The organism is Cocleimonas sp. KMM 6892 (genome assembly GCF_035798195.1).
In the GTDB taxonomy this organism is placed as follows: Bacteria; Pseudomonadota; Gammaproteobacteria; order Thiotrichales; family Thiotrichaceae; genus Cocleimonas; species Cocleimonas flava.
On sequence record NZ_JAPFBV010000004.1, the window covers coordinates 287,648 to 402,990 of the forward strand.

The window sequence follows — 115,343 nt, forward strand, 5'->3', positions numbered from 1 at the left end:
AAAAACATTGATACCAATGGGAAAACACAATTAAGTGTTTATGAAATATCCAAAGCCCCCCCCTCTACTTTGAGCCAGTTTTTTTAACTAATACAACTCTATACAAATGACTATGAGCATCCTGGGACACATTTCCAAAGAAGAATTCCTACGCGACTACTGGCAGCAAAAACCACTAGTCATTCGGGGTGCATTTGCAGATTTTGAAATGCCTTTTGACGCGGCAGAACTTGCTGGGCTTGCCTGCGACACAGAAGCCCCATCGCGTATTATTGTAGAAAAAGGTCTTGCACCTGATTTTAAGGCATGGACCTCCAAACACTCGCCATTCACTGACGAGGATTTCATAAATACCCCTGATTCTCACTGGACATTTCTGGTAAACGATCTGGAAAGATATGTTCCTGAATTGGGCAATCTGATTGAACCCTTTCGTTTTATACCCGATTGGAGAATAGATGATTTAATGGTGAGCTACGCCGCCGACCAAGGCTCCGTAGGACCGCATGTTGACGAATACGATGTGTTTCTTATACAAGGAGAAGGAAAACGACGCTGGAAGATAAATACGGCCACTGATTACCCAAAAAATCTTATTCCTGATACCTCTCTAGCAATTTTAGAAGAATTTGCAGCAGATGAAGAATGGTTACTGGAAAAAGGAGATATGCTCTATTTACCTCCAAATATGCCACATCATGGGGTAGCTGAAGGTGAATGCTTTACTTTTTCTGTAGGATTTCGTGCTCCTAGCATTCTAGAAATGTCTCAAAGCTGGATAGAGTCTTTTGATGACGCCGAGATGAATCGACGCTTCAAAGATGACGGCAGAAGCCCTCAAGAGAACCCAGGTGAAATTAATGCTAAAGACCTTCAGGCATTAACGGATCAGATTGTTTCAGCTGTCGACAGACAAAAACAGAACTTACCTATTTTTATCGGCAAATACTTAACAGAAAATAGAGGTGAGCAAGAACAACTGGAAGACACCGAAGAAGAGATAGCAGACAATCAGGATTATGAGCGACAAAGCGGATTACGTATTGCTTACACCGAAGATTCCCATGCCATCCATTTATTCGCCTCTGGAAACCATTTGGAATTACCCTTGAACTTGAAAACAGACGTTCAAGAATTATGTGAAAATTTTTACTACACTAGCGATTCGTTAAAAACACTACTAGATAACAATAACTTCAGAGCTTTATTTCAACAATTGCTTTCACAAGGCAGCGTTTTTCCTTCTGAATAAAATGATGCTAAAGCGTATAAAGTGGCGACGTGGATGCCGTGCAATTTAAAAGCTGCTCTGCCTGCAATAAATCCTTGGTGTGCTCTTTATTCTCAAATTTATCATACACCAGTTGTAACTGTTTTTTAGCGAACTCTATTTCAACCGCTTGATCGGCGAGCCGAAGCAAACTCATAGCTGCTCTTAATTCTTGTGACAAAGAGCCTTGATTCAATGAAATATTAAGCGCTTTCTCAAAAGATTTTTTTGCTTTCTGAGGCTTTGGCTTTTCTGCATTCAAGAGTAATTCCCCAATGGTTCGATGCGTTTCTGCATCCACCCAGTGCTCTCCACCAATCTCAGATGTTTTTAATGATTGCTCCAGAGTATCCAGCCCCTTTTGGATATACCCCATTCGCATACAGGCTTGTGCATAAATAATCATGATATATGGACGGAATAAACCGAGATTCATGGAATTATAGGCAGACAAGCCCTGCTCCAGAATATCCATTCCCTGTTTTGATTCATCTACATTTCTTCCCAGACGTACCATTGCCCAGCCTTTGAACATTAAACCACCAATTTTCCACAATGGTGTTTCCAGACGCATAGCATCTTCAATGGTTTTATTGCAGGCTTCTATAACGGCTTCCGTTTCATCTAAAAGCGCAAGCGGTAACACTTTTCCCACAAAGTTTGAAATGCCTATGGTATTCGCACTTCCAATATTTTCTGCTAATTCTCTCGCCTCATCACTGCAGCTGAGCATTTCTGTAAACTTGCCCTGATGCCATTGATTTAGTATCAGGTAAACCAATGAAGTGACTTTGATATCTTGCCCATATAAGACATCTAAGCCTTTATGATGCTCATAGGAATAGGCCTTTAATGAATTTTTAAAATAGGTCTCAGCTTTTTTAGATTCGCCTAGCAGCAATAATGACGAACCACGCATGCGGTTTCCTACCATTTCTAAATATTGATTAGAATGTGTATGACTTTTGGCCAGCAACACAAACTCATCCACTAAACTTTCTGCTTTGTGTATCAAGCCGCACACTTGATAAAACGCATATCGACCATGCAATACCGGAAATATTTCAGGTGAAGATTCTAATTTCTTAGAAAGCTTTAAGGCTCGTGTAAAGGCCTTCTCAACCAGAGGTGAAACGTAGCTCTGCGCTGCAATCAAAGGCCCAATAAGCCTTACTTGTAACTGAAACTCCTGAGACATGACTTTTTTGATTTGAGGAAGGCTGCTCAATAATTCCACACCTTTACTCAAATGTGAGATCGCTTCATGATGCGAAGACGTCAATGTAGCCTGGTTCCCCGCCAGCAATAAATAATCTACCGCCAAAGATACTTTGTTAGCTTCAATATAATGCGTAGCCAACACCTCTGGCTCAGACGTCAAGACATTAGGAAAATGCTCAACAATGGCATCGGCAATCAAGCCGTGGTATCTACGGCGGGTACTTTTTAGCAAGGACTTATAAGCAGTTTCTTGTAGTAGCGCATGCCTAAATTCATATTGCCTGCCATCACCTGTGCTTTTTTGTTCAATAATATTCAAACTGATAAGCTTTTCTAACGCTTCATCAAGCTTATCGACATCTCCAACTGGCAAACATCTTAATAACTCAAACGAAAATTGCCGACCAATAGTTGCCGCCAATTGAGTTATCTTTTTCACACTGGATAACTGATCTAAACGAGCCATCAGAGAATCTTTAAGGGTAGTGGGGATTTCTACTGACGACAAAGGAATGGCTAACTCATAGCGCTTATTTTTTTGAGTTAACAAGCCAGAATCAATGACGGTTTTTGTCAGCTCCTCAATAAACAAAGGAATGCCATCCGTTTTAACCACTAATTCCCTAATTAACTCATCAGGTAAGGAAAGGTCACCAGCCAATTGTGAAATCATGGAATAACTACTTTCCTGATCAAGCCTATTTAAAACCAGTTCCTTTAATACCACGTCTTCATCAACTTTGACCTTGTAACCTGGTCGAGAAGTGATAAAAAATAAAATGCGTTTTGATGCTAATTTGGTACCGAGGACGTCCAGCATTTCCTGAGTAGATGGATCAATCCAATGCGTATCTTCGAAAATCAACAACAATGGATGCTCATCTGCCATTTTTTGCATAAGCCCAACCCAGGCCTGGAAGATGATTTGCTTGGTTTTATCAGGGTTTAGCGTCACAGGTTCCTCACCAACAACCTTAACCCCTAACAAAGGTGCAAATAAGGGCGCATATTTACCTAAGGGTAATGCAAACTCATCAAAAAAGGCTTCTAAGCGCTTATATTTGACCTCATCGGTATCCTCATTTTTTAGGTTAAGCAGATACTTGAGATAAGTTACGATCGGGTGAAAAGCGGTATTAGTGTGAACAGAAGAGCATTGGTACAACCGTAAATGTTGCGGATCTTTATCAACCCTGCGCATAAACTCAGAAACAATTCTGGATTTACCGACCCCTGCTTCACCAGTTAAATGTACGATCTGACCTCTGCCAGATTTGGCCTGCTCCCAGCACTCTGCAATGATATCCAGCTCGCGATTACGGCCAATGATAGGCAATAAACGCTTTTTGCGACGCACGTCAAACTCATTAAGGAAATCACTTTCAGCGATGACCTTAAAAATCGTTAGATTTTGAGATACACCTTTGAGCGATTGCTGACCAAGGTTTTGCGTAATAAACAACCCTTTGACCAAATCATTAGTATCCTCACTAATCGCAATTGTGTTTGGCTCAGCAATATGCTCAATGCGGGCGGCAATATTAGGGGTCTCACCGACGATAGCATTTTCTTCACGATTATCGTCGCTACCCATTTGCCCAATAACTACGAGTCCGGTATGAATACCAATACGAACCTTGAGTTTTACATTGTATTCAATGATTAAGGTTTCATTGAGCTTCTCGATACGTTCAATAACACCTAAACCTGTAAGGATCGACCTTTTGGCATCATCTTCATGCGCATGCGGATGACCAAAATAGATCAGTAAACCATCACCAATATATTTGGCTATATGACCACCATAACGAAGCGTTACTTCAGCGATACATTGTTGATAAGAACGCAAAAGATCACGTAAATCTTCTGGGTCAAATTGTTCAGCCAATTCAGAAGACCCGACCAAATCACATTGCATCACGGTTAATTGGCGTCGCTCCGCCTCGGGATGAGATTTTACTGATTCGATAGATTGATCTAATTTTACGCCACAGCCACCACAAAAATTAGCATCTAACTGATTTTTAAAACCACACGAAGTACAACGTCTTGCCAATGGTACACCGCACCCTTTACAGAACTTCTGTTGAGGGTTATTAGATACACCGCAATCATTGCAGCTGATTTTCATAAATTAATTCTCGCTCACAACCAATATCATAAAAGGTTGTATTAGTTAACGAACACATCTTGTATTTAATAATTATTCCATGTCCGTTCGCTTCAGAATGTAAGTATTTCACATAATCTTAGCTTGGAGGATTTAAGGTTAAAACCAGCCGATAGGCTTGCAACTGATTATGATAAAAATTATGCGCAACGCCCCAAAGGTACAATAAAAACTTCGCATATAGCTCTCGACCCCATCGGTCGATGATTAAATTCCGATTAGCTTCCATCTTTTCTGCCCAGGCTTTACACGTTAAGTAGTAGCTATGCCGGTCAGTGTGAACCGTTAACAATTCCATATCACTTTTTTGCACTTCAGCTAAGAAATCATGAATACTTAATGTACAGTGATTGCCAGGGTAGATATATCGGTTTAAAAAAGCATTAAACTCGAATTTTTTGGTACTCGCGCTGCCGTCAAAATAAGCATATCCACCGGGCTTGAGGAGGTTCTCCAGTTTTTTTACAACCTTATCGTAATACGGCATGTGCTCAATAACACCGAGTACTACAATGGCATCAAATTTTTCCTCTGGTTCAAATTCAAGGAAATTCTTTTTGATCACATGGCAAGGCAGATTATTTTCTTTGATCAATCGACTTAGATATTCTTCCGAATGATCCGCTATGGTTAATGACGTAACCTCAATACCTTTTTTCCCGGCATATTCATTGAATGCACCCCAACCACCACCTACATCTAGTACTTTTGACCCCTTTGTTAGTTTGCAGGATTCGATCACATAATCGAGTTTTCGAATCATCGCGGTCTCTAGACTTTCATCATCAGATTCGTAAACCCCTTGAGAATAGGTGCGCGTCTCATCAAGTATGACCATGTAAAAGTCATCGTCAAATTCGTAATGTTCCTGAATAGCATTTCTATCGTCTTTTACCTGTCCAAACACTTTAGGTTTAATGCGACGAACGAAATCAAGTAATGGGTGGTTATCAGAGATTGCATGGCGTAAATCCAGGACCTTCATAAAATTACCCAGGATTTCGATGTCGCCTTTTATATAAGCTTCTGCTAATGCCAGCTCATCCAAAGAAACTAATGCGGTGACTGCTTTATTATTGTTTAGATGTATTTCAAATTCTGAATCAGAAGACTTGTCGCCTATTTTAATTTCATGCTTGTCTGGCATATAAACAGATGCCGCACAATTTGTTGCATTATCCAGAGCCTTCAAAACCCACGCTAGTTTTTTCCCTGGAACATATTTTTGGACTACTGCATCATTTCTATTTAATTCATCATGATTGGAAGCATCGTCGATATCCGCCACCCTCATAGTAACTACCTCGCTTTCGTTGCTTTTTTATTATCCTTATTTTATATACTTATATAGCCCATCTTGTTGATAAATCCAGTCAAAAAATCTCACCTATGTGTTTATTAGCCTATTTAACTCACGTTTTTTACTTAAAAAGTAATGGCTAACAACGATCAGAAGCGACTCTATTCATCACCCCTAACCACACTTTTCTATTTGAAGACTTTTGTTATTATAAAATTTGAAAAAACAAAGAACATTATTTTTTCTTTATCAATAAACCTGAGATGAACTCATATTTAGATCGCGTAAGCTCACTCTGCGGCTCGATGCCAGAGTCATTGAAATACCAATTAACAGCAGCGATTAAAACAGGTCGCTGACGTGTACTAATTTCACAAGTGTTGCCAGAGTTAATCTTTGCAATGATTGCTATCAAAGCTTCACGAGATGCGGCCGCACAATCAGAGCCCCCTGTGGGATACGCTGCCTCAATATAATGATGTAATGCCTTAGTTAGAACTTCCCCTGCCCCATCAGAAGCATCAAAGATAAAGGTACGTTTTTTCATTTGCCTTTGCTTACAGCGGTATCAGCCGTATTTAGAAGAGAAACCTTCAATTCACCTCTAACAAAAGATTCTTTGTCACTCTTTTTCAATTTCTTGAGTTGATATTCACGCTGGCAAGCCGCGGATCGTGATTCTGCCGTCTCTTCATAGACTAGAGAAACCGGGCGTTTTGCCCGTGTATATTTTGCGCCTGCCTTGTCTTCGTTATGTTCCTTTAAGCGACGCTTAACATCCGTTGTAACGCCGGTATATAAGCTGTTGTCAGCACAGCGAAGCATATATACAAACCACTCAGATATTTGCCCCATTTCTTCCCTTTAACCATTTTTATAATTTTATTACCATGCAGCAAAGGATAAAACCCTGCCAAGTAACAGCACATTAAAAACAGTTTTTATATTTAAATTGAATTGTTGGATAAGATACCACATCATTCGCTAGGATCGAATCCGCTAAATTTGTATAGATAATAAACTCATGAAACCTGCACTAAAAATAACAAATCTGAAGAAAACCTACGGCGAGAATATGCATGCGCTCAAAGGCATCGATTTACAGGTCGAGCAAGGCGATTTCTTTGCGCTACTTGGGGCAAATGGCGCTGGCAAATCGACAACGATTGGTATTATTTGTTCTCTCGTGAATAAAACAACAGGTAGTGTAGAAGTGTTTGGTTACGATCTGGACACCCAACGCGAACAAGTACAGGAACATATTGGTTTAGTCCCACAGGAGTTTAACTTTAATGTGTGGGAGCCGGTGATGGACATACTCATCAATCAGGCCGGCTACTACGGTATCGACCGAATTACCGCAACTGAACGTGCAGAAGAACTGCTCAGACACCTTGATCTATGGGATAAACGCCATGAACAAGCGAATAAGCTTTCAGGTGGTATGAAGCGTCGTCTGATGATTGCCAGAGCTTTGCTGCACAAGCCTAAACTATTAATTTTAGATGAACCAACAGCGGGTGTGGACATTGAAATTCGCCGCTCAATGTGGAAATTTCTGACCCAACTCAATCAGGCAGGAACAACCATCATTCTAACCACACATTATCTGGAAGAAGCGGAAAGCATGTGCGATAACATCGCCATTATTAATCGTGGCGAAGTGGTTAGTAACACCAGCATGAAGGAATTGCTTTCGCATTTAAATGTAGAAACATTTGTGCTCGATGTGAAAGAACCCATCACTGATCTCCCTCACATTGAAGATATTACCTTGCGCCAACGCGACGCGAACACCCTCGAAGCTGATTTAGACAAATCCAGATCGCTGAATTTTCTTTTTGAAAAACTCAGTGAACACAATATTCGTGTTTCAAGTATGCGAAATAAAACCAGTCGTTTAGAAGAGCTATTTATCAACCTGGTTGAAAAAGATAAAGTCCAAGACAACGAATTAAATGACGCGGAGGCAGCCTCATGAACAACAAAAAAAACCTGACTGCCTTTAGAACCATTATCACTAAAGAAGTGTTACGCTTCTTGAGAATCTGGGTGCAAACCCTAATACCACCCGCAATCACCATGACCTTGTACTTCGTGATTTTCGGTAACTTAATTGGTAGTGCAATCGGCGAAATGGGTGGTTTTAAATATATCGAATACATCACACCCGGTTTGATCATGATGTCGGTAATTACCAACTCATACTCCAATGTCGTTGCCGCATTTTTCAATGCGAAAATGTACGGCCACGTTCAGGAAATGCTGATTTCACCTGTGCCTAACCATGTCATTTTACTCGGCTATATCGGTGGTGGAATGGCGAGAGGATTAACCGTAGGCTTAATCGTGACACTGGTCTCTTTATTCTTTTCAGAATTGCACATCGAACATCCGATAATGACGATCTTCATCGTATTGATGACGTCCATGCTGTTCTCAATTGCAGGTTTCATTAACGCTGTATATGCGAGAAACTTTGATGACATCAGCATTATCCCAACCTTCGTATTAACGCCCCTAACCTATCTGGGTGGCGTTTTCTATTCGATTAGTCTGCTCTCTGAATTCTGGCAAACCGTATCGTTAGCAAATCCGGTACTCTATATGGTGAACGGTTTCCGCTACGGTATTCTTGGTGTTTCAGATATTAACCCCTGGGTGAGTTTCTCGTTAATTATCGCATTCATAGCCGTATTGTATTTCATCGCTTATCGATTATTAAAAAATGGCGTTGGAATCCGATCTTAAGGCCACCCCCCTACTTTGAAGGCTTTTTTTAAAGCATTGATGTAAAGTGCTTTAATTCATATAGCTGCGTTTTGAAGATTCACTTTTGCTTTCGATCACATTCAACATGAGATTGGCTTGCCTTAACTGTTTCTCCAAATCTGATTTTAGCTTTTGAATGTATTCGGGATTATCTTGGTCCACTAATGATTGCTCTATGCGCGCTAAACTTTTTGTATCGTTTCTACCGTAACTCTCCGTTTTAGCGGTTAAGTCGTTTGCCACACCCTCAGCATAAATTACCACAAGCCCGATGTAGGATAATGACAAGGTTAGTGTTGTAGCCATCACTATTGATTTGCTACTTATTTTTTTTATTGATTTAAAATTCATTGTTAATTCCATTTTATTGTTTTTTTTAATGTCGTTTTAATGAGCTTTGAAGCCCGCTTACAAAACGCTCGTATGAAACGAAACGTTCGTATGTAATAGAAGCCTTTGCATAATACTTTGACGGATAAATAACGAACTAGTTCCATGCAAAGGCTTCTATTTAAAGTTATGTATTAGCCCTTAATACATAAACTCCTTATTACGCAATATAGATGCTAAATGTGCACAAAAAATGGAGAAAATGTGACGAATAGTAAAGAAACTACAAAAAGTCGCTGATAAATGTTTATTTATCGATTTATCTTATGTCATCCTCCGATATCACCCTCATCTGGTTTGCATTTGGCACCCCCCTACTTTGGGGCACTTTTTTAAAAGCGATAAGCAATGACGATAACAAAAGACATTCCAGCATGGTTCAACATTCCACACTATGACTGGCAAAAGAAACACGCAATTCTGATTGGCGCAGGGATCGCTGGCTGCCAAATGAGCTGGCATTTAGCACAGGCAGGCTGGAACATTACGCTTATAGAACGCAATAAAACCATTGCAAACGAAGCCTCAGGGAATCCGGCGGGAGTCATCTCCCCTAAAATGACGTCCAAACCGAGTATTGGGGAAGATTTTTACACACAGAGTTTTCAGTACACCTTAGATCAATTAAGCCTGCTAAAAAAACAGGGGCTAGAATGGCATGGTTGTGGCTTGTTACAACTCACTCACAATCAACGGGAAGAAAAACGCTGGCAACAACTTAAAGAGCGAGATTTCAAAGAAGATTTTTTACAGCTTTTAGATGAAATCGAAACCAGCAATATCGCTAATATCCCATTACCCTATAAAGCAAGCTACTTTCCCCAAGCGGGATGGATTGACCCTGCTCACTTTTGCGAAAGCTTAAGTTCACATCGTAACTGTAGCTTACTTAAAGAGACCAATGCATTACGCATTGAAAGGCAGGAAGACCTTTGGCACGTTTTCGACACCCGGGGACAGTCAATAGCGCACGCAGAAATCGTCATCATTGCAAATGGCAAAGACCTAACCCAGTTTACACAAACTAGCGATCTACCCAGCATGCCTGTTGCAGGTCAAACTACGTTGGGAACAGCCAGTATCGAATCGACAAAATTGAAGGCTGTTATTGGTCATGAAGGTTATTTAACACCCGCCGATATCCACTCAAAAAAGCATACATTTGGCGCAACTTTTGATAGAAACAATGATCAATCAACAATCACTCCACAAGCTGATACCGACAACCTAGAGCAATTAACACAATACTTACCTGATTTTGCCGAATCTTTGACGGCCACAGAAAGTGCGCACGCTGCGGTGCGCCTTACCACTCCAGATCGTTTTCCCTATGCAGGCGCAATCCCTGACTGGGATTTTTATCGAAAACACTATGATGATTTACATCATGGTAAAAAATGGAAGGAATACCCTAAGGCCGAATACCAAAGAGGTCTATTTGTACTGGCCGGTTTTGGCTCTCGCGGATTAACCACTAGCGGTTATTGTGCAAAATTGCTGACTCAACTCATTGAGAATAAACCCATTTCAAATCAGGAAGGTACGATTTTAGAAAACCTTCATCCCGCACGCTATCTGATTAAGCAATTGAAAAAAGGCTTGTAGAGTCGCTCTTTCATAATCACCCTGTTTCTACTCATTCCAACATTTAAGCTTAAAAAAGAAAAGGCACCCATGATGGGTGCCCTTACTACGGTCGAACAACTTACTTACTAACAACATCTTAAAACATCATAAGGAGAGATTATGAATTCAAATGGACCGCTACAAATAAGGCTTGATCACCTCGCATCAATAAAACCGCTAATGGCTTATCACCATTGGCTTTCTGGATCACTTGCTTAAGCTGCGAAGGCGATGCAATACTTTGTCCACCGACACTTAAGATAATATCTCCAGAACGTAAACCCGCATTTTCTGCCGCCGAATCAGGCATCACTTTTGCAACTTTCACACCTTGATTTTTGGTAACCAGCTTTTCTTTCTCAGCGTCCGTTAAATCTGTAACGGCCACACCCAGCGAACCTTTTTCTAATGCGGCAACTTCTTCGGGCTCATCATCTTTGGACTTAAGCTTGTCGATGGTCACATCAATCGTTTGTATCTTGCCTGCTCTAACAATTTCCACAGGAACTTTTTTTCCGATTGGCGTACTTCCTACCAACAGCGGCAAGTCATTGACTTCTTCTACGGTTTTATTATCAAATTTCAGGATTAAATCACCAGCCTGCAGACCCGCCTTATCAGCAGGACTAGAAGGAGAAACGCTGCTAATCAAAGAACCAATGGTGTCGTCTCTACCCAATGATTCTGCCAGCGCTTCGTTGATGCCTTGAATACCCACACCTAACCAGCCACGGCTAACTTTTCCAGAAGTCTTGAGCTGATCCGTTACGTTTTTAACAATATTGATCGGAATAGCGAAAGATACGCCCATATAACCACCACTGCGGCTATATATTTGAGAATTCACACCGACTACCTGACCATTAAGGTCGAATAATGGACCACCAGAATTGCCCGGGTTAACCGCTGCATCGGTTTGAATAAATGGCACATAAGTATCCGCTGGTAAACTTCTGGATAATGCACTCACAATCCCCTGTGTTGCCGTGTAATCAAGCCCAAATGGTGCGCCTATTGCCACTACCCATTGCCCTACATCCAACTTATCCGAATCACCGAAAGATGCGACAGGAAGGTCTTTAGCCTCTATTTTTAATAGTGCGATATCACTGAGTTTATCCACACCAATCTTTTTCGCTTCAAGCTCGCGCTTATCATCGAGTTTAACCGTGATTGTGTCAGCATCATCAATAACGTGTGCATTGGTAACGACGTAACCATCTTCAGAAATAATGAAACCAGAACCATAAGCCTGGCCTCTACGACTTCCATAATCATGTGGTTGTTTTGGCAGATTTTTGAGTAAATCCTGATATTGTTTTGGCAGTCTTTCCAGTTGTTTTTCACTGAGTTGACTTAAACGATTACCCGCACTACTTTTGCCTGTTTTAACCGTAATGCTAACAACAGCACTACGACTCTTCTTAATCATTGTCGCAAGTTCTGGCAAACCGCCACCAACCGCAACCTTAGGCGCTACAGCGTTAGTAGAAGTTGTGTCAGCAAAAAGAGGCGCTGTGGTAAGTCCGTATGCACTTAAAGCACCGATAATAAAACCCATCATAAGGCTGAGTTTATGTTTTTTAATTCGTTTGCTCTTTTCTGTAATATTAATATTACTGGTATTGCTAGGGACTAAAGCTGTCCCTGTCGTTTCAACTTGAGTTGAATCCTTTATATTCTTATCATTCATGTTGTTTCGTCCTTGCCCTTTAAATATGTTATTAATCACTGTAAGGAAGCTAATTCTGGATTTATCAGTCATTAACCATGAACCAAATGTACAATAAACAACATTACCAATTGCTAGCGGCTAGATTAATTATTGTTAATAATACTTTTTTTGAGTTGTTGTGCGTTTAACACGAGACTAATATCCTTCTCATGCAAATATTGATTATCGAAGACGACACCCAAACGGCCAAGTTCATCCAGAATGGACTACAAGAGAGTGGCTTCGTGGTAGACCATGAAGCAGACGGTGAAAAAGGTCTGGCGCAAGCCATGACCAACCAATACGATGCTCTCGTAATAGATCGTATGTTACCCAGTTTAGATGGCTTAGCCATTATCGAACAATTAAGAGGTAGAGGGTTTAACGTGCCTATCCTAATTCTAAGCGCTCTTGGCGATGTCGACCAACGTGTAGAAGGCTTGAAAGCAGGTGGTGATGATTATCTGGTAAAACCCTATGCATTCAGCGAATTACTGGCTCGTCTACAATCATTAGTGCGACGCACGCAACCCAGTCAGGAAGTCAATCAGTTACAAGTTCATGATTTAAAAATGGACTTACTCAAGCGCAAGGTCACCCGCGGTAATGATGTGATTGATTTGCAACCGAAAGAGTTTATTTTACTCGAAACGTTAATGCGCAATGCGGGCGAAGTCATTACACGCACCATGCTTCTGGAGAAAGTCTGGGATTATAATTTTGATCCACAGACCAATGTGATTGATGTGCATATCAGCCGTATCCGCGCAAAAATTGACAAAGACTACGACGTTGCATTATTGAAGACCATTCGTGGAGCAGGTTATATTCTGGCGGCTCCTGAATATGATGCAAACAGCCAACAAAAGTGAGTGTTTTTCGCCGAATACTGAATACTTCGGTATTTCGGTTATCTCTGGTCTATGCTGTCTTATTCAGTTTGATTGCGGCAGCGGCATTACTGTCTGTCTATAAAGTTGCAGAAACGCAAATAGAAGAACAAATTGATCGTCGCCTCACCTTAGAGACCAATATCCTTTTAGAGAATTATAAAAAGCATGCGGTTAAAGGCCTGCTCGAAGACATCAATATTTACAACAAAAAGGAAGGTCGACCCTTTTATATTTATGCCTTAATCCATGTCAGTAAACTGGATCTTAAAAAATTCATTCCGGTCAATCAGTATACGGTCACCAAACGCAACAAGACCTTTTCTAGCATTCCTTTAAGCGACATTATCGATTACGTCAATGATCGCCAAGGCGATGAAACCATCCGTGTCTTATTAACACTACTCCCCGGTGGCTACCAATTATTAGTCGGTGCCGAGCTAGAAGAAACTCAACACTTATTAGACCAATTATTCAAAGCGACCTTGATCGCGATCTCTATTATTTTCGGTCTATCAATTATTATCGGTGCATTGATGGCACGAAAAGTAGTGAGAGGAATTAATGCCGTCACCGATACCGCTGATAATATTATTGAAGGCGATCTGTCACATCGCATTCCCGTAACTACCCAAAATAACGAATTCGATCGCTTGAGCCTATCTCTGAATAGCATGTTAGATCGAAACGAAGATTTGATGCAAAGTATGCAGCAGGTTACGAATAACCTCGCTCATGATTTGCGCAACCCACTCAATCGCATTCGTCATCGTCTAGAGTCTGCACGCAATAAAAGCATGACTGATAGCGAATTCACAGAATTTAATGAAGACACCATTGGCGATATCGACAACGTCATCTCAACCTTTAATTCATTATTAAGTATTGCTCAGATTGAATCCGGTAATTCACGTAAAAACCGGGAACAGTTTGAATTGAAAACCCTGCTGGATGATCTATCCGAACTGTATGAAGTTGTGGCTAGCGAAAAAGGCTTGAAATGGGAATATGAAGCCGAAGACTCACTGACAGTAATGGGGAGTAAACAGCTACTTGCGCAACTCTTTACTAACTTGCTGGATAATGCCATCAAGTTTTCACCTGAAAATGGTTTGGTTAGCTTTAAAGCCGTTGCGATAAAAAGTAAGCAGGAAAATAAAATTGAAGTAACCGTTTCTGATAACGGCCCAGGGATTCCAGCTGAAGAACACGAAAAAGTACTGAAACGTTTCTATCGATTAGACAGCGCAAGAAGTACCGAAGGCAACGGACTTGGGCTGAGTCTGGTAAAAGCCGTGACTGATTTACACGGTGCAGAAATACACTTTAAAGACAACCGTCCAGGTCTTCGTGTTTCTGTAATTTTTGATAGCAAGCAATGAGTTAAAAAAATAAGATTAGTCACCCCCCTACTTTGAGCGGTTTTTTTACTTTAAAATAATAAAACCATACCTTTTAGTTAGTTGTCGCTAAACGCTAAAATTGGCTCGCCTACGCCTCGGATCAAACACTTTTGAAGGAATAATAAAAATTATGACTATTAGAAAATTTGAAGCTCACCTACCCAATGTACATTCAACAGCCTACGTTGACGAAACAGCACTCGTGAGTGGCGAAGTCGAAATCGGTGAAGATAGTTCTGTATGGCCAATGGCAGTAATTCGTGGCGATGTTAACTATATTAAAATTGGTAAACGCACAAACATTCAAGACGCATCTGTATTGCATGTTACACACGCTCCCAATGAGCATAGCGAAAAGATTGGCGCTGCCCAAACCGGTTATGCGTTGATCATTGGAGATGATGTAACCATCGGCCACAAAGCACTTTTGCACGCCTGCGAAATCAAAGACCGTGTATTAGTAGGAATGGGCGCTATCGTTATGGATGGCACCGTGGTTGAAGAAGACACCATGATTGCAGCGGGTAGCGTGGTACCACCAAGAAAAACACTAGAAAGTGGTTATCTTTGGGTCGGAAACCCTGCCAGAAAAGTGCGCGAACTCACAGATAAAGAGAAAAAGTATTTACCGTATTCTGCAGAGCATTATGTGCGTTTGAAAACACGTACTGAAAATGGCTGATATCACTTCATAAATTGTTTATGCAAGAAATATAAAATATCTTTAATTTTGCTTTCTCTCACTAAGCCCTGTGAGCACAGGAATAATTAACATGGTAATTGAAAGTAAAATCATCACATTCCAGCCGCCCTGCTTGTAAGCAAAGCCTGCCGCGGTAATTCCTAGACCACCACCGATATAATAGAACAAGACATAGAGCGCATTAGCTCTGCCATGACCGCTGGTTAATTTTTTATTCAATGCGCCAACAGCAGCTGCGTGTACCATAAAAAATCCCATGCATACGCCGATTAAACCTATGACTATCGCAACCACCGATTGCATTAAAATAACCAAAAGGGAAACTGCTAGAATCCCTGATCCTAACAACAGCGTGTTGCCGCTACCAAAACGATTACTCAGCCTGCCCGCGGTAGGCCCCATGAATATCCCTGTGATATAAACCAAAAACACCAGCGTGATGGATTCGGTCGAGAAGTTAAAAGGCGCTCCCTCAAGTCTAAATGGCAAATAATTAAAGACCGATGAGAACACTGAAAAACTACCGAGCGCACACAAGAAGATCAGAAACAATTCTTTTCTTTTTAATAAAGACACAAAGCTCACCGGTGTTTTGTTAACACTCAGGTCTTTCGCAGGTTTTGGCAACCATTTCACCGCCATAAATGTCGCAATCAAAATAAACACAGATGCGGTAATAAAGGCATAACGCCAATGCAGTGGCGGGTGTATCCAACCACCTAATAAACGCCCTCCAAGGCCGCCCAGGACGGTTGCAGAGACGTAAGACCCCATCACCACACTGAGACTGGCGAGTGGTATGGTTTTGGCAAGATAAGCAGCCAGACAGGTGGTGAGCGCGGGTATGAATAAGCCTTGTACGAAACGGGCGGCAATCAACACCCAGAAATTATCGGTTAATGCACAAACCAACCCTGCGGCTGCCACCATGGTGCCGCCAACCAGTACAATCGGCTGAATATCATAACGATCAATCAGCATGCCAAACGGCAAATTAGATAAGGCAATGCCGAGTATTACGCCGGAGATAGAAAAAGAAACCATAACCAGATCTACCGCAAACTCGTCCTGTAAAACAGGTAATACAGGTTGCGTAATGTATACATTGGTAAAAGAGGCAGATACCAGAGCAAACACAATGAGTTTTATTCGAAAATATGCCGTGTCAGTCATGATGGATTCTTTAAACAGATAAGAAAAAATATGAAATAAAAAGCGAAACAAAAAAGTAGAGGATGAAAATTATAGGAGAATATCGATGGTAAAGTGAATGAAAAAAAATCACATCAACCCCAAATAAAGTTCACCTAGAAGTAACAAGTAATAAAAACTTGAATACCAATGACTTAAGGCTCTTCTTCAGCAGGTTTGGTCAGCGCCAATTCAATTGCCTCTATCAACTTTGTCGTTATTGCCTCAGCATGTAGCTCACAATGAAATTCACCATTGTTATACAAATACATACTGGGTAAATGGAATACACCAAATTCATTCACTAAAGCCGCGGCTTTATCTGCTTTTATCTCAAATGCAGCAAAGTCGTGAAAATGATCTACAAATTTTTTAAATTCTGTATTTAACAACGACTTTAAATGATGGCACGACGCACAATGTGGGCCTGAGAAAAAAACCAATGCGATTCCATCCAGATCGGATAAAACTTCGTGGATAGTAAACTCATCTAATTCAGCAACTTTATTCATTATTGGATTAAAACACGCATTGTAAAAATCTTATATATCACCCCCCTACTTTCAGGCGTTTTTTTAATTCAAATTATTACAAAGTAATCCGTAACCACCTTTTTTGTTATCGATTCTATGTCGTTGTGTTTCACGCTTGTTAATTCATGTACATATCGAAATAGAAAAAGGTTCATAAATTATTGATAAATATATCAATTGTAAAGTTTCGTAAAGATGCTTTAATTTGGACATTCAACTGTTATTGTCGATGAGTAAGCTTTTTACACTACTGGAATCTGTTCGCAGGTATTGACCGTAAGTAGTATTCATACAGGTTAATTTAATCCACAAAGGATTTGATTTACACAAGGAAACATTATGAAAAAACAAACCATACTTCTATCATGCTTTACCGCAGGCGCTCTTTTATTATCGGGTTGCTCTACTAATGCGCAGACAGGTGCGCTAGTTGGCTCTCTAGTAGGTGCAGGAATTGGCAAATCAACTTCCAACCATCGCGATAAACGTGCGGTCATAGGTGGTGTTCTGGGGGGAATTGTTGGATCAGCCATTGGCGCAGAGAAAGATAGAGCTAACTATAACCGTGCTGTGAGCAATCAGCAAAGTTACTCATCAGACTATAGCTACAATCCGAACGGTACGGCGAGCAAGACAGTGACACAACACCCTTCTGTGACACACAAGCATGGCAACACAACACATACTCATCCTGGTGGCGCAGGTAATCATCAACATAACTACAATCAGCAAACGACTCAAACGCAACAACAAGTTGTAGTCGCAGAACCCGAGGTAGTCTATGTCGAAAGAGCACCTGCATATTATTACCCACCGGTAACCACATCTATCGTGTTAGGTGCAGGTTACTATGGTGGTTACCGTCATCGTTACAATAAACGCAACTACAGAAACAATCGTCACAGACATCACAACCGTGTTCGTCATCCAAGACGTCACTAAAACGTGATAATTTAAACAATAAAAAAGGGGGCGCATTATGTGCTCCTTTTTTATTTTCATCCACAACCCCCCCTAAGAAAAAACCTTCTAAGACACTGAAATAATAGCCAATTGTAATATTAGGTAAAGATATTAGCGCTTTCTTTTTCTGGTGCTATATTGAGAGTGTAATAAGAGCTAAAAGTTACTGATTGAACTCGCTTGATGCAGTTCCTAATAGATAATTTATTGGAAAGTTTGTGGGTTTTTATCGCTCTAAACTTCAAATGTAAACGTAGTTATATACTAACCATACAAGTGCTTCATACACTTAAGGATTTATGATGAAAAAACAAACTCTATATTTATCACTCGTTTTAGCAGGAACTGTATTTTTAAGTGCTTGTTCTACGAATGCCCAAACTGGCGCTTTAGTTGGTTCTTTAGTCGGTGCTGGCATTGGCAAATCAACCTCTAACCATCATGACAAACGTGCTGTAATTGGTGGTGTATTAGGTGGTATCGTTGGTTCCGCAGTGGGTGCTGAACAAGATCGTGTCAACGCTTATAATAATTCAACGCAAAATGGTGCTGTTTATTCGGCTCCCGCTCAACAACCACGTCAGGTGATTGTTAACCGTCAACCTGAATACGTGTATGTGGACCCTTACTATCCAATCAGCCCAACCATTATTATTAGTGGCAGGTATTACCATAGACCGATGCATGACAGACGCCATCATCGAGTGCGTTATACGCGTCGCTACTAATAGACTCAGTACATGATTTGAAGATATTGCTGATAAAGAACCAACTTCGAACTCATTAGCTGGATGTACAAGCCAGGCTTAATGCAAAGTGCTAATAGCACGCGTATTAGGTTTGGCTTTTTTGTTTTAAAATAGTATTTGAGGCATTTTTAACCCTTAATAATGATTAAGTCACCCCCCTACTTTAAGTGACTTTTCATTTTGCTGCATGAAATGACTATAGGAACTTATGCTTTGCGGAATGATATTACGTTTTTGTTTTTTAAAAACGTAAATATAATTTATGCAGAGCTAAGGGCTTTTTTTAAGATCGAAATTGCAATACTTTCTGCACCAGCAAACCTGCAATCAATCCCCAAAACGCTGCACCAACCCCAAAGAAAACAACACCAGATACAGTTACCAGAAAAGTAACGAGAGCAGCTTCTCTGTGTGTAGGCTTATCCAAAGCAACCGCAAGACTATTACCTAAGGTTCCGATTAAGGCTAAACCCGCCAAAGGTAAAATCAATGCTTTAGGACTCATCGAAAATAGCGCCACAACGGTTGCGCCAAACAAAGCTGCGATAAAATAAAACACACCCGCGCTCACCGCTGCCAAATAACGTGTTTCACGATTAGGGTCTGCGTCTTTTTCCATACAAATCGCTGCGGTTATAGCTGCCAGATTAAAGGCAAACCCACCAAATGGTGCGAGCAGCATAGTGGTAATGCCCGTAGTGGTAATAATCGGAGACAGAGGTGGTCTATATCCCGCCGTATGCATGGTCGCGATACCCGGCATATTCTGTGAAGACATGGTGACAATAAACAACGGGATACCAATACTAATCAATGATGTCATTGAAAATGTAGGCATGGTGAAAACAAAGGATGCTATCTCAAAATCCAACTGTCTGGTTTCAAACAAACCCATGCTCCAGGCCGCAATCGCACCAACAACTAACACTAATGGAATTGCATAGAGAGGAAATAGTCGCTTACCCAATAGATAAGTTGCACACATCAGCGCGACTAAAGCGAATTCCTGTTGTAGGTATGTAAAGATTTCCAGGCAGAAAGGCATCAGCACACCTGCCAACATGGCAGCAGCAATAGGCGGAGGTATGAGCTTACTCAAACGATCTAAACTGCCTGTGATTCCACTTAAGGTTATCAATAATCCACTGAAAATAAAGGCAGCTACCGCCTCATTCATAGGAACATCTACCAGCGCAGTAGCAAGCATGGCAGCGCCAGGGGTCGACCATGCAGTCAAAATAGGCGTCTTATAATAAAATGATAAGCCGATACACGTTGCCGCCATCCCCAAACCAAGCGCCAATAACCATGAGTTAATTAATGCCTGATCAGCCCCCGCTGCATTCGCCGCTTGAAAAACAATCGCCACCGAACTAGTGTAGCCCACTAACACGGCAATGAAACCAGAACTAATATGACTGATTTTTAAGGGAAACCTCATTTTTCACAGACTCCTATGATAACATGTGCGTTATAGCGCACACTTATCATAGGCTCGACCGTTATAGCGCACAAGCATTTTATTTACGAATACATTACTATGATCAAATATGAGATCGGCCTTCAATTAAAACAAATTCGCAATGATGCTGGCTGGAGTCTATCCAGAGCAGCGGATGAAACGGGCGTGAGCAAGGCGATGCTCGGCCAGATAGAACGAAATGAATCTAGTCCCACTATCTCAACGTTATGGAAAATTGCAACGGGCTTTCATAAGCCGCTGTCGGTCTTTGTTAATGATGCCTTGATCACCGAAGATGATGAAAGTGTACGCAGTACCCATATCAGTTTTACCCACCACAAGCACGACCTGAAAGCCAGAATTCTGTTCCCTTTTGACCCTAGATTTGGCTTTGAGCTATTTTCAATAAAACTAGATCCTGATCAGACGCATATCTCTGAACCTCATGACAAGGGAGTTATTGAACATATCACTGTCATCAAGGGAAATATGGAAGTGAAACTCAATGGTGAGTGGAAAAAACTAACAGAAGGAGATGTGCTTCGTTTTAAAGCAGATCAACCACATGAATATCGAAATACGGATAAAGACACCACAACCGAATTTCATAACCTGATTTTCTATACATAAGCACTGATGAATTTATTGCTCAGATAGCTATATCTAGCAGTTATTTAGCCCATTTAACCATGTTGTAGCCAGATTCATGCATATTCAAAACTATGCTGAAAACTGTTTAAACTTACGTCCCAAATATATCCCACAAGCAGCCCATATCATTGCAATAGCAGCGCCCACGCCAGCCACCGCTGCGAGACTTAAACCCAAGCCTTGAGTCAATGCGGTAAAGGCCCAGGCATTGAGCATATCGCCACCACGGTAGATAATGATATCAATCACAGGTTTGGTTTTAAATCGAACTTGTCTGCTCACTACTGTAAACAACATTTCTCGCGCTGGACGCGTCACTGCGTAATTGCCTGCTCTTCTAATAACCTGCACCGCAATCACAACACCGACAATAGGCGCGAAAGCCAGTATCAACATACCCGCAGCAATCAATACCGGCACAGAAGCCAAGGTGAATGAAAGCCCAAATCTTTTAGCCATGCGACCTGTTGCAAAAACAGCGACAAATACCGTCAAAGTATTAACCACTAAATCCATACTCGACCAGATTTGTGTACGTGTCTCACGATCGTAATCAGCGAGCAAATTCTTCAATTCAAAATACACGAATGAACTGATCGATGTATATAACAGGATAAATACGGCAATCATGATTAAGTATGGACTTTTCAGGAAGTCGTTAATACCCGAAAACAGTTTACCTCCGATAACATCTACATCATTACTCGAACTATCATGGCTATCAATTTCAAGGTCACTTAGTTTGAGCTTTTGTAACCAGATACTCAGTGGAATAGTCAATATCAGTAACGCGCTAGCAATCAATAGTAGATTATCTGTACCAATATTGGTCGCCAGAAAAGCTGGAATACTTGGGCCGACAATGGCCCCTACACTTGCCCCTGCGCCGATAAAGCCAAATAAACGCGTTGCCTGAGGTCTTGTAAAAATATCTGACATCAAGCTCCAAAACACAGAGATATGAAACAAGCTGAAAACACTAATCCACACATAGAAAGATTTATCCAGCAACACAGTTTCAGTGGCTAATTGAGTGCCCAGATAAAACAGCAGAAAACTGAAGGAAAAGAATGCATACACATAGGGAACGAGTTGTTTGTAGCGTACTCGACTAATCAAGCTACTGTATAAAGAGACCGTGATAATGCTAAAGAAAAAAGTCAGCGTCCATAAAAAGCTAACCTCTACATCAGTCCAGTCACTCGCCATCGCATCGCGCACCGGACGCAGAATGTAATACCCCGCCATCAGGATAAAAACCAGCAAAAACGAAGCTAATGTTATTCTGATTTCATGCGGTTTAATGTCGCTCGCGAAATTTAAAAGCCGCTGAATGGGATGTGACTCTTTTGCACCATCACTCATAGCAGTTATAAGCTGTTAAAGTAATTAAGCATTTCTTTGCGTTGGGCTTGGTCAGGCAGGCGCCCAAAATTAGCCTGCATATTATCTACCATGTGCTTGGCTTTTGATGTCGCAGGAATTGCACAGGTAATATCCGGATGCCCCAGTATAAATTTGAGATAAAACTGTCCCCAGCTGGTGCAATCAATGTCTTTTGCCATTTCTGGCAGTGCTTTACCCTTGCTTTGACGAAACAAAGAACCGCGTTGATAGGGTCGATTGATCATCGTCGCAATTCCTTTATCTCTTGCTACTGGAAGGATTTCTCGTTCTGCATCCAGGTTGGCGATGTTATAACTAAACTGAACAAAATCGATCGGCTCACTTTTCATTACCTGAATAAACTCATCATGGTCGCGCCCGTGCGAAGTAGTAATCCCGATATACCTGACTTTGCCTTCTTTTTTCCAGTTTTTAAGGGTATCAAGCTGGGTCTTCCAATCCACCAGATTATGTACGCTGATAAGATCGAAGTTCTTCACATTCATGCGTTGCGCTGATTCCAGCATATCTGAAATTCCCTGTTCACGCCCTCTGGTCCAGACTTTGGTCGCAGCAAACACTTTGGGATGGTTTTTCATACTGCGCAATACATCACCTACGCGTGCCTCTGCACTGCCATACATGGGAGATGAATCAATAACCATACCTTTCGCTGCAAAGAATGCCTGAATCACAGCAGTCAGTTTAGCCATACTCTCGGGATCATCATCTTTATTAAAGGTACGCGACGTACCCATGCCTATAACGGGTAATAATTCACCTGAACTGGGTATTTTCTTCTGAATTAGTGGGAGCTTCGATGTTGCACTCTCTGCGAATAACTCACTGGCTGGTAAGGCTAGCATCGCTGCTGCTAACTGTAGAATCTGACGTCGTGTAACCATGAAATACCCCTTTCAGAAATAATAGATGTGTTTAAATTCTAGACCAGAAATTTGAATAATTGTTCAGCTAATTCAATAGTTAATTAATAAATGCGTTTAATTTAAGAGAGTGGCTTCCACCATTTAGCATTGATTTCTTTTAGTCCTGCTTGTTTAAAAACAAGGCGTGCTTCAGCTTTATCAGAATGATTAAGAAAGGAGCCTAATTCAAAACGTGACTTCGAATCAGATAAACTTAGCTCGATGGGTTCGGTAGGCTTTTCTGACTCAGTAACCAGAATAAAGGTTTCAGGCCTATCCAGCTTGAAGGTTCGCTCGACACAATGCTTTCCCGTTTCAATAAGCACATGATGATCACCAATCGTAATCACCTGCTTTTCATACGTTTGATTACAAACCTTGTACATGAAATATGCAAATAGACCGACATCCAGTCCAGCAAAAGGCAAAACAAGATAACCGCCGACAAAACTCCACCCTACTCCAATCATCAACACAAATAGACTTACCGCAATGATCACGACTTGCGTCTGACGCATCGATGCAGATCGATTAGGCGACAGAGTGATTACAATATCATTGTGATTAGACTGGGTAACTATCATTGCTCGGCGAATAAGTGGTTAACCTAGTCGAACATTCTATGTGCCAAAGTTCAAAATGTACAATGAGCACACTAAGAGCACATACGCAGGGAGTTTGTTTATCAGAGGGAATTAACAGTTTAAGATTTGAGTACGCAAAATATGTTGCACAAAAGTCTACTTAACGATGAATACCCTCAAGTAGATCAGGTTTCAATGGGCTGATGGAGCCCATTTTTGAGATTATTCTTTTTCTTCAATCCAGTTCATTTGAATTGATTCGAGAATTTTTTCATTCGATTTTTCAGGGTCATCGTCGAAGTTCTCTAACGAACAAACCCAGGCATGCAAATCAGTAAAACGAATATATTGAGGATCAACATCAGGATGAGCTTCATCAAGATCAATAGCGATATCGAGTGTGTCTGTCCATTTTAACTGCATTTTAAATACCTCTATTTGTTACTTAATCGATTTCTAAATTATTAAAAAAAGTGCCCATAAGTAGGGGGGTGTATTTTTGCTTTGAATATTCCATCAAATCAACATTCTAAAACTTTATCTATTTACAGTACATAATTGATAAAGCAGGATTTTTGTTCAAGATCAAGGCGGGTATTTGAATACAAGGCCGAAGCGTACATTAAGTACGTGAGGGTTTGTATTCAAATGCCCAACGTAGAGATTGGACAAAAAGACAATTTATCAGTGGTTTTCTGAGACCATGTTTATGGTGTACTTTGGTATTTCTATTACCAAATCCTCATCCGCCACTTTCGCCTGACAACTCAAACGCGAATCCGGGTCTACACCCCAGGCTTTGTCCAGATAATCTTCTTCTAGATCTGTTGCTTCTTCTAAAGAATCAAAACCTTCACGCACGTATACGTGGCAGGTTGTACATGCACAGGATTTCTCACAAGCATGTTCGATTTCGATATGATTTTGTAAGCCTACATCACACAGTGTTGTACCTGGTTCTGCTTCTACTACGGCACCATCAGGACAAAGTTCTTCGTGTGGTAGGAATATAATTTGTGGCATATTTGTATTAACTCTCTAATTCTATTTGTTGAACTCGTCAACATTGTGACCAGCCATGGCCTTTTTCACATTGTCGTCCATACGACGAGCAACGTAAAATTCAGCTACTTTTTCCATGTTTTTAATCGCGGCTTTTACACTTTCAGCATCTTTACTAGTGTGCTTTGCTTCCATCAATTCTGAACGTGCTGCTAACAGTGTTTTCTTTTCTTCGTCATTCAGCATTCTATCTGCATCTGATGCCATCGCTGAATCTAGTGCTTCTAAAGTGCGGTCTGCTTCGACTAATTGTTCGCGCAATTTACGCGCTTCCATATCTGCTTGGGCGTTATCCATTGAGTCACGAATCATGCCTTCGATTTCTGAATCTGTTAAACCATAAGATGGCTTCACCTCAACGCCAGCTTTTGCACCTGTTGTTTCTTCTTCCGCGTGCACGTTCAACAAACCATCTGCATCAACCTGAAAAGTCACTTTAATGCGTGCTGCACCCGCGACCATTGGAGGAATTCCTTTTAGCGCAAATTTCGCCAATGAGCGATTTTCTTCAACCGTTTCGCGTTCACCTTGCAAAATATGCACGGTCATTGCGGTTTGATTATCTTTAAAGGTGGTGAATTCCTGAGCACGGGTGATCGGTATCGTAGTGTTTCTAGCGATTACTTTTTCTACCAAACCACCGTAAGTTTCCAGACCTAGTGATAAAGGAATAACATCGAGTAATAGCATTTCAGCATCTGGCTTATTGCCGGCTAAAACATCAGCCTGTAATGCCGCACCAATTGCTACAACTTTATCAGGATCAATATCAACCAGTGGTGGTTGTCCGAAGAACTCACCTACTTTTTCACGCACGACTGGCATGCGTGTTGAACCACCAACCATCACTACATCGTGTACCTGGTCTTTATCTAAACTCGAATCGCGTAACGCTCTTCTGCAAGCCATCAAGGTCTTTTTAACCAATGGAGCAACCATCTCATCAAACTGACTGCGGCTCAAAGAACCCTGCCAATCTTCCAGCTTAACGCTTACTTCATTATTATCTGTGAGTGCTTCTTTGACTCTACGTGCTTCGATCATCGCTTTGCGATGAATCTTGGTATTATGGGTATCTTCCAGCAATGCTTCTTCAAGAATCCATTCTGCTATAGCGTGATCGAAATCATCACCACCCAGTGCAGAATCACCACCCGTAGCCATCACTTCAAAGACGCCTTTATTGAGCTTTAAGATGGAAATATCAAAGGTTCCACCACCCAAATCGTAAACAGCGATGATTCGTTCTGATAGTTCTTCTTTTTGATCCAAGCCATACGCGACAGCCGCCGCTGTTGGCTCATTCAATAAACGGAATACTTTTAAGTCTGCAAGACGTGCAGCATCTTTGGTCGCTTGGCGTTGCGCATCATCGAAATACGCAGGTACTGTAATTACCGCACCCTTCAATTCTCCACCCAAAGATTCTTCTGCTCGTTGTTTCAGTGTTTTTAAAATTTCAGCAGAAACTTCAATAGCAGTTTTATTACCCGCAACCGTTTTTATTTGTGGAACATTTGATTCAGTACCGTGCGAACTACTAGAAGCAATAGCGAACTCATAAGGCAAACTACCGCCAAGTGTTTTGAGATCTTTAATTCCACGACCTAAAAGACGCTTCGCCGATGAAATGGTATTGGGTAAATCTTCTAATTGATTATCTTGAGCTTTCTTTCCGACTTCGGTTGCACCGTTTTCCAGATAGCGAACTACCGAAGGTAAAAGTGCATTCCCTTCCGGATCGCATAGGATTTCAGCAACGCCGCTGCGGACGCTTGCAACAAGCGAATTGGTTGTGCCTAAATCAATACCCACTGCGAGACGATGCTCGTGTGGTGCAGTAGACATTCCTGGTTCTGATATTTGTAATAGTGCCATAGCGCGGGGATTCTAATCTATTTTTGGGTTCTAGTTGAAATCATTAGAACATTTCATCTTCAAGCTTTTCTGTCAAAGTCTTCACTTCTTGACATAAACGCTCAAAAAACTTCATTTTTAGTACATCTTCTTTGGCTTCAGCATATTTCTCTGCAGCAAAATGCTCGACAAAACTTTCTTTCAAAACATCCATTTGGGCTTCAACATCATGCGCAATATCATCAACTCTAGCGATTGGGTCTTTAGCATTGGGTACATCTTCTAATGCTTCGCGCATTTCCATTTGATGCATCAAAAACATGCCATCACTGGTGGTATCGATTTCATCATCAAAATCAACACCCTTTTGTTGCAACATATAACGCGCACGCAAACGAGAGGATTTTAGCGTTTCATTCGCTTCATTGATGAAGCCGGTAGTTTGCACCGCAACACGTCGTTCTTGCTCGTCACTATTTACAAAACGGTCAGGATGATATTTGGCCTGCAGTTCGCGAAAGCTTAGGGCAAGCGCAGATGTATCAATATTGTAATCTTCTGGCAAGCCGAATAGGTCAAAATAGCTTTGTTTAAAATCGAGCATAGTTCTTCGTGGGGCCTAACGTGTATTGTTTACTTTTGGAAATAGCCAGCATTTTGTATCGGATGAAGCAAAGGTGATACAAAAAAACTGGCTATAAGTAGGGGGGTGGCTAAATGCGTATTCTGATTAGGTTCTAAACAGTGAAGCTTTCACCACAACCACAGGCACCGCTTTCATTCGGATTAGTGAATTTAAAACCTTCATTCAGGCCTTCTTTGGTGAAGTCCATTTCAGTTCCATCGAGGTAAACCAGACTTTTAGGATCAACAATAATCTTGATTCCGTGATCTTCAAAAACTTCATCAGTTTCTTCGATCTCATCTGCAAATTCCATCACGTAAGCCATACCAGAACATCCATGGGTTTTAATACCCAGACGCAAGCCAACACCTTTGCCCCTATTGGCTAAAAAGGTGTTCACTCGATCTGCTGCAACGTCGGTCAATGTAATGGCCATATTCTAATCCTTACTATCTTTTATAGTGCTTAAGCTTTAGCGAAAACGTAGTTAAAAACTATTGCTTAGACTGATAGTCTGCTATCGCTGCTTTGATAGCATCTTCAGCTAATACAGAACAGTGTACTTTAACAGGTGGTAATTCGAGTTCTTCTGCGATATCAGTATTTTTGATCGCCTGAACTTCATCCAGTGATTTTCCTTTTACCCATTCAGTCAAAAGACTAGATGAAGCAATTGCAGAACCACAACCGTAAGTTTTGAACTTCGCATCTTCAATAATGCCGTCAGCACCTACTTTAATCTGTAGCTTCATTACGTCGCCACAAGCTGGAGCACCAACCATGCCCGTTCCTACTTCTTGAGCATCTTTATCCATTGCACCAACGTTACGTGGATTTTCGTAATGATCTATAACTTTTTCACTGTACGCCATGATTTTTTACCTTCTAACTTTCTATATTTATTGCAATGTAGCTAACTATTATTAACTACTCTTTTGTTTCTGTTGTCGTTGTTATTAATGTGCGGCCCATTCAACAGTATTCAAGTCAATACCGTCTTTATACATATCCCAAAGTGGCGATAAGGCGCGTAATTTTTCTACTGCTGCACGCGTTTGCTCGATCGCGTAATCCACTTCTTCAACTGTAGTGAATCGACCGATACTAAAGCGTAATGAACTGTGTGCAAGCTCGTCGTTACGTCCTAGTGCACGTAATACATAACTTGGCTCTAGTGAAGCACTGGTACAGGCAGAACCTGAAGATACCGCGATATCTTTTAGTGACATCATTAAGCTTTCGCCTTCAACAAAGTTGAAACTGATGTTTAAGTTACCTGCTACACGTTGCTCAAGATCACCGTTTACATAAACTTCTTCCATATCTTTGAAGCCGTCGTATAAACGATTACGTAGCATCAGCATACGGTCATTTTCAGTCGCCATTTCTTCTTTAGCGATGCGGAATGCTTCACCCATACCAACGATCTGATGGGTAGCTAATGTACCTGAACGCATACCACGCTCATGTCCACCACCGTGCATTTGTGCTTCGATACGAACACGTGGCTTACGACGGACATATAATGCGCCAATACCTTTTGGACCGTAAATTTTGTGTGCTGAGAAACTCATTAAATCAACTTTAAGTGTTTCCAGATCTAATGGAACTTTACCTGCGCTTTGTGCCGCATCAACGTGGAAAATGATTTTATTTTCACGACAGATCTCGCCTATTGCTGCGATATCCTGAATCACGCCGATTTCATTGTTCACATGCATGATTGAAACAACCGTTGTGTCATCACGAAGTGCTGCTTTAAAAGCATCCATATCTAACAAACCATTATCTTTTGGATCAAGGTAAGTTACTTCGAAGCCTTCACGCTCTAACTGGCGGCAGGTATCAAGTACTGCTTTGTGCTCAGTTTTCATCGTGATGATGTGCTTACCTTTGCGTGTATTAAAGTGCGCTGCACCTTTAATTGCCAGATTGTTTGATTCAGTAGCGCCACTGGTCCAGACGATTTCTCTTGGGTCAGCATTGATTAAGTCAGCAACATCTTTACGTGCAGCTTTAACTGCCTCATCCGCTTCCCAGCCAAATGAATGACTACTAGACGCAGGATTACCAAAAGCTGTATCAACAGTTAAATATTGAGCCATTTTTTCCGCAACACGCTTGTCAGTCGGCGTGGTGGCTGAATAGTCCATATAAATTGGGGTGATTAAATTACTCATTCTGTATCCTATTAGTTCTCGCGCTGTTTTATGTAGTACTTACTTTTTAAAGCAGTTACTTTATATATAATGTTTATATCGTTTTTAAAGAGAGTCTGGCAAATTAATGCGAGTCCCTTTTTGTTTTGAATTCTGTCTTGCTGCGACTTCAATCACGTCGCTCTTATCCATCATGTCTTGTAATGATATATCATCAAGAAAAGATTGAATCCGGTTGCTCAAATCCATCCATAAGTTATGGGTCAAGCAACGTTTATTGTCTTCGTTACAACCACTGGTTGCATTGCCACAATTAGTGACATCAAGATTCTCATCGACCGCCATAATTATGCTTGAAATGGCAATCTCTTCCGGTGCTCTACTGAGGCTATACCCTCCTCCCGGTCCACGCATACTCTTTACCAAACCTTGTCTGCGTAATTTAGAAAATAGCTGCTCAAGGTAAGACAATGAAATGCTTTGGCGATCTGAAATTTCCAGCAATGATACTGGGCCATTGTCACTATTTAATGACAAATCCAGCATTGCTGTAACCGCATAACGTCCTTTAGTCGTGAGTTTCATATCTTTTCTCGCGTTGTTAATCTCAAATTGAAGATCAACCAATCGACTCCAATAAAAAGTTGGGGGTTCTAATCCTGAGTAATTTAGTACCCCTGATTTGAGCGAGATAGTAGAATACCCGATTAATATAGTCAAGTATTACCACGGATTGTACAGTATTTAATATTGGGGATTAAAAAGCCCTATTTAAAGGGCTTTACAAAGCATTTACTAAGCGCAAGCAAACACAAATTAGCTATCAGTTTTCTCTTTTTCAGGGGAATCTTCGACTAACTCGGCCTTTTCCTTAGCTTCTTTTTGTGACCTCTTTTCCTCTTGACCACAACCATCTAATTCGACGTCTTTTAAACCTTGAAACGGCTCAAAATCGAAATCACTGCCTAAATGCCGTAATTGAGTGCACATGGTATCCATGCGCTCATCCATTTTATGGATATGGTCCAGCATTCTGTTGACTGCATTAGCAACCGGGTCGGGCATATCCTGTGTTGCACCGTATGCATCAAAGCCCATTTTGCTCGCCACTTCTGCTCGCTGAGCTTCACCTTCGTCTTCGCGTCGAATCACTTCGCGACCAGGCACACCAATAACGGTTGCATTCGCAGGTACTTCTTTAACCACGACGGCGTTTGAGCCAATACGCGCACCATCGTTGATTTTGATCGGCCCCAGAATTTTAGCCCCTGCACCGACAACGATATTATTCCCAAGGGTTGGATGACGTTTTCCGGGATTCCAGCTGGTTCCACCTAAAGTCACACCATGATAAATAGAACAATCATCACCGATCTCTGCGGTTTCACCGATTACAATCCCCATGCCGTGATCGATAAAGAAGCGTCTACCAATTTTTGCACCTGGGTGGATTTCAATTCCGGTAAATAAACGAGCAACATTTGACAGAATTCTTGCCAGCCATTTAAAGCCCTTATTCGATAATGCATGACTGATGCGATGAAAAATAATCGCGTGCACACCCGGAGAGGTGGTTAATATTTCTAGCGTATGTCGTGCCGCTGGGTCGCGTTCAAATACGACTGCGATATCTTCTTTTATACTTGCCAACATGTTTCTACCAACTATTTAAGCTTTAGGTCGTTATAATATGTGGATTCTATAATACTTTGCTTTAAAGTATGCGATTACCTTGTGTCTAGTGCTGGAATAAAGTTAAAAAAATGAAAAAATTTAATGTGATTATAATTGGCGCAGGTGCAGCCGGCCTGATGTGCGCGATAGAAGCGGGGAAACGCGGACGTTCTGTTTTGATTCTGGAAAAAGCGGACAAGATCGGTAAGAAAATTCTGATTTCAGGTGGAGGACGTTGCAACTTCACCAATATGTATACTGATGCGGATAACTTTTTATCTGGCAATCCACATTTCTGTAAATCTGCCTTATCTCGCTATACTCCATGGGATTTCGTTGCGCTTCTAGAAAGTCACGGACTAAGCTGGACAGAAAAAACACTCGGTCAGCTTTTTTGTGATCAAAAATCAAAAGCCGTGGTTCAACTATTACACGATGAATGTGACAAAGCCGGCGTTACTATTCAACCTTCATCTGAAATCATTTCCATTAAAAAAGGGGAAGATTTTCTGGTAGCCAGCGAAAAAGAAAATTACGCTTCGGACTCTTTAGTCATTGCCACGGGCGGACCTTCAATTCCCAAAATGGGCGCTACCGATTTTGCATTACAAGTGGCTGAAACGTTTGATATCAATACAATCCCTTTCTCACCTGCGTTAGTGCCTTTTGTTTTTACTATTGAAACACTGGATGCGTTTATCAAAGACCTTTCGGGTATTTCAACCTATGTAGAAATGAGCGCTGTAAGTGGGGGGGTGACGTCAAACCAATCCTTTAAAGAAAGTATTCTGTTTACTCATCGAGGTATTAGCGGTCCTGCGGCATTGCAAATTTCATCTTACTGGAAACTCGGCGATGAGATTTCTATCAACCTCTTCCCTGATTTAGATCTTTTGGAATGGTTAAAAGAGCAACAAACTGAACACCCGCAAGCAGAATTAAAAACCATTCTAAATTACAAACTGCCTAAACGTCTGGCACAGAAACTCTGTGAGCATGTGCTTATAATTGATGACATAAGCAATAAAACCATGCGCCAGTTTAATCTGCCTGAACTAGAAAGCATCGAACAACAACTTACTCAATGGAAATTACGCCCATCGGGCACCGAAGGCATGCGAACTGCCGAGGTTGCCTTAGGCGGTGTAGACACGGATGAACTGTCTTCTAAAACCTTAGAAACCAAGAAAGTCAAAGGTCTCTATTTTGTCGGGGAAGCGGTCGATGTAACCGGACATCTCGGTGGCCATAATTTTCAATGGGCATGGGCGTCAGCGTGGTGCGCTGGGCAATTCGTCTGATTATTGAATCACCTTGTTAGCCATCCTGACCTCTTATCCCAAAGCTGTTGTTAGTCACAAAAAACAAGGTAGCATTCATTCGCTACCATGATAAAAACAGGATGTAAGCCTCACCGTGTCGAATAGATTTGAAAATAATTCTAAAAAAACACTACTGATCATTTCATTGATTATGATTCTGGTGGTGCTATTTGGTTTTGAAAAACTCCTGGGCAACACACGATTTGGTGGCGAAGAAAACCAGTCCGTTCGCCATATCCGCTTAAAAGAAAACACCCCTAATATTAATAAAATGCTTTCACCGAGTGACGATATAGTAGCGCTATCTGATAGCTTAGAAAACAAGCCTTATTCTTTCAAAATTGATCAGAATGGTTTTATTTTTCCCTCCACTACGCATCAACAAGCCGACAAGGTAATCGCCTTTCTTGGAGGTTCGACCACAGAATGCATGTATGTGGATGAAGATAAGCGCTTTCCTGCATTAACAGGAACGTTATTAGAAACGAACAGCGGTAAAAAAATTAATGCGCTCAATGCAGGTGTCAGTGGTAATAACAGCATGCATTCGATTAATAGTCTGTTGAATAAAATTATTCCGATGAACCCCGATATTGCCGTACTCATGCATAATATCAATGACTTATCGATATTGTTGCACGAAAAAACCTACTGGAATAATAACGTTCATCGATCACTCTTAGTCACAGAAGACAGGTCGATAAAAGCAATGCTTAAACAGTTATTGCCTAACACCTACAATTTCGCTTTCGAAGTGAAACGCAAACTGCTCGGTGATGGCAATGAGTTTGAAAATGCTGATCATGGGAATAACCAACCTAGACTCAGCAATGAAAAAATACTGTCACTGTTTAAATCCAATCTGGATAGCTTTATCGAAATCAGCAAGGCAAACAACATCACCCCAGTTCTGATGACACAAGCGAGTCGCTTTACAGAAAAGCCTGATGAAGTAGTTATGAAAAACCTGCAAAATCTTGAGGCGATGGGTTTAAGCTACCCTGAATATCGCTCTCTTTTTATTGCGATGAACCAAGTCATCAGAGCAGTAGCTTTGGAGAAGTCAGCATTACTCATTGATCTCGATCAAGCAGTGCCTCAAACGAAAGAATATATGTCTGATCCCGTTCACTTTACTAACCGTGGTTCAGAACTTGTCGCCAAGATTATTTCCGAAAAATTGACTCCTGTTATTGCACATTAGCAACACATTATACTTGAACGAAAATACTAAAAATAAAAATATTGCCATACAAATCAATAGATTAGAATAAAGCAAAATATCTCATTTCACTCCTTCTATCCGAATTAAGCGATCACGTAACTACCGCTCATCCGCTTTGCCATCATTTCTTGAACGTCAATCGCTCATAATTGCCCGTATGCATGAGACTACCTTGAATCGGGTAATCTTAATAACCCCAATATATAAAATTCAAACCCATTTAATAAAAATAAGTACTGGAATAAAAATATGATTTTTTCTAAAAAGTTAATGACTGTAGCTGTTTTAATGGCTGCTTCATCAATCGCCACCGCTGCAACAGACACTGCAGAAATTGAGATCAACGTTACTAAAGACGCTTATGTTAACTTCATTGGTGACTTGGCTGGCAATGCATCTAAAGACCTATCTGTGACTGAAGTTAATGGCACAGTGACTACCTTAGGAAATCTGGGTACAGAGTCGAATACTACGGGTGGATGTGCAATCAACATCTCATCAAAAAATGACTTTAGATTACAACACAATGTAGATAGCAGCTTGTATCTACACCAGACAAATCATTACTCTATCAATTATTCTGGTGAGTCGTTCACATCTGGATCAGCACCAACATTAAACCTCGCTTCATGTAACAATGCGGCATCACCGATGCAAATTGCCACACCTGGTTTTGCCTCTAGCCAAGTTCAGGCTGGTACTTACTCTGACATATTAACGGTTACAGTAACGACAGAATAAACAAGACATAGAGCGATTAAGACGAAACGAAGATTTCTGGATAATTAGCGGATAATTTCTGCGAAAAGCCTTAATCGTAAAACGAAAAAAGCCGCACTTTTCTGTGTGGCTTTTTTTATTTTTTGCTCTCGATAAAACTAACAAAGGGGCAAAAAATATAACAATACAATAAATGAGTTAGTCACCCCCCTACTTTAAGGGCTTTTTTTATCTAATATCTGTTTAATACATTTTATTGCCATTTTTAGTTTCTTTTGGCACATCCTGAATAGAATCCCAATGCTCAACGATCTTACCGTTGTCATCAAAACGAAAGAAATCCATCGTTACGTATTGCGCATTTTCTGGCCATGTTTGAATGGTGTGTAACGCGACTAAATCACCTTCTGCTATCGCTCTTACAAACTCGATATGCTTCTCGGGATAGTCTCTCTGCATTTCTTCAAAGTACTCGATAAATCCCGATTTTCCATTTTTAACAACGGGATTATGTTGAATATAATCATTCCCCACATAATCTTCGACGGCTTTAGCCGGCTCTCCAAGGTAAGCAGTGCGATAGAACGCAATTGCATTTTCCTTATTTTTCTCAAGATTGTGGCTCATCAGCAACTCCAATGACTTAAAGGAAAGATTAATCTTTCCAGGTGATATAAATAATAGGCAGCATTAACACACCAAAACCTATCACAATAGGAGTGACGGAGTCGTTATAAAAGCTACCAATAAATGCGGCAATAATGACAGACATGAGGGTACTGCAAGAGCCGATCACAGATGCTGCTGCACCAGCGACATGACCCACTTCTTCCATCGCTAAACTGTGCATATTGCCAAACAGAATTCCGAGACAAAAGTAGGAAATACTAGCGTATATCAAAAAGCTCCACAAAGGCACAGACGTGTCGTTGAGCCAAATGTAAACCACATAGATAATTGACACAAAAAATAAGAACATCGCCGCACGCAACACCATCTTGTGCATACCTAATTTTTCAACCAGACGCGAATTCACAAATGATGCGAACATCATTACTAATGCCAGACTTCCAAAATATAAGGCGAAGCGATCACCCAACTCAAAGTGCTCCTGAAAAATCTGCTGTGCCGTACTCAGATAGGCCAGAATAGCGCCAAATGCGAGACCTTCAGCAATCGTGAATTTCACAGCTTGTTTATTGCGCAATACTTCTTTTACCGATGACCAAGCCTGACTAAAAGAAAATGGCACACGACTTTCGACTGGTAATGTTTCTGGCAAACGAATCGAGAACCAGACCCAGGCAAACACCGCATAAATACCCAACATGGCAAATACACCTTGCCAATTAGTCAACATCAAAATACCTTGCCCTATTAGCGGCGCTATCGCAGGTACCAGCATGAAAACCATCATTATCAGTGACATGATTTGAGCCATGCCACGGCCTTTGTATAAATCTCTGGTTATCGCTGTTGGAATAATTTGTGGACCTGCGGCACCGAAGCCCTGCAAGGCGCGACCAACCAACAACATACTAAAACTACTGGCAAAAATTGTGACTAATGTCCCAATCAGAAAAATGGCAAAGCCAATATAGACAGGTCGTTTTCGCCCGAAACTGTCGGATGCTATTCCAAAAATGAGCACACCAAAACCGTAACCCATCAAGATTGTGGTCACAATATATTGCCGACTATTACCGTCCTGAACACCAAACTCATTACTGATAAAAGACAAGGCAGGTAATATTGCATCAATCGCTAGTGCATCGACGGCGACAACAACACTCATCAAAATGATGTATTCAATACGCGAAAGCGCCTTAGCTGTGGCTTTCATTTAACACTGATTTCCCGTTCGATTAAGTGACTAACACTCAATGAATTTTTAATAAAGGTAGGCCACTCATTACACAATAAGCGACAAAAATGAGCTGAGAGTATGGGGGTGTCTGACCGTTTTTACTACAGTGCCTAATAATTATTTTCTAATAAAAATAGCTACTTTTTAATCAGGGACCTATTCACCGAATCCCAGCACCACTGATTGTTAGGGATTAAATGTGTTCCACCGATCCAGCGATTTATTTCTGCTAATTCCAGCCAATGTTTCTCACCTGCCAAAACGGCTTCGCCCATGGGCGTAATGTTTAATTCAAGATCTGGAGATGGTGGTCTTTCCCACGCCATTCCGGCAGCTAGTTTTAATAAGGGAGTTTTGCCCACTAGCAATTCTTCAATGATTATCCAGAAACTGGAGTCTCCCATAAACATCCGATCTTCTGCTGCCTGAGAGTCCGCGAAAACTTTCCAGAGATTAGTTTCGCCATCGGAGATAATTTTCAATGCTTGTTCAGCAGTGCGCGACAAACCATTTCGACAACTGGGGTATTCTTCCAATTGCCTGATAATCGCACCTTCTAGAAATGGTAACGCTGATGTATCTATAGAAAGCAATGCAAACCAATCTTCAGGATTAGTAGATCGAAATGCTGCCCATGCCTTACTCGATAAAGCCAAATGATCTTCAGTGATTGGTTCCTCATATTTTGGCAGATCAGCCATTTCATCAGGCGAAAGCATTCCCAGATATTGGTCCACACAAATAATAGAAAGCTCGGTATTATTTGTTGGGTTTTGCGCGAACCAATCAAGAATTTGAACGATCTGCAATTGATCATAAAGGTCATGCTCAAACCACAAGATCACTTTGTCATAGCTTGCAAATGACTTAAGCGTGTCATCTCTTTCGATAAAAGAGGCGCTAATATTATCAAAAGTACCCCAAGCACAATCAACAATGAATTGTGTACGGACCTCTGAAAGCTCTTCTAAGGAAAGCCCATCAGGCACAGGACCATCATGCAGCACATCTCGCCACGGTAAAAAAACACCGGCAATTTCTGCTTTCTGCATAATATCTACAGCGGAATCGCCATTGGTGATATTTAATATATTTTTCATTTGGTACTGTTTTATTTGGTAGTGGAAGAATAAAAAACTGAGTGATTAGATTATAGAACAGACAAAGGTCACCCCCCTACTTTAAGGCACTTTTTTGAAAACAATTGGAATAAAAGTCAGAATAAGAAACAGAGTAGAGGAATAATAAATTGCCTCTACTTCTCAGTCACTAACAGGCATCATAGACTAAATATAATCAAGTACCAATCAACCCGAGGAATGCGTATCTATGTCATTTGGCTCTTTAGGCTTGTGTGATGAGCTGTTGAAAACCGTTGCAGAGCAAGGTTATACAACACCATCACCGATACAAATTGAAGCTATTCCAGCGGTGCTTAGTCAGCGTGATGTTATGGCGGTGGCGCATACTGGCACAGGTAAAACGGCTGGCTTTACGCTACCTATGGTGCAGTTATTATCTGGTGGTCTTAGTCCTGAAAGTAGTCCTGAAAATAGCCCTGAAGCTAAAACAGTACGAGCATTAATCATTGCGCCGACTCGCGAGCTTGCGGCTCAGGTTGTTGAGAGCGTTAAAACTTACAGCCACGACATGAATATTCGCTCTGCGGCTGTGTTTGGTGGCATGAGGATTGAGCCGCAGATAGCCGAGCTAGCAGGTGGTTTGGATATACTTGTTGCTACACCTGGTCGTTTGATTGATCTATATAATCAACAGGCGATTAACTTTGATCAGCTTGAGATCCTAGTCCTGGATGAGGCTGATCGTATGTTGGATTTAGGGTTTATCGACGATATCCGTCACATCCAAACGCTGCTGCCTATGAAACGTCAAACGTTGATGTTTTCAGCGACATTCTCTAAAGGCATCAAGTCGTTTGCTCAAGGCTTGTTAAATGATCCACTGCTAATCGAAGTTGATATCGATAACAGCACAGTCGATACGATTAAACAGAAAATACATCCTGTAGATAAAGAGCGTAAGACTGAGGTGTTGATTCACCTGCTTCAAAAGAATAAATGGCCGCAAGTATTGGTCTTTGTTCGTACTAAGAGAGAGGCGGATAGTTTGGTCGTTGAGCTGCAAAATGCAGAGATTAATGCTGATTCTATTCACGCGAACAGAACCCAACACGCACGCACGCGTGCCTTAGAAGGATTTAAAGGCGGAAGTATTATTGTATTGGTAGCAACGGATATTGCCTCTCGAGGCATTGATGTTAACCAACTCCCTTGCGTCGTTAACGTTGACCTCCCCTTTGTGCCTGAAGATTATGTACATCGCATCGGTCGTACCGGCCGTGCTGGTTCCTCCGGTGTCGCGATTTCACTATTCAGTGAGGATGAATATAAGCAATTACATTCTATTGAACGCATCATAGGTCGTAAGTTTGAACGTGAGGTTATCCCAGGATTTGAGCCAAGTGTGGCGGCACTAGCACATCCATCCGCTGATGAGGAATATGGTAATTTCGAGCCAGATCCTGTGCCATCTCGTAAAGGTAGGCGTAAAGGTAAAGGTCAAGGAAAACCAAAGGGGCGTAGAGGTAGTGGCAGCAACTCATCTCCGCGAAAGCCTAGATAGCAACCTAGAAAATAAGAAAGAACAATGCTGATTTCCCATTATGCGCCTTGATAAATTCGTCTGTAAAAGTACTGAATTAACGAAAACCGAGGCTACCCAACGAATCCATTCTGGTGAAGCTAGTATTAATGGTGAAATTGCTAGGAATGAAGCGACTCAGGTACACAAAAACAAAATGTTTCAGATCACCACAAGCTAAGGCCTGTTTACGCGGCAAACTATAACGGTAGTTACACATGGGTATATACGCTGCTGCGTGTGACCAGTATTCAAATACGTGCTTATCAGCAATCAGTTGATCTAATTGCTCAGGCTTATAACGCGGATTGCGATTCCACAAAGTATGGTGGTGCGCCCGCTGGATAACAGAGATAGTATCGCTCTGGATATAACCAAGATGTTCAATAGCAGATAGCGTAGCCTCCATTGCACTTCATGATAGCTTTGAAGGCAGTAACTTTTGAGACAATAAAACCAGTTTTCTAGCTTGTTGAATTGAAAGTGACTTTGTCATTTAAGCTAAAATACCCTTATTTATACAAACAATATTATGTAAAGGTCACCCCCCTACTTTTACCGTGTTTTTTGTAATTCTCTCAACCAAAAAATCCACCGCCACCTTCACTTTGGGCACAGTATAACGCTGCTTCTGATACAGCAAAAATACACCCAAATCCATTTGTTGGGTAATATTAATCGGTTGTTTAAAGGTTAACTCGACCAGATCATTGGAATCTAACAACTCTTGTGTCGACCATTTTGGCAGCATGATTATCCCCTCTCCATTAAGCGCTTTATCTAATAACCATTGACCGCTGTTACTGATTGCAACCACTTGGGCGCTGACATCCTGCCATTGTTTATCGAAATAACTCAACCACGGTACAGGGCCATTCGGTGTTCTATAATACAAACCCGAATGCGCTCTCAATTCCTGAGGGTGTTTAGGCATCCCGGCTTTTTTTAAATATTCAGGTGATGCCACTGGGTAAAAATTATTATCCATTAATTTGGTCGCCACTACACGTTCATTAGGTGCATAACCGCTACGTATGGCGATATCGATTTCATCACGATTTAAGGTAGTGACCTCATCACTCAAACTTACATCCAGAATCACTTTTGGATGTTTTTCAGAGAACTCATTTAATAATGGCAACAATATTCTTTGACCAAAACCCACGGCTGCACTCACTCGAAGTTTTCCCATGGGTTCGCTGTGATAGCTTTTTACCGACTCGTTGGTTAGCTCTAATTCCTCAACAAGCTGTTTTACCTTTTTGTAATAATCCCTACCTACCTCAGTCAGCTTTACTACACGAGTCGTTCGTTGCAATAACGTAGCGGATAAGCTCTTCTCTAAATCAACAATTCTGCGTGACAATGACGATGCTGGCACATTAAATCGTTTTGCTGCTTCGGTGAAACTACTCGTTTCTGCTACTGCGATAAAGTAATTAATAGCTCGTAATTGATCCATAAGAAGCCCCATTATTGTTTTAAAGACAATAAATATTAACATTTTTGAGGGTTTTTCATAACGAATAGATAAGTAATAATTCATTCATACCGTGCTTATAGGCAACTAACGTAAGCGCTATTCAATGAACATGAAATGAAGAGAGTAACGAAATGACAACATATACCGCAATAAAATTAGCAAACCGTCCTTCTGCTAAAGACATCGGACCCAATCTTTTTGAAGTAGAACGATTAGAAAAACCGTCACCAGCAGCAGGAGAATTTTTAATTAAACAATCTCACATGTCACTCGATCCAGCAATGCTTGGCTGGATGAGTGCTGACACCGAGAGTTACATCCCCCGTGTTGAGATAGGCGAAGTGATGCGTTCATTCGGATATGCTGAAGTCGTCGAATCACAGCATCCTGATTTTGCTGTTGGCGACAAAGTCACTGGCATGTTCGGTTGGACAGAATATGCAATCAGCAAAGGCCAAGGCGTCAATAAGGTAGATGCAAATTTACCCGCAGAAATGGTGTTATCCATCTTTGCTTTACCTGGCCTAACAGCAACACAAGGTTTGTATCGAGTAGGAAAACCAAAAGCAGGTGAAACACTGGTTGTAACAGGAGCAGCAGGTTCTGTTGGTTCAATTGTAGGACAACTTGCAAAAGCCGAAGGTTTACGTGTTATCGGAGTTGCAGGCGGACAGGAAAAGTGCGACTGGATTGTTAACGAACTGGGCTTTGATGGTGCAATTGATTACAAAGCAGATGGCATCAAAGAAAAACTTGAAGCACTGACTCCCGATGGTGTCGATGTATATTTCGAGAACACTGGCGGACCTATTCAACACCATGTATTTGAACGCATGAATGCCCACGGTAGAATTGCAGTGTGTGGAATGATTGCTGATTATTTAGCTGAAACACCAGCGCCCGGCCCTAGCTGGATGAATCTACTAAGAAAGCGCCTGACTGTACAAGGCTTCACCATGCCGGATCACTTTCATGAGACAGTTGAGCTTCTAGATATTTTAACACCCCACGTAAAGGCAGGAAAAATCAAATACCGCGCGCATATCCTTGAGGGATTAGAAAGCGCAATGACGGGATTGAATTTATTCTTTAGCGGAGAAAATAAAGGCAAATTGATAGTGAAACTATAATTTGTAATTACCTACTAAAAAACTAGTTATAAGTGGGGGGGGGCCTTTTGTTGTGCTTAATCAATTCAAAAGGCCACCCCCCACCTTTTAAGCTGTTTTTATACATCTTTGTTTATTAGCTAATTAGCCACCCACAACTCAGCTACGTTTTGAATTCAACTTATCAATAAACGCCATGCCAATTCCTGAAAGCACAAAGGTCAAATGCATAATAACGTACCACATCACTTTTTCATTATCGGTATCCTGAAGATTCATGAACACTTTGAGTAAATGAATGGATGAGATAGCCACAATAGATGCCGCTACTTTTTGTTTTAAACTTCCCGAATCAAGCTTTCCTAACCAGGCGAGCTTATCCGTTTTCTCATCTAAATCGATGCGTGAGATAAAGTTTTCATAGCCACTAAACATCACCATCACTAGCAAACCACCGACCAAGGCTAAGTCAATCAAGGACAAAACGACTAATACCAAATCTGACTCAGTCGCACCCAATATGATTGGAAAAACATGAATCAATTCCTGAAAAAACTTAATAGCTAATAAAATCAACGCCAAAGAAAGCCCCATATAAATCGGTGCTAACAACCAACGGCTGGCGTAAAAAACGGATTCGATAAATTTTTCCATACTATTCCTGACTGACCTGTCTAATAACGATGACAACTGTAATACAACAGTTTTGTGCGCGTGAGTATCACTTATTTTTAAGGTTTATTCTAGTGAGCTTTGCAGATGATTTTCCACAACATTCAAGCATTAAGTTCGTGAGCTTGAATCATTTTAAAGCCACTATCAAGTCTCAAAACTGATGTCACTGTGTGTGCCCAACCAGTCTTTAAATGCCCAAAAAGAAGGTAGGGATTCAGCAGATTTAGGAGCCGTTAGATAATACCCATTATCTCCCTGCAAAACATGCTCACAGGCAATCGCCAAGCGCCCTGATTTAATATCACTTTTGATAAAGTTTCTGTCGATCAGCCCGATTGAATCTGCTGTTTGCAACACTTCCACAACCTGAGCCGAGTTTTGCAGTTGTAAATTGCCTCTGGTTCCATCGCGTATATCAATGTGGGCAGATTGAAACCATTCTTTCCACAAGCCTGGCATCGATGAGTTTGAAACAAGCGACTGATTGCTGATTTCTAATGGTGTGAACTGTTTTTTATTAGCCTGTAGCTTTTCATTATTTTCCAATAACGATGGATGACAAACCGCGACTATTTCCCGGTTAAATAAACGGTATGAGAGTAAATCATTCCAGTCACCTTTACCCATTCGAATCGCCGCATCAAAGGGGTCTGACTCAAAATTAATCATGTCTGTGGTAGCGATTACAGATAAATTAATATCGGGATGAGCACTGTAAAAGTCTTTCAATCTTGGCAACAACCAGCCTGTTACAAATACCGGCGCAACGGATAATGCCAAGGCGCTGTCTTCCAGCCCGCGAAATGCTCTTCTGCTCGCTTCATTCAATTGTTTGATTGGCGCTCTTATATCATTAAAAAGCCTTTCGCCTTGTGCCGTTAGCTTGACCCTTTTATCTAGACGATCAAATAATTTATGACCCAGAATCTGCTCCAGATTACGCACCTGATGGCTCACCGCTGAAGGTGTGACATATAACGACTCTGCCGCCTTTTGAAAACTAAGGTGTTCTGCAGCTGCGGCAAAGGTATTGAGATTGTTAAGAGGGAGGCGATTTTGCATACACATGAGAATACCTCATCTGTGCCACGAGATTAAGTCCTTTGTGCAAAAAATCTTAGCGCCCTATTATTACCTCAACATTAAGAGAACAGAGGACTCAATAATGACAAACATACAAGCTATTAAATCAGGATACAACCAAACCAAGACTGGTTCTATTGATTATAATTTTTACGACCAACGAGCTAGAAGTATACGCTCTGAATCTATCTGGAGTCTCTTCAAAGGTGTTTTCTCAGATAAGGAAAACTCACCAGTAGAAGCGATCCAAGATTGCGAAGTGGTTAATTACAATGTTGCAAAAACATCTAACGAAGATGTAAATACAATGAAGCATGCAGCTTAATCAAGCTGCTGCATCATTTGTAAAACGCTGTATATACCAATGTGCAAATTGATGAGCAAAGCTCATTGAGCATATTTAAAGCCGAGCCTGCTCAAATAATACGTCACGATATCTGTATTTTTTAACTCCCCGCATTGTTTATTTATCATAAAGTCACCCCCCTACTTTGGGGCACTTTTTTGTACATTGCTAACTATCTTTTGTCCTTCTCGCTATTTTTTTCGCTGTCTTTTCTCACTATTTTTCCTCGTTGCTTTTCCTTATCTATTCCCTATCTATTTCATAAGAAATAAAACACAATAATGTCTTTTGAAATCAGCGACACCTAATGACTAACGCCAACAAATTATCACCTAGTCATAAACAAGTCTGGGCACTCGCAGGGCCAATTATCGTTTCGAATCTTTCGATTCCATTGGTTGGGGCAGTCGATACTGCCGTTGTTGGACACCTTCCAGGACCAGAATCTATCGGTGCAGTAGCATTAGGCGCATTGATTTTCAGCTTTCTATTTTGGGGATTCGGTTTCCTCAAAATGGGCACTACAGGTTTTATCGCCCAGGCTTATGGTGCTGATAACGAGCCATTACTGCTAGATACATTGTCTCGCGTGATCATACTCGCGCTGGGGCTGGGGCTTTTCAGCATTCTGATCAGTTACCCCATCATTCAATTTGCTTTATACCTACTTGATGGCACACCTGCGGTCGAGGCACTTACAGCTAATTACGCCCATATTCGTATCTGGAGCGCTCCTGCGACCTTATCGACCTATGTATTTACCGGTGTTTTCATCGGTATGCACAATACCAAGCGGGTTTTGATTCTATTATTAGTGCTCAATTTTACTAATATTCTGTTAGATCTGGTATTTGTGGTTGGTTTTAACATGGGTGTCGAAGGCGTTGCCTATGCAACCTTAATCGCGGAATACCTTGCGGCAGCTTGTGGTTTCTTTATGTTGCGCGAACCAATCAAAAAAGCGCTAGCACGTTTTAGCTGGAAAGCCATTCTCGAACGACAGGCAATCACGCGATTACTCAGCGCGAATAGCGATATATTTATTCGCACATTATGCCTTGTGTTCTCACTTAGCTATTTCACTGCGATTAGTACCGGCATGGGTGAAGTTGTATTAGCCGCAAATGCGATATTACTCCACTTACAAAGCATTATGGCGTACGCATTAGACGGTTTTGCGCACGCAGCAGAGGCATTAACCGGCAGTGCCTATGGAGCACGTAACAAAAAAGCCTATGTTCGCTCGGTAAAAATGACCAGTGTTTGGGCATTCGGCTTTTCCGTCTTAATCAGCGCCATCTATTTAATTTTCGGCGAAATGATTCTAGGCTTTTTCACGAATATCGATGAGGTACTCGCAACCGCAACAACCTACCTTCCATGGATGATCATCGCGCCGCTGGTGTCTATCTGGAGTTTTCAAATCGATGGCATTTTCATCGGTGCCAGCTATACCAAAGAAATGCGTAATGCGATGTTAGTATCGACGCTCATCTTTCTTGTGCTATTACAATTTCTGGTCCCCCAATGGGGCAATCATGGCCTGTTTTTAGGTTTGAGTTTATTTATGCTAATCAGAGCCCTGACGCTGGGTTTCTTTTATCCCAGGATTCTCAAAGCGCTTAAAGAATAAAGTCACCCCCCACCTTTGGCGCACTTTTTCCTACAACACCTTGAGATGGAGCCAGTATTAGTCGAAATATAACGTGAGTCTTCCTGCAGGACAGTCACTCCAATTAATTACGAATTATTGTTAATTCATCCCTTTCTAAGATATAAATTGGCTGTTTTTTGCTGTTATTATAGTCAGCGTTAACAGTAAAACTATCAACCCTCGGTCAATGCAATGAAGAATGATCCGAACAAAAAACTAATCGTTCTCAAACCTTTATTATTAGCGCTCGCTATGGTTTTCGCTTTCCTCGGCGTGGGTAAGATATGGCTCTGGTCGCAAGGCGCGAGTAGTGGCAGCGATTTATACGTGGGTATAGGTTTAAGTCTGCTTTCCATCTTTAATTTTATCTTTTTGAAACTGCTTAAACTCTGATTTATTTTTTGGAGATCATATTAGTGTCTTTGGCTCAGTCGATAAAAAGATCGCTCGGCTTATTGATATATTTCTCTGCACACAATTAACATTTAGGGCTTTTTCGTCATAGAAAATAGCACAATAATCTTCTTCTAAATTAAACGACAATATTGGATTGCTATGAATGTCATTATGATGGGTGTTGTGGGGAGTCTTGTTGCAGGTCTGTTGACAGGCGTAGGCGCTTTGGGCGTTTTCTTTTTTAAACAATTATCCGCAAAACTTGAAAACAGTTTACTCAGTTTTGCCGCTGGAATTATGCTGGCAGCTTCGTTCTTCTCATTAATCTTGCCATCCATTGAATACGGCGAGCAAATTTTCGACAGCAAAAATATGGCGGTAATCATTACGATTATTGGCATTATGTCGGGGGCCGTTAGTTTGTCTTTAATGCACCGCCATTTACCCCATGAGCATTTTCTTTCTGGTCAGGAAGGTCCTGATACACAAAAAATTACGCGTATCTGGCTGTTCGTGTTTGCAATTACACTGCACAACTTTCCAGAAGGAATGGCGGTTGGCGTAGGCTTTGCTGGTGGCGACATCAGTAATGGCATGAGCCTCGCAACAGGCATAGGGTTACAGAATATCCCCGAAGGATTGGCCGTTTCGGTCTCTTTACTTTCAATCGGTTATTCAAAGATGAAATCATTTTTCATCGGATTTTTAACCGGGCTTGCAGAACCCATTGGGGGATTGTTTGGCAGTGTTGCTGTATCTTTCGCTGGCCCTATTATGCCTTGGGCGCTAGCGTTTGCGGCAGGTGCGATGTTATTTATAATCAGCGATGAAATTATTCCGGAAACTCACAGAAGTGGCTTTCAGAATCTGGCAACATTCAGTTTATTGATTGGATTTGTCTGCATGATGTATCTTGATGCGACGTTAGGCTGATACCGATTACTTTTATTTAATTCTTACTAAGAACCAAGCATGAAATTCAATACAGAAGAACTCTACAATCGGATTACAGGTGATGAAGATGCACGTGTTTGCAAGGATATCCCAGAAGCCGCGTGTAACGATCAGCCTCATAATTTTTTCGCCTATTTGTGGTCCAATTTATTAGGAAAAATTGCCGATGAAATCACCAGTGCCAAACTGGTGATTCCGTGGTTATTCGGTTTATTGGGCGTACCTGCTACATTCACCGGCTTTATTGTGCCGATTCGTGAGGCGGGTGTTTTACTGCCTCAATTAGCTGTCGCAGCTGCCGTGCGTAATCTCAAAATTCGCAAATATGTCTGGGTTCTAGGTGCAGTGCTTTCTGCATTGAGCTTACTGGGCATGGCATGGGCGGCAGCAACTCTTGAAGGCAAAAACGCGGGCTGGACGTTTATATTGATGCTGGTCATTTTTAGTTTATCGCGCGGCATCTGTTCGGTTTCGGCCAAAGATGTATTGGGTAAAACCGTCTCCAAAAGTCGCCGTGGCGTGTTGATGGGTTGGAGTGCCAGCCTTTCTGGCATTGCTATTCTTATCGTTGGTATCTGGATGAGTAGCTTTGATCTCGGCGACTCTAGCGTTCAAGTATTTTCAGGCTTATTAATTGCTGGCGCTGTTTTATGGATAGTGGCCGCTTTGATCTTCTCTCGCATCGATGAACAACCAGGCGCTACAGAAGGCGGAGGAAACGCCCTTCAAGTCGCGATCCAGCAATTGCGTTTGATCGTTGATGATGCTGAATTTCGTCGATATGTACTGGCGCGCACCTTGTTATTGTCGGTTGCACTGGCACCTCCCTTTTACGTGTTGGTGGCACAAGGCAATACCGACTCGGGTTTAATGGGTTTAGGCGCATTGATTATTGCTAATGGCATTGCATCGAGCATATCTGCACCCATCTGGGGTTATATGAGCGATACATCCAGTAAGCGGGTTATGGCTATTGCTGCAATAGGCGCTGGAATTTTAGCCATTTTTACCTGTTCGGCAATCTGGCTAGAATGGGATTTAGTGACGCATGAAATCGGCTTTGCCATTATCTTTTTACTGCTCAATGTGATGCATGGCGGCGTTCGTCTGGGTCGTAAGGTCTATTTGATGGATATGGCAACGGGTGAAAACCGAGCTGCCTACGTCGCGGTATCCAACACTATCATTGGCGTGATGATGTTGGCAGGAGGCTTAATCGGGCTGGTTGGTGATAAATTTGGTGCTGCTGCGACGTTGTTGATATTGGGATTATTGTCTTTATTAGCGGCATTTTATATTTTAACGCTGAAAGATGTGAGTGACCCTGAATAAGTAAATCGCTGATTACTAGATTAAAACCAGACTCGACAGCTAACGACAGTGACACAACAATATGAACGAAAGTTAAGGTGTTTTTCATTTACGTAAATCGAGAAAAGACTAAAATATCAATAGTAAAATAAACAAGCACTAGAAAAAATACAACGAATAAGAGGTGATGAGAAATGATATCTATAGAGCTAGATAGAGAAGCCGCAATCGCGGTCTTGCAGTTACAAGGTGAATTAAGAGAGAAAGATTTCGATTTAATTACCAAAGTCATCGACCCTTATATTATCGAACATGGAAAACTTAATGGATTGATTATCAACACCAAGGATTTTCCTGGCTGGAATTCTCTCGGAGCGATGGTCGAACATTTTAAGTTCGTAAAGAGTCATGAGAAAAAACTGACGCATGTTGCGCTGGTAACAGATTCCCCCATTGGCGACTTAATGGGAATATTAGCGAAATTCTTTGTCTCTGCAGATGTTAAACACTTCGATTATGATGAGTTTACAAAAGCACAGGAATGGATACTGGAGAAGTAATAGCGTTGAATTCTTAAGTCACCCCCCCTACTTACAAGGCTTTTTTCGACCAGTCTTATTAGTCAGCCCAAGTAGAGGGGTGCAGATATATATTGTTTAAAAGTATCTATATACGATTATAGCGCGCCACTCAAAAAACCAAGTCCGACAAGGGCAATAACCACACCGCCAGAACGCACAACGTATTTACCCCAAGACCAACGAGTCAGTTCGCCGAAAGCGATACCCGCAAGATGCAATAAACCCGTTCCGATAACAAAACCAATGCTGTAAATTAGTGGGTTAGCCGCATTAGGTAATTCTGTACCATGCGCATGTCCATGGAAAATCGCAAACGCACCAACCAATACAGCTGCAACCCAGATAGGAGGACGAACCGCGAAAGCCACCGCAAGACCTAATACCAAACCAGATAATGCAATACCTGTTTCAATATAAGGTATAGGAACGCCCACGACACCTAAAGCACCACCAAATGCCATTACCAGCGGAAATACAACCGGTAGAATCCAGATTGCAGGACGCCCTAAAAACACACCCCATAAGCCTACAGCCACCATCGCTACAACATGATCCAGCCCTAGCATTGGGTGTAAAAAGCCACTCATGAAACCACCGCCAATACTTCCCGCATCGCTATGAGCAAATACTAGAGAGGATGAAAAAATGCCGGCGATTAGCAACAAACATTTAACGAACACAGAGGTTTTAGGATTCATTTTAGGTGACCTTATTTATTTAACACGTTAATATTAACCGACTATTTCTTATTGCGAATGATAATCAGTACAAAAAATTTAAGGGTAATAATTTTACTTGTATCAGTCAAGCATCTCTTACCTTTTTCTAATACAATTTATAGATGATATTAATGAATTTACCACTATTATTTTCTTTTTCGCCAAGCTGGCTCACGCAAGGGTTGCAACACCCTGTTTTGACACCTTCGCATGCTATTTTACTCTGTAGTCTGGCATTTTTGATAGGACAACAAAGTAAGCTTCCCATTCATATTTCTTTACTGTTTATTTCCTCGATAGCTGGAATGTTACTCAATTATTTTGTGTTCCCAGGGGCCAGATTAGAACTGTTATTGCTGGGCATGGCATTAATCATTGGTTTGCTGGTAGTCATAAGAATAAAACAACTACCCCCACTGATGCTAATCATTAGCCTGTTACTAGCCACACTCACAGGTTTGTTTATTGGTATTGATTCACAACCAATCAGTATTCCCGGTTTACGCACCAATAGTGTTATTAACTGGCACTTGGGCGCAGTCATAACGATTACCTTGAGCACCTTGATACTTTCGTTGATAGCACAACTATTACGCCGTTTTGGAGACGGTATTGTTTTGCGTGTACTCGGGTCATGGGTCGCAACCAGTGCCTTGATCACATTAACATTACAATATGCAAAAATTTAGGATTTAACAGATTGATGAAAAATAAAGACACGATGAAAACTTTTTACAGCAGTCAATGTTTGTTAATACATTTGTTAATACTTTTTTTATTCACAATACCGCAAACGGCATTCGCTCATTTCCATTACGAGATAAGCCTCACATCTCACTTGCAGGCAAACGCACAAAAGCAGTTAGACTCCATTAAAATGACATGGACCTATGATGATAACGTCAGTAAATTAATGCTACAGGATGACGAAGACATAAGCGATTTAAGAGAACGGTTAATTAAAGAGCTTGGAAATTTTTTATATTTCACCAGTTTAACGCTGAATGATCTATATCTTGAAACAAAACAAGTTACCACGTATGAATTGCAGGAAATACAACACCAAAATAAAACCAGGCTTCAACTTACGATGACATTAGCCCTAAAAGAACCAGTAAGTTTAGAAGGGAATAATACGCTGGAAATTGAGCATGAAGACATATCTGCATCAGCAATTATGTTCTATGAGACACCAGCAGCATTAAGTATTGATGAACGTTTAAATAAAAACTGCCGTGTTGATATTAAAGACAAAGAGAAATATGAAGAGGGGGAACCACCCCAAATAGTTAAAGTCATCTGTCTCGCATAATTACGGAGATACTAACAAAAAATGCCAGTACCTCGTATACAGATGCTTTGTGTACATATTCATTTAGTTTCAAACCGATTAACACCCCCCTACTTATACCACTATTTAAAAAAGTGCCTATAATTTAAAAAAGAGCCTATAAGTAGGGGGGTGGCAAACTGTTTATTAGATATCTTTTAACCCTTAACTATCACCAAGTTTCAGCGTTTTCAACGTTCTGCTACGGACTGATTTTAATAATTCAGGATCATCGATTAACGATTTTTTATACGAAGGAATCATTTCGTGTAGCTTTGCCTGCCACTCATCCGATGCCATTCGCTCACTAAAGCAACTTTCCAGTACTTCCAACATCGCTTTAACCGTTACTGAAGCGCCCGGAGATGCACCCAGAAGCGCCGAGATACTGCCATCGGCAGAGCTAACGACTTCAGTACCAAACTCCAGCTTTCCGCCTTTGTCTTTATCTTTTTTGATAATCTGTACGCGTTGCCCAGCTTCTGCAAATACCCAGTCATCAGCTTTAGCATCAGGGAAGTAATGGCGTAATGATTCCATTCTTTCGGCATGCGTTTTTCTAGATTCTTTAACCAGATATTTGGTTAGGTCAAAGTTACGAAAACCGGCAATCGTCAAAGGTAATATATTGTCGAAAGTGGTGGATTTGATCAGGTCAAACTTAGAACCGTGCACCAGAAATTTCGTGGTAAAACCAGCGAAAGGACCAAACAGTAAGGCATTGCCATCTTCTAAAACGCGCTTGTCTAAATGCGGCACAGACATTGGCGGCGAGCCAACAGCAGCTTTACCATAAACCTTGGCATTATGTTTCGCAACAATATCTGGGCGACGACAGATTAGCCACTGACCACTAACGGGAAATCCACCATAACCATCCGCTTCCGGGATATCTGATTTCTGTAGTAAAGGCAGTGCTCCACCACCTAGACCGAGGAATACGAATTTAGTGTAAATAGGCTCTCTTTGCTCAAGATTTAAGTCTTCTATCTTGACCTTCCAGCGGCCGTCGTCCTGCTTTTCAAGATCGGTAACATTGACATTTAATCTAAGGTCAAAGTCATCCTGTTCGCGCAAATGACGCGCAAATGCACGTGCTATACGACCAAAGTTAACATCCGAACCATGTGCGATTTTTGTTGCCGCTACTTTTTCATTGGGGTCGCGATTTTCCATCACTAACGGCAACCATTCACTGATTACAGCCGGGTCATCACTGAACTCCATCTCTGCAAACATTGGATGCTCGCGCATCACTTCATAACGTTTACGCAAATATTCGACATTATCTTCGCCCCAAACAAAACTTTGGTGCGGCACAGAGTTGATAAACCTTGATGGGTCTGGCAGCGAACCGTTTTCAACGCAGTACGACCAGAATTGTAGGCTAAGCTCAAACGCTTCATTAATGCTAAGCGCCTTACTGATATCGATTGAACCGTCTTCTTGAAGCGGCGTATAGTTCAGCTCACAATAGGCGGCATGTCCCGTACCCGCATTATTATGGCTAGCCGTACTCTCCTTGCCTACGCCATCGAGTCTCTCCACCATAATGATCTTTAAGGTCGGATCGAGTTGCTTTAACAACATGCCCAGACAGGTACTCATTGCTCCAGCACCAATCAGAACAACATCAATATCTTTCTTGTCCATAATAATTCCCGCTTAAAAAATTATAATGGCGTCATTATATATCGTAATTTTTCACTTTGTTATTTCTAACTAGGAACTAAGGTTAATTCTCATATTCATTATTAGAGTTGCAAGATTAAAGCTGCGAACCCCACCAGTCCGTTGCAGCGTCGTAAGTAGACTGGTATGCGTCTTGTGATGCGCTCCAGCCGCCGCTATTTGAGCCTTTAGACTTACTTTGCTTACGGTTATAACGGCGAACCTCTGCTTGTTTTTCAGCATAGGTTTTTCCACGATAAGTACGTTGCCTTTGACTACCTATTCTTATCGCACGCAAACGATCTTTCATCAGTAAATTGCCTGGCTTTCTTTTTTCATACTTAGAACACCTAACTACTCTGCATGAGGTTGCACTCACTTGAGCTATGGAACAGTATGTTTTAGAGCGAGACTTAGAAACCCACACATTAGGTGAGTAACTGCCATCCTTAAGCTTGATAGGAAGAATGTTCGCACGAGACATTTTACTAAAAATCTTACCGCAGTGACGGAAAGCACGCTTGTTTTGTGTGATAGGAAGAACATTTTGAATAGATAAACTCGAATGTTTTGCACTATATGTACCCCGACTTTCCAGATCACCTTTTCTAGTTCCAAATCCACGCCCTAATTCATTAGCTAATTCAGAATAAATACGAATATCTGATCCCCTTTGTGAAATTCTGTCTACCGCACCACTCTCATAAACCAAATAAAACCCATTCAAATTCGAAGGTGCTCTTGGTGGCTTTGCAACACCAATTTTGCCTCGCGGTGGTTTTTTAGCATGGGCTTTAGCAGAGTGCTTCGTTGTCGTCTCAGTATAGGTAACAACCTTACTCTTATTATTGCTGACACCATAAGCACCATTGCCATGCCTATGATGAACACCTTGGTGCGGCAAAGGATGACTATGCACTCTGCCTGCATGTGAATGAGAGTTAGTTTGCTGAACCGTTCTTGTTACAACTTTTGGTTTGATTGCCTGCTGACGTAATTGTTGCTGAGCCTTTTGACTTTTTTGGTAGTCTTTACGCATCGCAATTAAACCTGCCTTTTCATGCGCCCTCTTCACCGATAGTGTTTTTGCGACACCATAATTATTGCACACTGTTTCTAATCGTCCCTGAGTAGAGGCTGCCTTAATCCTCTGCCTTAATTGATGAATTGAATTTACCTTACCTTCTCTAGCAAGAACGCAACTGTGCCAGGCATTTTTATTATCTACATAGCCATAACCGTATTCTGTTTTAGGCTTTCCTTTGGTTTGTACCGATGCGATGTAATAACGATTAAGGTGATTTTTGCCTTTCACATGAGAAGGAATAAAGCTATAGCGTTTGCCATTATTTGGATTTTCAAAATACCTGCCTATTTTGATAAACACCGAGCTTTTACCGTCTTTACCTTTAACTTCATAAGCCTTTGCCCGACCAAACGGGTCTACCATCAAAGACTCATCGAACAGCTGCCTTTCCGACATCCAACAAGCGCTTAGTAAAAAGGGCACAAATAAAACCAGATACCGCAATTGCTTTACACAGAATATTTTTATCATCACTACTTCTCCCACAAAGTATAAATGTCAGTTCGCAACCTATTCAAATTCAAGTTTATGCGAATAATAAAAATTAATTGTGCGTTTTTTGTAAAAAAAATGTAAAAACCATGAAACGCTTCCTATAAAAAACAGGCTATAAGTAGGGGGGGTGTCATTACAATTATTTGAACAGGCGTCATTATTCTTCATTGAAAAAAGGCAATCGTTCCTTTTACTATGGTTATTTGAATGGCCAATTGCTAAAGCATAGACTCGTCTAAATCTAATCAAACAGAGGTCACCTGCATGAAATTAAACTTACGCCCACTATTTTCAGCCCTATCGCTTTCGACTTTCACCTTAGCTGTCAGCTTATCCGCCCAATCAGCAATGGCTGCTGATGTTAAAGTGACGCCTTTAGGCAGTATGGATGGTGAATTCTGCCAGTTAGACCGAGCCATGATTCTGGAAGACCCAGATGGAACACGTTTATTGTATGATCCTGGAAGAACAGTAGCGGGAGTGGATGATAAAAGATTGGGTAAAATCGATGTGGTACTCATTAGCCACATGCACGGTGATCATGTCGGAGACAAGCACATCGGTAGCCCCGGTAAAGGTGAATGCAAAGATACTCAATTTCCGGTGAATGCCCTTCCCAGTACAAGTGCGGCTAAAATAGCGCACGCTAAAGGCGCAAAAATAATCACCGGCAGCGAAATGCCAAAGTTCTTCGCGAAGAAACTCAAAAAACTGGGTGGTGATCCCAAGAATTCACAACTTGTGCGTTTTGGCGCATCAACCATGGTTAATGGCGTCACTATTACCACAGTTCCTGCGGCTCACTCTAATGGTGTATCGGGGCAATTTATTGGTGGAAAACTCGGGGAAATGCTCGAAGCATCAGGTCTTACAGCCTATGCAGGACCTCCAACGGGTTATATAATTACCTTCTCTAATGGCTTAGTGACATACCTGTCTGGAGATACTGGAATCACCGCCGAACAAGAGACGGTAGTGGGTGATTACTACAAGGCAAAATTGGTGGTAATTAATATCGGCGATACCTTTACCACAGGCCCTAAAGAAGCAGCGTGGGTTGTTAATAAACTCATTAAACCTCAATCAATCATTCCTTCGCATGCTAATCAACCTTCAACCGCGGGTGGAAAAATCATCGAAGGATCACGTCTGGCTTTATTTAAAGAGGAGTCTGAGGCTGCAGTTCATGTTCCATTGAGTGGCCGTACGATGTCTTTCGATAGCAAGGGAATATGTAGTAGCGGCTGTTAAATCACATTAAACAGTAACTACACGGATCGACCCATTTCTATCTTTTAAATGGGTCGATCAAATTGCTTTAAAATCTCTAACCTTATTTTGCTCTTTTCCTCCTTACCAAAAATAAACATCCTTCGACTATTCATCATTCATCCCTAACTGGTGTAGTCATGGATATTTTTTTATCAAATGAGAATGATTTTTATTAATTTCCTACCTGTCATTAATCCTTAATAATGGCTCTTTAGAATTCTTGCTTCTACTTTTTAAGGAGGCAATTATGTCTAATCTAAATACTTCAGAGCTAAGCACCTCAGAAGAAACGAAAAGTCATCTGTTGCAATGGGCGATGGTGGCTTTTCTCGTTTACTTATTAATCTGTGCTGTAGGCATGATTGGTGGAGGGTTTAAACTAGCGACAGGTGATCACGCCAAAGAGCTTTTTGCTTTTGCTAGCAATCCATTTGCAGGATTAGTGATTGGCACTGTAGCAACTGCGTTAATCCAGTCCTCTTCTACTGTTACCGCAATCATCGTTGGTTTAGTTGCAGGCGGTTTGCCTGTTGCGGTTGCTGTACCGATGGTGATGGGTGCGAACATTGGTACGTCTATTACCAATACGATTGTCTCTTTGGGACACGTTCGTGCAAAAGAAGAATTCAAACGCGCTTTTGCAGCAGCGACCGTGCATGACTTTTTCAACTTGTTCTCTGTTGTTATCTTTCTTCCGCTTGAAATCATGTTCGGCTTTTTAGAGAAAATAGGTTCTTGGTTATCTAGTTTCTTCTATGGCGCTGGAGATACTTCAATGGGTGGATTCAATTTTGTTAAAGCTGCAACTGCCCCGGTCGTTAAAACAGCAAAAGGCGCCGTTGAAGGATTTGGCGATCAAATCGGGGGGATTGCATTAATTGTTTTCGGTATCGCATTAATCTTCTTATCTATCACCCTAGTGGGTAGATTACTGAAAAAACTTATGGTAGGTAAAGCTAAAGATATTATGCATACAGCAATCGGCCGTGGACCTATCTCTGGAATTTTCTCTGGTACATTAGTCACTGTATTGGTGCAGTCGTCATCTACCACGACCTCTCTAATGGTACCTTTAGCTGGTTCAGGCGCATTTAATTTACGCCAGATCTATCCATTTACCTTGGGTGCGAATATCGGAACCTGCGTCACCGCAGTATTGGCAGCAACCGCCGTAACGGGTAATGCAGAAGCAGCTTTGCAAATTGCATTTATTCATCTTACTTACAATATTCTTGGTGTAGTTATCATTTATGGGCTCCCCTTCTTACGATATCTTCCTGTCAGAGCTGCTGAATGGTTAGGTGCTACAGCTGCCGAGAATAAAATGGTTGCTTTAGGTTATATACTAGGCGTGTTCTTTGTCATCCCGGGTGCATGTCTCGGTATTAGCAGCATAATTTAAGCGAGGAAAATATTATGGAAAACATTCACATCTTAACCAATGACCGCTTACGAGCACTTGTTGTAGAAACGGAAAAAACATTGGACGAGCTAAAACTAGAACTTGATCGTCGTGAACAAGTACAGCAGGAACATGAGGTGGCTCATTTAGAAAACCACATGAAAAGTGCTGAGCTCAGTTTAAAAACGATTCGTGATTTCTTGAGCTTTTTATCGCAAGATTTTAAGAATAAAAAATAATCATTAATTACAAAAGCCCCCCCCCTACTTTGAATGATATTACGTTTTTGTTGTTTGAAATCGTAAATAGAATTTATGCTTTGCGGAACCCTTTTTTTATAAAGCGCTTTAAATAGGGGGGTTTTTGAGTAATGATTTTATTCGCTTAGATACTAAGTGACTTTAATATCATTCGAATTAAGGGCGATATCTTTTATTTGAAACGCGGGAACAGGTTTTGAATAAAGGAAGCCTTGAACAGAATCTGCTCCTAGTAGCTTTATCAGCGATAATTGCTCTAAGGTCTCAACGCCCTCCACCACAACAGATACACCTAGTCGTTTGGTTAAAGAAATAGCCCATTCCAGAATAGTCGTATTTCCTGTTTCAGCGGTTAACAATATGCTTCTATCAATTTTCACGGTATCAACTTCTAGTACAGAGAGCCTGTCTAAAGAAGAGTAGCCTGTTCCGAAATCATCCATCGCAATCGAGAAGCCTTGCTCCCTCAATGTTTTAATCGCCGGAATTAATTCATGCGCAGAAATCTCTTCATCTTCGGTGATTTCAATGCAAAATCTTTTAGGATCTAATTTCTCATCTTCAAATAGTTGTATGAAGTTTTTAAGTAACTTGGCGCTTTTTAGCATGTAAGGAGGAAGGTTAACGTTGATAGTAATATCACCTAACTCATGGCTATGCTTTGCTATCATCTTGATACAAATTTGAGTTAAGGAGGTTAACAGTGCATAAGATTTTGCTTGCTCCAGAAATTGCCCTGGCAGTAATAAACCATGCTCTTTTGAATCGACTCTAATGAGTAGTTCTAGCGATTTTAAGGTGCCGTCTTTCAGGTCGTAAATAGGCTGAAAGTGTACCGGTAGATAATCATCATCTACCGATTGCTGGAGAATCTGCCGAAGCTCATGACGCGGGATTTGATAGCGTGTTTTCTCTTCACTATAAAGTGCAAACGACGAATGTTCTTTTCTTGCTTTTTTCAGCGCAATTTCAGCCTGTTTCGCAAGCTTTTCCGGATTCAGTACTTCACTATGACTCGCGCCAATCGTGAGTGGCACAGCAATCCACTTACCTTGCAGAGTATCCCAGATACCCAGATCTTCCTGGATCGTTTCTATCAATGCTTTGACGTCTATTTTTTTACAATGAAAGGCAACTAGAAACTGGTCAGACTGGATGTGAGCAGCCAAAAGACTTTTGGGTAATTGTTTTAATCTTTGCCCAAGGCTTTTCAGGACTTCGTCACCCGCGTCTCTGCCATATAAATCGTTGATCGATTTAAAATCTTCGATATTAATATGGATGACTAATATATTTTCTAACTCTGAAAAGGTCAGTTGCTCGAGATAACCTTGATAATTTGGAAGGCCAGTTAAAGAACTTGTTTGCATCAGAGAATTCAAACGTTTTTTCTGTTGATTTGAATTTTTAATTAAAATAATGATACGCCAAATCACGATACTACTAATTAGAATACTGGTCATTCCAACGATAAAAAGATCAAGCGGCGGCGCATCTAGTGCAGACCTGATAACAAGGCCAAGCGGAATAGCGATAATCGCAAAAATACTCGACACCCACATGAATAAATTACCTAATCGGGTTGGCGCTATTGCTGGGTAATCTAATGACATTTTCTCTAAGAACACAAAGGCAATAGCAAGTGCGCCAGCCAGATAAAGTGTGCTTCGAGACAAGGTATTCATCAAGAGTGGATTGTTGCCTTTCTCAAAGCTAAGTAACATTTCAAGACTAAAATGAATAACCAGAAGTATGGTTAACAGAGTTCTAATACCATCTGTTAAACCGATACTCTTGGTAAGCAAGTAATGTATAAAAGACATACATAATATTGTGCTACCTATGAATAAGTTGAACACCAGTATTTGTTGATCAAAATCGAATATATAAAACAGTGTGTGCAGTGCATTGGGTGAAACAAGTAAAAATACAAATAAACCTGAAATTACGAGCAAACTAAAATCAATAGCTAAACCCTTGATATTGAACTTCTTTTCAAACATCAACATGTGAATGTAAGCAAATATTGCGATCAATATCATACCTACTTCTTCAAACATGAGAGCAAAGTGGGTAGAAATAGGAAACTTGAAATAGATTAAATTATGTAAGCTTGCCCCAATACCAACAATTGCTACGCCTCCAACCAACACGAGACGCGGTATGCTTTTTTCTTTGTGTTTATTAAAGCCTACATATAATCCAATAATAAAAGGCGGGGAAGCTATCACCAGTAGACTATAAACCAAGTTCTGGTTACTGAATAAGAAAGGCATAATGAATGTATTTAAAACCAGACACGCAGACACGAACTGCCAGAAAACAGGCATGCCTTCTTTTTCTATGTGCTGAATGATAGCGTTCATTAAATACAAATAGCCGATTATTTTTAATATTATGAAGCAAATCTATTTTGGTATTTTGCTTGTAAACTATTGTTACTAATATTTAGTCGTGAGTCGATCTAATTCAGATGAACAGTTGCACTATTTTCTGGTTTTTTGATCCCATAGAATAGTCACTATGAATTCGTAGAATATAAACTTATCTAGATCAATGCCTTATCCTTTCCAGCATCAATGAAAACAATAGATTTTTACAACGCATTTTTACAACGCATTGAAAGCTAATCACGATCAATTAAATCCAATTTAGCGAGATTTCCAGGCAGTCCATACACGTTAAAAAGTCACCCCCCTACTTTGAGGCACTTTTTTAGATAAGTGTTTCCTCGGCATGATGGTCTTTGCTCGAACCTTATGGTTTTTACTAAAATGTTCCAAGTCATTCTAATTATCAAGTTCGCACTGGCTTGTTTCTGCTACGCGACGCTCATCTAGCGCCTGAGTCAAAATCTGATACGCTGATGATAAAAATAAGCCCGCCATAAGACTAGCTACAATAAGATCAGGCCATGCTGTCGTGGTACCCCATACTCCCAGTGCCGCAAACATGACAGCCACATTACCTATTGCATCGTTACGGGAACACAGCCATACCGATCGTACATTGGCATCACCATCTTTGTATTTCATCAGAATTAGTACACTCGCAAGGTTGGCAACTAATGCCAAAAAGCCGATAACACCCATGATTTCAGCGGTTGGAACCTCAGTATAAAAGATGCGGTACACGGTCGATCCAAAAACCCACAATCCGACCAATAGAAGGCTGATGCCTTTAAACATAGCCGCATTGGTGCGCGCCTGAATTGACGCTCCTATGACTGCCAGTGAAATACCGTAAGTGAACGCATCTCCCAGAAAATCCAATGCATCAGCCTTCAATGCCTGCGATTGTGCCAAACGACCAGCACCCATTTCGACAAAAAACATCACCGCATTAATTGCAATGACAATCCAGAGCCTACGTTTATAGTCGTCAGATACGCCATCAAACTTGGCATCGTGCCCACAACATCCAGACATTTTTTAACCTCTTTTTACTCGTGTGAGGCAATAGTATATTCTCTCTAGTCACTAGAGGTTCAAGGAGTATTTTATGTTTTCTATCGGTACACTTTCGAAAAAAACGGGCGTTAAAGTACCCACCATTCGCTACTATGAACAAATCGGTTTGATTGATCCGGCAGTGCGTACGGAAGGAAACCAAAGGCGTTATAGTGAATCAGAACTGGAACGTCTAGGATTTATCCGTCATGCACGCGACTTAGGCTTTTCGATAGAAGCGATTGGAACACTGATTGAGCTAAACCAGCACCCAGATAAAATATGCGCTGAAGCGAATAGCATTGCCCGCAAGCAACTCACTGATACTCAAGCTAAAATTGCCAGTCTGCAACGACTGGAAACCGAACTACTCAGAATCACCAACCACTGTCAGGGAGATGGTCAAATAGGTCATTGCTATGTTTTAAGCTCGCTAAGTGATCATGGAAAGTGTGTTTCTGAGCATAGTCAGTAGCAATAACTTATAACTTGTAACAGATCAGTTTCGGAAACAATAACCAGCACTGAAAAAATGATACTGAAGAAAATAACTCCAATTTCAATAACAACTTACTTCAGCAAGCTCACTTAAGTCGCCATAACATTCAGTCAAAATCCTCTATCTCACTGAAATAAATTAGTTTTATTGTCGAGTTATTGTCGAATAATTGCCGCGTTCATCTATTAATTTTTGAAGTTTCTTCAACTTTACTTTATATTGAAAAAAATCTATTTTGCATGCAATGCATAACATCTAAAAAAGCCTATTCATAATAAGTAAAATAAGCGAACAAATGACTGATATATTTTTAGAAACATTAAATGCCGTTATTGTTGGAATCATCCTCTGGATGTTTGTCTACAACCTGCGTGTCAAAAACAAGTCGAATTCCGATGCTGCGGGTAATTATATCCTTATCGGTTTCACTCTCATGTTATTCGGTTTACTGATTGATATTACTGATAATTTTCCGCAGTTAAATCATTTAGTTGTGATAGGTGATACCCCTGCTCAAGCCTTTCTGGAAAAATTTATCGGGGTACTTTTAGGCTTATTCTTTCTCTTCATTGGGTTTAAACGCTGGTTACCAAATGTATCAAAACTTAAAGAGCTGAATTGGGAATTAAAACGTGAAATAGAGTTGCGCAAACTCACCGAAGAAAAACTCATGCAATTGGCCTTATACGATCCTTTAACGGGTTTACCCAATCGTAATTTAGTCTTTGAGCGCCTTCCAGAAATTCTGACCGAGAGTAAAAGCAATGACCAGAGTGCTGCCGTTTTATTTATCGACTTTAATGATTTCAAATCAATCAACGACACATTCGGTCATAGTGTTGGCGATTCACTCTTAAAGTCTGTGGCTGAGCGACTACAACATTCAGTGCGTAAAGTTGATCTTGTGGGTCGCTTAGGTGGCGATGAATTTGTTATTGTTTTAGCGGATGTTAAGAATCATCAAGAAGTTCGAGCCCTATTGAACGAGTTAGTTAGCGAATTAAATATTCCGTTCATGATCAATGACAATGAGATCTACCAGCATGTGAGCATAGGTGTGGCAATGTATCCGTATGACGGCGTCACACAAAAGGATTTATTGAGCCATGCAGATGCGGCGATGTATGAGTCGAAGAAAATGGATGAGAGCTCTTATACTTTTTACAGCTCAAGCTATAGCTCAAACAGCCTCAGAATCGCCTGATATCTGCTGGTTCAATCAAGACGTTGGTCGGTTTTCAGCAGTCATCAGAAACTACTTTTTCGGCTTGAAATTACCCCAGGGATCTTTGGGTGGTGCCGGATTCACATTATCCGAATCATCATTAATATCATTAGCGCCATCGAAACGATTATCCCAAGATTTATAATGCCCTGCGCTACGTCGTTCGTTATATGCCTTGCTCGACCCTTTGCGCTCACCTGTATAGCTATTTCTGCTTGCTGCATTGTTAGCGCGTTTCTGCTGTAATTTTTCACCGTCTTCAATGCTTAATTTGGCTGGCTCACCTGGTTTATGATGCTCCGGCACAATGCGTTCTCTTGGTGGCAACTTGAATTGCTCAGAAGAGACACCCGGTAAATTTTTATATTGATACAAGTAAAACACTTCAACTTTTTCGCGCGCCCAATCGGTTTTCTTTAAAAACTTGGCGCTGGCGGCAATACTTGGGTTTATCTTAAAACATTTGATGTTTAGGTAAGCATAAAGAATATCGAAGCCATAATGACTGACCAATTCTTCTAATACTGTTTTTAAACCAACGCCATGTAATGGGTTGTTTATGTATGGATTTTCTTTGTCGCTACTTTTCTCACTCATACTTGACCTCTACTTTGCCTGTATTCGTCATAAGTGCCTTCAAAAGCAATCATCTTTCTATCTTTGATTTCCAGTACGCGGTTGGCCAGTGTGGATACGAATTCGCGGTCATGACTTACAAAAATCAAGGTGCCTTCATACACTTTCAACGCATTATTTAATGCTTCGATGGCTTCCATATCCATGTGGTTGGTGGGCTCATCCATAATCAAAACGTTGGTGTCTTGCATCATGAGTTTACCAAATAACAAACGATTTTTCTCACCACCTGAACAGACGCGGGCTTTCTTTAAAAAGTCATCTTCAGTAAACAGTAAACGACCTAATAAACCACGCACTTTGAGATCATCATGCTTAGGTGTTCGCCATTGCATCATCCAGTCAAACAGCGTTAAGTCGTTATCAAAATCCAGAGTGTTATCTTGTGGACAGTAACCAACCACAGCGTTTTCGGACCATTTAAAGCTGCCGCTTTTGGGAGTGAGTTGCTCCATTAGACAACGCAGAAAGGTGGTTTTACCGGTACCGTTTTCTCCGAGAACCGCCAAGCGTGAACCTGCTTCGAGAATAAAGTCGTCACTGGCAAACAAAGTTTCTTCGTTAAAACCATGCGATAAGTCTTCTAACAACAAAGCATTACGGTGTAATTTTTTGTGTTGGGTAAAATTGAGTATCGGCGTCATTCTGCTTGATGATTTCACTTCATCGAGCTTAATTTTATCCAGTTTTTTCGCGCGAGAACTTGCCTGCTTCGCTTTAGATGCATTTGCGCCAAAGCGATTCACGAAGTCTTGTAACTCTTCAATTTCAGCGCTTTTCTTGCTGTTACCTGCGAGTAATTGTTCGCGAATGAGGCTTGAAGCCGCGAGGAAGTATTCATAATTACCCGGATAGATACGAAGCTCACCATAATCAATATCCGCCATGTGAGTGCATACCGAATTCAAGAAGTGTCTATCATGAGAGATGATCACCATGGTACAGGTGCGCTTATTAAGCTCGATGCTCAACCAGTTGATTGTATCGATATCCAGATTGTTGGTTGGCTCATCCAGTAACAAAATATCAGGATTGGCAAATAACGCCTGTGCCAACAGCACACGTAACTTTCGACCCGGAGCGACTTCACTCATCAGACCAAAATGCAGTTCTTCTTCAATACCCGCATTCAGTAGAATATCGCCCGCGCGACTTTCTGCAGTGTAACCATCCATCTCAGCAAATTCTGACTCGAGTTCTCCGACTTTCATACCATCGGCATCAGACATTTCAGGTAAAGCGTAGATGCGTTCGCGTTCGCATTTTATGTCCCACAGCGCTTTGTCACCCATAATTACGGCATCAATCACACTGTATTTTTCAAAGGCGAATTGATCCTGACTCAGGGTTCCCATCTTTTCGCCCGGTGTGATCGAAACATTACCTGAGGTTGGCTCGAGTTCACCGCTCATGATTTTCATCAAGGTTGATTTACCGCAGCCGTTGGCTCCGATTAAACCGTAGCGGTTGCCGTTATCAAATTTAGCTGAAATGTTTTCAAACAAAGGCTCAGAGCCAAATTGCATGGTGATGTTTGCTGTGGAAATCAAAGGAATGTCCGGAGGGGTATAAGAATTGAGGGTGCGCAGTCTACAGGCTAATTGTTTTTGAGTATAGCGTAGCTACTTATCAAGCTGTAATTAACACTAAATGACAAGCTATATAACATACTAGATAACAAACTAGAGAACTAAGAGTATGTCTGTAAAACTTTGGCACCCCCCTACTTTGAGGCGTTTTTTTACTGTTTATTTGTTGCTATGCGTATTCTAGTTCTGATCCCAATAAGGATTATCACCAAAGCGTTCAACCAAAAAGTCGATTAATAAACGAGTACGACGAGAAAGGGTGCGAGATTGTGGGTAGACAGCATAAGCATTCATCTTTGGTAATTGATAGTCTTGCAAAATCGGCACTAAGTCGCCAATGGCTAATGATTCCCATGAAATAAAGGTCGGGGTAAAAAGAATCCCGTGACCAGCGGCTGCCATAAAGGAGAGAAAATCCCCATTATTTGCAATTATATTGCCCTTGGTGGCGACATGATGCTTCTGCTGATCTTTATCGACCAGTGTTAACGTGGTGTTGCTCGCTAATGAATACCTAAGCACTTGATGATTTTTTAATGCTTCATGGTCTTTCGGTGTGCCGTGTTCTCCCAGGTATTTTGGGCTTGCGCACAATGCGAAGCTAACGGGAAACAAACGTCTTGCTTTTAAACTCGAATCATCCAGATCACCGATGCGAAATGCCAGATCATAGCCTCCACCAATCAGATCGATTTGATTGTCTGTAAAATCTATATCCAGCGTTAGCTGAGGGTGTTCTTTAAAAAAGGTATCCAGCGCTGGCGATAAGTGAGTCAAGCCAAACGATAATGGCGCTGATATGCGTATCGTCCCTTTTAAATCACATTCCGGGTTTGACGTAATATTATTGAGCTCGCTCATCTCATTGATAATTTGCAAGGCGCGTGAATAATAGTGTTCTCCGGTATCACTCAGTTTTTGAGTGCGCGTTGTACGATTAATCAGCGTGACGCCCAAACGCGCCTCTAATTCTGACAATCTTCGGCTAACGGCTGACTTTGCGATGCCCATTTGTTCTGCGGCTGTACCAATACCACCCGCCTCGACAACTCGCACAAAAGCTTCCATATCTTCTAATTGACCCATGCATCACCTATTGTTCTAAATACGAGAATAATTATTTGCGATTATCGGTATTTATCCTTTTTTATTCAACAGTTAATATTCTCTCATCGGCAGGAAATGACTCCTACCAATTTAAATAAAACCAAATAAAACTGAATTAAAGGAAATTAAAAATGAACACTAAAGCAATCATCGCAAGCACACTTTTTACTGCACTATTAGCTGGCCAATCTGCATTCGCTGGACAAGATAACGATCAAGGCGTTTTCGCTACTGACACTGCTGTTACACAATCAGCATCAGCTGACAAAGTGAACTACGACGCTCCAAAATTTAATGGCGCACAAAATCTTGATAACGAAGTAACTGTTAGCGGCAGAAAATAAGCCCTAACAAATAACACAATTATTTAAACAAATACTCCATACAAAAATTAAAGGAATTTAAACATGAACACTAAAGCAATCATCGCAAGCACACTTTTTACTGCATTATTAGCAGGTCAATCGGCATTCGCAGGACAAGATAGCGATCAGGGCGTTTTCGCTACTGACACTGCTGTTACGGAATCTGCATCAACTGACAAAGTGAACTACGACACGCCTAAGTTCGAGCGTACACAAAAGTTTGATAACGAAGTGACTGTTAGCGGTAGAAAATAATCGCTTCCCTCGAAGGGATATGTGCATTTGAATCAGCACTGTACATAAAAACACCGAAAAGAAAGTAGCCTACTCCATGTGACTAGGCTATTTTTTTGCCTTGAAAAAACAGACGAATAGTATTTAAAGGAAAATTAAAGACGTCATTGGCAATATAGAATATGTACTTAAAAACCTTCATTATTTTTGAGTTTATCCAGCCGTTGTAACAACCGCGATATATGACCTTCCTTGATCATGGTTCCCAGATAACCTTCACTCATGAATTTATCTCCTCGCACACAGAAACTCAGCATTTGTTTAACTTGTGTTAGGTCAGCGCATTGAACAACCACATCACTGCTAATCATTCTGCTGATGATTAATTGATTAAAGCTATCATCACGCCAGCATTCTTTTGCAGCAACGCGCAAAAAGTCTTTAACCAATGGATCATAAATGGGCCAACGCATGAAATTGACATTGTCTTCTATGGTTTCGCCGCCTTTCCATTCGATAATCGGGTCGAAATCTCTGCGGTTGAGCGTGGAATAGAAAGCGATAATTTCTTCGTAATCTTCACGTGTTGGGTTAACTGTTTCCATCAAATCAGAATATAAGCTATTCGCCATTATAAAAAATACCCTGTTGAAAAATGCGTGATTGTGAATCACAACACATCCAGATCGTTCTCTAATTGAATCTAAAGCCACCCCTTCTTACCATGAGTTTAGGACTAGTTCATCTGAAAGACGACTCTAGACCATAGCGTGTATTAGCGTCACTTTTAATTTGTTTTTAACAGCACTCTTAATCTAAAAGCACGTTAAAATAGCGCCATGACAAATACAGAAGAACATGACGAACTCCCCAACATCCTTATTAGCGCTTGCCTTTTGGGTAATCCTGTTCGCTACGATGGCACTGACTTATTTATTGATCATCCTTTAATCAAGAAGTGGTTAGATCAGGATCGTTTGATCGCCATATGCCCCGAGGTTGAAGGCGGAATGCCTGTGCCACGTGCTCCGGCAGAAATTCAAACCGGCGACGGCAAGCTGGTACTGAGCGGAAAGTCTCGTGTAGTTGATGTAGAAGGCGAAGATGTCACCAATTCATTTATCAGAGGCGCATTAAAAAGTTTAAAAATGGCACTCGATAATGACTGCGTTGCTGCAATTCTAACCGAGCACAGCCCCTCTTGCGGCAGTAACAGAATATATGATGGTAGTTTTACCAAAACCAAACGCGATGGTGTCGGCGTAACAACGTCTATGCTTGAGCAGAATCATATCCCTGTTTTCAATCAGGAACAGTTAGAAGACTTGCAGGTATATTTAGAAAGCGGGGATTGGCAAGATTAAGGTCACCCCCCTACTTTGGGGGCTTTTTTTATTCATTACTTTTATTCATCGCTTTTAGGCAGATGTTTTAAACACAAGATTACGTCAGAATACAGCTCATCAACGCTTCTTCAAGGTTATCATTCAAGCGTTCAGAAATAATTTCGATCCGGCTTTCATCACACACAGGCAGCTCAACTTCGGTCAAAGCATCGGTATCAAGATTGAAGCTATAAAAGCCTTTATCTGTAATAAACACAGCCTTTACTCTTTCGGCGGTACAACTCCAGACGAACTCAACTAGCTTGTCGTGATCGAAGATTGTCTCACCTGAAAAACGCCAACCGATACTGTGAAAACCTTCACCTTGATTGACCGCTTTAATAAATCCGCACTCGGGAATGGGCGTTTCAGGAAGCAATGGCCTATCGTTATGACCATGATGGTGATGATGATCTTCATCTATTTTAATCTTGCTTAAAGAGGGTCCTGCTAACGTATCTAGTCCGATATCTCCGTGTTGCGCAAATATCACCTGCGCAAGTTCTGTACCCTTCTGCTTGACGTAATCTATCAACCTTTGTTTGTCGCCATTATCGTCACCCTCGCCTTCGCTGTATAAATCCGACTTGTTTCCAACAACCGTATCGGCTATGGCGATTTGTTGATTAAAGATATCGTGACTTGTGTAACGCTGATCCGATAATTTTCTAGCATCAACCAGCGTGATGGTCTTTTGCAATGACAGCACTTGTTGATAGTGTTCGGATGAAAGCACTTCCAGAATTTCTTTCGGGTGTCCCAGCCCAGTGGGCTCTATTAACAAACGATCAGGCGTGGCACTTTTCAATAATTGATTCAAAGCAATTTGCATGGGCACACCCGCGGCACAGCACATACAACCACCTGGCACTTCGCGAATGTATACGCCACTTTCTTCAGGCTGTTGACCTTCAAGTAAACTGCCATCAACACCAATCTCGCCAAATTCATTGACCAGAATGGCCCAACGTTCGTCAGCGGGCTTATTCTTAAGCAGATGTAAAATCGTTGATGTTTTACCGACGCCTAAAAAACCCGTGATTATATTGGTAGAGACTGCTCGTATTTCAGTGTGATTGGTATTTTTAGAAGTCATAGATTATCTTTTAAGGTGATCGGTGCTTTAAAAAGTCGATTGTTCAAGAAAATTTCAAAAAGGGAATTGTAATTCACTCGTTACTATTAGTAGACCCATAGATGACCTAATATAAAAAAATAGTGAATAAGCTATGAAACGACCGTTGCAAAATCACACATCTGATCTAACCTAACCTCATGCTTTTGACTGATGCTCTGGGCAATCACAAGCGCCCTGATGAGACCGACACAATCGATAGTTGAGGAAATGTCCAACCGCCATAAATGATGCGCCAATCACTGTCAGCCATTTTTCACCTGATTCCCCCACACTCTCTTCGAATAACACAGCAGAAATCATCAGTGCCAAACCTATAAAACCAAGAACAAGTAATTGGAAACGTTTGTGTTTCATACACCCCATGGTCAATGCATAGACACTGGTCGGTATTACAGCCAGTAACATCCATAGATGAAAAGATTCTCCATCAAGTTGTAACGCAGCAAGACTGGGCAGCCAGATCATTGCCAATGGAAATGCTAAACAATGCGCCGCACAAAGTAGTGACAAACCAATTGCGAATTTATCTGTAAGTGTTTGTATCATAAGATTTTACCGTTATTAGCTTTATAAATCTGAGTATTGCTGGTTGCTCTAATTTAAGGTCAGAGCAATTACTTAGTAGTAACTCAGCAATATTAAAAGCCGTAAATGTTATATTATAACATTGCATAAATAAACACTTACTTAAAAAAAGTAGTTAGCCAAGCGCAGCCGAGAGAATATTGGAGTGTAACGACGACTGCTCAAAGAGTGAGGTTTTGCAAAAACCTCATAAAAGTACGGGGGTGCCTAATGGCAAAAAGGAAGTAAAAAGAAACTACGAGAGAAAGTCAGAAAATATTTGCCCGCGCGTATGAGTAACGTAACGCAATAAAAGAAAAGAAAAGAAAAGAAAAGTAAAGAAAACTAATAAGGACTCGTTAAGATCAGCCAGTGATCAATTAAATTCTTTTCTTTTATTGCGTGTACCAGATATAAAACTGCTTATACAGTCATGCTAAAAGCATAGAAACGCTATTTCGATTCGAATGCTCGCCAAAAGCGTTTATCCAGTGCTAGTTGCTGTTGCGGTTCTGCGCCTGGCATACATAACCAATCCAATTCCAGGCTCTTCAATTGTTCGGCATTGTTCAAGGCTTGCAGACCTAAACCTGATTCATTCATCTGCTCTAGCTGGAATTTCATTCGTTCCGATTTATCTTCGGCAGGGGTTTCAGCACCCTTGGCTATTTCCAGTTTAATACACATCAATCGACGCTCTGCTGTGACTTCACTGCGATCCGTTTGTGTTGCAGCAGATTTACGACGTGCCTCGATTCTCTTGGTAAAATCTGAATCATCTAAGGTAATCGAATCCCATTGGTTTTCAATGTCTTTTAACAGCTTCGCATCAGGAGTCTTTTCCTCAGCAGACGCATACAATGCTTCCAGTTGAGTACAAAGTTCTGCTTTTCGTCGCAGTGCTTCCAGTTGCCCTTTTCGAATATTATTGATAATCCGATCATGGCATTCATCAAATTGCGAACAGGCATTTTGGTAATCACGTTGAATGCCCTCAGTTAATTTTTCAGGTAATTGCTCTGGTAAATCAGGCAATTCAACATAACTCGCCTGTAACTCAGTAAACTGATGATCAGCCTCGCTTAACTCTGTCGCTGTTTTGGCCAGTGTCTGAATAGATTTGATGATGTCTCTGTAAGCATTCAATTGCTCATCAGTTTCTGCTCTTTGTCCTTGGCGCACTTCCTGAATTTTGCCAAAAACCTGGTCCCCTTGCTTCTTGAATTCTTTCCAGGCTTTTTGATCATCCTTGCGCTTGGTGACACCGATCTGTTTCCATCGATGTTGCAGTGTTTTTAATGCGGTGAGATTTTCTTCTTTGGCATCTTCTTCTGCGAGTGCCGCGGCTTGTTTTATAAGCTCGTGCTTAAGTGCAATATTGGCATCGTATTCAATATTTAAATTGTCATAGACCTGATCCTTAAACGTTGAAAATTGCTCCCATTGTTTTTGACCGGCTTTATGTTCGACATCTTTGATATTTGTGTAGTGACTGCTAATACTGCGCACACTGGCTTCTACAGCCTTATAATCGGGATTATTCTCTGGCTTGCTTTGTTCAGCTAATTCGCGCATTTCTTCAACATGCTTCTGACGTTGCGCCAGATTGTTTTTGCGTAACTCTCGACGCTCATTAAAGAACACTTCACACGGTTGATAGACCTTATCTGAAGCCTCTTTAAAACGCGGCCAGTACTGTTCTGAAATATCTGAATTACCCAGTTCTTTCCATTGCTGTTGTAGCGCTTTCATCTCGTTAAACAGCTTATCCGGGTGTGTTTTAGAGCCAATCAATTGCTCCATTTTTTCACACAGTTCAACATACTTGGGTTCGGTGGCAAAGCTCTTCCAATCACCCATATCGCCGAGTGTTTCGAAGGCTTCTTCATAGCGCGTTTTCAGTGCTGCGGCATCCTTTCCCGTAAAATTATCGAGCGCTTTTTCTACCCTGACACACATCTGTTTTGCCCTTGTCAGATTGCCTATTTTGGCAAAATGAAAGATGGAGCTTATATTTTTGTGCACCAGTGTTAGTTGACGCTCATAGCTTTCGGCGGCATCTTTTTTAGCCGCAGTCCATTCCGCCAGTTGCTCCTGCAATTCCGTTTCTAACTGCAAAACACCGTATGTAGATGGCCAGTTTAATTTGTTTAATGCCGAACTCAACGCGCGCACAGGTTTTTGCAGTTGCGCATGCTTAACTTCAGTCTCATCCTTTTCAGAATCTGCATTTTCCTGAGTAGAACCTTGAGAAAATAAAGGGACAACCTGCTCCACCAGTTGAATCGCGCTTTTTAAAGCAGCGATCATCTGTTGATAATCATTTAACAATCCAAAATCAGGTGAAGATATCAGTGCTAAAGAATCCCAGTTGAAACGCATGTCCTCGTGCTTTTCTTTGGTCTCAGCTAATAATTCAATCGATGTTTCAAGGTCTCGATCAGCGACATTCTCGAGCAGGCTTTTAAGCTCATCCACGATTTCTTGTTGTGACTCTTGCGTGACTTTAACCGTTAACCGATCCTTATATTGTGCATCGAGAATATTTCTAGCGGCTTGATAACGCTGTTTAGACTCACTCGAGATTTCAAAATCTAGATTATCCCAACGTTTACAATGCGCGACACACCTTGGCATGAACTCTGGTAACCAGTCATCACGACTAGAGAGGTATTCCACTTCTTCAATCAGCTCATTAACTGTCTCTAGTTTTTCTGTCTGCTGGCGCTCAAGCTCTCTGCACTCATCAATTTTGGTTTTGATAATGCGCTCTGCATTCTTGTCTTTGCCCCGAATAATCTTGCGCGCAGATTCAAGCGTCTCAATGCCGGTCAGCATTTTCGCAATTTGCTGGCGTGAATCGGTAAATGCTGTCGCTGAAAGCACCTCAATTAGTTGTTGAGAAGGAAGCCCTTGTATCGCCTGCTCACGCACTTCAGGCGTTTCTGCATGCGCCGCAACACGTACACTCAATTCAGGATAGCGTTTCAGCATATCATCGAATTCTTGTGGGTTTAGGCTGGCACTTTCGCCCATTAAATCGTCTAACCTTTTTGCTGCCGCAGAACACACCGTTTGCGTTTTTTTGTCATTGCCATGCTGCAAGGATATTTCATGCAATGCCGGTGCTGACTTTAGTTGCTGGATGGCTGCAATGCAGACGTTAACATCCACATCGTTAGTCGCCAGTTGCACGAGCTTTTCCTGATGCTCTTTATTGTTGCTATCAAAAGCAGCAATTGCTTTCAGGCGTTTTTCAACAGATTTACTTTTCCAGGCCGGTCTAAAAAGGTCAGCTAACATAGTTTTCCATGTGATTTGTTTGATTGAAGATTATTCTCATAAGGCATAAGAGATTTTTCTATTGTGAATAGCGAATTGTAAATCAATTTAACCTTGAATAGGTGAGCTAAGTCATCCGTAGGTGTTTTTTTAAAGGTGAATATAGTGCCACTGTTTCCCAACTTTCGCAGAGCTAGAGATTCGTTCGCCAGTAAAGCTATTCTAAACCTTAACATTTGCACAAGCATGTTTTGATAAGACCACAAAGTGGCCTAAAAGTTACTTAATTTTAGGCGTTACTTTTATCAGAGAGCTAGATAGATTTACCAACCATCAAGTACACATTGCAAGGTATGCGGATTAGTTTCTGATAGCGGTATGTCTTGCAGAGTGTCACCGAGGTAATTGCCACTGGCAAAGCCTGTTGCGTTCTTAAATCGGTAGGACCAGCAATACCTAAGATTTGGGTGGGCTTCGGAATAGGTCACCAGATTATCAACCAGTATTACATTCTCAAAATCTGAAAATGCCATAAAATAACCCAAAAACTGATTCCGTCTTACATCTGCATCCGAGCTTTTATACATATACATTCCGCAACTGTTACACACATTGTCGTGAACATACGTTGCGCGATTATGACCTTTATCGCCACCACTGGAATATTGAATATAACCCAGCCTTCCGTTTACAGATCCATCAACCATTGTGATCGTATTCCTTGCGATAATATTATGCGTTTTATGCCAGCTAACGATTGGACCATCGATGTATTTACTACCCGCACCCTGCTCCATCACATTATCCAAAATATAGACGTTCTCACCACTGGCATTCACAATATCGCCACCTGTATTGTGATGAAAATAATTATTCTGAATCAGGATATCTTCATCGACTCGACCCGGACCTTCAATATCAATACCAAATTGCGGGCTTGTACCATTGATATGATGTATTTCATTGTCTTTGATCTCAATGTTAGTTCCCCCAACAATTGAAATTCCCTGACGTCTGTTGTTATAAATATTGTTATTTGTGAACGTCACATTACTCGAATCCAGCACTAGCGAACCATCTCCTGTGACATCACTGATCTGCATATTTTGAATTAACACATTGTTATTGCCCCACACGCAAATACCATGACCTTCATCGTGTGCTGTTTTTCCATCGCTACTTCTTGGTGTGAAAACATGGGTATCTCTATCACCCTTAATCACACCATCTCTAACGTTTATATTGTCACCGTTCAAACGTAATACGCAGTAATTCCATTTGTCATTCGTATCAATAGATAAAACCGCTCCTTCACTAAAGACAAATTCCGTATCAGCAAAAATATCAATCCCCTTTTGGTAGATTGTATTACCAAAATCACCCACTAAATATTCGCCCGCAGGTAAAATAACTCGGCCATAACCTTCATCATGCGCCCAATCTATCGCTGCTTGCAGATTAGCTGTTGTTTTAGCCGCTGCTGTTCCGTTATTCGGAATATCCCAGGTACTTACATCAATCACATATTCTAAATTATTGCTTAGTACTGGTAGTTGAGCCTTAAACAGCATTTTAGGTAAGCCATTAACATCAAGGTCTTCTGGATCTGCTCCATAGCTTGAATTACCAACGTTATCGTCACCACTATCATCGCCAGCATCACTACTATCTATATCGACGGATTCAACGAGTTCTGATGGATTCCCGTCAAGCGTGTCAGATGATCCAGATCCAGAACCACCACCGCATGCAATGAGAAAAACCGACATAAAAACTAACAGAAAGTAAGGTGTGCTTTTCATAAAGAACTCATTTAATGAAATAACGTTAAGTTAAATTAAGGACAGATCACAATAGATTCAGTTTCAAACTCATACAACTTTATAAACTTCAGCGCTCTTACATTGATTAATTTTTATGATTAGTGGTTCAAAATAAAAAGTACTGAGATGTGAGGAATCTATTCAATAGTTTTCAATTTAACTTTTTATGTCGATTTATAATAATCGAGCTGATAAATGGTTCTTTAGAAAATGAATAAACGCATTCAAGCACGTTGTTTAAATACAAAAGTCACCCCCCACCTTTGAATGAGATTAGGTTTTAGTTTTGTTAAAACCTAAATAGAATTTATGCTTCGCGGGGGCACTTTTTTGTCTAGTAATCGTGGAGATTAAAACCCGTGTGAAAATCACAGATACAAAAAAGCCCGAATACTATCGGGCTTTTTTGTCGGTTAAATAATAAGTAAGTTAATTATTAATAACGAGTTTATTCATCGTTAGACGACTCATACAATGAGATTTAAGTTCTTTTATCACAGATAAATTGAGGTTATTTTACTATATCCGTATCATAAATAATTAAACATGCACCAAAACAACCAAGTAGGTTTCAGTAACATATTTAACGGCAAATATATTACTGAAGTTTAAAATTAGTACAAAGTGTACGTCAGTATTTTAAAACCATCATTTCGTCTGTAATTTTGTTTAATAATTAACTTTGAGTCAGGTTAATTCCCTTACGACGACGCCCAAACCAGAGTAAACCACTAATAGTAACTATAAGCCCAAGAGGAGTAAATATCGGAACAGCGGCAGCAGTTGCATTGGGGGGGGCTAATACGGCAACAAAGTTCGAACGTAACCCCGTAGCGGTTTGGGGAGTGGTAATAAAACTGTATAAGCAGTAGTCGCCTGTAGAAAAATCGCTATATTTGAGGAATGCTTGAGAAGCGGTAACGGGTGTCAGGGAACTGGTATCGTTTATTATTGTGGTTGATGGTGGAAAGGCATCAAAGATCTCTATCCGAAATGAAGTACCAATTACGCCAGAATAACCAGAGTCGGTAATATCGTCATTTACGTTTATGGGAGCTGGAAGTCCAGTTGGTTCTACTATGTCAGTTGCCGTTGCGAAGCATATCGCGGGGTCGGTAATTAGTGCGCTATGTGCCGACGGCATCGTAACTAGCGCCACCATTACACACCCCAGCCATCTTCTCAAATGCAGTCCAATGCGCTTTTTACTCGTACCTGATTTCTTCTCGTTCATTTTAATTCCTTTTTTATAATAACTAGATGCCTTTACACGGAAGAAAAGACGGATAAAAATTTCTCATTTTCTCTCACCATACTTTCGAGAAAAGGTTTCAACTAAAAAACTACTTTACGAAACATTAACATCAGAATTAATTTCAAAATGCCAAATAATAACAATTTATCCAATAATGGTGCAAAGCGCGTAAATCACACCCAAAAAAAAGCCCTAATCAATTCGTTAGGGCTTTTTTTAAGCTTAATTTGCACCAAAACTATAGTGTTTTGGTGCATTCACTTTTCTGAATGTATCAATACAACATAAATCTCATTATATGTGTCGCAAGAATCTCAACTTATGTGGCGAAAGTCTCACTTTATGTGGCGCTTCACGCTCATTTAAAACCTAAATTGAATGAAACACTTCGCCCGCATGAGGATGAATCGCATCGCCGTCCACAACGCCTGCTTCAACCATCTTATCAAACATCATTTTAGCCGTGTCGCTAGCTGCATCCGCTGTTGCTTGATCAGGATATTTTGCTAAAACAACGCCTTTACCATTTCCGTATGAAACGAAATCGATAAAATCTGCGCCAGCGCCTTCTAAGTCCGCGCGTAAACCTTCTGCGATCTGGCCTGCTTTATCCATGTCTGACGATGCAAAACGTGTGATTGTGTAAACTGCCATTTTATACTCCAATTGTTGTTAAATCCTGAGGGAGTAGGAGTATAAGTCACCCCCCTACTTTGGGGCACTTTTTTTGTGATTATTACAAAACTATCATAAAAAAATGGAATTAAGACCCATCTTCAATATGAGTCGTTAAAGCTATTCAGGCAAGAAACCACCCGCTTGCATATTCCATAATTTTGCATAATGCCCAATACCTTCAGCGTCGTTGCTATGGGACTTATCGAGTAACTCTTGATGCGTTCCATCTTCAATGATTTCACCATTATCAAAGACCAAAATACGGTCCATATCCGAGATGGTCGAAAGCCTGTGCGCAACCACGATCACCGTTTTCTTCTCCATCAATCTTTCCAACCCAAGCTGAATTTTTCTTTCGGTAATTGAATCTAATGCAGAAGTCGCTTCATCTAAAATCAAAATAGGTGAATCTTTTAAAATCGCACGCGCAATCGCGATTCGTTGACGTTGTCCGCCGGAGAGTTTTACACCACGTTCGCCCACTAATGAATCATAGCCTTCTTCGGTTTGCAGAATAAATTCATGTGCATTGGCTTTCTTTGCAGCCTCGATAACTTCTTCATCGCTGGCGTCCAGTTTTCCGTAACGTATGTTTTCCATTAGGGAGCGATGGAATAACATCGGGTCTTGTGGAATCAGCGAAATACTTTCGCGCAGGCTGTCTTGTGTCACTTTCTGAATATCTTGGCCATCGATAGAAATCACACCACCGCTGGGCTCGAATAAACGTAACATCAAATTCACAAAGGTCGATTTACCTGAGCCTGAAAAACCCACTAAGCCAACTTTTTGATACGGTTTGATATCCACATCCATCTGCTTGAATACCGCCAAACCTTCTGGATAAGTAAAGTCTACTTTCGAAAACTTAATGTGACCTTTGGTAACGTTAATATCCTTTGCACCGGGCTGATCGACAATATCGTGCGGTTGAATGAATATCGACACGCCATCCGAAATATTGCCAATGTATTCGAAGAACTCGAGAAAGCTTCGGCTTAGACCACGAGCGGCTTCGATCAACATAATCGAGATACCTGCCACCATCGAAAACTCTCCCACGGTCATGCCACCTTCAGACCAGATTTTTAAAGCGTAGCTGACCATCGAAACCATCAACACCATTGCGGAGACAAATTGGAACCAACGCATCTTTTCCATAAACCAGAAGTTGCGTTTAGCCGCTACGATTTCCTCATCAATGAATTCGCCAAGATAGTCCTCTTCAAATTCACCGCGAGCGAACATTTTGGTGTTCATCATATTAGTCACAGAATCGACTACTTTACCGGTTACCTTGGAGCGTGCTGCAGCAAAGGTTTTAGAATAGGTCTGGCATTTTCTGGCTAATAAAATTGAAATCGACACATACACAATCAACCACACCATCAATACCAAGGCGAGCTTTGGCGTTGTGTTAAATAGAATAATCAGAGCTACGGTTGATTGAATGATTAATGGATAGAACGTAAAGCAAATCGTCCATAAAGAATGCATGCAACTGGTGGCAATTTCAGTAATCCGGTTTGCCAGTGAGCCTGCAAAATGTGAGACAAAATAACGGTGTGAATGAAACTGTAAATAACGAAACAAAGAACGCCTGATAATGGATCGTAGACGTGGCCCATTACTCACCAGAATCGCGCCACTGGCTCGGCTAAAAAGCACGATGCCTAAATTGAGCAGCGCAAAAAACACCAGAGAATCATAAGCCGCATCAAACACATCTGCGCCCGTTTCATTCGCCATTGTTACCGCATCTATGATCTGTTTCACCGCATACGGCAGCATGATGGTGCAACTCGCCTGAGCCGCTTCAAAACTGAGGATGGCAACAATCGCCAATGACATTTTGCGATAAAAATACAATGCGAAACGCCACGGTGTGCGTGGTAGTTTTGGTGCTTTGTCCGCAATGGTAAAACTTGAATTCATGAAATGGAAATCCTATAGAAAGCTCTATAAACAATTCATTATGGGGGCGTTGTTTAGCTATTAAAAGATGTTAATTGATACATTCATTTAGACATTAATTGAGACTCAGTAATCATCATTTAGGTCACCCCCCTACTTTAAGGCACTTTTTATTTTTCGTGGACCAAATTAAATACAAAGATCTCAGGTACAAAAAAGCCCGAATAATAAGGACTCTATAACTTCATCATTATTTTTCTATTCTACGAAGTGTTGAAGGTATCGTTGCTACTGTCTGCTGCAACGTCAGAGAATGCGCCGGTACGATCGCACGTATTTCTAAAGAAAGTTTACCGTCACTTAACCAGCTCATCTGAATATGCGAGTCTGTTTTGGTAGTACCATAATTTGGAATAATGACGCCTGATGACATTGATCGAGTGATAGAAAAACCGTTGAATTCTCCAACACTGAGATTGGGTGTCTGCTCGACAACTTGCTGATTAAGTCTCGCTGCCCACGGATCATTGACGATGCTATTCCAGTCCGTAGCTAATGAACCGGATGAACTATATATTTCCAGCCAGCTTTCTTCTGTCCCTTTGGTGATTAGCAGGTTCCAATTCAGGTTTTCGGCATAGGAATTGAAAGCTCCATCGCGGATGACATTATCTAGAAAACTTATTCCTAAAAAAGGAAGAATACCTTTTTTACGCTGGCTTACCTGTGTTTCCCAGTCTGCTGGCACCTCTACAGAAAAACCGTATTCAAGGTTCCGAATTAGCTGGCTACCGCTTGCTGGAATCTTATTCGATATATTCTTGTCATCCTGATCGACACTCGATAGATAGGATTCTGCACTCGCTGTTGAGGTTTTCAACTCACTTTCTATCGACTGTTTCTGCCAATTTAGAATCTCAGAACAAAGTTGTTCTGCATTTGCTTGCCCTTTAAAACCGACGTAATAGCCATCCGGTCCCCTGTTTAATGGATTACCATCTACATCACGGGCACTTCGTGGTTGACCACTACGAATCTCCCAATACACATCACCCACATCTCCCTGACGACTTTTTACACGAACGTATTTAAGCTCTCTGGGCGTTTTCTCTCTCAAGAGTTTATTCCCGAAAACAACCATCAATCTTCTGTTTGTGATGGCATACGCCCATTTAGACGAACGCCTATACCATGAGGTCAGGACTAAATATAAGCCGGCACCCGTCAGTATCAATGAAGGTATTAATGGTTTATTGGAAAGCCCAATCAAGAAGGAATATTTTTCCAGAGTATCGGCAGGTAAGATCAGCCAATATCCGGCATAAAGACTCGTTCCCGCAGAAATCAATAGTATGCCTAACCCAAGCAGTAACGGAGAAGTAGTGCTCCAGTTGCTTGGCTTTCCCAGCCAGTATATTGTTTCATCTTCTTCGATAAATTGAGAAATTCTCTGCCTAATTTCTTTATTATCAATAGAACCGGAAAATTGCTTATTCATCACTGCTTATTCACTAATAACTACTCTCTTCAGAATAAATAATTGCGGATTACTTACACGCACCACGTTGAAAGTAATGGTCTACAAAGTTATGCAAGACGAAAGCATCAGGTTGTACCGAAACCACTTTATTGGTTCCAGGAAGAGACTTCAGCTTGAATACTCCATCTGGAAGGAATTCATACTTCCAGCCCGGTTGCATTTTTGCGGTTGAAGCGCCTTGAGTGCTATAGGTTCCATCAGTTTCAAATATGAAATTATAATTATTCTCTTCACGCTCAATAGCTTTGGTGTCGGGGTTGATTGATTGGTAATGTGTATAACACCAGGCTCCAAGCAAATACTCTGGAGTAAGCCCCTTATAATCTGAAGTTTTATTCTCTTTTGAAACATCGGAAGCGGGTGAAACCTTGCTATCTGCAGCAACTTCGCTAGTTCCCCTGTTGCTTTTTTCTGATTCATTACAAGCAGATAACAGCATGAAGGGAACAACAACCATAAAAACTAATATACGCATATCAATAACTCATGATTAAATTGAATAGGATGTGGGAACATCACCAAAGAAAAATAAGCCTTAATTTTCTACAAGGTATTTATAGACCTATATATCACTAAGTTCTGTGATATTTGTCTCAAAATAAACGATCACATAAATATATTAACCTTGCTCAAAGGGTTTAGGGCACCCCCCTACTTATGGGCACTTTTTTAGTATATTCATTCTTAACCCAAGACAAAAAATATCGAATTAAATCCAGTTACGTAGTTCGTATCAACAAGTGCATGATGAAGGTTTAATGATAAGCTGGCGTCTTAATAAGGTCTGAATGACAACAGGGGCACAAAAGCAATGAAACGTATGTATGATTTTTTAACGTCTAAATTTTTACTTCTTTCAATCATGACTATGCTCACAGCCTGTTCTGTTAGCCCTCAGAGAACCACTTCCGTTAAACCATCGAGCTTGCCCACTACTTCTGACCTCGTAGGAAAATACAGTCTGTTTGCTGGTTCTGAAGTCAGTTTTGACGTCAGTGAGCAAAATGGTAATTTATTTGTATCAATGTTTGGGGTGCAATCACAGCTGCAAAAAATCAGTCCCGTGCGTTACAAGTTTGAAGATGGTAATGAGCTTAAATTCGATTATTCCCGAGAGGGAATCTATGATCGATTTGCCACGATGAATGAAGGTAGACCTCGGTGGTTTATAAAAGAAGATTCGCTGCAACGTAGCCGATCTAATGTCACAAATCAGGCGGTTTACACCCAACAGCTATACAAGGACTTGAAGCCAGGCGCTTACGCTTTCTCACGTTTTATAAGCCCTTCTCGTGGGCTGGTTGATTACTCCGTTTACCTTCCGCCAGAATGGAAACGCAATAGCAACAAAACGTATCCTTTGGTGTTTTTTCTACACGGTCAGTTAGGTTGGGAGCATAGCTTCCCCGACAGTGTGCCGGCATCGCAGTTAAATCAATGGATAGCCCAAGGCTCAATTCCACCGATGGTGATTGTGTCATTACGTACAGGTCGATTAAATGGCAGGGTGGAAGAACAATGGTCTTCTGCACGCAATGAAACATTATTGACCAGTGAAAATAGCAATGAATTACGTCAATACATTCGTCAGCAATTCAGGGCGGGTATGTCTGCTAGAACCACGGCAATACATGGCCACTCTCGGGGTTCTCGCGGTGCAATTCATTACGCTTTAAAGTACCCAAACAGCTTTTCATCTGCAGTCGCTAATGCGTTTGTGAGTGACTACGCGCTGGATGAAACCAAAAGAATTGCCCTGCAAAACCAACAGCAGATAAGAAACCGAGGCATTCCACTGCGTATTTCAATTGGTGATAGGGATGAGTTCGCCTTAAACATGGGGCGAAAAGCATCACCTGTGATTCATCAATATTTAAATAACTTGAATATCCTACATGATTACGAAGTTTTTCGAGGCGTTGATCATGGGTTCGTCAATATCTGGAATACCAGACAAAGAACGGGCTTACCAAATGGTCTGGGTGAATTACAACTGCATGCCGAGGCCTGGGCCAAGGGTTAATGACATATAGCTAAGTTACCCCTGACCTGTTGTCGTTTTAAACCTGACAGTTGGGCTATCGTCGTCAACGACGTCGTTATTCCCAGTACCAGTATTCCCAGCACCAGTATGTGTGCTTACCCAGCTCGTCGCTTTTTCCTTCATTTCGCGGAATTTGGTTGAGCCTTGTTCTAGTTTATTTTCCCATTCTGGATTTGGTTGCTGATCATAAGTTACTTTGAAAAACACCTGCATTAAAGCCGTCATTGCAAATGGGTCAATTAATGCAGCTTTGATACTTATCGACGCAACAATCGCAATCATCAGCGGCCACATTCCACCGACTTGGCCGGTTAGTTGCAACAGTAACGCAATTGGCCCGAAGGTTAATAACATCACCAATGCAGTCAATACCCAACTGATCACAGTAACAAACACGGCATTTTTCAAAAATACTTTATAATTTTGAGCATACAAAACCACTGCTTGTTTAGAGCCTTCCCACGGGTTATCAATTTCATTTTTGATGTTGTAAGCAAGAATAATTTCATCCACATAGGTTGTAGAATTCTTAATGATGGCATTCACGAACTTAACAATAGGTTGGGGTACAAACGGCAGAAAACTTAAAATCCCTTCAAACAAACCGGTGATAAATCGAACCACCTTTTTAATCACTTGATCTACCGCAAACAATACCGATGCTTCTTTAAATCGGTCTTTAACGATAGCCTGCGCATAACTGATTTGACCTTTACCTGAAGGGATTTCTTCCTTATCCAGATATTTTAGGATGACGGCTATATGACCTGCTTTCACCATGTAGAGCAAGTACTCTCTGACGTAAAACAAAATTCCTGTAACCAGACCGAACCCACCGATAATGCCATAAAATGCACCAGCTTCGGACTCACCTGCTACCTTGCCGATTAAAGAACCTACACCAGCACCTGCACCAGTCGCGATAACATAAGCAAGTGTAATTCCGAAATAAATCAGAAACCTGAATAACATGAATGACTTTGTTTTCCACAGCGCTGAAAAAACATCTTTGATCTTGAAATCCAACATCTCATCACTCCTTTTTTCTATCCCAGCCAATCTTTGAAAACTTAAAAACCAAGAAAATATCAATCTTAGAAAACACAAGATTTCCTAAGATTGATATGCTTATGACTTATTTATATATCAAATGATTTTTTACAGACGTGACGTATTTCACATTTCAAGCAAGAAATACCAACAGTAAAGAATTAGGTCACCCCCATACTTACAGGCATTTTTTATAACAAATTTTTTAAAACAGCTGATGTAAATACATAATAAATATGATTACGACGCCATGATTGATAACTAACAAAAAAATACAGAAAAATCCCCTGATAAGCGCTAACATCAACTAGACTTGGTGATAAACACGAATAACGAAATAATAACGAAACAAACTATTTAACTAACAATTACAGTTAACTAAAAACCAAACAACAAAATAATTTATAAAATAAAAATAAAAAAAGAAGAAAAAAAATAGTATTCAAAGTCACACTATAGAGATTCGTAACAGAATAGCTAAGGTACTTTTGAGGAGAATATAAAAGAGTGAATTAGCACAGCGCTAATTCATGGCTAACCATTTTCGTCGAGGGTAAGTGAATGTCAGGTAATCAATTCGAAGATGCAATCTGCGTCTTATTAGCAGGAGGTCAAGGCTCACGCCTTCAACCATTAACCATCGATCGCGCCAAACCGAGTGTGCCTTTTGGTGGTAAATATCGCATTATCGATTTCACCCTAAGCAATTGTTTGCATTCGGGTATCAGACGGGTGCTGGTGCTGACTCAATATAAATCTCACTCTTTGCAACTTCATCTCTGTGATGCCTGGTCGATTTTTAATCCTGGCTTAGGTGAATACATAACCCCTGTTCCGCCGCAGATGCGCACAGGAGATTCCTGGTATAAAGGTACGGCTGATGCGATTTATCAAAACATCTGTTTACTAGAAAGCAGTGGTGCTAAAAAAGTAGTAATTCTGTCAGGTGATCACATATATCGCATGGATTATGGCGCTATGCTAGAACACCATAATGAATTTGAGGCTGACCTTTCAGTCGCCTGCATGCAAGTCCCTATAGATGAGGCAAGCGCGTTTGGCATTATGACTATTAATGAACAAAGTCAGGTCATTGAGTTTGAAGAAAAACCCGAAAACCCTGCCTGCATGCCTAATCAAACTGAGTTTGCATTGGCCTCGATGGGGATTTACATTTTCAATATTGATACCCTGGTTGATGCTTTAAGCAAAGATAACCTTAACCCTTTATCATCACATGATTTTGGCAAAGACATTCTGCCTTTATTAATCAAATCACATAATGTGGTTGGCTATGAATTCGGCGGCAGTGAAGGACGGGTAACACCAGATCGCTATTGGCGTGATGTGGGCACGATAGATTCATATTTCGATGCCAATATGGATTTGCTTTCGCCTCAACCGCCGTTAAATCTGTATCAAAAATCATGGCCGATACGCACCTATCACGGTCAACATCCACCCGCTAGAATAATCACGGCTCACGATAACGAACAGGGTAAAATTAAAAACGCCATTATCGGCAGCGGTTCAATGGTTATAGATGCAACGATAATTAAATCTATCCTGTCAGCGAATGTCCGAGTCAATGAAAGCGCCCACATCGAATCCAGTATTATTTTTGATCATGTACAGATAGGTGCCGGTGCTAAATTACGCGACTGTATCGTCGACAAACATGTGCAAATACCAGAAGGAATGATAATCGGCTATGACAAAGAGGAAGATGCCAAACGCTTTACCCTCTCGAAAAATGGAATAGTCGTTGTACCAAAAGGCTTTGGCCAATAATCAGTAAACACCTATCAATTAACACCGTTTACTGTGGTCACCCCCCTACTTTGGCGCTTTTTTTAAAGGATTAAAAGATGCCCGCTCAATCAACATGGCAGCCATCTATTAACGCACCATATTTTCCGGTGCTAGCACGTCATCTAATTGTTCTTTAGAGAGTAACTGTTGTTCCAGAACTAAATCATAAACACTGCGATGGTCATCCAGCGCTTCCTTAGCCAAAGCCGTACAAACTTCATAACCCAGATGTGGATTAAGTGCCGTAATAATCCCGATGGAGTTCTTTACATTATCTGAACAGGTAGCTTCATTCGCTGTTATTCCAGCAATACAACGACTACCCAGGATATCCATACCGCGTTTAAGAATTTCGACGGATTCAAACAGGCTTTCAACCATCACAGGTTCCATCACATTGAGTTCAAGTTGCCCTGCTTCTGCCCCTAAGGTTGTCGTCAAATCATTACCAATTACTTTAAAGGCAATTTGATTAACCACTTCGGGAATAACCGGATTAACTTTACCTGGCATGATCGAAGAACCGGGTTGCATGGGCGGTAAGTTGATTTCATTGAGTCCGGCGCGTGGTCCAGATGAAAGTAAACGAAGATCATTACAGATTTTAGACAGTTTTACCGCGAGTTGTTTAAGCGCTGATGAGTACATCACCAACGAACCCGTATCATGCGTGGCTTCAATCAAGTCATCAGCCAATACGATATCCCGTCCTGTCACTTTACATAAGTGTTGTACGACTCGCTCTCTATAGCGAGGATCTGCATTGAGTCCAGTACCAATCGCTGTTCCCCCCATATTCACCGTTAGAAAAGAATGACTACAGGTTTTAAGGCGTTTAATCTCATTTCGTAGACTGGTAGCATACGCATTAAAGCTTTGACCTAAGGTCATTGGCACTGCATCTTGTAATTGGGTACGGCCCATTTTCAGAATATCGGAAAACTCAAAACTTTTATCATCAATAATCGCGATCAGCTTATGCACTTCAACCAGTAACTTATCGTTGGTGTCCATAAGTGCAACTTTCATTGCGGTTGGATAAGCATCGTTGGTTGATTGAGAATAGTTGATATGATTATTTGGGTGACAATATTTATATTCACCGCGCTGATGCCCCAGAATCTCTAAAGAACGATTGGCAATCACTTCGTTAGCATTCATATTGGTCGACGTTCCTGCTCCGCCCTGCAACATATCTACAATAAAGTGGTTATGTAACATGCCCATCCCAATCTCATCACAGGCCTGACAGATCGCGCCGATAATATTATCCGGGATATGGCCTAAATCGTGGTTTGCCATCGCCGCAGCTTTCTTTACTTTGGCGAGTCCTTTAATAAAGTCAGGATAAAAGTTTAAGGTGATGCCACTGATATCAAAGTTTTCCAACGCTCGAAGCGTTTGAATACCATAATAAGCCGTTGCTGGTACTTCTTTTTCGCCCAGCAAATCATGCTCAACACGTCGACCTCGAGCACGGTAAAGCGCGGATATATTTTTATAACGACTGTTTGCGTGCTCCATCCGGCGAATAATAATTTGCGCAATAGTAGCAGAAATTGTCAACGCCAAATCACCACGTTGACTGAGTAAATGATGTAATGCTTCGCGCTCGAACCGGTACAACGTTCCTTCCGATAACAACCGTGCACAAACCCCTTGTTTATGAGGTGGGGCAATCAGAATGGTTTCGCAGATAAACTCATACGTCGAAAATACAGTAAGACTTCTCTCTCGATCACCTTGATCATCAAATAACTGAACACTTCCCGATGCAACCACATACAGTGCATCAGTATAGTCATTTGTCCTAAACAGAACATCACCTGTTTTAAAATCCTGAGATTGAGCATGTTCTGCAAAAAGTGCTAAATCCTCATCGCTAATACCCTGAAATAATTCGACTTTATTTAACAGTGAAATTACAGATTGTTCTGTGACGGACTTTTTGCTCATTGTGTGTATTTGCCTTTTAAGGTTACGAATAGGTCATCATATTTTTTAACATCAGGGACTAAAAATACGACTATTCCTTTGATACAAAACACAGCAAACAACATGCCAAAAATAATAAAAATTAATACGAAGATTTATAAGGGGTTTCGATATAAGCAACTTAAGTGGCGCACCAAAAAGGTGTGCTTTTAATGTCACCCCCCTACTTTAAGGCACTTTTTTATTCGATCCATTATTCAAACGCCCTATCCACACCTTTAACTTATTGTTCCAAATACAAGAACAAACTTTTGCTATTTTCGATATTTATCCTTTTTTCTACAACAGTTAATATTCTCTCATCGGCAGGAAATAACTCCTACCAAACTTAATTAATACAAAGGAATTTAAACATGAACACTAAAGCAATCATCGCAGGCACACTTTTTTCAGCGCTATTTACAGCTCTAGTCGCAGGTCAATCTGCTTTCGCTGGACAAGATAATGATCAGGGCGTTTTCGCAACTAACACTGAAGCGACTCAATCAGTTTCGGCTGACAAAGTTAACTACGACGCACCATCAGTGACTAATGAAGTTTTTGTTAGCGGTCGTAAATAATCACTAACGATTAACACTGAATCAAAACCAAATTATACAAACATATTAAACAAATAAATTTAAAGGAAATTAATCATGAACACTAAAGCAATTATCGCAGGCACACTTTTAACAGCACTTTTCGCAGGCCAGTCTGCATTTGCAGGACAAGATACAGACGAGACTGTTTTCGCAGAATTAACTGCAAACACTGCAGTGACTCAATCAGCATCAACTGACAAAGTTAATTACGATGCGCCAACAGCTGACAGTTCTGAGTCTGTAGTAAGCGGTAGAAAATAATCGCTTACCTGAAAGAAGCATGTACATTGAAGCAAAGAATGTACATGCAACACCCGAAAAAGAAATAGCCTGATCGTTTGATCAGGCTATTTTTTTGCCTAGGAAAAATAGTACTGAATAAAAAAGTAAACACCATTTCCACACAGATACACACACGACAACAATAGTTCTTAATATGTGAACAATCATTTGCTAAATTCGATATTTATCCTTTTTACGACAACAGTTAATATTCTTTTATCGGCAGGAAATAACTCCTACCAAACTAAATTAATACAAAGGAATTTAAACATGAACACTAAAGCAATCATCGCAGGCACACTTTTTACAACTCTAGTTACAGCTCTAGTTGCAGGTCAATCTGCTTTCGCTGGACAAGATAATGATCAGGGCGTTTTCGCAACTAACACTCAAGCAACTCAAACAGTTTCGGCTGACAAAGTTAACTACGACGCACCATCAGTGACTAATGAAGTTTTTGTTAGCGGTCGCAAATAATTTTTTTTAAATCACTAATAATTCATCATTAGCTTAAAACCAATCACACCATTAAAGACAAGGTAAACCCAATGTTAAAATTTCTAGATAACTATCAGCCACAGAGCTACGCACTATTAAGAATCACTGCAGGTTTTATGTTTCTTTCTCATGGCGTTCAAAAGTTCTTCAACTTCCCAGTCGATTTTCCATGGCCTCTATCACCATTGACAACGGCTGCCGGTGCTATCGAACTGGTTGCAGGGTTGTTGATTATGATCGGCTTGTTTACGAGACCAGCAGCATTCATTGCTAGCGGCATGTCAGCAGTTGGATATTGGATGTCTCATGGTACTCAATCATTCCTTCCTATCGCCAATGGCGGAGAGATCATTGCACTTTACTGTTTCATCTTTTTGTTTATTGCAACAAAAGGCGCGGGCATCTGGAGTGTTGATAAAGAGTCATAAGACAGAAAACGTTAGCATCGCAAAATTTTAATTGGGAAATGAAGAATATGAACCAAACAGCACTCAACAAAAACAAGCCATTCCCTACCTTATTTGTCGGGCATGGCAGTCCAATGATTTCGATACAGGATAATCGCTACACCAAAGCGTGGAAAGATATCGGTGATCGTTTGCCTAAACCGAGTGCTATCTTGATGGTATCTGCTCACTGGTACGAGCCCAAAACGGCCGTAACAGTGAGTACTTCACCAAAAACAATCCATGATTTTTATGGTTTTCCCGATGAGTTATACCAGATTCAATACCCCGCACCGGGCGATCAAGCACTTGCTGAACGTGTGAAAGAATTATTATCGCCCATTTCTGTCCATCAAGACGACAACTGGGGGTTAGATCATGGCGCATGGTCGGTACTAAAACACATGTACCCAAATGCAGATATTCCCGTGGTGCAGATCAGTATTAATTCCAATCAACCTGCGCAATTTCACTATGAACTTGGGCGAAAGCTTCAACAGCTTCGACATGAAAATGTGATGATCATCGGTAGCGGAAATATTGTGCATAACCTAAGGCATTATACGGGTGAAAACGCCACCAAAACTCAGCATGACTGGGCAATTCGGTTCGAGAATAAAATCAAAAATCTGTTAATTTCAAAAGATCATAAAAGCCTGATTGAATATAAAAACCTGGGATCTGATGCGGCATTATCAATCCCAACACCAGAACACTATCTGCCTCTGCTCTATATACTTGGCGCGAGTCTGCCGGATGAGTCGATAAGCATTCCTATTGATGGTGTCGAAAGTGGTTCTATCTCGATGTTAGCGGTTGAAATGGGGGATTAGATTATCCTGCTGGAAAGCGTGATAGATAGTTGTTACTCGGTTGTTACTCGGTTGTCACTCGTAATACTTTTAACTAGGCGCACACTTTATTGCGCCCTGTTTTTTTGGCTTTATATAAATTATCGTCGGCTCTTTTTATAATTTTCGTATGGTCCGTGTCTGAATTTTCAACTTCAGATATACCGATACTCATGGTTGCCAAAATATCCCCATTACACGTCTTGATCGGTGTGTTAGAAACGATTTCTCTTATCTTTTCGGCGATAACTAAAGCAGATTCTTTATTGGTTGCGGGCAACAATACGCAGAATTCTTCCCCACCGACTCTTGCCATGCGATCGTACATTCTTAAGTTTGATTCGCACGCCAGAGAAATAGTCTGAATAGCGGTATCACCAACTAAATGACCAAAATCATCATTGATCTTTTTGAAGTGATCGATATCGAGCATCAGCAATGAGAACACTTCACCACTTCGATGATAATGAGGCAGTTCGTTATCCAGAATTTCGTCAAAGGTTCTTCTGTTAATCAAGCCGGTTAAAGGGTCGGTTCTTGATAGAACCTCGAGTTTTTCCTCCACGTCTTTCTGCTCTGTCACATCACGCTCAATTGCCACAAAATGAGTGATAACGCCTTGCGGATTCTTTAAGGGATGAATACTTAAATCCAGCCAATACCCTCTTCCGGATTTACTTTGATTTTTGATGGTTACTCTAACAGGGACTTTTTGCTCTAATCCTTTTCTGATGATTTTCTTAGTCTCACCATCTGTTTCTTCAGATTGTAAAATTCTGGGGTTTTTACCTAATACTTCTTCGGCGGTATATCCGGAAAGCTTGGTGAAGGCTTCATTGACATAGACAATCTCAGGCCCCGGATTATCAATATCATCTGACTTGGTAACGATGATGACATCATTAGCAAATTCCACGATATCTCGAAAATTGAAATCGAATTCTTTCATGACTGTTTTTTATTATAATTGAATCTAAAATTTAGAAATTTTGTTTGTTAACAAAATAAATATATAATACCCATCGCTTTTTTTCAAAATAAACGACCAAAGGGCAGCAATTAGCCACCCCCCTACTTTGGGGCGTTTTTTTATATATGTTAGCGAATATCTAACGTTAGCATCTAAGACTAGCCGCTAAACTAATGGCCTTAATTGCTTTTAATTAACGATTAAAATACAACCAGATCACTTCAGAAATATTCGGTCCACGTGTATCACTGTAAGACCCGGGCAAGCCACCTATCCAGCCATGAGATAACTGGTCGACAGTGAGAAAATCCACTGACTTATCGGTACCAAACTCACCATAGTGCTGGTATTGCCAGTTAATTCCTCTGGTTGTATCGGCTAGCATCGTGACTTCTGCGGGATTTATCTCCTTGAAGGCCAACCAACTATCGCGCAAATTCAGCCCTGCTTGCAAAGGAACTGTTTCATCCGCTTCTGACTGAATCACCAGTAATGGCGCTAATCGACCGTGACCATTTAGCGTGATTTGATCACGCATGCGTTTCACAATAAGACCTAAGGAACGATAGTGTACCGATAAAAATGAAACTGTCTTCACCGCTCTAGCCGTTTCGTCGTAAGCCACCCCCGCCACACTCGCACCCGAAGCAAATAAACTACCGTGCGCGACCAATGCCGCTACCGTCATACCTGCGCCCGACGACAACCCGGTGATGTGAATCCGTTTTGGATCAACACTAAATTCTTCCTGCACCTGTTTTATAATACGACCGATATCCTCCACTTCTCCCGATCCGGCCTGTATGTGTTGCTTCATCCACCACGCCCAGCAATTCTTATTGCGCAGGCTCAAATAGCCCGTCACGAATGGATAAACCACAATAAAGCGTTCGCGTTCAGCAATTGCATCGAAGCCACTAATTGCACGAATATCATCATCTGTCTGACGACAACCATGCAACACAACGACGACTGGCAAGGGTTCACCTTCAACATAGTCTGCAGGCGTATAAACCAGATAATCACGACGACGGGAAAACCAGGAGCCAATCATCGGCAGGCAACTACGCGAATGAGTCTGTCCTGATAAGGGCTCGGCAGAATGTTCTAATGCAGCTACTTCTCGCAATTGCGCATCAAACTTACGCGGCGGTTTAAGCTCAAGAGTATCAACTTTGATTGCTGTATCAACAGCTGGAATAGACAAATCTGGCTGATCGCGCAACTTTTGCCATCGGCTTTTCAGATAACTGCCAGCCCGCTGAAAAGCACCGCGTAACTTGTCACGCATTGAGAGAAACATACAAAATCCTTTTTATTAAGCCCTTTTAGTTATTGGTATACTGAGTCATTGTAAAGAGTTCAAATTATGTCTATTGATTAAAGAAAAACACCATACGTATAAAATATGTATTCCTCTCTACGATGTAATTTAAAACGCTTTTATATTTTTAAAAGCTACGACTTGTTAATCTATACAGTGCTCGTGATTTTAAAATATTATGAATAGTACGCTCTTCGTGTCTCTGTTCGCATTGTGATTGTGATTGTGATTGTAAATGTTTAACAATTTCGTCTTCGATACACATCATATCCTGCATTGTTGGTTTCTCGTTGTTGGTTTCTCGTCATTAATTTAAACGATCATCCTAAATTCAATTTAGGTTTAATGAAATCTATAAAGGCAGATACTCTTTTAGCCACGTTTGAAGATCGATAATAGACAGCGTTAATTAATTCTCTATCCGTATCAGGTATGCGATAAGAATCTAACAGCGTCAGCAACTTTCCTGAAGCAATATCTTCATTTACCATAAAACCAGATAAACAAGCGATACCATTCCCAGACAATACTAACTGGCGTAATGTTTCTCCACTACTCGCTGTAATAGTAGGCGTAATAGTAGGCATACCTTTAATGGGCCATTTGTTAAGCGCTTTGATAGTTGAAAAGCCAATAATCTCATGATTAGACAGATTTGGGGGAGTCACCACGATCTCATTTTTATCGATATATTCTGGGCTTGCAACAATGTACAAAGGGCTTCTTCCTAAAGCTCTAGCGTGTAAGGTTGAATCTTCTAATTTACCGATTCTAATGGCAACATCGGTGCGTTTTTCTATCAAATCAACAAACTCTTCATTAGAGCTAAGCTCAACCTCAATATCGGGATAGGTCTCTGTAAACTCTCGCATGTGAGGTATTAGCTGATGATAAATAAAGGGGCTTGCGGCATCTATTCGTAGCTTACCTACAGGTAAATTAGTACGTGTGGTGATATTAATTTCAGCATTATGAATTTGCTCTAAACCAAGACTTATCGCATTTACAAATTGTCTGCCTTCATCAGTTAACGTCACTCTTCGGGTCGTCCGTGTGAAAATCGTTGTACCCAGTGCATTTTCTACCTTCGCTACAGCGCGAGAAATGCGTGCAACTTGAATATTTAATGCTTCAGCAGCTACAGAGAATCCACCATATTCATTTACCGCAAGTAAAAGTTCCAAATCATCTGATCGTGTTTTTAAATTCACATTAATACCATTTTCTACAAAAGTAATTTGTCAATAGTGCCATTTATTGAAAAAGTCTAACAGATAATAATAGGTACCTCTCAGCTTTTCACAAGATTGTTAGTGCTGTTTAAGAGCTGACAATAAATATTTTTAACTTTACATATTTTTTACAACAAATCAGGAGATTAAAATGCCGTTAGCATTACTCGCATTAGCATTGAGTGCTTTTGCCATAGGAACAACAGAATTTGTTATTGTCGGTTTGCTACCAACAATGGCAATAGATCTTAATGTTTCAATTCCATCGGCGGGCTTGCTCGTCAGCTTATATGCAATGGGTGTCGCAGTAGGTGCGCCTATTTTGACTGCACTAACCAGTCGCTGGAATAGAAAACATGTTTTATTATCAGTCATGGCGCTATTCGTGGTCGGCAATTTGGTTGCCTGGCAGGCACCAAATTACGAATCTTTGATCATTGCTCGTGTCTTAACCGGGTTAGCGCATGGAGTGTTTTTCTCAATCGGTTCTACCATCGCTGCAGGTTTAGTCCCAAAAGAAAAAGGCGCCAGCGCCATAGCAATTATGTTTACGGGTTTAACTGTAGCATTAGTCACAGGCGTTCCTTTAGGGACTTATATCGGTCAAATATATGGATGGGAAGCCACCTTTTTAACTGTTTCGGCGTTAGGTTTACTTGCGATGATTGGGAGCGCGATTTTAGTACCGAATAATTTGAAACAATCCAAACCCGCAAAAGTTTCTGCACAATTTAAAGTACTCACGCATCCCAGATTATTATTGGTGTACGCGATTACCGCCATTGGCTACGGTGGAACTTTCATCGCCTTTACTTACTTAGCGCCAATTCTTAGTCAAGTAAGCAATATTCAGGATAACGTGATTAGTTTAATACTACTGGTATACGGATTATCCGTTGCTGTCGGTAATATTCTAGGAGGTAAAATGGCAGATAAATTGGGGCCAATTAAAGCGCTAACCATCATTTTTGGTGGGCTAGCAGCTATCCTGTTAATGTTTAACTTTACTGCACCGAATCCAATAGCAGCTGTTGCCACAATATTAATCTGGGGAGCATTTGCCTTCGGTAACGTTCCCGGTTTACAAATATACGTTGTAAAATTAGCCGAACAATATACACCCGATGCCGTCGATGTAGCATCTGGATTAAATATAGCTGCATTCAATGTTGGAATAGCATTAGGCGCATGGAGTGGTGGCTTAATCGTTGAAGCATCTGGATTAATGAATACCCCTTGGGTGGGAGCAATCGTAGTATTGGTTGCGCTTGGACTTACCCGATTCAGCGGATCTTTGGATAATAAAATAATGCGAACATCAACCATTTAAGTAATATAAAAAAGCCCGATATGAATCGGGCTTTTTTATATTCAGATAAGAATGAGGAACTAAAACCAAAACAGTTATCGAGATTTACCGGATTTCCCATAGCCAGATCAACTTATAACTTACAATTAATAATTTATACATGAGTTGAAATCAGTTCTTCAACAACAGCATTAACAGCAATCAGCGGATCTGTTTCGCTGGTTTTTACCAAACGAATATTACGCTCTGCCATCTTACGTTCAAATCCACTTCCACACCCTGCTGTAATCAATACATCAAGTTCATCAATAGGATGGCTTGCCGATCCGGTCTCATGCAGTGACATTTCTTTGGGTAAATCAATTCGCTCCAGCTCTTTAAGTTGCTTATCGTCATCTAACTGATACACAAAAAAACGTCGGGCTTTTCCTGCGTGTCCAGTAATGGTGCGAAAGTTCTGTGAAGTAACGCCGATTTTCATTTTAAACTCCAAAATTTAAGGGTTAAGAAAGCCTGATACGATTAGAAAGGACTTGTCTCATCAAGATGTAAAGTATCTTGAAGTAATATGATATGAATAGGCCTTGAATATATCCTTGAGAATTCTCAACTGAGTAAAAATAACCAACTTTATTAGTTGGAAAAGCATTGAAGAAAATACTTTTTACCAATTAGTCACCCCCCTACTTATAGGGCATTTTTTTGTTCATTTAGTTTGAAAAGATAGATATAAAAAAGCCCTAGCTTTCCAGGTTCAACCAATGTGATAACGCCCAGGTTTATGCCCAAAAGCGACCACAATGTTCATGGAAACTGCACCAACAATGGACAGTAACAATAAATCGAAAGGCACGATGAAAAACCCTAAAGCCACGATACAAACATCGACCGACATCTGAAACTTGCCGGCACTGATGCCAAAACGGTCCTGCATGTATTTAGACAGAACCCCTAGACCGCCAAGACTGGAAACGTGCCTAAACATAATTAAAATTCCCATACCAATCAGCAAGCCACCGGCAACAGCCGCAAAGTAACGGTTAATGGATTCTAATGAAAAAACGTAATGCAGATTATCGGTACAAAACGAAACGATGGTGACCGAGGTAAAAGTATTAAACGTGAAGCGCTTACCCATGCGCGTCCATGCGAGATAGTAAAACGGTAAGTTCACAACAAAGAAAAGCTGGCCAAATGATAACGGCATAATCTGTTGCAACATCAGAGCAATGCCAGCTGTTCCGCCAGTAAGGAAGCCGCAGTACTTGAAAAAGTAAATCCCCATGGAGACAAACAAAGATGCCATCGTCAATGCTAACAGGTCTTCCCTGATAGAATGATAGGACTTCGGCTGGATCTCATTTTGCTTTGACATGTTTTACCTATTTGCCATGATTACAAAAAAGCCGCCATTCTAATGATCGGCCATATAAAGTAAACATGCACAACACATGCCAAAGTTATCTATTAGAAAGCTAAGTTGATAAAGCCCCCCCCACCCAAAGTACTGTTTGCAATGGCAAAAAATTTGATATAAAAACCTCATCATAACTTGGAGAGGCAATATCCGTTTTGAAAAGACCTTTACTCCCGAAAAGTGCCAACTACTGGCAGACTCAGGCTGTATTGCTATTAGTGATGGATTAGAAGTCGCATCCGACAGATTATTAAAACTAATGAAAAAAGGCGTAAGCATCGAAAAAAGTCGCACGCGTCACACGTGGTTTTGCCGATGCGGGAATTCTCGTTCACCCCTATCTAATGTACGGCTTCCTCACATAAAAAGCAGAAGAGACGGTAGACTCAATAGAAGTCGTCAAACACTTGATGTTTCATGGCTGTTTCCAATCGGCATACTGGCATCGATTCCCAGCAACTATTCACAGCCCTGTAGGCTTGCAACCTGATGAATATAAAAAAACATTACCCCCCAATAAAAACATCACCTTTGCCAATAACGATCTCACCTTTAGTGATCCTAAGAATGTAGACCATAATTTATCATGGGAAAGGTCTAAAAAAGGCTCTATATAACTAAATGCACGGATTAGGCTACGAACAGCCCATGCAATTTTGGTTTGATAAGAAAACTAATCAAGAGGTTGATGGCACTAGGGTTAAACCGAGCTTTATTGCGCAGGCACCGTCTTAGGGATATAGTAAATATTGCGCCTTTATGATACACCCTCCTCTACTTTTTGACTAATTATCTCAAATATAAAAAACCTCACTTAAAAATGAGGCTTTAACTAGTTGCGTATCTAATTCAAATACCTTAAAGAGTACTTATCCCTTTTGTCTTATTATTTATATAGTAAATTTCTCTTGAACAGCACCGAAAGCCTTATTTAATAACCTCATCCTTTCAGTTAACGTAATCTCCCCACTATCTTTAATTTTTTTCTCAAAATATGACAAAGCAAACGTTCTATAGAAAGGCTCAGAAAAACAGTATTTATCTGAATCTTTATAATGTCGAATAACGGCACCATGTTTATTTTTAACTAGTTTTTTTAAGGTTTTATTTAAAACCTTTTTCGTACATGAAGCATTAATATCTATTAGGGTTGATAATATTTCATTCGTTGAAGCACCTTTTTCATCGCACTCTGATAATGCTTCAATTATATCCTCAGAATGCTTCTCTTTAAATGCTTGTTCAAAAGCGCATTTTATTGTGTCTGACTCATCCTCCAAATACTCTAAAAATGCATATTGTAAATTTTCGTTTTCAACATATAAGCCACTAGTCGTATTAATCGCATTAAACTGAAATGCATCCTCTTTTAAACAATTGTCCATTTTTTTTCTATTTTTATTTTGGAACTGTTTTTTACTTTTAATAATAGGGGGCTTAAGATCTTCTTCATCTCTTTCACTATAATCATATGGATCACTAGACCCGCTTTCTTCCATATGCATAGCAGTATATTTGCTTTCTTTTATGTACTCGGAAGAATCATCAATCTCTATGTAGTCATCTGGGTCATTCGAATTACCCACTTCAGTACTCGTCTGTTTTATATCCATATCTTCACAGATTAATAGGCAAAGCTTATGACAAATAGCTGGTAAGCCGCTACATTGGTTATATATATCCCAAATTATCTGTTTATCATCAATACCTATATTTAAAAGGCTAAAACCTTTATGTATTATTTTTATAATTTCGTCTTCCGTCATCAATGGAACATGAATTTCAGAAACTCTTCTACGCATTTCACGATCAAATTGAACTACTTCTCTTGCTGTTTTTACAGCTCCTATATATATAATCTTAATATCTTTATAAGTATCTGACATATCCATGAATACTTTCATTAGCTGTGCTAATTTTTCTTTATCTTTCTTTTTTAATTTATGAAAGTCCTCTAATACCCAGCAGCTTCCAGATTCTCCCATAAACCTAGCTAAGTTTTGAGCTGTTAATTGAGGTGGCAATACTCTGGACTTATTTCTTGTCGTAGATGTTTCAATTTCAGTTGAAATTTGGGCTTTTATTGAAATGTATTCTGATGAAAGTGAAGTTGAAATATTTTCCCGGTCTAAGGTCTCTATATTAGTAATATAATAGGGAGCAAGCTGGTCAAATGCATCTAAGATAATTCCTTCGTAAGTCATTCCTTTCATGCAGTTTGTTCTAATATGATTTTCATATACTTGATGCAATTTATTTTCTAAAAGCGTGGTTTTTCCGCAACCAGAATGACCATAAACAACTAGTTGATTTCCAGGAGTTGATAAACCTCTGACAATCCTTTTATTAATTTCTTCTCTTTCAACGAAAGTCAGCCTTGCAGGTGTTGTTGGAGTAAATATATCTGATACTTGATGTATATCCATTGCTCTTAGTCTGACCTTGAGTTTTTATTAAAATAAAATTGTATAGCGTACAACTAAATTTATGAAGTTCATAGAAATTAAAAAGTTTACATAAATACAGAGGACAGTATCCAGCAAATAACTGAATTTAGAGTAACAATAAACCACTGATTTCTCTTTGGAAAGTCACTCCCCCTACTTATAAGCACTTTTCAGTTGAATAAAAGCGAATCCAAAAATCAACAGATTCAAAAAAGCCCGATTATTATCGGGCTTTAATTGATCAAATTACGGTTATCCTAATTATTCTTTTAAGGCTCACTAATGTTGACCTTAGTTACTGTGCTGTCTATTTTTTCTTTTAGCCCCAATGCAAAAGAGACAAAACCCACGATCGTAATGGTGATACAAATAATCAATAGTTTTGAATATTTATGTTCATAGCCAAATAGATCAAACATCCAGGTGGTGTAATTTGAGCTTTCTGTAATGTAGGTAATACCACCAAACACGGTTACCGCAAAAGTCACTACCACGGGCCATAAAGCAACGTCGCGATTACCCCAGATACAAAACACAATTATCGGTAATAAGAACATGGATAAGGTGCCGCTTACAGCTACTGCTGCGTAAAGGTCTTTACTATCCCAGAGTAAGAATAATCCACCTACAATCAAAAAGGCGACCATCACAATACGTCCCGACATCATGGTTTCGGGGAGTAATTTCATGTCTTTAACGACAAGTTTTGAGGCGCTAGAAAAAGTAGAATCAAGCGTCGACAAGGCAGAGATAATTAACGCAACGCTAAATAAAGCCATAATAGGTTGGCCGAATAAGCGCGTAAGTGCGTCCATCATGCCTTCGCTTTCCAGGTTATTTAAACCGGCAAACACTCCTAAAAGTGCAAACATTAAAATGCACACTATCGAAATCCATGCGGCATGCAGGAATGATTTTTTTGTGGTTTCCTGATCGGCTAAAAAGCCGCGATCCATCATCACAGGATCATGTAATGGGTAGCTCCAAACCTGCAAACCTGCGACGACTAACAACACCCAACCAGGCGATTTGATATCAGGTGATGAATTAAATACGGCACCCAAGTCAAAAGCAGGATTAAATAACATCGCGATAAATAAGATAGCGACAAGTGCGATAACCAATACCGACTGTAATACATCCGTGCGTAAAGAGGCGCGTAAGCCCCCCATAGATGAGTAGCCAACCGTAATCACACCGATTGCCAGCATCGCAGAGAAATATTCGAGGCTGCCTTTTAAGCCAAAGATTTCGCCTACGACAATTAAGTTGGCAAACACTTCGCTGAGTAATCGCAAGATCACCACAAAGTTATACATGCCTGCGCCTGTTGCGCCGAATTTAGCGCTTAAGAATCCTTGTACATTGTCATAGCCGTGTTTAAAACGCAGGTGATTAATAATAGCGCCACCGGTGACAAAGCTAAAATAATACGCGGCATACGCTAATGCGCCTGCGATACCATAATAAAAACCGAGAATGGCTGCCGTCATCAATGAACGGGCGAAAATCCAGGTGGTGACTTGGGAGAGGACTAAGGTCCAGAGTGATGGCGCGATGCCTGTTTCTGAGTAGCCTCGGTAGAAGCCTTCAATCGTGCGAATACGTGGAGAAATAACGATGCTTGCCATCAAGACAAGGGCAGTTATGCCAATTAAGTAAGGTGTCATTTAAAGGTTAATCCCCATGTCAAAAATTGTTGTGGTTGTTATACGTATGAATGTACTGCTTGGATGATGCTAAATAGAAGTTCTATTAAAAAAACTCGAAAGATTACAAAGCTTTGTATTTCTTGTGATTCATATAGTTCACACGTTAATACTTTTTACTGAAGTAGAAGTACTCCTGAATGAACCACAAGTGTGCTCAATACTTCATAATAGAGAGCAGTTAAAATAGCTGCGAGCGAATTTCTTTGTATTTTTTTGAATTAACTTCTCAAAAAAACATCTAAAATAAATGTTTCTCCGTAAGAGTACTCTATGTTATTTACGTTGAGGCCTACCGGGTTTAAGACCGAGTTTAAGAATAGTAAAAATGAATAAATTTGAAAATTATCTCACCACAGCAAACAATGAATCACGCGCTTATGTCGATTTAAACAAACTAGATACACTTTGGTTAAACACCGGTACGCTTTGTAATATTACCTGTGAAAATTGTTATATCGAATCATCACCCAAAAACGATGCCTTGGTTTATATGACCTATCAAGAAGTAAAAACGTATCTGGATGAAATTCGTGACGAAGAAATGGCAACAACGGAGATAGGAATCACCGGTGGCGAGCCATTTATGAATCCCGACATTATCCCAATCATCGAAGAATGCCTAAGCCGTGGGTTTAAGTTAGTTGTTTTAACCAACGCAATGCGCCCGATGATGCGACATAAAGAGGCTTTAATTAAGATCAATGAGCAATACAAAGACCAGCTTCTCTTACGAGTATCAATAGATCACTTTAAGCGAAAAATGCATGACGAAGAACGCGGCTTTGGTACATGGGAAATCGCCTTAAACGGACTAAAATGGCTTTCTGATAATGGCTTCAACATCAATATCGCCGGCAGAACACGCTGGGGAGAAGAGATAGAAGACTTACGACTCGGCTATGCAGGGCTTTTTGAAACTCAGAATATCAAGATTAATGCTGCTGATCCTGTGGAGTTAGTACTATTCCCTGAAATGGACGAAGCAGCATCTGTTCCAGAAATCACCACAGAGTGCTGGGATATTTTAAACGTAAAACCCGATGAGATTATGTGTTCAAATTCACGCATGGTGGTTAAACGAAAAGGCGCAGAGAAACCAGCCGTTATCGCCTGTACCTTATTACCCTATTCTGAAGAGTTTGAATTTGATTCGACCTTAAAAGAAAGCTCAAAACGCGTGTACTTAAACCATCAATACTGTTCTAAATTTTGTGTATTGGGTGGTGGTTCTTGTAGCGCTACCGCTGACTAAAGACGCTGAATTCGTCTAAATATTACTTCTACGAGCCTAGAAAAAATCAGATTCTAGGCTCGTTTTAATCACAGCTCCCCTATCCACTCTTTAAGTTTTACCTGATTCTCATTTAAACTCTGTGGCATTTCAGAAAGCATAATCTTGAGATCAGATTCAGTATCCACATCGGTCAGTGCATCTAGCTCGTAAGGTTTTGAATCTAATTGAGCCACTAAAATTTCTTTGGTTTTAACATCGCTCCAGGGTGTTGTTGCCCAAACCTGATCGGGAATACTTCTCTTCCCCGCTAATAAATAGTAACCACCATCAGTTGCAGGTCCAATCGCATAATCGTGAGATTTTAATGCATCCATCGCCTGTTCTATTTTTTCAATAGATAACTGTGGCGCATCTGCACCGATTAACATAACAGCATCATGCGTTTTTAACAGTTCGTGGTAAACGTGACTTTGACGATCGCCTAAATCCCCTTCTCCGGTATGTAATCTATTAAAGTCACTCCACAGCGGATTATCCAGAGACTCTTTTTCAGCCACTGCCCAATAAGGGTTAGTCTCTGTTTGCTTAAGCATACTAACAATACTATTAAGACTTAATTCATAAAAATGTAATGACTTCTCTTTTCCTAAAGATGCCGCTAAACGCGTTTTTAAAGGAGAGACATTCGGGGTTTTAACAAAGATTGCGATAGCTATTTTCATAATTTTTTAAGCAAAAGTTTAAACATGATATACCAGTGGGTAATAGAGGTTTTCACCCAACCTTGTGAATTGTATTTACGCGCACTACTGATCAAAAAAGAAGGTATCTCGACCAATTGAATCGCCTGTTTTTTGGCTAAACGAACGAAGAGTAAATCTTCCCCATAAGGCATGTCTTCTGGGTAAGCACCTATCAATTCAAATTGCTGTTTAGACAGGCACAACGCCTGGTCTCCATATGGTAAGTCAAATAAAGAGGAGCGTAGATTAGCCCCTTTAGCATTTATTGCACTCAACCCACCTTCGGCAAATTGCAGTTTGAAATAATGTAAGGCATCAGGAAATTGATTCAAAGACTCAATCAGGCTTTGAATATTCTCTTTAGTAATTTGGCTATCCGCATGGACAAACCACAGTATTTTTCTAGTGGCTTTTTTCGCCCCGGCATTGAGGCTTTTCGCACGTGAACCTTCGGATGACACGATAATTTCGGCACCCGTATTTTCCAATTTTTCTAATAAAGCATTTAACGCTGTTTCCTGATTCCAGCTCGGAATGATAATGCTGAAATTTTCGAGGCATTGTTCATCTTGCTGATTAGGTTTAGCCACGTAAAACGTTTAACCAATGCATTTGCTCTTCATTAATGGCCTCATCAGGCGTCAAAATTGAAGCAGCTAAACTATTGCGAATACTGTCAGGCGTTTCCGTAAGGGGAGATTTAAGGAGTTCAGCGAGTAAATCCTGAGCTTTATTCAACGCGCCACCATACACTTCAAAAAACTTCTCAACACTCACATGTTGCGAAGGATCTTCCATCCAACAGTCATAATCTGTAACTAGACAGACCGTCGAATAAGCCATTTGAGCTTCACGCGCTAAAAACACTTCAGGCACATTCGTCATACCGACCAAATCGCATTTCGCTTGATCGCGTAAGAAGAAACTTTCACTCTGTGTACCAAGCCTTGGCCCTTCGACACAGCCATAACTTTTACCCGTATGAATATCGAGTTTTAGTCGTTTAGCCGCAGATTCAATATCACTGCTTAATGCAGGACAGACAGGATGAGCGGTCGAAACATGACCCGCGATGCCATTACCAAAAAACGTATAATCCCGTTTACCACGGGTATGATCAAAATATTGCGATGGCATAGCAAGATCACCCGGTTTAATTTCTTCGCGCAAACTACCCGCAGCAGAAACACCAAATACCTTGGTTGCACCTAATTTTTTTAATGCAAAAATATTGGCACGATAATTAACCTCATGCGGTAAAAACTGATGTCCTTTACCATGGCGGGATAAAAATAGAATCTTTTGATCAGAGAATTCGCCTTCAAGAATTGGCGCAGACGGCGCACCAAAGGGCGTTTTAACCTCATGTTCATTGATTATATTTAGCCCTTTTAAATCGTATAAACCCGATCCTCCGATAACACCTAGCATAAACCCTGTCCCTTAATTTTTGTATGACTGCACTATTATATGATGAAACCATGTTTTAAATTTGAATGTAAATTCAAAAAAAACATTTTTTCCTTTCAGTCATTTCAATACGGATATAAGTGGTTTTTGGATGAGATTATTGGGTGCTATTGGGCACCCCCCGACTTTGGGGCACTTTTTTATTTAGATTTGAGTCATTCTAATAACACTATCTCGGATATCTAATCCCATCAAAACAATTGTTAGCGTATTTTTTAGCCCAGTATTTTCGTTTCTTTTCTAGGTGATTATACTCGCTCGCTCTATATCCTCTTTTCATACGATCTTCAGCTCTTTCCTTCATTTCTTCAATGTAAGCACACTTTCGATCATTCATTTGTTTATCAAGTTTTTTTTGTTTTCTTGCCTGAGCTTGTTGCTGTAATCTAATTTTTTGAGCGTATTCCGCCTGCAAGTTATTGTTTGTATTATTGTAAACGGGTTGAGGCACATAATTATTCGTTTGCTTATAGCTACGGTGTTTTAAAGACTCAGATATATGGGTGACATTATTTTCACCATGCCATTTTATGGAAGCTTTCTTATGAGAATTGCCTCTTTTAACGTCATTATGACTAGTTGGTTCAAGAATCCGCATTGGCGAAATTGCTGACGAATCGGTATTCATTGGCGTGAGTGTGTCCGATTTGTGATAGACCACTTTAGATGGGTACGATGTTCCCTGTAAACGTTGGCTCTCAGTAAAATTCCCATTTTCTACATCGGGTAGATACCACGTAAAGAAATACAAAATACCCGCCAAACCCATTGATGGAAAGACTACCATTAAAAGTTTTTCAAAAGGATTCATTTTTATACCGACTCTTATTACTTTTTGCTTATTTTTATTAATTGATGCTCATGAGTATATGAGATTTGTATTTTACTTTTTATACCGTTAGTCGAATGAGCGGTAAGTTAGTGAATTGTGGATGTGTATCAGTGTGTTACTTCTAGGCAGTATTTAGGCCTCTTCCTACCTCTGGGGCACTTTTAAAATCTAGAGATTTTTTCAAACTCTAGATTTTAAAAGTTTGACACTAGTTGGGCTTTCTAAAGTCAAACTAAAATAAAATACATAATAATCGATTGAATTTTTTTAAATTGTCTGTTTAAAAAGCTTAGAGTATATTCTTGCTTCGTAATAAGGCTCACTTATATAACTAAAATTATGACAACAAATTGTACTCCGTTTTTCAATAAAGTTTCGAAATTACTCGATAGTGCTTCTGAAGTTAGGAGGCGACACGATAAAGTCGAAACGGAAACTGGTTATAAATTCAACATCTTTTCAATAACTAAGATAGAACGGAATGAAGTAAACACTCATTCTGCGATGATTGCTGAATTATTAAACCCAGAGGGTGCACACGGACAGGGTTATAAATTCCTTGAGATATTCGTTAAAAATCTGCCTTTTTATGACAAAATCAATGTAAACCTTGATTTTTCTAGTTCATCAATTTCCACAGAAGAAGTATTCAACTCTGGCAAAGAGAGGCTGGATATCATAATAAAATTCCCAAATTATTGGATTCTAATTGAAAATAAAATTGATGCTCCCGATGGTAAGGAACAATTAAAAAGATATACTAAAATAGCTAAAAAAAATGGGAAAGAGTTCTGCTTAATATATCTTACCAAAGAAGGATTAGATGCCAGTAATCAAAGTTCAGCTTACCCCGAAAAGTATGACGCTAAAGAGAAAATACGGTTCAGTAAAAGTGTAAACTATGAAAGGCTTTCGTACTGTGAAAATATTACCTCATGGTTGGAGTTATGTATAAAGGAAGTTGCATTAATTCCTATTGTTAGAGAAGCAATTTTACAGTATCTAAACCTTATAAAAAAAATTACCGGAAACGACATGACAGAGATTCGCAAAACAGTGCTAGTAGAATTATTACTAAAGGACGAAAATCTAAAAACTGCAGTTGAATTATCTAAAAGTATTAATGATGCAAAAGGAAAATTTTTATTTGATTTTTTTGACTCACTAAAAACTAACTTAGAAAAAGCCGGATATACCCTTGAGAAAGACAAAAACATATTAAAACAACACCATATTTATAATGATAATGAATGTAAAAAGTGGTTTCATCAGACAGGAAAAAAAGTTAAAGGTATAGGATTATTTCTTATCACCAAAAATCCAAATATTATTTTTCGTATCGTTTCAGCAACAAACAATTTTCATTATGGTTTTCAATTACTTGATGAAAGTCATCAGAATATTGAAGGTAAGAAAAAATATATCAACGAAATACCTTATGTAGGTAGAGTATGGGACGAACTTCAATGGTATTCATATAACTATGGAAATATTCGTGATGACATGGATAATTTATTAAATCTTAAAGAAGGCAGCTCACTTTGGAATCATATTATAGAAGAAATAAGGAAAATTGACGCTAAATCAAAACCTTATAGAGTAGACCTTCATGAATAATATTTGAAAGGTATTTAAAGATATAGCGTCTGCAAACTTAATTTATTAAAAATAATTCTCATTCTTTCTAGAATTCATTATTCCCTGTTATTCTTATCTGATAGCATTTGTTGAAACTGAATAGCAGAATCTTTTCTATTTTGTAAAGTATTAAACCCCACGACTACTGGATAATTTATTTCTAATTCATCCAGATATTTCAAAAAAATCTTATCTTCATAATCTTTTAGATCAAAAGGACATTTTTCTATTATTTCTATAGGTTTAGCTGTTCCTAATGGTTCGCCTATATCCCAATGATACTCCTTACGTAACAATGGATAATCCCCTATTTTATATCGACAGATTAAAAAAGCATTTTCATCTTCAATCCATACACCTACATAAGCATTTCTTGCCCATATTTTATAACTATATAAATTTTTTAAACTATCAATTTTTAAGTAGTCTTGACTATTTTTCATCTTTTGTGAAAAAATTTGAAAATTCTCTTTCATAAACTAGCATCACATAATCTATATTAACAATTAAGCTTAAAGTAATAATAAAACCAATCAAATTAATTCTTAATAACAGAAATAACCTCACTCTCAGTATCTACTTTTTCATCCTTTGGATAACCCAACACTACAACACCTTCACGCTTGATTTCACTTTCCACTTCATCAGAAATCTGATTCTTTATATCTCTGGTCACTAAATCTTCAACATCAGATTTATATCCAGCATTTCTATTACTAACAACTTCCTCATTGACCGTTTCTTCACTAGCAATCGAGTCATAAAACCCATATTTCTTACCCAACAAAGCCGTGCCTTCATGAGACAGGTGCCCTTCGTCTCTAAAAAAGTAGGTTGAATCGATATGCGTATTACATTCCTGGCTTTCGCACATATAATCGTCGAGGCGAACGACTTGGTATTTGTCTTCAATCGTATCTAAAAACTCATACACAGTTTGTCTAATGTCTAGCATTTTATCTTTGTTAAAGTTACAAGCGTCGAGTGCCTTTCCTTTCCAGTCTGCGCGCGTTAAACAGCGCCCCAGATTTATACCATTGGCGGGTGGTGGTGAGAATACGATGGGTTTTATCCCTATATTGACGAGTGTTTCTAAGGTGTTTTCAAACTCCTTAGTAATCAACGCTCTGTTTGCGGGTGCGCGTTCACCATTTGCGAGTAATACTTCTGAGCCTTCTGCTAGGTATTGACTAAATGGCGATGAGAGCACTGCGTATTTCACGCTGTCATTTTTGGCTAACCATTGTTGGACTTGCTGATTGAAGTCGAGACATTCTTTGGCCCAACCAACCGGATAGTGCGGTTCTATAATTGGTGCGATATTGGTGAACGGCCCACAGACGTATTTCGTCATCTGAATAATTTTTGCATCGGGTTTTGATGCCATTATGCCTTTGACTAAATGCATGGCGTAAGAGTCACCCCAGATCATTATTTCTGGTTTGTCGCTGGTATTGCATTCATTAGACAGGGTAAATGTCTCAGTACATTTCAGGTCTAATCCTGCGTTTATTCTCCATCTTTTATCGATGGAATCCATGGTTAGATTACTTTGAATAGCGCGTTGCTCGAAGCCATTGGTCATCACCCCTGATGCGCCAATTGCAATGAATGCGACGGATGCGGCAGCTGAGAGTCCAAAGACTTGTTTTCTATCGAAGACGCCTTTGGTTCTAAACGGCTTTTCGATAAATCGCCAGCTAAGGTAGGCTAATGGAATAGACAGTGTCACTAATGCAAACAATGCCAATGTGCTGGGTTTATCAAAGCTACCGTGACGGGCAAAGGCGAGTAGCGGTTGATGCCATAAGTATATGCTGTAACTGATCAGCCCTACCCCGACAAACAAATTAGTACTAAGGAATCTGCCGACTAAGGTAGTGGATGTGGCAAACAGTATAACGAGGCTTGCACCTACAGTTGGCACTAAGGTATACACACTTGGGAAGGGCGTAGTTTCATCAAACACAAAGACTGCATAGGCGATCATCAATAAGCCGATGGCACCAAATGTTTCTCTAACCCATTTTTGCGGTTGAAATGCGGTATTCGCTTTTAGTAAATAGAGCGCAATCAGTGCGCCAATTGCTAACTCCCATAAGCGTGTAGGCAGCATAAAGAAGTTGGCAGTGGGCTTGTTATAAGCGCCCCACTGTGAGGCTGCTAAACTGATTAATGCGAGCAGCAAAACGGTACTGAGAATCCAGCGTTTGCGTATCTTCCACATGATCATTAAGAACAACGGGAAGAATATATAATATTGCTCTTCGACCGCTAAACTCCATGTGTGTAACATCGGTTTTAGTTCGCTACTGGCTTCCCAATAACCGGTTTCTGTCCAGAATAATATATTGGAAGAAAACGTGGAAACAGCGATTAAACTTTTCGCAAAATCCTTCATATCGGACGGCAATAACCACATCCAGGCAAATGGCAAAGACACCAGCATCACAAAGAATAATGCAGGTAAAATACGGCGCGCACGCCGCTCGTAAAAGTTTGCGAGTGAGAATGAGTCTTGTTGAATTTCAGACAGGATGATCGTGGTAATTAAAAAACCACTGATGACAAAAAAGACATCAACGCCGACATAGCCACCGCTTAGAATACCAATACCTGCATGAAAAAATATCACGGGCAAAACGGCGATAGCTCTTAAACCATCAATTTCGGAACGGTATTTCATTAAAAAAACTCATTGGAATTAATGCCTTATCAGAGAATTGCAGATGCTTTTCTGCGTTATTTTTATGCTTTATTTTCAAAGGGTTATTTAAATGCTAGTGATGAATAATGGATAGACGTTTGATTATAAGTAGCTACTTATGAATATTCGCTGAATCTAATAATTTGTAATGGTTTGCCTGGTAAGTGAAAGTTATAAGCCACCTCCCCACTTACAGGCACTTTTTTCTTCGAGATAAAATGAATATTGAAATAACAGGTACAAAAAAGCCCGAACAAAATCGGGCTTTAAAACCTTATAGAATATCCTTGCTGCTTAGAGCGTTTTATTAGAGATACACCGCGCTTGTTTGCGCGTATATGCACGCCCAGCAGTAAATGAAAGCTGCTTTAATGTTTCTGCAACTCTTGGGTCTTCTTTAATCTGACATAATGCTTTGACTTGTCGGCTTTGATCCCAGGGAGATTTTGTTTTGTGTATTGCCTTGATAAGTTCAGGAATGGCGATAGGTTTTCCTATATGAGTCAATGCCTCAAACGCTATGGTATGCATCGGTTTCTGGTTTTCATCACTCATTATATTGATTAGTTTATCGACAGACGCTTCTACTTTTAACGCGCCTAATGCGTAAATCGTATTTAACCTGATTGATTTATGCTCGCTATTCAATGTGGTAAACAGTGCATTGACTACTTCTGGTTGATTAATATGAGATAGGATTTCAACGAATTCTGTTCGATATTCGGGTTTTTCCTGCTCGTTTTGTAAGGTCTGAATATATTGTTTTATTAAGGTTGCATCTGCCCTTTCTACTAAAAACTCTCTGCTGTTACTTCTTATTGATCTACTTGAGTCATTTAATGCTTGTAGCAAGGCTGGTAGCACTTCTGGGCTTTGAGATTTTCCGATTGCTTGAATCGCTTGTAGGCGGACATATTCACTTTTATCGTTTAACGCTGGTATTAATGTGCCGACTAAATCTTCTCCGTTAAGGTGTATTAATGCTTTGATGGCATCTCTGCGGACATCTTTCTCTTTGTCTGTTTTTAATGCTTTGGTTAAAGCAGGTATGGCTTGTTTATCGTTATACTGTTGAAGCGACCTCGCAGCTTTTATTCTGATATATTTATCTTCAGCACTTAAATAACGTATCAATGTTTCGGTCGTTTTAGGTGATTTCAAAGATTCCGTTGAGCCTAATACTTCCAAAATACCGATGGTGAGTTCTTTATTTTTATTTTGTTCTAATATTGTCAAAAGCTGATCTACAGATTCGATTGCATCTAGCTTACCTAAGGCGATAACGGCTTCGGTCTTTAAGGATGCATTTCTATCCTGATTTATGGTTTCCATTAAGTCGGCGGCATCCGAATTACCGAACCTTAAAATTTTATCTAAAAACGATACTTTGGGTTTTTCACTGGTAAAGACAATATCATTTAACACAGAGACTGCTTTTTTATCGCCCAGTAAGCCTAAACATTTCGCGGCATAGCGGTGTATTAAAGGTGACTCTTTTTCATTCTGCAGAATGCTTAATACGTCATTTGTGGCTCTGTGATTTTTTGTATTGCCTAACGATGTAAAGGCAGTCATTCGCGCTAAATTGTCTTGGTCTTCGTTTTTAACTATTTGCAATAGACCATCGAATGCCTCTTTTTCGCCTTCTAACTTTCTTAGAAGTTGAATGGCTTTGACTGCAGCGTCATCGTAAAACACGTTTTTGTTTAATCCTTCAACGAGAAATGGGGCAATTCTTTTATCGTCTATTTTTCCTAATGAATTGATTGCGTATTGATCCGCATGTTTTTTCAAATACTCAATGAGTGGGAGCACCGCTCGGCTATCTTTAAACTTACCTAAAAGCTGTGCCGCATCTGATTTCACATAATCACTTGAGTCAGTAAGCGCGCCAATTAAAGGCATAACACCATCTTTATGATGTATTTTACCGATAGCTTTTATCGCTGCTAATCTGACATCTTCGTCCTTATTTTTTAACGCAGCTATAACTGCTGGTAACGCATCTTCATGCTGTATTTCTCCCAGCGTTTTAATGATAGATCGTTGAAATTCAGCAGGACTTTTATCTAATAAAGTAACCAGTTCGGGAATATACTTTGGCCCCCCTAATAAACCGATAGTACTTACCAGGTTAATGTTTCCTGTCTGTTGTGTCGTTGGCTGGGTGCTTGGTTGAGAGCTTAGCTTAGACACAAGATTGTCGACGAATGACTCATCAAAAATATCCCCTCTTTTTGATAACGTATCGAAAATACCAGCTGCAGCGAAGTTTACATCTTCATTTTCATGCGACAGTAATTCAGCCAAGCGACTTATTACTTCGTCCGTTATCAAGTAGTCATCTTTCTCTTCAAATTCAGAAGATAAATTGTAAATTGCTTCTAACAATGCATCTGGGTCTGTTTGATCAAGCGTTATGATGTTTTCAGCCACGGCTGTATTTGCTAATAAAATGAATAGGGTAACTTTTAATAGCCCCATTTTTAATAATTTATAAGTCATTCGTTTCCTTATTAAGTATCGCATTACATTTATGTATTAAACGTTAGGCTTTTGTGGGTTTTAACTCACAACCTATTTTTATGGGATTCATCATCAAATTCTGAGAATTAGATGATCTCTCTATAAGAGTCACCTATATCGACATTAAAACATTTTTATATTACTGAAAGTGTTTTTCTTTAATTGTTTTTAGTTATAGGACACCCCCCTACTTACAGGGACTTTTTTATAGGGTATCTTCCAACCTCTCGTTATTAATCACCACGCCAAGGTTTGCTAATCCCGAATCTTTCAATATACAATTATTTTTTTGAAGTCTGTTCTTCTGGAGTCTCATGCAACGTTATCCTTCCACTACTGCCTTAAGAGCATTTGAAGCTATTGCTCGTTTGGGCAGTGTGTCTGCTGCTGCTGTTGAGTTGAATTTGACGCGAAGTGCAGTAAGTCATCAGTTAAATATGCTGGAAGACTTACTCGGTTTTGCCTTAACTAAGCGAGAAGGTCGTGGTCTTGTGCTTACATTAAAAGGGGAACGCTACGCACTGGAAACCAAAAGAGCACTATCTATTCTGTTAGATGCAGCCAGAGGAAACGATGGCGAGGAAATGATTGGTAAGCTGACGGTGAGTTGTGCCCCGGGGCTTGCAAACTATTGGTTATGCCATCAACTGGCAGACTTTATTAAAAAATTCCCCAAATTATCGTTAAAGATAGTATCACCAAGTTTCCCCGGCGACATTTCAAATGACGATGTCGATTTATTTATTGCGTACGGCAATGGCAACTGGCCTGAAAAATATGTAAAGCAATTGATAACGATTCGATTATTCCCGGTTTGTAGCCCGCAATATTTTCATCAAAAAGGGGGCTTGGGAAAACCCGCTGATCTGGTAAAAATGCGGCTGTTTCATCTTATGGATCACACAGATTGGCGAGTTTGGCTGGCTGCGAATGGCGTAGCTAATACGCAATTAGAGTCTGGTATTGTTTTCTCTGATGCCAACTTTGTTCAGTCTGCTGTTATTGCTGGTCAGGGTTTAGCGATTGGAGACAATATGGTGAGTGGTGATGCACTTGCAAAGGGCCTTTTAATCCGACCGTTTGAAAAAAGCATAGTATCCCCCAGAGCTTATTATTTGGCAGCGTCTCCAGAAAAAGCAGAAAGAAAAGAAGTGCAAGCATTTATTGAATGGTTAGAAAGCCTTATTTCAGATGCTCAATCCCGTTACGAACGCAAAAAATAAGTGTTTTTTCTTTCGCTCTTTTTTTGTGCATCAAATTTCCCTGATGCACCGAATTGTTTAGTTAACACACAAAACAAATTTCTTTCCCTCTACACACCTACCGTTTAGTTAATATTGAAGCCCTAAACAAGAATATAAAACAATCAGATCAGCTCATTAGAATTTCCTTATAAATATTCGAAAGCACTTTTATTGTGCACTTTCAGTGTTTCTGTTGAATATTATTAATCATATTTATGGATAGAAAGACCTATTGTCAAATTATATTGAACAATGATGTCGATTATATTCGATTGTTATTGTTTTTAATTTAATCGACACTCTTCTCACGGTTTTTAAATAGTAGTTATTAACTCGTTTAAATTCCATTTTTTGAACATTAAGATCCAAAAGAAGGCATTACCATGAACCATCAAACAGACGGTGATTTTGTTACAGATGTATACCCAACTCTCTCTGAAGAAGAGCGAGTAAGAGTAGATTTAGCCGCTGCTTATCACTTAATTGAACATTTTCAAATGAGTGACAGTATCTATACTCATATTTCCGCTAGCGTTCCTGGAGACAATGAGTATTTTTTAATTAACCCTTACGGAACTCGCTTTGGTGAAGTGAAAGCCAGCCAGCTCGTAATGATTGATGTTGACGGAAAAATCATTGATGACCCATGCAATATGGGCGCAAATCCAGCCGGTTTTACCATTCACTCTGCAATTCATCAGGCACGTACTGATCTGAAGTGTGCTTTACATACGCATACCGTAGCTGGTGTTTCAGTATCCTCCCTACAAACAGGTATTTTGCCCATCAACCAATGGGCGTTGCAATTTTATCATGGTGTTTCACGCCATAAATACGAAGGGATTGCCTTAAACCTGGAAGAGCGAGAACGCTTAGTTAAAGACCTTGGCCCGAGCAACAAAATTCTAATTTTAGACAACCACGGACTCATGACTATGGGTAAAAACGTGGGTGAAGCCTTTACTCTAATGTTCAATTTAGAACGTGTTTGCAAGGTTCAAATGTCAGTACTGGCGAGCGGCCAACCGGTTAACCCCATTGATTCATCGGTATGTGATTTGACCTATGAACAATATCTTCAATTTGCTGAATTAAGTCAACGTGATGGCTTTCATGTGGAATGGCTCGCTTATTTGCGACTGTTAGAAAAAGTATCACCTTCATACAAGGAATAATGCGCATTAAATATCAAAGTTAGAAAAGTAGTACTTCAAACCGAATTTTTAAACAGGAGATAGATATGAAAAGAATTATTATGGGTGTGTTATTGGCTTTCCTGCCATTCGCATCAAATGTTTATGCAGAAGACCCTACTGATGGCGGAACTATCAATGTTGCCGTACAACCAGAACCACCAAGTTTGATGATTGGCATGTATTCAAATGCGACTACGCAACAGGTTGGCGGCAATATCTTTGAAGGCCTGATGCGATATGACAAAGACCTTAAGCCTCATCCTGCACTGGCTACTTCATGGGAAAACTCTGAAGATGGCAAAACCTGGACCTTTAAACTGAAAGAAGGTGTTGTTTGGCATGATGGCAAACCATTCACGTCTGCTGATGTTGTCTTTTCGATCGACAAGATGTTGCGTGAAGTTAATGCTCGTTTAAGAACTTCACTAGCATTTGTTGAGAGCATATCGGCAACCGATGATTACACGGTTGTTTTTAAACTCAAAGAACCGTTTGGCCCGTTTATTCGTTTATTCGAAGTTGGCACCACGCCAATGATGCCAAAGCATATTTATGAAGGGACTGATTTTAAGCTTAACCCTGCAAACCATCATCCGATTGGTACAGGTCCGTTTGTATTCAAAGAATGGAAAAAAGGCTCCTTCATTCACTTAGCTAAAAATGAGAAATACCATGTTAAAGGTTTACCTCATCTCGATAATATTTATTGGCATGTGATTCCCGATGCAGCATCTCGTTCAGTAGCTTTTGAGACCGGAAAAATTGATGTACTTCCTGGTGGATCAGTTGAAAACTTTGATGTACCTCGCTTAACAGAGCTTGATAACGCATGTGTTACTACTGATGGTTGGGAATTTTTCTCTCCTCACGCATGGTTGTGGTTAAACAATCGTCAAGGCCCAACTGCTGACAAGCGTTTCCGCCAGGCGATTATGTACGCAATGGATAGAGAGTTTGCTAAATCGGCGCTCTGGAACAATTACGGAAAAATAGCAAAAGGTCCTGTTGGCTCGAAAACGGCTTTCTTTGATAGCTCTTTACCTGACTATGAACACAACCCTGAAAAAGCGAAAGCCTTATTAAAAGAGATGGGCTATGACGGAACTCCAGTACGTTTGATGGCGATGCCTTATGGCGAAACTTGGCAGCGTTGGACAGAAGTAATCAAACAGAACCTTGAAGAAGTCGGTATTAAAACGAAGCTTGTCTCTACTGACGTAGCGGGTTGGAATCAGAAAATCTCAGATTGGGATTATGACATTACTTTCACTTACTTATACCAGTATGGCGATCCAGCTTTAGGTGTATCACGCACATATCTTTCTACCAATATAGCGAAAGGATCTCCGTGGAATAACGCAGAGGGCTATAAAAATGAGCAGGTAGACAAGTGGTTTAATGAAGCTGCAACGGCTTTCCCAGACACGAAACGTGCTGATTTATATAACAAAATACAAAAACAAATAGTCGAAGACGTTCCTGTCGCCTGGTTAATGGAACTGGAATTTCCAACTATCTATAACTGTAAAGTACAAAACCTGATTGATTCCGCCATCGGCATTAATGATGCCTTCGGAACAGCCTGGATTAAAAAGTAGTCTAATTGGAGCAGGCCACCCGGCTTGCTCCTATCAATAGAACAGTCAGTCAAAAGAGCAGTCAGTACTATGAGCGTTCAAACCTTACTATATATCGGTGGTCGATTGGTCAAAGGGGCCGTTGTCCTTCTGGTTATTGCAGTATTTAATTTCTTTCTAATTAGAGCTGCGCCGGGCGATCCAGCTAAAGTTTTAGCCGGTGAAGCAGGCGCGACAGATGAGATTTTTCTGCAGCAGTTACGAGATCAATTCGGTCTTGATGAACCCCTTTATTATCAATTATGGGTATATGTTAGCAATCTAATGCAGTTCGATATGGGCATGAGCTATCGCCAGCAAATGCCAGTATTTGATCTTATTATGGAACGCATGCCAGCTACGTTATTACTTACTGGAACGGCATTCCTGTTATCTATATTACTAGGCGTTGCAGCAGGAGTTATTGCGGCGGCTTATCATCGAAAAATATGGGACTCAGTGATTACTGTTGCTGCATTAATTTTTTATGCCACTCCCCTATTTTGGCTGGCAATGATGGCATCTTTATTCTTTTCTGTTTATCTGGAATGGCTACCAAGTTTTGGTATGCAGTCAGTTG

General features: G+C 40.4%; 107 protein-coding genes and 1 pseudogene (1 of these 108 cut by a window edge). 46 read left to right on the top strand and 62 right to left on the bottom strand.

The annotated features are described in order from the left end of the window. Nucleotides 1-112: 112 nt before the first annotated feature. Nucleotides 113-1,252: a cupin domain-containing protein gene (locus tag OO007_RS12985; protein WP_325809124.1), complete on the top strand. Its 1,140-nt coding sequence runs from the start codon at nt 113-115 to the stop codon at nt 1,250-1,252. Between the two features lie 7 nt (nt 1,253-1,259). Here OO007_RS12985 and OO007_RS12990 read toward each other — a convergent pair whose 3' ends face one another. The 4 genes from OO007_RS12990 to OO007_RS13005 form a co-directional block, all read right to left on the bottom strand. Further along, complete coding sequence (locus OO007_RS12990; RefSeq protein ID WP_325809125.1) at nt 1,260-4,622, bottom strand: adenylate/guanylate cyclase domain-containing protein; 3,363 nt, start codon at nt 4,620-4,622, stop codon at nt 1,260-1,262. A 118-nt stretch (nt 4,623-4,740) separates the two neighbouring features. Continuing rightward, the gene (locus OO007_RS12995; RefSeq protein WP_325809126.1) at nt 4,741-5,955 is read right to left on the bottom strand and encodes a class I SAM-dependent methyltransferase; all 1,215 of its coding nucleotides are present in this window, start codon (nt 5,953-5,955) and stop codon (nt 4,741-4,743) included. A gap of 241 nt (nt 5,956-6,196) precedes the next feature. Beyond that, nucleotides 6,197-6,508 carry a hypothetical protein gene (locus tag OO007_RS13000; RefSeq protein ID WP_325809127.1) on the bottom strand — a complete coding sequence of 104 codons (312 nt, stop codon included), beginning with the start codon at nt 6,506-6,508 and terminating at the stop codon, nt 6,197-6,199. Continuing rightward, entirely contained in the window at nt 6,505-6,816 is a 312-nt protein-coding gene (locus OO007_RS13005) for a GIY-YIG nuclease family protein (protein WP_325809128.1), read from the bottom strand. The genes OO007_RS13000 and OO007_RS13005 overlap by 4 nt, the downstream gene beginning before the upstream one ends. A gap of 169 nt (nt 6,817-6,985) precedes the next feature. On the opposite strand from OO007_RS13005, the gene OO007_RS13010 reads away from it, so the two are divergent. Further along, complete coding sequence (locus tag OO007_RS13010; protein WP_325809129.1) at nt 6,986-7,942, top strand: ABC transporter ATP-binding protein; 957 nt, start codon at nt 6,986-6,988, stop codon at nt 7,940-7,942. Continuing rightward, the gene (locus OO007_RS13015) at nt 7,939-8,712 is read left to right on the top strand and encodes an ABC transporter permease (protein ID WP_131907132.1); all 774 of its coding nucleotides are present in this window, start codon (nt 7,939-7,941) and stop codon (nt 8,710-8,712) included. The genes OO007_RS13010 and OO007_RS13015 overlap by 4 nt, the downstream gene beginning before the upstream one ends. Before the next feature lie 51 nt (nt 8,713-8,763). Here the strand turns inward: OO007_RS13015 and OO007_RS13020 are convergent, their stop codons facing one another. After that, the gene (locus OO007_RS13020; protein WP_131907133.1) at nt 8,764-9,039 is read right to left on the bottom strand and encodes a hypothetical protein; all 276 of its coding nucleotides are present in this window, start codon (nt 9,037-9,039) and stop codon (nt 8,764-8,766) included. A gap of 432 nt (nt 9,040-9,471) precedes the next feature. Between OO007_RS13020 and mnmC the strand changes: the two genes are divergently transcribed. After that, nucleotides 9,472-10,728, top strand: coding sequence for an FAD-dependent 5-carboxymethylaminomethyl-2-thiouridine(34) oxidoreductase MnmC (gene mnmC, locus OO007_RS13025; protein WP_325809130.1), 1,257 nt, complete (start codon nt 9,472-9,474; stop codon nt 10,726-10,728). A gap of 139 nt (nt 10,729-10,867) precedes the next feature. On the opposite strand, the gene OO007_RS13030 is transcribed toward mnmC, so the two are convergent. Beyond that, complete coding sequence (locus OO007_RS13030; protein WP_325809131.1) at nt 10,868-12,442, bottom strand: Do family serine endopeptidase; 1,575 nt, start codon at nt 12,440-12,442, stop codon at nt 10,868-10,870. Nucleotides 12,443-12,633: 191 nt separating this feature from the next. On the opposite strand from OO007_RS13030, the gene OO007_RS13035 reads away from it, so the two are divergent. The 3 genes from OO007_RS13035 (at nt 12,634) to OO007_RS13045 (ending at nt 15,438) form a co-directional block, all read left to right on the top strand. Then, on the top strand, nt 12,634-13,335 hold the full coding sequence (locus OO007_RS13035) for a response regulator transcription factor (RefSeq protein WP_131907135.1): 702 nt from the start codon (nt 12,634-12,636) through the stop codon (nt 13,333-13,335). After that, nucleotides 13,332-14,735, top strand: a complete 1,404-nt coding sequence (locus tag OO007_RS13040; RefSeq protein ID WP_325809132.1) for a sensor histidine kinase — start codon at nt 13,332-13,334, stop codon at nt 14,733-14,735. Before OO007_RS13035 ends, OO007_RS13040 begins: the two co-directional genes overlap by 4 nt. Nucleotides 14,736-14,886: 151 nt before the next feature. Further along, nucleotides 14,887-15,438 carry a gamma carbonic anhydrase family protein gene (locus OO007_RS13045; protein WP_325809133.1) on the top strand — a complete coding sequence of 184 codons (552 nt, stop codon included), beginning with the start codon at nt 14,887-14,889 and terminating at the stop codon, nt 15,436-15,438. Between the two features lie 42 nt (nt 15,439-15,480). Here the strand turns inward: OO007_RS13045 and OO007_RS13050 are convergent, their stop codons facing one another. Both OO007_RS13050 and OO007_RS13055 read right to left on the bottom strand, forming a co-directional pair. After that, the gene (locus tag OO007_RS13050) at nt 15,481-16,632 is read right to left on the bottom strand and encodes an MFS transporter (RefSeq protein WP_131907138.1); all 1,152 of its coding nucleotides are present in this window, start codon (nt 16,630-16,632) and stop codon (nt 15,481-15,483) included. Nucleotides 16,633-16,805: 173 nt separating this feature from the next. Beyond that, a complete protein-coding gene (locus tag OO007_RS13055; RefSeq protein ID WP_325809134.1) occupies nt 16,806-17,162 on the bottom strand; it encodes a thioredoxin domain-containing protein in 357 nt (118 codons plus the stop codon). A 360-nt stretch (nt 17,163-17,522) separates the two neighbouring features. Between OO007_RS13055 and OO007_RS13060 the strand changes: the two genes are divergently transcribed. Then, entirely contained in the window at nt 17,523-18,125 is a 603-nt protein-coding gene (locus OO007_RS13060) for a glycine zipper domain-containing protein (protein WP_131907140.1), read from the top strand. Nucleotides 18,126-18,448: 323 nt separating this feature from the next. Then, complete coding sequence (locus tag OO007_RS13065) at nt 18,449-18,874, top strand: glycine zipper domain-containing protein (RefSeq protein ID WP_325809135.1); 426 nt, start codon at nt 18,449-18,451, stop codon at nt 18,872-18,874. 304 nt (nt 18,875-19,178) lie between these two features. Here the strand turns inward: OO007_RS13065 and OO007_RS13070 are convergent, their stop codons facing one another. Beyond that, the gene (locus OO007_RS13070) at nt 19,179-20,336 is read right to left on the bottom strand and encodes a benzoate/H(+) symporter BenE family transporter (protein ID WP_325809136.1); all 1,158 of its coding nucleotides are present in this window, start codon (nt 20,334-20,336) and stop codon (nt 19,179-19,181) included. A 99-nt stretch (nt 20,337-20,435) separates the two neighbouring features. On the opposite strand from OO007_RS13070, the gene OO007_RS13075 reads away from it, so the two are divergent. Beyond that, nucleotides 20,436-20,987, top strand: coding sequence for a helix-turn-helix domain-containing protein (locus OO007_RS13075; protein ID WP_325809137.1), 552 nt, complete (start codon nt 20,436-20,438; stop codon nt 20,985-20,987). Nucleotides 20,988-21,077: 90 nt separating this feature from the next. Here OO007_RS13075 and OO007_RS13080 read toward each other — a convergent pair whose 3' ends face one another. From OO007_RS13080 to cysE, 12 genes are all read right to left on the bottom strand, one after another. Next, entirely contained in the window at nt 21,078-22,373 is a 1,296-nt protein-coding gene (locus OO007_RS13080) for an NTP/NDP exchange transporter (protein ID WP_325809138.1), read from the bottom strand. A 5-nt stretch (nt 22,374-22,378) separates the two neighbouring features. Next, the gene (locus OO007_RS13085) at nt 22,379-23,299 is read right to left on the bottom strand and encodes an aldo/keto reductase (protein WP_325809139.1); all 921 of its coding nucleotides are present in this window, start codon (nt 23,297-23,299) and stop codon (nt 22,379-22,381) included. Nucleotides 23,300-23,400: 101 nt separating this feature from the next. After that, the gene (locus OO007_RS13090) at nt 23,401-23,904 is read right to left on the bottom strand and encodes a DUF2244 domain-containing protein (protein ID WP_131907146.1); all 504 of its coding nucleotides are present in this window, start codon (nt 23,902-23,904) and stop codon (nt 23,401-23,403) included. Between the two features lie 222 nt (nt 23,905-24,126). Continuing rightward, the gene (iscX, locus tag OO007_RS13095) at nt 24,127-24,327 is read right to left on the bottom strand and encodes a Fe-S cluster assembly protein IscX (RefSeq protein WP_325809140.1); all 201 of its coding nucleotides are present in this window, start codon (nt 24,325-24,327) and stop codon (nt 24,127-24,129) included. Between the two features lie 261 nt (nt 24,328-24,588). After that, nucleotides 24,589-24,927: an ISC system 2Fe-2S type ferredoxin gene (gene fdx, locus OO007_RS13100; RefSeq protein ID WP_325809141.1), complete on the bottom strand. Its 339-nt coding sequence runs from the start codon at nt 24,925-24,927 to the stop codon at nt 24,589-24,591. A gap of 21 nt (nt 24,928-24,948) precedes the next feature. Continuing rightward, nucleotides 24,949-26,844 carry a Fe-S protein assembly chaperone HscA gene (gene hscA / locus OO007_RS13105; protein ID WP_325809142.1) on the bottom strand — a complete coding sequence of 632 codons (1,896 nt, stop codon included), beginning with the start codon at nt 26,842-26,844 and terminating at the stop codon, nt 24,949-24,951. Between the two features lie 43 nt (nt 26,845-26,887). Then, complete coding sequence (hscB, locus tag OO007_RS13110; RefSeq protein WP_325809143.1) at nt 26,888-27,427, bottom strand: Fe-S protein assembly co-chaperone HscB; 540 nt, start codon at nt 27,425-27,427, stop codon at nt 26,888-26,890. Nucleotides 27,428-27,560: 133 nt separating this feature from the next. Continuing rightward, nucleotides 27,561-27,884, bottom strand: coding sequence for an iron-sulfur cluster assembly protein IscA (iscA, locus tag OO007_RS13115; protein ID WP_131907151.1), 324 nt, complete (start codon nt 27,882-27,884; stop codon nt 27,561-27,563). 58 nt (nt 27,885-27,942) lie between these two features. Further along, a complete protein-coding gene (gene iscU, locus OO007_RS13120; RefSeq protein ID WP_131907152.1) occupies nt 27,943-28,320 on the bottom strand; it encodes a Fe-S cluster assembly scaffold IscU in 378 nt (125 codons plus the stop codon). An 84-nt stretch (nt 28,321-28,404) separates the two neighbouring features. Then, the gene (locus tag OO007_RS13125; protein WP_131907153.1) at nt 28,405-29,628 is read right to left on the bottom strand and encodes an IscS subfamily cysteine desulfurase; all 1,224 of its coding nucleotides are present in this window, start codon (nt 29,626-29,628) and stop codon (nt 28,405-28,407) included. Nucleotides 29,629-29,712: 84 nt separating this feature from the next. Continuing rightward, complete coding sequence (locus OO007_RS13130) at nt 29,713-30,192, bottom strand: Rrf2 family transcriptional regulator (protein WP_131907154.1); 480 nt, start codon at nt 30,190-30,192, stop codon at nt 29,713-29,715. Between the two features lie 231 nt (nt 30,193-30,423). After that, a complete protein-coding gene (gene cysE / locus OO007_RS13135) occupies nt 30,424-31,260 on the bottom strand; it encodes a serine O-acetyltransferase (protein ID WP_131907155.1) in 837 nt (278 codons plus the stop codon). A gap of 110 nt (nt 31,261-31,370) precedes the next feature. Here cysE and OO007_RS13140 point away from each other — a divergent pair, with 110 nt between their 5' ends. The 3 genes from OO007_RS13140 (at nt 31,371) to OO007_RS13150 (ending at nt 34,569) form a co-directional block, all read left to right on the top strand. After that, nucleotides 31,371-32,582: an NAD(P)/FAD-dependent oxidoreductase gene (locus OO007_RS13140; RefSeq protein WP_325809144.1), complete on the top strand. Its 1,212-nt coding sequence runs from the start codon at nt 31,371-31,373 to the stop codon at nt 32,580-32,582. A gap of 115 nt (nt 32,583-32,697) precedes the next feature. After that, on the top strand, nt 32,698-33,807 hold the full coding sequence (locus OO007_RS13145; protein WP_325809145.1) for an SGNH/GDSL hydrolase family protein: 1,110 nt from the start codon (nt 32,698-32,700) through the stop codon (nt 33,805-33,807). A 270-nt stretch (nt 33,808-34,077) separates the two neighbouring features. Then, nucleotides 34,078-34,569, top strand: coding sequence for a hypothetical protein (locus OO007_RS13150; protein WP_131907158.1), 492 nt, complete (start codon nt 34,078-34,080; stop codon nt 34,567-34,569). A 222-nt stretch (nt 34,570-34,791) separates the two neighbouring features. On the opposite strand, the gene OO007_RS13155 is transcribed toward OO007_RS13150, so the two are convergent. The 3 genes from OO007_RS13155 to OO007_RS13165 form a co-directional block, all read right to left on the bottom strand. Next, nucleotides 34,792-35,175, bottom strand: a complete 384-nt coding sequence (locus OO007_RS13155) for a nuclear transport factor 2 family protein (RefSeq protein WP_325809146.1) — start codon at nt 35,173-35,175, stop codon at nt 34,792-34,794. Nucleotides 35,176-35,203: 28 nt separating this feature from the next. Beyond that, complete coding sequence (locus OO007_RS13160; RefSeq protein WP_325809147.1) at nt 35,204-36,391, bottom strand: multidrug effflux MFS transporter; 1,188 nt, start codon at nt 36,389-36,391, stop codon at nt 35,204-35,206. 161 nt (nt 36,392-36,552) lie between these two features. Further along, on the bottom strand, nt 36,553-37,515 hold the full coding sequence (locus OO007_RS13165) for a hypothetical protein (RefSeq protein ID WP_325809148.1): 963 nt from the start codon (nt 37,513-37,515) through the stop codon (nt 36,553-36,555). Nucleotides 37,516-37,744: 229 nt separating this feature from the next. Here OO007_RS13165 and OO007_RS13170 point away from each other — a divergent pair, with 229 nt between their 5' ends. Both OO007_RS13170 and OO007_RS20270 read left to right on the top strand, forming a co-directional pair. Further along, nucleotides 37,745-39,058: a DEAD/DEAH box helicase gene (locus OO007_RS13170; RefSeq protein ID WP_325809149.1), complete on the top strand. Its 1,314-nt coding sequence runs from the start codon at nt 37,745-37,747 to the stop codon at nt 39,056-39,058. Nucleotides 39,059-39,098: 40 nt separating this feature from the next. Next, on the top strand, nt 39,099-39,257 hold the full coding sequence (locus tag OO007_RS20270) for a S4 domain-containing protein (RefSeq protein WP_442784342.1): 159 nt from the start codon (nt 39,099-39,101) through the stop codon (nt 39,255-39,257). Between the two features lie 6 nt (nt 39,258-39,263). On the opposite strand, the pseudogene OO007_RS20275 reads toward OO007_RS20270, so the two are convergent. Beyond that, nucleotides 39,264-39,485 (bottom strand): annotated as a pseudogene (locus OO007_RS20275) (DNA glycosylase AlkZ-like family protein); the annotation flags it as partial. 132 nt (nt 39,486-39,617) lie between these two features. Next, nucleotides 39,618-40,538: a LysR family transcriptional regulator gene (locus OO007_RS13180; RefSeq protein ID WP_325809151.1), complete on the bottom strand. Its 921-nt coding sequence runs from the start codon at nt 40,536-40,538 to the stop codon at nt 39,618-39,620. A 152-nt stretch (nt 40,539-40,690) separates the two neighbouring features. Here OO007_RS13180 and OO007_RS13185 point away from each other — a divergent pair, with 152 nt between their 5' ends. Beyond that, on the top strand, nt 40,691-41,689 hold the full coding sequence (locus OO007_RS13185; protein ID WP_325809152.1) for an NADP-dependent oxidoreductase: 999 nt from the start codon (nt 40,691-40,693) through the stop codon (nt 41,687-41,689). 138 nt (nt 41,690-41,827) lie between these two features. Here the strand turns inward: OO007_RS13185 and OO007_RS13190 are convergent, their stop codons facing one another. Further along, entirely contained in the window at nt 41,828-42,322 is a 495-nt protein-coding gene (locus OO007_RS13190) for a TIGR00645 family protein (RefSeq protein WP_131907165.1), read from the bottom strand. Between the two features lie 165 nt (nt 42,323-42,487). Continuing rightward, nucleotides 42,488-43,411, bottom strand: a complete 924-nt coding sequence (locus tag OO007_RS13195) for a LysR substrate-binding domain-containing protein (RefSeq protein ID WP_131907166.1) — start codon at nt 43,409-43,411, stop codon at nt 42,488-42,490. A 97-nt stretch (nt 43,412-43,508) separates the two neighbouring features. Here OO007_RS13195 and OO007_RS13200 point away from each other — a divergent pair, with 97 nt between their 5' ends. The 6 genes from OO007_RS13200 to OO007_RS13225 all read left to right on the top strand — a co-directional run bounded on the left by OO007_RS13200 (nt 43,509) and on the right by OO007_RS13225 (nt 48,647). After that, entirely contained in the window at nt 43,509-43,751 is a 243-nt protein-coding gene (locus tag OO007_RS13200; RefSeq protein ID WP_325809153.1) for a hypothetical protein, read from the top strand. A gap of 328 nt (nt 43,752-44,079) precedes the next feature. Continuing rightward, nucleotides 44,080-45,405: an MATE family efflux transporter gene (locus OO007_RS13205; protein ID WP_325809154.1), complete on the top strand. Its 1,326-nt coding sequence runs from the start codon at nt 44,080-44,082 to the stop codon at nt 45,403-45,405. A 213-nt stretch (nt 45,406-45,618) separates the two neighbouring features. Then, a complete protein-coding gene (locus OO007_RS13210) occupies nt 45,619-45,819 on the top strand; it encodes a hypothetical protein (protein WP_131907169.1) in 201 nt (66 codons plus the stop codon). Between the two features lie 162 nt (nt 45,820-45,981). Continuing rightward, nucleotides 45,982-46,755 (top strand): ZIP family metal transporter, encoded by a 774-nt coding sequence (locus OO007_RS13215; protein WP_325809155.1) that lies wholly within the window; start codon nt 45,982-45,984, stop codon nt 46,753-46,755. Between the two features lie 39 nt (nt 46,756-46,794). After that, a complete protein-coding gene (locus OO007_RS13220) occupies nt 46,795-48,108 on the top strand; it encodes an MFS transporter (RefSeq protein ID WP_325809156.1) in 1,314 nt (437 codons plus the stop codon). A gap of 173 nt (nt 48,109-48,281) precedes the next feature. Continuing rightward, nucleotides 48,282-48,647: an STAS/SEC14 domain-containing protein gene (locus tag OO007_RS13225; protein ID WP_131907172.1), complete on the top strand. Its 366-nt coding sequence runs from the start codon at nt 48,282-48,284 to the stop codon at nt 48,645-48,647. 116 nt (nt 48,648-48,763) lie between these two features. Here the strand turns inward: OO007_RS13225 and OO007_RS13230 are convergent, their stop codons facing one another. Next, nucleotides 48,764-49,366 carry a HupE/UreJ family protein gene (locus tag OO007_RS13230; RefSeq protein ID WP_131907173.1) on the bottom strand — a complete coding sequence of 201 codons (603 nt, stop codon included), beginning with the start codon at nt 49,364-49,366 and terminating at the stop codon, nt 48,764-48,766. A 152-nt stretch (nt 49,367-49,518) separates the two neighbouring features. Between OO007_RS13230 and OO007_RS13235 the strand changes: the two genes are divergently transcribed. Beyond that, complete coding sequence (locus OO007_RS13235; protein WP_325809157.1) at nt 49,519-50,076, top strand: hypothetical protein; 558 nt, start codon at nt 49,519-49,521, stop codon at nt 50,074-50,076. Between the two features lie 14 nt (nt 50,077-50,090). After that, nucleotides 50,091-50,699: a DUF1007 family protein gene (locus OO007_RS13240; RefSeq protein ID WP_325809158.1), complete on the top strand. Its 609-nt coding sequence runs from the start codon at nt 50,091-50,093 to the stop codon at nt 50,697-50,699. Between the two features lie 183 nt (nt 50,700-50,882). On the opposite strand, the gene mqo is transcribed toward OO007_RS13240, so the two are convergent. Both mqo and OO007_RS13250 read right to left on the bottom strand, forming a co-directional pair. Then, a complete protein-coding gene (gene mqo, locus OO007_RS13245) occupies nt 50,883-52,370 on the bottom strand; it encodes a malate dehydrogenase (quinone) (protein WP_325809159.1) in 1,488 nt (495 codons plus the stop codon). A 115-nt stretch (nt 52,371-52,485) separates the two neighbouring features. After that, nucleotides 52,486-53,871 carry a hypothetical protein gene (locus OO007_RS13250; protein ID WP_325809160.1) on the bottom strand — a complete coding sequence of 462 codons (1,386 nt, stop codon included), beginning with the start codon at nt 53,869-53,871 and terminating at the stop codon, nt 52,486-52,488. 363 nt (nt 53,872-54,234) lie between these two features. Here OO007_RS13250 and OO007_RS13255 point away from each other — a divergent pair, with 363 nt between their 5' ends. The 3 genes from OO007_RS13255 (at nt 54,235) to OO007_RS13265 (ending at nt 56,883) form a co-directional block, all read left to right on the top strand. Further along, complete coding sequence (locus tag OO007_RS13255; protein WP_325809161.1) at nt 54,235-55,221, top strand: MBL fold metallo-hydrolase; 987 nt, start codon at nt 54,235-54,237, stop codon at nt 55,219-55,221. 268 nt (nt 55,222-55,489) lie between these two features. Beyond that, on the top strand, nt 55,490-56,644 hold the full coding sequence (locus OO007_RS13260; protein WP_131907179.1) for a Na/Pi symporter: 1,155 nt from the start codon (nt 55,490-55,492) through the stop codon (nt 56,642-56,644). 14 nt (nt 56,645-56,658) lie between these two features. Further along, on the top strand, nt 56,659-56,883 hold the full coding sequence (locus OO007_RS13265; RefSeq protein ID WP_325809162.1) for a hypothetical protein: 225 nt from the start codon (nt 56,659-56,661) through the stop codon (nt 56,881-56,883). A gap of 152 nt (nt 56,884-57,035) precedes the next feature. Here the strand turns inward: OO007_RS13265 and OO007_RS13270 are convergent, their stop codons facing one another. Both OO007_RS13270 and OO007_RS13275 read right to left on the bottom strand, forming a co-directional pair. Beyond that, nucleotides 57,036-59,270 (bottom strand): EAL domain-containing protein, encoded by a 2,235-nt coding sequence (locus OO007_RS13270; RefSeq protein ID WP_325809163.1) that lies wholly within the window; start codon nt 59,268-59,270, stop codon nt 57,036-57,038. Nucleotides 59,271-59,693: 423 nt separating this feature from the next. Continuing rightward, on the bottom strand, nt 59,694-60,332 hold the full coding sequence (locus OO007_RS13275; RefSeq protein WP_325809164.1) for a cation diffusion facilitator family transporter: 639 nt from the start codon (nt 60,330-60,332) through the stop codon (nt 59,694-59,696). A 73-nt stretch (nt 60,333-60,405) separates the two neighbouring features. Between OO007_RS13275 and OO007_RS13280 the strand changes: the two genes are divergently transcribed. Continuing rightward, nucleotides 60,406-60,828 carry a MerR family transcriptional regulator gene (locus tag OO007_RS13280; protein WP_325809165.1) on the top strand — a complete coding sequence of 141 codons (423 nt, stop codon included), beginning with the start codon at nt 60,406-60,408 and terminating at the stop codon, nt 60,826-60,828. Between the two features lie 319 nt (nt 60,829-61,147). Beyond that, nucleotides 61,148-62,056 carry a GGDEF domain-containing protein gene (locus tag OO007_RS13285; protein ID WP_325809166.1) on the top strand — a complete coding sequence of 303 codons (909 nt, stop codon included), beginning with the start codon at nt 61,148-61,150 and terminating at the stop codon, nt 62,054-62,056. 51 nt (nt 62,057-62,107) lie between these two features. Here OO007_RS13285 and OO007_RS13290 read toward each other — a convergent pair whose 3' ends face one another. The 3 genes from OO007_RS13290 to OO007_RS13300 all read right to left on the bottom strand — a co-directional run bounded on the left by OO007_RS13290 (nt 62,108) and on the right by OO007_RS13300 (nt 65,388). Beyond that, nucleotides 62,108-62,674, bottom strand: coding sequence for a VF530 family DNA-binding protein (locus OO007_RS13290; protein WP_325809167.1), 567 nt, complete (start codon nt 62,672-62,674; stop codon nt 62,108-62,110). Further along, a complete protein-coding gene (locus OO007_RS13295; protein WP_325809168.1) occupies nt 62,671-64,263 on the bottom strand; it encodes an ABC-F family ATPase in 1,593 nt (530 codons plus the stop codon). The genes OO007_RS13290 and OO007_RS13295 overlap by 4 nt, the downstream gene beginning before the upstream one ends. A 219-nt stretch (nt 64,264-64,482) precedes the next feature. Continuing rightward, nucleotides 64,483-65,388 (bottom strand): LysR family transcriptional regulator, encoded by a 906-nt coding sequence (locus OO007_RS13300; protein WP_325809169.1) that lies wholly within the window; start codon nt 65,386-65,388, stop codon nt 64,483-64,485. Nucleotides 65,389-65,540: 152 nt separating this feature from the next. Between OO007_RS13300 and OO007_RS13305 the strand changes: the two genes are divergently transcribed. Together OO007_RS13305 and OO007_RS13310 are read left to right on the top strand one after the other, a co-directional pair. Continuing rightward, nucleotides 65,541-65,753: a hypothetical protein gene (locus OO007_RS13305; RefSeq protein WP_325809170.1), complete on the top strand. Its 213-nt coding sequence runs from the start codon at nt 65,541-65,543 to the stop codon at nt 65,751-65,753. A gap of 63 nt (nt 65,754-65,816) precedes the next feature. Further along, nucleotides 65,817-66,029 carry a hypothetical protein gene (locus OO007_RS13310; RefSeq protein WP_325809171.1) on the top strand — a complete coding sequence of 71 codons (213 nt, stop codon included), beginning with the start codon at nt 65,817-65,819 and terminating at the stop codon, nt 66,027-66,029. A gap of 167 nt (nt 66,030-66,196) precedes the next feature. Here OO007_RS13310 and OO007_RS13315 read toward each other — a convergent pair whose 3' ends face one another. Beyond that, the gene (locus tag OO007_RS13315) at nt 66,197-66,640 is read right to left on the bottom strand and encodes a DUF6508 domain-containing protein (protein ID WP_325809172.1); all 444 of its coding nucleotides are present in this window, start codon (nt 66,638-66,640) and stop codon (nt 66,197-66,199) included. A gap of 207 nt (nt 66,641-66,847) precedes the next feature. On the opposite strand from OO007_RS13315, the gene OO007_RS13320 reads away from it, so the two are divergent. After that, complete coding sequence (locus tag OO007_RS13320) at nt 66,848-67,372, top strand: DUF523 domain-containing protein (RefSeq protein ID WP_325809173.1); 525 nt, start codon at nt 66,848-66,850, stop codon at nt 67,370-67,372. Between the two features lie 79 nt (nt 67,373-67,451). On the opposite strand, the gene OO007_RS13325 is transcribed toward OO007_RS13320, so the two are convergent. The 9 genes from OO007_RS13325 to OO007_RS13365 all read right to left on the bottom strand — a co-directional run bounded on the left by OO007_RS13325 (nt 67,452) and on the right by OO007_RS13365 (nt 80,062). After that, on the bottom strand, nt 67,452-68,489 hold the full coding sequence (locus OO007_RS13325; protein WP_325809174.1) for a CobW family GTP-binding protein: 1,038 nt from the start codon (nt 68,487-68,489) through the stop codon (nt 67,452-67,454). Nucleotides 68,490-68,666: 177 nt separating this feature from the next. Further along, a complete protein-coding gene (locus tag OO007_RS13330) occupies nt 68,667-69,077 on the bottom strand; it encodes a MerC domain-containing protein (RefSeq protein WP_325809175.1) in 411 nt (136 codons plus the stop codon). Between the two features lie 471 nt (nt 69,078-69,548). Beyond that, complete coding sequence (locus OO007_RS13335) at nt 69,549-72,398, bottom strand: DUF349 domain-containing protein (protein WP_325809176.1); 2,850 nt, start codon at nt 72,396-72,398, stop codon at nt 69,549-69,551. A gap of 302 nt (nt 72,399-72,700) precedes the next feature. Next, nucleotides 72,701-74,179, bottom strand: coding sequence for a right-handed parallel beta-helix repeat-containing protein (locus OO007_RS13340; protein ID WP_325809177.1), 1,479 nt, complete (start codon nt 74,177-74,179; stop codon nt 72,701-72,703). A 697-nt stretch (nt 74,180-74,876) separates the two neighbouring features. Next, on the bottom strand, nt 74,877-75,434 hold the full coding sequence (locus OO007_RS13345; protein ID WP_325809178.1) for a hypothetical protein: 558 nt from the start codon (nt 75,432-75,434) through the stop codon (nt 74,877-74,879). 390 nt (nt 75,435-75,824) lie between these two features. Further along, on the bottom strand, nt 75,825-76,109 hold the full coding sequence (locus OO007_RS13350) for a hypothetical protein (RefSeq protein WP_325809179.1): 285 nt from the start codon (nt 76,107-76,109) through the stop codon (nt 75,825-75,827). Nucleotides 76,110-76,250: 141 nt separating this feature from the next. After that, on the bottom strand, nt 76,251-78,068 hold the full coding sequence (locus OO007_RS13355) for an ABC transporter ATP-binding protein (RefSeq protein ID WP_325809180.1): 1,818 nt from the start codon (nt 78,066-78,068) through the stop codon (nt 76,251-76,253). Between the two features lie 229 nt (nt 78,069-78,297). Continuing rightward, complete coding sequence (locus OO007_RS13360; protein WP_325809181.1) at nt 78,298-79,545, bottom strand: hypothetical protein; 1,248 nt, start codon at nt 79,543-79,545, stop codon at nt 78,298-78,300. A gap of 49 nt (nt 79,546-79,594) precedes the next feature. Next, entirely contained in the window at nt 79,595-80,062 is a 468-nt protein-coding gene (locus OO007_RS13365) for a hypothetical protein (RefSeq protein ID WP_325809182.1), read from the bottom strand. A gap of 336 nt (nt 80,063-80,398) precedes the next feature. On the opposite strand from OO007_RS13365, the gene OO007_RS13370 reads away from it, so the two are divergent. Beyond that, nucleotides 80,399-81,610 carry an alpha/beta hydrolase gene (locus tag OO007_RS13370; RefSeq protein WP_325809183.1) on the top strand — a complete coding sequence of 404 codons (1,212 nt, stop codon included), beginning with the start codon at nt 80,399-80,401 and terminating at the stop codon, nt 81,608-81,610. Between the two features lie 15 nt (nt 81,611-81,625). Here OO007_RS13370 and OO007_RS13375 read toward each other — a convergent pair whose 3' ends face one another. Beyond that, complete coding sequence (locus OO007_RS13375) at nt 81,626-82,660, bottom strand: hypothetical protein (protein ID WP_325809184.1); 1,035 nt, start codon at nt 82,658-82,660, stop codon at nt 81,626-81,628. Nucleotides 82,661-83,242: 582 nt separating this feature from the next. Here OO007_RS13375 and glgC point away from each other — a divergent pair. Further along, nucleotides 83,243-84,472 (top strand): glucose-1-phosphate adenylyltransferase, encoded by a 1,230-nt coding sequence (gene glgC, locus OO007_RS13380; RefSeq protein WP_325809185.1) that lies wholly within the window; start codon nt 83,243-83,245, stop codon nt 84,470-84,472. Between the two features lie 108 nt (nt 84,473-84,580). Here the strand turns inward: glgC and aspA are convergent, their stop codons facing one another. Continuing rightward, on the bottom strand, nt 84,581-86,449 hold the full coding sequence (gene aspA / locus OO007_RS13385) for an aspartate ammonia-lyase (protein WP_442784343.1): 1,869 nt from the start codon (nt 86,447-86,449) through the stop codon (nt 84,581-84,583). 392 nt (nt 86,450-86,841) lie between these two features. Between aspA and OO007_RS13395 the strand changes: the two genes are divergently transcribed. The 5 genes from OO007_RS13395 to ygiD all read left to right on the top strand — a co-directional run bounded on the left by OO007_RS13395 (nt 86,842) and on the right by ygiD (nt 89,128). Beyond that, entirely contained in the window at nt 86,842-87,048 is a 207-nt protein-coding gene (locus tag OO007_RS13395) for a hypothetical protein (protein WP_325809186.1), read from the top strand. A 75-nt stretch (nt 87,049-87,123) separates the two neighbouring features. Further along, nucleotides 87,124-87,330, top strand: a complete 207-nt coding sequence (locus tag OO007_RS13400) for a hypothetical protein (RefSeq protein ID WP_325809187.1) — start codon at nt 87,124-87,126, stop codon at nt 87,328-87,330. A 291-nt stretch (nt 87,331-87,621) separates the two neighbouring features. Further along, entirely contained in the window at nt 87,622-87,828 is a 207-nt protein-coding gene (locus OO007_RS13405) for a hypothetical protein (protein ID WP_325809188.1), read from the top strand. A 71-nt stretch (nt 87,829-87,899) separates the two neighbouring features. Continuing rightward, entirely contained in the window at nt 87,900-88,277 is a 378-nt protein-coding gene (locus tag OO007_RS13410) for a DoxX family protein (protein WP_325809189.1), read from the top strand. 47 nt (nt 88,278-88,324) lie between these two features. Beyond that, on the top strand, nt 88,325-89,128 hold the full coding sequence (ygiD, locus tag OO007_RS13415; RefSeq protein WP_325809190.1) for a 4,5-DOPA dioxygenase extradiol: 804 nt from the start codon (nt 88,325-88,327) through the stop codon (nt 89,126-89,128). Nucleotides 89,129-89,201: 73 nt separating this feature from the next. On the opposite strand, the gene OO007_RS13420 is transcribed toward ygiD, so the two are convergent. The 3 genes from OO007_RS13420 to OO007_RS13430 form a co-directional block, all read right to left on the bottom strand. Continuing rightward, a complete protein-coding gene (locus OO007_RS13420) occupies nt 89,202-90,095 on the bottom strand; it encodes a sensor domain-containing diguanylate cyclase (RefSeq protein WP_131907211.1) in 894 nt (297 codons plus the stop codon). A gap of 214 nt (nt 90,096-90,309) precedes the next feature. Continuing rightward, nucleotides 90,310-91,419: an extracellular catalytic domain type 1 short-chain-length polyhydroxyalkanoate depolymerase gene (locus tag OO007_RS13425; protein WP_325809191.1), complete on the bottom strand. Its 1,110-nt coding sequence runs from the start codon at nt 91,417-91,419 to the stop codon at nt 90,310-90,312. 341 nt (nt 91,420-91,760) lie between these two features. Then, nucleotides 91,761-92,651, bottom strand: coding sequence for a LysR family transcriptional regulator (locus OO007_RS13430; protein WP_325809192.1), 891 nt, complete (start codon nt 92,649-92,651; stop codon nt 91,761-91,763). Between the two features lie 172 nt (nt 92,652-92,823). Here OO007_RS13430 and OO007_RS13435 point away from each other — a divergent pair, with 172 nt between their 5' ends. Next, entirely contained in the window at nt 92,824-94,002 is a 1,179-nt protein-coding gene (locus OO007_RS13435; protein ID WP_131907214.1) for an MFS transporter, read from the top strand. A gap of 133 nt (nt 94,003-94,135) precedes the next feature. Here the strand turns inward: OO007_RS13435 and OO007_RS13440 are convergent, their stop codons facing one another. The 4 genes from OO007_RS13440 to OO007_RS13455 form a co-directional block, all read right to left on the bottom strand. Then, the gene (locus OO007_RS13440; protein WP_131907215.1) at nt 94,136-94,462 is read right to left on the bottom strand and encodes a NifB/NifX family molybdenum-iron cluster-binding protein; all 327 of its coding nucleotides are present in this window, start codon (nt 94,460-94,462) and stop codon (nt 94,136-94,138) included. Nucleotides 94,463-94,735: 273 nt separating this feature from the next. Continuing rightward, the gene (locus tag OO007_RS13445; protein WP_325809193.1) at nt 94,736-95,356 is read right to left on the bottom strand and encodes a YitT family protein; all 621 of its coding nucleotides are present in this window, start codon (nt 95,354-95,356) and stop codon (nt 94,736-94,738) included. A gap of 932 nt (nt 95,357-96,288) precedes the next feature. Continuing rightward, nucleotides 96,289-97,824 carry an ATP-binding protein gene (locus OO007_RS13450; RefSeq protein ID WP_325809194.1) on the bottom strand — a complete coding sequence of 512 codons (1,536 nt, stop codon included), beginning with the start codon at nt 97,822-97,824 and terminating at the stop codon, nt 96,289-96,291. A 290-nt stretch (nt 97,825-98,114) separates the two neighbouring features. Further along, nucleotides 98,115-99,515, bottom strand: coding sequence for a hypothetical protein (locus tag OO007_RS13455; protein ID WP_325809195.1), 1,401 nt, complete (start codon nt 99,513-99,515; stop codon nt 98,115-98,117). 367 nt (nt 99,516-99,882) lie between these two features. Between OO007_RS13455 and OO007_RS13460 the strand changes: the two genes are divergently transcribed. After that, nucleotides 99,883-100,809 (top strand): radical SAM protein, encoded by a 927-nt coding sequence (locus OO007_RS13460; RefSeq protein ID WP_325809196.1) that lies wholly within the window; start codon nt 99,883-99,885, stop codon nt 100,807-100,809. 68 nt (nt 100,810-100,877) lie between these two features. Here the strand turns inward: OO007_RS13460 and OO007_RS13465 are convergent, their stop codons facing one another. From OO007_RS13465 to OO007_RS13480, 4 genes are all read right to left on the bottom strand, one after another. Then, the gene (locus OO007_RS13465; RefSeq protein WP_325809197.1) at nt 100,878-101,513 is read right to left on the bottom strand and encodes a TIGR04282 family arsenosugar biosynthesis glycosyltransferase; all 636 of its coding nucleotides are present in this window, start codon (nt 101,511-101,513) and stop codon (nt 100,878-100,880) included. Next, entirely contained in the window at nt 101,510-102,124 is a 615-nt protein-coding gene (locus OO007_RS13470) for a glycosyltransferase (protein ID WP_325809198.1), read from the bottom strand. Before OO007_RS13470 ends, OO007_RS13465 begins: the two co-directional genes overlap by 4 nt. Further along, on the bottom strand, nt 102,117-102,965 hold the full coding sequence (locus OO007_RS13475) for an MTAP family purine nucleoside phosphorylase (RefSeq protein ID WP_325809199.1): 849 nt from the start codon (nt 102,963-102,965) through the stop codon (nt 102,117-102,119). The genes OO007_RS13470 and OO007_RS13475 overlap by 8 nt, the downstream gene beginning before the upstream one ends. A 208-nt stretch (nt 102,966-103,173) precedes the next feature. Further along, nucleotides 103,174-103,815 carry a hypothetical protein gene (locus OO007_RS13480; RefSeq protein WP_325809200.1) on the bottom strand — a complete coding sequence of 214 codons (642 nt, stop codon included), beginning with the start codon at nt 103,813-103,815 and terminating at the stop codon, nt 103,174-103,176. A 360-nt stretch (nt 103,816-104,175) separates the two neighbouring features. Between OO007_RS13480 and OO007_RS13485 the strand changes: the two genes are divergently transcribed. Further along, nucleotides 104,176-105,453, top strand: coding sequence for a PDDEXK-like family protein (locus OO007_RS13485; RefSeq protein WP_325809201.1), 1,278 nt, complete (start codon nt 104,176-104,178; stop codon nt 105,451-105,453). Between the two features lie 77 nt (nt 105,454-105,530). Here OO007_RS13485 and OO007_RS13490 read toward each other — a convergent pair whose 3' ends face one another. The 3 genes from OO007_RS13490 to OO007_RS13500 all read right to left on the bottom strand — a co-directional run bounded on the left by OO007_RS13490 (nt 105,531) and on the right by OO007_RS13500 (nt 110,686). Further along, entirely contained in the window at nt 105,531-105,950 is a 420-nt protein-coding gene (locus tag OO007_RS13490) for a hypothetical protein (protein ID WP_325809202.1), read from the bottom strand. Nucleotides 105,951-106,012: 62 nt separating this feature from the next. Then, the gene (locus tag OO007_RS13495; protein WP_325809203.1) at nt 106,013-108,160 is read right to left on the bottom strand and encodes an acyltransferase family protein; all 2,148 of its coding nucleotides are present in this window, start codon (nt 108,158-108,160) and stop codon (nt 106,013-106,015) included. A 315-nt stretch (nt 108,161-108,475) separates the two neighbouring features. Then, the gene (locus OO007_RS13500) at nt 108,476-110,686 is read right to left on the bottom strand and encodes a HEAT repeat domain-containing protein (RefSeq protein WP_325809204.1); all 2,211 of its coding nucleotides are present in this window, start codon (nt 110,684-110,686) and stop codon (nt 108,476-108,478) included. 335 nt (nt 110,687-111,021) lie between these two features. Here OO007_RS13500 and OO007_RS13505 point away from each other — a divergent pair, with 335 nt between their 5' ends. The 4 genes from OO007_RS13505 to OO007_RS13520 form a co-directional block, all read left to right on the top strand. Continuing rightward, nucleotides 111,022-111,930: a LysR substrate-binding domain-containing protein gene (locus tag OO007_RS13505; RefSeq protein ID WP_131907224.1), complete on the top strand. Its 909-nt coding sequence runs from the start codon at nt 111,022-111,024 to the stop codon at nt 111,928-111,930. 404 nt (nt 111,931-112,334) lie between these two features. Beyond that, a complete protein-coding gene (locus tag OO007_RS13510) occupies nt 112,335-113,126 on the top strand; it encodes a class II aldolase/adducin family protein (RefSeq protein ID WP_131907225.1) in 792 nt (263 codons plus the stop codon). A gap of 65 nt (nt 113,127-113,191) precedes the next feature. Then, nucleotides 113,192-114,745: an ABC transporter substrate-binding protein gene (locus tag OO007_RS13515; RefSeq protein ID WP_325809205.1), complete on the top strand. Its 1,554-nt coding sequence runs from the start codon at nt 113,192-113,194 to the stop codon at nt 114,743-114,745. Between the two features lie 69 nt (nt 114,746-114,814). Next, nucleotides 114,815-115,343 carry the 5' portion of an ABC transporter permease gene (locus OO007_RS13520; RefSeq protein WP_131907227.1) on the top strand. It continues 455 nt past the right edge of the window, so the window shows 529 of its 984 coding nt (coding positions 1-529); the start codon lies at nt 114,815-114,817; its stop codon lies beyond the right edge, outside the window.

Excerpts from the sequence above, each read along its gene's own strand:
- OO007_RS13450 (WP_325809194.1), bottom strand. The coding sequence starts at position 97,824 with ATGGATATACATCAAGTATCAGATATATTTACTCCAACAACACCTGCA.
- OO007_RS13340 (WP_325809177.1), bottom strand. The coding sequence starts at position 74,179 with ATGAAAAGCACACCTTACTTTCTGTTAGTTTTTATGTCGGTTTTTCTC.
- OO007_RS13180 (WP_325809151.1), bottom strand. The coding sequence starts at position 40,538 with ATGGATCAATTACGAGCTATTAATTACTTTATCGCAGTAGCAGAAACG.
- OO007_RS13475 (WP_325809199.1), bottom strand. The coding sequence starts at position 102,965 with ATGCTAGGTGTTATCGGAGGATCGGGTTTATACGATTTAAAAGGGCTA.
- iscX (WP_325809140.1), bottom strand. The coding sequence starts at position 24,327 with ATGCAGTTAAAATGGACAGACACACTCGATATCGCTATTGATCTTGAT.
- OO007_RS13010 (WP_325809129.1), top strand. The coding sequence starts at position 6,986 with ATGAAACCTGCACTAAAAATAACAAATCTGAAGAAAACCTACGGCGAG.
- iscU (WP_131907152.1), bottom strand. The coding sequence starts at position 28,320 with ATGGCGTACAGTGAAAAAGTTATAGATCATTACGAAAATCCACGTAAC.
- OO007_RS13280 (WP_325809165.1), top strand. The coding sequence starts at position 60,406 with ATGTTTTCTATCGGTACACTTTCGAAAAAAACGGGCGTTAAAGTACCC.
- OO007_RS13050 (WP_131907138.1), bottom strand. The coding sequence starts at position 16,632 with ATGACTGACACGGCATATTTTCGAATAAAACTCATTGTGTTTGCTCTG.
- OO007_RS13485 (WP_325809201.1), top strand. The coding sequence starts at position 104,176 with ATGACAACAAATTGTACTCCGTTTTTCAATAAAGTTTCGAAATTACTC.
- OO007_RS13250 (WP_325809160.1), bottom strand. The coding sequence starts at position 53,871 with ATGTCGGAAAGGCAGCTGTTCGATGAGTCTTTGATGGTAGACCCGTTT.
- ygiD (WP_325809190.1), top strand. The coding sequence starts at position 88,325 with ATGAACCAAACAGCACTCAACAAAAACAAGCCATTCCCTACCTTATTT.
- OO007_RS13005 (WP_325809128.1), bottom strand. The coding sequence starts at position 6,816 with ATGGGGCAAATATCTGAGTGGTTTGTATATATGCTTCGCTGTGCTGAC.
- OO007_RS13330 (WP_325809175.1), bottom strand. The coding sequence starts at position 69,077 with ATGATACAAACACTTACAGATAAATTCGCAATTGGTTTGTCACTACTT.
- OO007_RS13000 (WP_325809127.1), bottom strand. The coding sequence starts at position 6,508 with ATGAAAAAACGTACCTTTATCTTTGATGCTTCTGATGGGGCAGGGGAA.
- OO007_RS13290 (WP_325809167.1), bottom strand. The coding sequence starts at position 62,674 with ATGAGTGAGAAAAGTAGCGACAAAGAAAATCCATACATAAACAACCCA.
- OO007_RS13125 (WP_131907153.1), bottom strand. The coding sequence starts at position 29,628 with ATGAGTAATTTAATCACCCCAATTTATATGGACTATTCAGCCACCACG.
- OO007_RS13035 (WP_131907135.1), top strand. The coding sequence starts at position 12,634 with ATGCAAATATTGATTATCGAAGACGACACCCAAACGGCCAAGTTCATC.
- OO007_RS13030 (WP_325809131.1), bottom strand. The coding sequence starts at position 12,442 with ATGAATGATAAGAATATAAAGGATTCAACTCAAGTTGAAACGACAGGG.
- OO007_RS13515 (WP_325809205.1), top strand. The coding sequence starts at position 113,192 with ATGAAAAGAATTATTATGGGTGTGTTATTGGCTTTCCTGCCATTCGCA.
- OO007_RS13185 (WP_325809152.1), top strand. The coding sequence starts at position 40,691 with ATGACAACATATACCGCAATAAAATTAGCAAACCGTCCTTCTGCTAAA.
- OO007_RS20270 (WP_442784342.1), top strand. The coding sequence starts at position 39,099 with ATGCGCCTTGATAAATTCGTCTGTAAAAGTACTGAATTAACGAAAACC.
- OO007_RS13400 (WP_325809187.1), top strand. The coding sequence starts at position 87,124 with ATGAACACTAAAGCAATTATCGCAGGCACACTTTTAACAGCACTTTTC.
- OO007_RS13505 (WP_131907224.1), top strand. The coding sequence starts at position 111,022 with ATGCAACGTTATCCTTCCACTACTGCCTTAAGAGCATTTGAAGCTATT.
- OO007_RS13255 (WP_325809161.1), top strand. The coding sequence starts at position 54,235 with ATGAAATTAAACTTACGCCCACTATTTTCAGCCCTATCGCTTTCGACT.
- OO007_RS13345 (WP_325809178.1), bottom strand. The coding sequence starts at position 75,434 with ATGAACGAGAAGAAATCAGGTACGAGTAAAAAGCGCATTGGACTGCAT.
- OO007_RS13465 (WP_325809197.1), bottom strand. The coding sequence starts at position 101,513 with ATGAAAATAGCTATCGCAATCTTTGTTAAAACCCCGAATGTCTCTCCT.
- OO007_RS13375 (WP_325809184.1), bottom strand. The coding sequence starts at position 82,660 with ATGTTGGATTTCAAGATCAAAGATGTTTTTTCAGCGCTGTGGAAAACA.
- OO007_RS13420 (WP_131907211.1), bottom strand. The coding sequence starts at position 90,095 with ATGAAAGAATTCGATTTCAATTTTCGAGATATCGTGGAATTTGCTAAT.
- OO007_RS13265 (WP_325809162.1), top strand. The coding sequence starts at position 56,659 with ATGGAAAACATTCACATCTTAACCAATGACCGCTTACGAGCACTTGTT.
- OO007_RS13070 (WP_325809136.1), bottom strand. The coding sequence starts at position 20,336 with ATGAGGTTTCCCTTAAAAATCAGTCATATTAGTTCTGGTTTCATTGCC.
- OO007_RS13490 (WP_325809202.1), bottom strand. The coding sequence starts at position 105,950 with ATGAAAGAGAATTTTCAAATTTTTTCACAAAAGATGAAAAATAGTCAA.
- OO007_RS13190 (WP_131907165.1), bottom strand. The coding sequence starts at position 42,322 with ATGGAAAAATTTATCGAATCCGTTTTTTACGCCAGCCGTTGGTTGTTA.
- OO007_RS13445 (WP_325809193.1), bottom strand. The coding sequence starts at position 95,356 with ATGTCAAAGCAAAATGAGATCCAGCCGAAGTCCTATCATTCTATCAGG.
- OO007_RS13395 (WP_325809186.1), top strand. The coding sequence starts at position 86,842 with ATGAACACTAAAGCAATCATCGCAGGCACACTTTTTTCAGCGCTATTT.
- OO007_RS12995 (WP_325809126.1), bottom strand. The coding sequence starts at position 5,955 with ATGAGGGTGGCGGATATCGACGATGCTTCCAATCATGATGAATTAAAT.
- OO007_RS13310 (WP_325809171.1), top strand. The coding sequence starts at position 65,817 with ATGAACACTAAAGCAATCATCGCAAGCACACTTTTTACTGCATTATTA.
- OO007_RS13360 (WP_325809181.1), bottom strand. The coding sequence starts at position 79,545 with ATGAATAAGCAATTTTCCGGTTCTATTGATAATAAAGAAATTAGGCAG.
- OO007_RS13015 (WP_131907132.1), top strand. The coding sequence starts at position 7,939 with ATGAACAACAAAAAAAACCTGACTGCCTTTAGAACCATTATCACTAAA.
- OO007_RS13195 (WP_131907166.1), bottom strand. The coding sequence starts at position 43,411 with ATGTGTATGCAAAATCGCCTCCCTCTTAACAATCTCAATACCTTTGCC.
- OO007_RS13325 (WP_325809174.1), bottom strand. The coding sequence starts at position 68,489 with ATGACTTCTAAAAATACCAATCACACTGAAATACGAGCAGTCTCTACC.
- OO007_RS13140 (WP_325809144.1), top strand. The coding sequence starts at position 31,371 with ATGAAAAAATTTAATGTGATTATAATTGGCGCAGGTGCAGCCGGCCTG.
- OO007_RS13230 (WP_131907173.1), bottom strand. The coding sequence starts at position 49,366 with ATGAATCCTAAAACCTCTGTGTTCGTTAAATGTTTGTTGCTAATCGCC.
- OO007_RS13335 (WP_325809176.1), bottom strand. The coding sequence starts at position 72,398 with ATGTTAGCTGACCTTTTTAGACCGGCCTGGAAAAGTAAATCTGTTGAA.
- OO007_RS13495 (WP_325809203.1), bottom strand. The coding sequence starts at position 108,160 with ATGAAATACCGTTCCGAAATTGATGGTTTAAGAGCTATCGCCGTTTTG.
- OO007_RS13480 (WP_325809200.1), bottom strand. The coding sequence starts at position 103,815 with ATGAATCCTTTTGAAAAACTTTTAATGGTAGTCTTTCCATCAATGGGT.
- OO007_RS13285 (WP_325809166.1), top strand. The coding sequence starts at position 61,148 with ATGACTGATATATTTTTAGAAACATTAAATGCCGTTATTGTTGGAATC.
- OO007_RS13440 (WP_131907215.1), bottom strand. The coding sequence starts at position 94,462 with ATGAAAATCGGCGTTACTTCACAGAACTTTCGCACCATTACTGGACAC.
- fdx (WP_325809141.1), bottom strand. The coding sequence starts at position 24,927 with ATGCCACAAATTATATTCCTACCACACGAAGAACTTTGTCCTGATGGT.
- OO007_RS13455 (WP_325809195.1), bottom strand. The coding sequence starts at position 99,515 with ATGACACCTTACTTAATTGGCATAACTGCCCTTGTCTTGATGGCAAGC.
- OO007_RS13055 (WP_325809134.1), bottom strand. The coding sequence starts at position 17,162 with ATGAATAAAGTTGCTGAATTAGATGAGTTTACTATCCACGAAGTTTTA.
- OO007_RS13220 (WP_325809156.1), top strand. The coding sequence starts at position 46,795 with ATGAAATTCAATACAGAAGAACTCTACAATCGGATTACAGGTGATGAA.
- OO007_RS13165 (WP_325809148.1), bottom strand. The coding sequence starts at position 37,515 with ATGAAAAATATATTAAATATCACCAATGGCGATTCCGCTGTAGATATT.
- glgC (WP_325809185.1), top strand. The coding sequence starts at position 83,243 with ATGTCAGGTAATCAATTCGAAGATGCAATCTGCGTCTTATTAGCAGGA.
- OO007_RS13215 (WP_325809155.1), top strand. The coding sequence starts at position 45,982 with ATGAATGTCATTATGATGGGTGTTGTGGGGAGTCTTGTTGCAGGTCTG.
- OO007_RS13150 (WP_131907158.1), top strand. The coding sequence starts at position 34,078 with ATGATTTTTTCTAAAAAGTTAATGACTGTAGCTGTTTTAATGGCTGCT.
- OO007_RS13260 (WP_131907179.1), top strand. The coding sequence starts at position 55,490 with ATGTCTAATCTAAATACTTCAGAGCTAAGCACCTCAGAAGAAACGAAA.
- OO007_RS13435 (WP_131907214.1), top strand. The coding sequence starts at position 92,824 with ATGCCGTTAGCATTACTCGCATTAGCATTGAGTGCTTTTGCCATAGGA.
- OO007_RS13460 (WP_325809196.1), top strand. The coding sequence starts at position 99,883 with ATGAATAAATTTGAAAATTATCTCACCACAGCAAACAATGAATCACGC.
- OO007_RS13170 (WP_325809149.1), top strand. The coding sequence starts at position 37,745 with ATGTCATTTGGCTCTTTAGGCTTGTGTGATGAGCTGTTGAAAACCGTT.
- OO007_RS13160 (WP_325809147.1), bottom strand. The coding sequence starts at position 36,391 with ATGAAAGCCACAGCTAAGGCGCTTTCGCGTATTGAATACATCATTTTG.
- OO007_RS13225 (WP_131907172.1), top strand. The coding sequence starts at position 48,282 with ATGATATCTATAGAGCTAGATAGAGAAGCCGCAATCGCGGTCTTGCAG.
- OO007_RS13270 (WP_325809163.1), bottom strand. The coding sequence starts at position 59,270 with ATGAACGCTATCATTCAGCACATAGAAAAAGAAGGCATGCCTGTTTTC.
- OO007_RS12985 (WP_325809124.1), top strand. The coding sequence starts at position 113 with ATGAGCATCCTGGGACACATTTCCAAAGAAGAATTCCTACGCGACTAC.
- OO007_RS13205 (WP_325809154.1), top strand. The coding sequence starts at position 44,080 with ATGACTAACGCCAACAAATTATCACCTAGTCATAAACAAGTCTGGGCA.
- OO007_RS13370 (WP_325809183.1), top strand. The coding sequence starts at position 80,399 with ATGAAACGTATGTATGATTTTTTAACGTCTAAATTTTTACTTCTTTCA.
- OO007_RS13075 (WP_325809137.1), top strand. The coding sequence starts at position 20,436 with ATGATCAAATATGAGATCGGCCTTCAATTAAAACAAATTCGCAATGAT.
- OO007_RS13020 (WP_131907133.1), bottom strand. The coding sequence starts at position 9,039 with ATGGCTACAACACTAACCTTGTCATTATCCTACATCGGGCTTGTGGTA.
- iscA (WP_131907151.1), bottom strand. The coding sequence starts at position 27,884 with ATGGCCATTACATTGACCGACGTTGCAGCAGATCGAGTGAACACCTTT.
- aspA (WP_442784343.1), bottom strand. The coding sequence starts at position 86,449 with ATGAGCAAAAAGTCCGTCACAGAACAATCTGTAATTTCACTGTTAAAT.
- mqo (WP_325809159.1), bottom strand. The coding sequence starts at position 52,370 with ATGGACAAGAAAGATATTGATGTTGTTCTGATTGGTGCTGGAGCAATG.
- OO007_RS13045 (WP_325809133.1), top strand. The coding sequence starts at position 14,887 with ATGACTATTAGAAAATTTGAAGCTCACCTACCCAATGTACATTCAACA.
- OO007_RS13355 (WP_325809180.1), bottom strand. The coding sequence starts at position 78,068 with ATGAATTCAAGTTTTACCATTGCGGACAAAGCACCAAAACTACCACGC.
- OO007_RS13320 (WP_325809173.1), top strand. The coding sequence starts at position 66,848 with ATGACAAATACAGAAGAACATGACGAACTCCCCAACATCCTTATTAGC.
- OO007_RS13085 (WP_325809139.1), bottom strand. The coding sequence starts at position 23,299 with ATGGTTACACGACGTCAGATTCTACAGTTAGCAGCAGCGATGCTAGCC.
- OO007_RS12990 (WP_325809125.1), bottom strand. The coding sequence starts at position 4,622 with ATGAAAATCAGCTGCAATGATTGCGGTGTATCTAATAACCCTCAACAG.
- OO007_RS13080 (WP_325809138.1), bottom strand. The coding sequence starts at position 22,373 with ATGAGTGATGGTGCAAAAGAGTCACATCCCATTCAGCGGCTTTTAAAT.
- cysE (WP_131907155.1), bottom strand. The coding sequence starts at position 31,260 with ATGTTGGCAAGTATAAAAGAAGATATCGCAGTCGTATTTGAACGCGAC.
- OO007_RS13060 (WP_131907140.1), top strand. The coding sequence starts at position 17,523 with ATGAAAAAACAAACCATACTTCTATCATGCTTTACCGCAGGCGCTCTT.
- OO007_RS13500 (WP_325809204.1), bottom strand. The coding sequence starts at position 110,686 with ATGACTTATAAATTATTAAAAATGGGGCTATTAAAAGTTACCCTATTC.
- OO007_RS13235 (WP_325809157.1), top strand. The coding sequence starts at position 49,519 with ATGAATTTACCACTATTATTTTCTTTTTCGCCAAGCTGGCTCACGCAA.
- OO007_RS13200 (WP_325809153.1), top strand. The coding sequence starts at position 43,509 with ATGACAAACATACAAGCTATTAAATCAGGATACAACCAAACCAAGACT.
- OO007_RS13275 (WP_325809164.1), bottom strand. The coding sequence starts at position 60,332 with ATGTCTGGATGTTGTGGGCACGATGCCAAGTTTGATGGCGTATCTGAC.
- hscA (WP_325809142.1), bottom strand. The coding sequence starts at position 26,844 with ATGGCACTATTACAAATATCAGAACCAGGAATGTCTACTGCACCACAC.
- OO007_RS13365 (WP_325809182.1), bottom strand. The coding sequence starts at position 80,062 with ATGCGTATATTAGTTTTTATGGTTGTTGTTCCCTTCATGCTGTTATCT.
- OO007_RS13090 (WP_131907146.1), bottom strand. The coding sequence starts at position 23,904 with ATGATAGTTACCCAGTCTAATCACAATGATATTGTAATCACTCTGTCG.
- OO007_RS13410 (WP_325809189.1), top strand. The coding sequence starts at position 87,900 with ATGTTAAAATTTCTAGATAACTATCAGCCACAGAGCTACGCACTATTA.
- OO007_RS13065 (WP_325809135.1), top strand. The coding sequence starts at position 18,449 with ATGAAAAAACAAACTCTATATTTATCACTCGTTTTAGCAGGAACTGTA.
- OO007_RS13350 (WP_325809179.1), bottom strand. The coding sequence starts at position 76,109 with ATGGCAGTTTACACAATCACACGTTTTGCATCGTCAGACATGGATAAA.
- hscB (WP_325809143.1), bottom strand. The coding sequence starts at position 27,427 with ATGCTCGATTTTAAACAAAGCTATTTTGACCTATTCGGCTTGCCAGAA.
- OO007_RS13405 (WP_325809188.1), top strand. The coding sequence starts at position 87,622 with ATGAACACTAAAGCAATCATCGCAGGCACACTTTTTACAACTCTAGTT.
- mnmC (WP_325809130.1), top strand. The coding sequence starts at position 9,472 with ATGACGATAACAAAAGACATTCCAGCATGGTTCAACATTCCACACTAT.
- OO007_RS13210 (WP_131907169.1), top strand. The coding sequence starts at position 45,619 with ATGAAGAATGATCCGAACAAAAAACTAATCGTTCTCAAACCTTTATTA.
- OO007_RS13305 (WP_325809170.1), top strand. The coding sequence starts at position 65,541 with ATGAACACTAAAGCAATCATCGCAAGCACACTTTTTACTGCACTATTA.
- OO007_RS13240 (WP_325809158.1), top strand. The coding sequence starts at position 50,091 with ATGAAAAATAAAGACACGATGAAAACTTTTTACAGCAGTCAATGTTTG.
- OO007_RS13425 (WP_325809191.1), bottom strand. The coding sequence starts at position 91,419 with ATGTTTCTCTCAATGCGTGACAAGTTACGCGGTGCTTTTCAGCGGGCT.
- OO007_RS13315 (WP_325809172.1), bottom strand. The coding sequence starts at position 66,640 with ATGGCGAATAGCTTATATTCTGATTTGATGGAAACAGTTAACCCAACA.
- OO007_RS13510 (WP_131907225.1), top strand. The coding sequence starts at position 112,335 with ATGAACCATCAAACAGACGGTGATTTTGTTACAGATGTATACCCAACT.
- OO007_RS13130 (WP_131907154.1), bottom strand. The coding sequence starts at position 30,192 with ATGAAACTCACGACTAAAGGACGTTATGCGGTTACAGCAATGCTGGAT.
- OO007_RS13155 (WP_325809146.1), bottom strand. The coding sequence starts at position 35,175 with ATGAGCCACAATCTTGAGAAAAATAAGGAAAATGCAATTGCGTTCTAT.
- OO007_RS13300 (WP_325809169.1), bottom strand. The coding sequence starts at position 65,388 with ATGGGTCAATTAGAAGATATGGAAGCTTTTGTGCGAGTTGTCGAGGCG.